The sequence below is a fragment of the Desulfomonilia bacterium genome (assembly GCA_036567785.1).
Classification (GTDB): domain Bacteria; phylum Desulfobacterota; class Desulfomonilia; order UBA1062; family UBA1062; genus DATCTV01.
On sequence record DATCTV010000004.1, the window covers coordinates 1 to 115343 of the forward strand.

The following is a 115343-nucleotide window of genomic DNA, read 5'->3' on the forward strand; positions in this document are numbered from 1 at the left end:
CCCCGGCTTCTCTCTCCTTCAGTATCCGGATTATCTGCTCCTCTCCAAATCTCCCTCTCCTCATGGTACGATCCTCCTCTTACCTTTTTACCAGATCATACTCGCTTCAAATATGGCTTATTTTTCGGGGGGAAGGTCATGTAAAAGCGCGCAAATTCTTGCGAAGTGCTGTTCTTTTATTTGGTATCGATGGTGGAAAAGGATAATCTGGATATGGGATGTCTACACCATAATTATATGCATACTCATTAAGATGCTCGACAATTTTTGAGCCAGATAGTCCAGTATTTGTATCGCCGAGTATTTCACAAGCGTGATTAATGAATGATGTAGGTATCATTTATTGTCCTCTTCTCATTGCTAACGAAAGGCTGAGAATAAAGCGTAGCGATTGGCTGTATTGATTTTGTTAGGTGTTACCTTTTTCATCTCATGGGTTTCCCGCCAATTACAGCACCGCTTTTATAGACAATTTTACTTCTTCCTCTAACGTACAAGACAATGCCACTAATGGTGGTCTTGCCTGCATTTGCAACTACAGAAAAAACTTCTCCTTCAATTTCTATGATACCCCCATTGTTTTTAACTGTTCCATTTACGATGCCTGTAACAACTAACTTTCCATTTTTGTTTACTGTTATATCACCATTACAAGTACCGGAAAGATATAATGAGCCACCCTCAAGCAAATTCGCACCTTCTATAATTCCAGATTCTGTTTTATTTGATGAAACTTTAATAATTCCTTTTGAACCAGTATTTAGAGTAACTCCCGCACAGTCGCCATACGCTTTACCATTTACGATATTACATGCGGCGTAGGAGTAGACTGGTAATAAATAAAGAACTATTAGTGTGCATATTAATATTCGACTCATCTCTTTAAACAACTAACATGGATAAATTGTCCAATGCAAACAGAACCGCATTCTTCCCGAGTTTCAAACCTTTCTTTCGGAGAAGAACCTGGCGTCGGAAAAGAATGTTTTCTTTTATACAGCGAATTATAGTAATTTTTCTCAGCCGTTCAACTGGCTCAGCGTATCCCAGATCTGCATGTTGTTATCGAATATCTGCTGATATGCTGCGGACTTTTTCTGATAGTACGCCTTCATCTCAGGATTCGGATGATATACGGTTTTGATCTCGGGTTGTATGCAGGCCTCCTGATGATTCTTATATCTGCCCAGCCCAATGAGTGCATTCATCGCTCCGCCCCTGGCAGTGATCTCGTATGGTTTGGGCACCTTTACGGACAAGCCGGTAACATCTGCAAAAATCTGACCGAATATCTTGCTTTTTGCGCCGCCGCCTATGAGCCACATGGATTCGAAATTTGCGCTGCCTGGAATCAGCTTCATGTTCGAATGATACCTCATCACTATGCCTTCATATACTGCCCGCATTATATCTGCCTTTGTGTGCCAGTTCCTGATGCCGTAAAGGCAGCCGCTCGCAGAGCCGAAGAAGATATTCCCGAAAACGAAGGGATGAAAGAGTATGCCGGTCGTTTTCGTGTTCTCGATCATATCTTCGATATATTCGTAAACGGAAATTCCATTTCGGATGGCCAGCTCTTTTTCATACTCGCACAGGTTATTGATGATGATATCCAGGCAGCCTCCTGAATTGCCGTCACCGATCCCTGTAAGGAAATAGCCGGGAAACGTATGGTAATAGGCCATGAACATCCCTTCAAGGCTCGTAACCGGAACAACACTGAAACCCCATGTGCCAACCACTGTAACGAGTTCTTTCGAGTCCATCGAACCTATTCCGAATGGATACGCGGCAATATCATGCGCACCGCACATGACAGGCGTACCTTCCTTAAGGCCTGTCGCCCGCGCCGCTTCTTTTGTAACGCGGCCTACCACCTCATGAGAGGGGCGGATTTCAGGAAGTTTGTCTTTTATATCTTCAAGGCCCAGCAGCTCGAAAACGTCCTCTGCGTATGTATTTTTTCTCGGGTCCATAAGGCCTGCACCGCTTGCATCACTCGGGTCCGTACAGATGGTGCCGCTTAATTTGTAGCGGATCCAGTCCTTTGAAAAGAGGACTTTATCGATTGCCTTGAAATCATCAGGTGCATTCTCTTTGAACCAGGCGAGAAGCGTAACCGGGGAACCGACCACGAACGGGAATACGAGCTTTTCTATGGCCTGGGAGTAGCGGCCGTCCATCGTCCATTCGTCGTGTATGCCCTTTGCGCGGCTGTCCAGTGACAGTATGCCCATGCGGGACGGGTTTCCGTTTTTATCTATGGGCATCATGCCGTTACCCTGCCCCACTGCAAAAACGCCAATGACCTCTTCGGGAAGAATGCCTCCCTTGAATATACCCCTGATTGCGCTTGCCGTGTTTTCCCATATTATCTGCATATCCTGTTCCCACCAGCCCGGCCTTACGGAAACAGGCTTCTGGCTTGCGCAGGCTGATGTGAAGACTTCGTTTCCTTTTGTGTCGAACGCAACTGCCTTGACATTCGTGCTTCCGCGGTCAATGACAACAACATATTCTTTCATGATAACCTCGATTTTAGATTTTATTTTGCTTCTTTTCCGAGACTGAAGAGCATGATGTATTTTTTTGCAATGTTTGAGACTTCGGTCTTCGCCACATATATTAGCTCAGCAAAATGGAGCTTGTTTTCTCTGGCCTCAGCATGCGCCACACTTTTAGCAACTGCTGCCATTGAAATCTCGGTAAAGAGATTGATCTTGTTTATGCCGCTTTGAATGGCTCTCACGAAATCTTCTTCGGACACGCCGGAGCCTCCATGCATGACGAGCGGAATTGTGACACTATCTTTTATCGCCTTCAGACGTTCAATATCGAGTTTAGGTGTGCCTTTATAAACGCCGTGGACCGTACCGAAAGCTACGGCCAGTGCATCCACGCCGGTTGCTTCTGCAAAGGCCTTTGCGTCTTCAGGCCTTGTGTACATGCTTTCATCCACAACGCTGCCCTCAAAGCTGCCCTCACCGCCTGCGACATGGCCTATCTCGGCTTCAACACTTACGCCCGCCGCATGGGCGACTTCGACTATCTTTTTTGTGAGCGCGATATTCTCATCATTGGGGAGGTCGGACCCGTCAATCATAACCGAAGTGAACCCGCACCGGATCGCCTTCATGATGACATCAAGGCCTTTGCCGTGGTCAAGCTCGAGCGCAATGGGAACCTTAGCAATTTTCACCCTCTCAACAAGGAAGCGCATGAATATATCAGCATCAACCAGGAGAAGCCCTGCTTCAGGTAACATCAGAATCACGGGGCGGTTCAATTCCTCGGCCGCCATGATTACAGCCTCAGCCGAGGCATGATCAAGCGCATCAAAGGCAGGCACGGCATAACCGCCCTTATTTGCTGCATCCAGAATTTCCTTTAAGCTTGCAAGCGCCATATGATTATTCTTCTTTGCTTGTTTTATTTTATTATGCATATCAAAACCATTAAAAGCCATATCTTAAATGAATACACGGCTCTTTCCGATTTTATGAATATCGTAACATAGTCCGATTCATGCACAATATTGTATCGCTATTATTATCATAATTATCATTGAAGCGTAATATCCGTCAGTTAGACATTACATGAAATGGCATGATCCTTGCCACGCTTAAACTTTATGGAATACAGCAGAATGAGAGAAGATGATCCCAGCTCGATACTGACAGAAAAGGTCGATCAGAAAATTACCGGTCTGTTCGGAAGCATTAACGGCAGTTTATCAAAGGGCTGGTCTGTCATCGCCGTAGGAGGATACGGCAGAAAGGACATGTGCCCCTATTCGGATGTCGATATCCTTCTGCTTGCAGGTAAAAGTGGGATGAAAAAAGATGCCGACAGCCTGGTAAACGCTTTGATCTATCCGCTCTGGGACCTGGGGCTTAACGCAAGCTACAGTGTCCGTACAATAAAAGAAACGCTCGGTGACATGGAAAAGGATTTCTTTCTCAAGACCTCACTCCTGAACATGAGATTTGTCTGCGGGGATCAGACCCTCTTCAGGGAACTTTCCTCATCAATTGCAAAGAAAACTTCAAAGAGAAAATGGAAAACCTCATTCATTGCCGACCTTATACTTCATGACAGGAAAAGACATGAGCTCTTCGGTGACGATGCATATATCCTGGAACCGGATATAAAAGACGGCCATGGAGGTCTTCGCGATTTCCACAGCATCCTGTGGATGGTGGGAACAGTCCTCGAAGCAGCCGGCATGGATACTCTCGTTGAAAAAAGGATCATTTCATCAAAGGATTTGAGCGACCTGCTCGATGCCGCCGGCTTTTTACTGAAAACCAGATTTACCCTGCATGAAATTTCAGGAAGGAAACAGGATCATCTGGGTTTCGAATACCAGGAAAAACTTTCAAGAATCATGGGGCTTTCATTTTCCGAAATAGAAACTCCTGTTGAAGCATTTATGAAAAGATTTCATCGAAGCGCTTCAACGATTAAAACACTTGGAAGAAACCTTACGTTTTCGATAATGGATATGTTTTCCCTCATAAAAGACAGGTCTGACAAACCCCTCAGTTCCAATCTCACAATAAAATCCGGTATGGTTGCATTTTCAGAAGGCTTGCCCCTTCCACTCAAGCCCTCCATACTTATGGGGGCCTTTCTTGCATGTGCAAGGTCTGGTCTGGAACTCCATCCCTCGGCAAGAACGATTATCAGGAACAACCCGGACTTTGCCGTAACCAGCAGGTCATTTCTCCAGACAAAAAGCATATTCCTCAAGATATTGAATTCCGATTACCCTCAGTCCGGCCTGATTCCTATGCTCGAGACGGGTGTCCTTGAGCTCTTCATTCCCGAATTCACGAGGATCCGTTCAAAGATCCAGTTTGATGCCTATCATGTCAACACCGTGGACATGCACAGCATAAATACGTTAGCAGAGATCAAGCATCTCGAACGTCATAAAAACCCGGCCTTTTCAAAAATCGAAGATACCGATATGCTCATGCTTGCTGCCTTGCTCCATGACATTGGAAAGGGAAGCGGCGGCCGTCATGAGGCTACAGGAGCGGCCCTGGCATATGATATTGCATTGAGACTGGGATTCAAAACCGAATACGCTGAGACGATTTCATTCCTTATCAGAAACCATCTGCTCCTTCCGCATACCGCAACCAGGCGCGACATATCCGATGAAAAAACCGTTTTTAAATTCGCCAGAGCGGCAGGTTCTGTAGAAAACCTGTGCATGCTTTATCTGCTCAGCATCGCCGATTCCATTGCAACCGGTCCTGCAGCCTGGAATGACTGGAAGGGTGCACTTTTCAATGAACTCTACGTCAAGGCATTGTACTTTCTTGAAAAAGGGGAGCTTAAAAGCAGTGAAACCGTGCGCAGGCTGGATTCGGGATGGGAAGAGCTTCTAAGGATAGTTCCGGCTAAATATTCAGGAAGGCTGTGGGCGTTGCCCCAGCATTATCTCCTGCATTACGACACATCAGAAATAATAAGGCATCTGAAATTGTGTGAAGACATAACGAAAGGCAGCTCAATCAGGATTGAAGTGATTCACGAAGGAGGACGTGTCAGGCTTACGGTTGTCACAAAAGACAAACCCGGGCTCTTTGCCGAACTCTCCTGCATTATGGCATGCATGCACCTCGAAGTGCTTTCCGCCAAGGTCTTTACCTGGCACAACGGTATAGCTGTCGACACATTCGATGTAATACCCCCCTGGGAGGGTTATGACGACTGGGACAAATTTACCGGGCTTTTTATGAGTTTATCCACAGGACAAACAGATACCTTCACCGCAATATCACAAATACCGTCATTGCTGCATTCTCCAAATAAACCGAAACTCGCAGCCGAGTCTCTTATAAGCATAGACAATCAGTCATCAGATTTCTTCTCCATAATCGAAATCAAGGCAGAACGTGCCAGGGACCTTCTTTTCCTGATATCTCAAACGATAAGCACACACAACCTGTCCATACATCGTGCATTCATAACAACAGATGCGGACGTTTCAGCGATCATCTTTTATGTCGTGCTTAAGACAGGAGAAAAAATCGAGGACAGGGAATTGCAGTCAAATCTTATTAAAGCAATCGGTGAAGCCCTGAGATAAGTGTGGAAATAAACATTCTTATTAAAAATACCGGCGGTGGCTAAAACCATCGCCGGTATTTTCCAATACATTGTGTTCCGTGTTAATTTTTTCAGCTTATGAAAAGCATCTCCCAGTACTTGGGCATCGGCCAGAGTTCATCGTCTACATAATTTTCCAGTGTGTCGACCTTTTCCCTGATGTCATTCATTATCTCTTTAACTTCATCGCAGAAGTATGCTGCCTTCTTTTCTTCGGATGAAATCGCATTTGCTTTGGCGATCCTGTTCCTTAGTTCATTGCTAAGCGCCTGCGTATCGCCGATAAGCCCGCTTATTAGTTTTAAAAGCTCTTTCTGCGCCTTCAGATTTTTGCTGTCACCAACAACATCGATTACTGATTTTACGGACTCGGCAATCTTTTTCTGGTAGTTTATTGCCGCCGGGATAATCTGATTCTGAACCATATTGTTGAGCGTCACGGCCTCTATATCGATCTCCTTGATGTACTTTTCAAGGCGCACATGATATCGCGATTTAAGCTCAAGAGCTGAAAGAACTTTATACTTTTCGAATAGCTTTACGGCCTTGTCTGTCTTGAGGTCCTTCAATGCCTCACATGTAGTCTTCTTATTTGGCAGTCCTCTTCTTTCGGCTTCTGCTTCCCATTCCTTGGTATAGTTGTCGCCCATAAAGAGTATGGCTTTATTGGCTTTCACTTCTTCCCTGACTACATCCAGTGCCGCCTGATTGATGTTTTTCCCGTTTCTCTCTTTGATCTTTTTAGCCAGAATGTCGATGCTCTCTGCAACTATGGTATTGAGTATGGTTGCAGGGAATGAGATGGACTGCGAAGAGCCAACGGCCCTGAACTCAAATTTATTGCCGGTAAAAGCAAAAGGTGATGTCCTGTTCCTGTCCGTGCTGTCCTTGCTCAGATCCGGAAGTTTTGAAATGCCAAGGTCTATGATCGCCTCATCGGTAGCCTTCGTAATTTTCCCTTTTTCTATGTTGTCGAGTATCTGGGTAAGCTGCTCGCCGAGGAATATGGAGATGATCGCAGGAGGCGCTTCATTCGCTCCGAGCCTGTGGTCATTTCCTGCAGAAGCGACTGATGCCCTGAGCAGATCGGCATGCGTATTGACTGCCTTGATCGTGGCCATTAGAAATACCAGAAATTGAATATTGTCTTGAGGTGTTTTTCCTGGATTGAGCATATTATTGCCGAGATCGTCTGCAAGCGCCCAGTTAACGTGTTTGCCCGAGCCGTTTATTCCGGCGAAGGGCTTCTCATGAAGAAGGAGTTTCAACTTGTGCTTCGGGGCAATGCGTTTCATTGTCTCCATTACAAGCTGGTTATGGTCAGCAGCCAGGTTGGCTTCCTCGAAAATGGGGGCTATTTCAAACTGGCTCGGTGCAACTTCATTGTGTCTGGTTTTTGCCGGTATGCCGAGCTTATAGAGCTCTTCCTCGACATCATGCATATAGGACTGAATTCTTTCCTTGATGCTTCCGAAATACTGGTCTTCCAGCTGCTGTCCTTTCGGAGGCATCGCACCGATCAGGCTTCTGCCGCTCAGTACGAGGTCCTGCCTCTTGTAGAAATAGTCCTGGTCTATAAGGAAATATTCCTGCTCCGGTCCAAGAGTCGCAAAGACTTTCTTGGATTCATTGTTCCCGAGAAGACGCATCATCGCAATGGCACTTTTGTTTATTGCCTCTATTGAACGAAGGAGGGGTGTCTTCTTATCGAGCGCTTCACCCGTATATGATATGAAAATCGTAGGAATGCAAAGCGTGGTACCAAGACCGTTCTTGATTATGAAGGCAGGACTTGTCGGATCCCAGGCGGTATAGCCTCTGGCCTCAAACGTCGATCTTAATCCGCCGCTTGGAAAACTGGATGCATCAGGCTCACCCTGTATCAGCTGCTTTCCAGAAAACCTCTCTATCACATCACCCGAATCCGTAAATTCGATGAATGCATCATGCTTTTCCGCTGTGGTTCCCGTCATGGGCTGGAACCAGTGGCAATAGTGAGTTGCCCCCTTGCCGATAGCCCACTCCTTGATGGCGTGTGCGACCGAGTTTGCAGTATCCGCATCCATCTTTCGGCCTTCATGCATGATCTCCATCATGCGCTTGCAGACATTCTTGGGTAGCTTTTCCATCATTACCTTGGTACTGAAAATGTCTTCACCATAATAATTCGAAACAGGTATCGTTTTCTCTTTTTCAACGATGTAGTCTCTCTCGGATGCAGTGATAGGATTAATAACCTTCATTTTTTCCTCCAGCTATATTTGTTGTTCTGTAAAATCAGAGCACATGCTAAAAGCCATGCTTATTGGTTACTAGCAAATAAAATGCCAATTTTAATATTATTTAATATCTTGTAATTACAGGATATTCATCATCAAATTGATGCACCTGCTGTACATTATTGATTTATTGCCGATCATTGGTTCATTTTTGTATCATTGCCGTTTTTCAGATAAAATGAATTTCTTCTGGACATAAAAAATTGGACGGGGACAAGGACTTGCCCCCATCCAACACTCAACACCCTACATGGAGGTGAAAGGGTGTTAAAGCACCGGTAGATAGTTTTCTATTTCGAACCTGCTTACATGAGTTCTGAAGGCATCCCATTCCTTTTTCTTGTTTTCGATAAACTTGAAGAATATGTGATCACCCAGCGTCTCACGAACGAGAGAACTCATCATGGTATTCTGGACAGCTTCATAAAGGCTTCCGGGTAGTGACGCAATTCCAGCTTTCTCGCGTTCTTCTTCACTCATTTCAAATATATCTTCTTCAACGGGATCTGCCAGTCTGTATTTTCCTTCGATGCCTTTCATCCCTGCTGCGATCATTACAGCAAACGCAAGATACGGGTTGCATGCGGGATCTGGAGAGCGGAATTCCATCCTTGTCGCTTCTGCTTTTCCAGGTTTATACATGGGGACCCTTACCATTGCCGAACGGTTCATGCGTGCCCATGAAACGTAAACAGGCGCTTCATAGCCGGGTACAAGCCTCTTGTAAGAATTAACCCATTGGTTGCAAATCGCTGTTATCTCTGGCGCATGCGCAAGGATGCCTGCTATATAGTGTTTTGCCGTCATCGAAAGATGGTACTTGTCCTTTTCTTCGTAAAAGGCGTTCTTCCCTGATTTGAACAGCGACTGATGAACATGCATACCCGAGCCGTTTTCACCGAATAAGGGTTTAGGCATGAAGGTCGCATATATCCCGTGCTGCCTTGCAATCTCCTTCACGGTTGTCCTGTATGTCATGACCGCATCGGCCATTGCAAGGGCCTCATTGTATTTGAGATCTATCTCATGCTGTGACGGGGCAACCTCGTGGTGACTGTATTCAACCTGAATCCCCATCTTTTGCAGTGAAAATATCGTATCACGCCTGATGTTCGGTCCTTTGTCGATCGGAAGCCCGTCGAAATAACCGCCCCTGTCTAGAATTGCGGGTGCAGTTTCGTCCCTGAAATAGAAAAATTCAAGTTCTGGCCCCAAATAGGCGGTGTAACCCATATCCGATACCTTTTTGAGAACCCTTTTCAAGGCATATCTGGGACATCCATCATAAGGCGTTCCATCTGGATTAAGAATGTCACAGAACATTCGTGCAACCGGTCTGTCGCCCGGCCTCCATGGAACAAGCTGGAATGTTGACAGAACAGGTTTTGCTATCATATCGCTTTCATATATGCGTGCAAACCCTTCAATTGAGGAGCCGTCGAATCCCATCCCCTCGTCTATCCCCTCATCCAGTTCGGATGGAGTTATATTAAAGCACTTCAGCCTGCCTAATACATCTGTAAACCAGAACTGCACAAAACTGACATCATATTCGGTGACCGCGGCAAAGATATCTTCCTTTGTCCTGCATGCCAGCATGGTCTTTACTCCTCCTTTCATACTCCAAATCCACCCGGGATTTTTTTGAACTCTTTCCCGGAATATTTTAAAGCCAAAACTATGCCATCTCCTCACATGAATTGCCGAAACAGTTCTGAAATTGCCGGTTTTTTCATTAATACCGGTAAGTTAGGTTTGATTTTGCAGGATTGATTTGAGCTTTACAAAAGGCTATTCGGATACAGATTTGTTCACTTGACATATTTCGGCTCAAATTTGCACCTGATATGTCGGGATGCTACATTTGACTAAATTCCGCCGTACAACCGTTCAGTTCTTCTTGGATTTGAATCTGTCAGTATCAATTGCGTATTTCTGAGTCTTATATTGAATAATTCTTTTCGTCGAGCCAAGTATCTTTGCAGCCCTGCTCTGGTTGCCGCGCGCATCCTTCAATGCATCGGTAATTATGGATCGCTCATACGCATCAACCAGCGATGTAAGTGTGCCCTGCTTTCTTTTGCCCTGCTCCAGTGATGTCTTCATTTGAAGTGATGGCGGCAGGTGTATGCTGTCTATGGTGTCCCCTTTCGCAAGAAGAACCGCCCTCTCTATGCAGTTTTCGAGTTCGCGGACATTTCCCGGCCAATGGTATGCCAGCAGCAGATCTATTGCCGGAGTCGATATGCGCTTGAGATTTTTCCCGAGTTCGCTTGAGTATTTCTCGACGAAATAATCCGCCAGCAGTATTATATCGCTTCCTCGTTCCCTTAAAGGCGGCATGTAAATCGGAAACACGTTCAACCTGTAGTAAAGGTCAGTCCTGAATGACCCTGCTTCCACCTCTTCCTCAAGCTTCCTGTTGGTCGCCGCAATTATTCTTACATTTATTTTCTGAGGACGGGATGCCCCTACAGGTTGTATCTGCTTTTCCTGCAGCACCCTCAAAAGTTTTACCTGTGCCATCTGAGAGAGATCTCCGATTTCATCAAGGAAAATGGTACCGCCGTGAGCCTCCTCGAATTTTCCGCGTCTTTTTATGTGCGCGCCTGTAAACGCCCCCTTTTCATGTCCGAAAAGCTCACTCTCGATAAGGGTGTCCGGTATTGCAGCGCAGTTGACCTCAATAAAAGGCATGTCCTTCCTGGGACTTCCATAATGTATGGCTCTTGCAACGAGTTCCTTGCCAGTGCCGGTTTCTCCATGAATAAGCACAGTGGCGTTAGAATCCGCCACCTGGGATATAAGCGTGAATATCTCGCGTATTATTTTGGAATTGCCCTTGAGTTCGGGATAAGGGTGCTTCACGCGGTTGAGCATATCCTTGAGCCTTATGTTTTCATCCTCCAGTCGCCTCAAATGCACCGATTTCGAAATCAGGGAAGCGACTTCGGAAAGGAGCTGAATCTCGTAATCAAGAGTGAAAATCTGCTTGGCCACCTTATCAGCGGAAAGAACACCCACCGCTTTGCCGTCATAGATGATCGGAACGCAAAGAAAAGCAAGTTCCGACCTGTTCAGATCCCTTCTCGCGCCTGTACGATCTAGAAAAAGCTGCTCTGTGCCGAGGTTGGGAATTGCGATCGCCTTGCACGTGTGGGCCACCTGGCCCGTAACACCCTCCCCCGGGTTGAACCTGACGTCAAGCCCGCTGACATCAATCCCGTACGCCACATCAAGCATGGCTATGCCGGTTTCACGATCGAGTATCGAGATCATGCCGCGTTTCATGCCCGCTTTCTGGCTCAGTTCACCGAGTATCATCTCAAGAAGCTCTTTCAAGGGCAGCGGTTTGGATAGAACCTTTGCAATGCTGTTGAGCATTGACAAATCTTCGTAGGAATATGGCAACTGGTCTGTCATAGGTTGTTGAGATAGCACAATTTTGTGGCAAATGGAAGAAGGGTAGTGTTTATTGTACCCTTCTTAATTTTGCCATCCGCATATTCATCCTCCATCAGAGGCATTAATCTCATCAAGAAGGGATAAAAGCTCATTGTTGTCTGGGATGTCAGACATCGAATGGCCGTAGTGGACAAAACGGACCATCCCTTTCTTGTCGATTATCACCTGTGCAGGCATGCGGCCAAGCCTGAAGATTTTTACTTCCTGGCCGTATGTCTTTAATACCGTATGTTCAGGGTCCGGCAACCCGATAAAGGGGAGCGATTCCTTTTCCCAGTATCTTCTGAATGCCTGTGCATTTTCAGGTCCGGCGACAATTATTACCGCGTCCTTTCCTGTGAATTTGTCAAAATCCTGGCGCAACTGCGCCATGTGCCTCTGGCAGAATGGTCAGAAGAAGCCCCGGTTGAAGACAAGTATTACATTATTCCTGTTCCTATAATCTGATAGCTTTACCGCCTGGCCGGCGAAGTCGTTAAGCGCAATCTCGGGGGCATCCTGGAAAAGACTTATTTTACTCATCGGTACACCTCCTCTTTTAAGTAACTGCTCTTTATCTTATTTCGTCATCCGGCCGATAAATCTGTAGAATATATTGAACTCTCTAAAACATAAAAAAAGGAAACTGTTTTAAATGCCAAAGGAACACTTTTCAACAACGTCGGCCATACGGGTCATGAAGGAAAAGGGAATATCCTTTACCCTTCATCAGTACAGATATGAAGAGCACGGCGGTACGGAAGTTTCCGCTCGAGAGCTCGGTGTCGATGAACACATTATAATCAAGACGCTCGTCATGGAGGATGACAGAAAAGTGCCTTTTATCATACTCATGCACGGCGACAGGCATGTCTCTACAAAAAACATGGCAAGATATCTCGGTGCAAAATCGGTTCAGCCGTGCGATCCGAATATTGCCGAACGACATACCGGTTACAGGGTGGGAGGCACATCCCCCTTCGGTACAAGAAAACACCTGAAAATATTTATAGAGTCCACCATCCTCGACCTGCCCAGAATACTTATAAATGCAGGACAAAGAGGACTTCTGGCTGAGATGTCGCCTCTGGATATGGCAAAGGCTTTGAGCACGGAGGCCGTTAATGTTGCGATTGACTGATCTGCCGCATATTTCATAAACAGGAACCATTCATCAGTTAGCCTGCAAGATTAATTCCTGCAGTGTATGCCTTCTTCATAAGATCTGTATTCCCTTCTGCATATTTCATATCTCTTGCACCTGAGGCTACTATTCGTTCCTTAATATCAAAGCCTATAAAGCTTAGTATGCCTTCGGTCAGATTGAAGCAGTCTTTGAATATGGCGGGATCAGGCTGCCCCTGGGCATATACGGTCACGGTTTTCTTTTTGTTTAATTTGGTTTTAAAGTTGCCTCCCAGTTCAGAAGCCGGGTACAGGAAAGCAAATAACCGGTCAATTAAAGCCTTTGTCTGGCTCGTAACCTGGGCCATATAGACAGGGCTGCCGATCACTATCGCATCGGCATTGTAAATATCATCATAGATTCCTGTCATATCGTCTTGCTGAACGCATTTCCCTTCTTTTGTCTGACATTTCAAGCATCCCTGGCAGCCCCTTATATTGAGCTGGTTTATGTTATATATAATCGTTTCAGCACCGCTGTCATGTGCACCTCTGAGAACTTCTCCCACGAGTGAAGCGGTATTTCCAGATATCCTCGGACTTCCTATAAAACCAGCAACCTTCATCTTTGATCCTCCTGTATGGTTTTCTGCTTAATTTTATACAATATTCAGGAACCCCTGTTGAAGCTTGACAAGATCATCCTATAAGAATCCCTGCAACCCTTCTTCCCTGCTTTCTCCCGTATTTGTAACAAAAATAGCAGGCCTGTCGTCAAGCGGACAGTTCTTTTCGCATTTGCCGCATCCGATACATCTTCGGGTATCGACATGAGGAAGAAGAAGACTGACTTCCGCACCGCTCATGTCCTTGATTTTTGTTTCCTCGAGCCATATCGCCTTTTGAGGCACGATGCACATCTCTTCACAGACAATGCAGGGTTCCCCATCGGCCCAGGGCAGGCATCGCGAACGGTCAATCATTGCCTCTCCGATCTTGATGTTCATAAGTTTATCTTTCTTCATCTCAAGAATCGCCCCTGTAGGACACACCTGACCGCAAAGTGTGCAATACTCGCAAGAACCGATTAATGGAACCAGTCTGGGAGTCCAGATGCCTTGAAATCCGGCTTCGAGCAGTAATGGCTGAAGTCCGCCCGTAGGGCATACTTTCAGACACGCCCCGCATTTTATGCAGCGATTAGAAAAAACCGATTCTTTAACACTGCCCGGAGGCCTTATAAGTGACGGATCTTTAACGGCAGGCCTTTGTCTGAAAAACGGCACGGTGAAAATCCCTGCAACAAGGGAAAAAATAACCCCCCGGCGTTTGACATCCAGAGGTATATTTTTCATTATTATGCCATATTGCACAGCCTCATTCGGGCACGGATCGTCACAGTCCATGCACACCAGACACTCGGTCTTCATCCGGGCTCTTCCATTATCGATTACGGCACCGCCCTGGCATGGTTTTGAACAGGCGCCGCAAGATGCGCATCCTTCGGAGACCTTGATGCCAAAAGGTGCAAATCTTGACAGCAGTCCGAGTAAAGCCCCGAGAGGACATAAGTATCTGCACCAGAACCTTTTCTCGACAATATTCAACAGGAGTACGATAAAAAATATCCCTCCAATGAGCATGGATTGAGAGAAATGAACTTCGTTGAACGGCAGGACGGTTCCCCTGAGAGATGAATAAATCCTTCCGGAAATATCAGCCGCACCTTCCGGTGCATATTTCTCAATGAGGTCAAGAATAGACATGAATAATGAACTGATAAAGGGATAGACATTTACTGTAATCGATCTTGCAAAGAGCGATAACGGGTCAAGAATCCCTGCCAGCTGAATGCCTGAAAATGCTGCTGCAATAATAAAGAACAATATGTAGTATTTTAGCCTGTAGAGTTTTCCCGGCCCGGTCTTTTTTGACCTGCTGAATGTTGAAATGGCATTATTCAATGTCCCTAGCGGACAGATCCAGCCGCAAAAAACACGCCCGAAAACAAGAGTCAGTACGATTGTTGCGAGTGACAGGAAGAGAGCTGCGGGGACTGCATGCGAGGAGATCATTGTTGTAATCAGCAAAAGCGGGTCGAAATCGAGGAACAGCCTTATGGGATAACCCATGGACTCGCTGCCCTTGTTCTCGGTCTGAACGAAAAGGAACAGGAAAACCAACAGGAAAGCGGCCTGGCATATCTTCCTAAGCCGCTTTGTTGTTATCAGAGAGTTCCAGGGTTTCATCATCTCTACACTTGCATCTTTTTAATATTAAGGTTTTCAATATCCATTCTTCCGATACGTACGGCATCGCCAAGCTTCACATAATCGAGATCGGCCCCTTTCATACCGAAGAGAGTTGCGCCATAAGAATCAATCGCCACCATATCCGTACCTGCAACAACAGTATCGAGTTTCCTGACATCCTTGAGATTGCCTCCTGTCGGACCGTTTGCCGTAAGTATCCGGACTGCATCAAGGATTGTAAGCGCCGGCCTCATGAACCTGGCCATATCCACAAGATTCTCACCCATTTTTCTGTGAAGCTTCCCTCTGCGGCCTCCCATGACGCCCATCATGTTTTTCATTGAGAGAGTAAGTCTCGATATCCCGTGGTCTTTTGCAACAGGCACATTTATAATTTTGTCAGCATCAAGAGCATCCTTGTATATAGGCCATTTTTTAAGTGCAGTTCCTTTTATATCCACTTCGATATATTTCCTGTCCTCCATGTAAATGACTTCTGCACCGCATCTCTTTGCTTCGGCGGCTATGCCGCTTGCCGTATAACAATTTATGGCGTTATCGCATGTATTATCAAAAACCTTGACTCTGCCGGCACCTGCATCGAGACACATTCTTACAACGGCCCCTACAACAAACGGATTCGTATTTGCAGCAAATTCAGGGGCCCTGTTCCATCCTATGTTAGGCTTTACCACAACAATATCCCCCCTGGATACGAACCGCTTCATCCCTCCCAGGGCATTGACTGCCGATAGTGTAATTCTTGCAGGATCATGCCCTTTTACAACTGCGATGTCAGGATACTGGGACTGAGCTGCAGCTAGATTTCTCAATCCCGGGTAAATTAATGTTGCTGCACCTGATATCACTGCGGTCTTGATAAATTCCCTTCTGTTCATTGTTCCTCCGTAATCACCCTTAATAAGAAATCACCGTTGATGATAAGGCTGATTTGTAATATATATTGTTTTACATTGAAATACAGTATGAGGACAACTTCTATGAAGAACTGCTTGCTGATTTTTGCCGTGGTTTTAGTTGTAGCAGCCTGCAAGCCAGATATAACAGGCACATCACCAGGTGACGGTGCAACAAATGTCAAGGGACACTCCCAGATAACCGCTGATTTCAGCACATCGATCGACCCGTCGAGCCTGCAGTTTTCAATTACCAGCAATGGAATCCCGGTATCAGGGGTTGTGACAGTCGAAAAAAATCCTTTATCAGGCGATGATGTAGCTGTTTTTACACCGGATAAAAATTCCATGTTTACAGCTGGCAAAACCTATACCGCCACAATCAAAGCCGGTGTTGCAAATGCGGACGGTGGTAGCAGGATGAAAAGAGATTTTTCCTGGAGTTTTACAATCGAAACCATACCGCCCGTTCTCGAATCAATTACACCTGATAATGATCAGAGCGTTTATGAAGGTTCACCTGAAATCACCTTAAAATTCAATGAAAGCATAGGTGAAATATCATTTAATGTCAGCCAAGAGCATACTCCCCCTGTTTTTTCGGAAGACCGTAAAAAGGTTACAATCAGGCTTAACAACATCAATGCCGGGCAGTCATGCCGTCTGGTGTTGTATGGTTTTTCGGATACCGCCGGCAACTACACCGAACTGAACAGGGTTGTTGAATTCAGCGCCGTTAAACCTCAATAACATAATCTCTTATCTTTCTTTAAAACAATATGTTGGGAGATTTCTTGCATTTCTCTCAATTTATCTGCTAGGAAGAGTCCTCACCAACAACTGCAAAAGGATAAGTTTATGCGCCAGCACATCAGGAATGACAGCATCAGGAATATTGCGATTATTGCTCATGTTGACCACGGTAAGACCACACTCGTGGATGCCATGTTCAAGCAGAGCGGGGTTTTCCGTTCAGGGCAGGACATTGAGACCAGGGTCATGGACAGGATGGACCTTGAACGGGAGCGCGGCATTACCATAGCTGCAAAGAACTGTTCGGTTTCCTGGAATAACGTAAAAATAAATATTATCGACACCCCCGGCCATGCGGATTTCGGAGGAGAGGTCGAACGCGCACTCTCCATGGCCGACGGTGCGATACTGCTTGTAGACGCTGCGGAAGGGCCTCTTCCTCAGACGCGGTTCGTCCTCAAAAAGGCTATGGAAGCCGGTCACTCGATGGTAATAGTCATCAACAAGATTGACCGAAAGGATGCCAGACCTGCCGAGGTACTGAACGAAATATACGATCTTTTCATAGACCTGGGCGCTGATGAAGAACTTCTCGAATTTCCTGTTCTATATGCAGTGGGACGCGACGGTATTGCCAAAAAGACACTCCAGGAGGAAGCAACCGACCTCAAGGCCCTTTTCGAGACAATCGTCAACGATCTTCCCGGACCATCCTACAGCCCTTCGGAGCCTTTTCAGATGCTTGTGGCCGACCTTGACTATTCGGATTATATCGGAAGGCTTGCGGTCGGACGCATATTCAACGGCAGTGTCAGCTCCCAGGACTCCCTCGTATGCATAAACGAGAACAACGAACATGTAATGCTTCGCGTAACCAAACTCCAGGGTTACCAGGGCATTGCCTTAAGAGAGATCGAAAGCGCAGAACCGGGCGATATTGTCGTAATATCAGGAATCGAGAATGTTAAGATAGGAGATACCATCTGCACGGCGGACAACCCCAAGGCGCTTAAGCGGATTACAGTGGACGCACCTACGGTGTCAATGCGTATAACTGCAAACAATTCACCCCTTGCCGGCCAGGAAGGGCCTCATGTCCAATCCACTCGAATCCATGAAAGACTCAATAAGGAAACTCTCAGGAACGTTGCGATTAAGATGGAAATCGCCCCTGATAAGGACGCCTTCATAATAAAGGGACGGGGGGAATTCCAGCTGGCGATCCTGATAGAAACAATGCGGCGGGAAGGTTTTGAATTATGCGTAGGAAGGCCCGAAGTAATACTCGAGCACAAGGACGGCAGGATACTCGAACCTATTGAGCATCTGTTTATAGACTGTGAGGAAAGCTTTCTTGGTATCGTTACACAGAAGATATCACAGAGGAAGGGCCGTATGCTTAATCTCGTCAATCACGGCAGCGGCAGGGTCAGAGTCGAGTTCAGCGTTCCATCACGTGGCCTTATCGGTTTCAGGGATGAATTCCTTACCGACACGAAGGGCACAGGCATAATGAATTCCTACCTGCTTGCATACGAAGAATACAGGGGTGATTTCCCATACAGATTTACAGGATCAATTGTTTCAGACAGACGAGGCGAAGCGGTAGCCTATGCGCTTTTCAACCTCGAACCGAGAGGCCGCCTTTTCATAACACCCGGGGAACCTGTTTACGAAGGCATGATTATAGGTGAACACAACCGGGAAAACGACATCGATGTAAACCCGACAAAGATGAAAAAACTATCCAATATGCGCGCAGCAGGCAGGGATGACAATATTCTGCTCTCGCCGGTTACACCGCTGACTCTGGAAAAGGCGCTTCAGTTTATCAGGGATGACGAGATGGTGGAGGTGACTCCCAAGTCGATCAGGCTTAGAAAAACGGAACTCTCGGCCCAGAAACGACACACCACGACAGTTGCAAAGAAAAAGGTAATGTCGTCATGAAATGTTTTCCTGCTTGAATAATCCGAGGCAAATCCTATAAACATACTTCATGGGTAAATCCTCTTTCTTTATGGAAGGTAAATACGGCCCGATCTTGAGACCTGTAATAAGGAGGCTGTTCGCTCCAGTAATACTTCAGGATGAATTCCGCGAACCTGTATCCAGGCTTTCAGAAAAAGGGCATCTTGTCTTTGTTATGGCCAGGACAAGCGTAATGGATTCCATGCTTCTGATACAGAAGCACAAGGCGGACGGTCTGCCTGTGCCCAAAATGATTTTCGGGAAAAGCTTTACCCTTTTCCAGCCTGCATGGAAACTGGCTGGCATCATAAAAAACCGGATTACAAAAAACAACCCTGTAAAAAGCGGAGAGATGAAGGCAAACATAGAGCTTGATAATTCGGCATCGCTTCTTTTTCTTGACAATACAAAACTGCCGGGCGGTTTTGACCCTGTTATCGAATTGCTCAGAATCCAGCCTGAAATAGAAAAACCGATTTTCCTCGTCCCATTGAGATGTGTATATTCAAGGTTTCCTCTGAAGATGTCAAAAGATCAAAAAGAAGAGGAAACGTCCATGAGAGGTTTCAGCAAGTTCTGGACACTGTGGTGGAGAACAGAAGAAGAAAGCCATATCGAATATGGCGAGCCAATCGATATCAGAGATTTTTCCGGAAAATTTTCAGAGAGCAGCTTTATTGAAGACACCGCCGAAAAGATCAAAAACGAACTCAGGCATAGAATCGCCCAGCTGGGAAGAAATATTTCAAGCGCACCTATCAAAAAGAAAGAGTGGATAATAAACGCCACTCTCAAGGATCCGAAACTGGCGGAATTTATCGGGGACATATCAAATCCTGATAATCTGAAAAAATTTGAGACCTCAAAGAAGTACCTCGAACAGATAGCATCTGATATGGACCCGTCCTATCTCAAGGTCTTCGCCAGGGTGTTCACATGGATAGTCAACAATATATATAATGGCCTGGATGTCGATATGAACAGCCTCAAGAAGGTCAAGGAATGGGCCCGCAAGGGACCCATTGTCTATGTCCCGTGCCATAAAAGCCACATGGATTATATGATACTTTCTTATATACTTTATCAGAACTGGATGGGCGTACCTTTCATAGCCGCAGGCGCCAACCTGTCATTCTTTCCGCTCGGCATAATCTTCCGCAGGAGCGGGGCATTTTTCCTGAAAAGGACTTTCAAGGGAAACAAACTTTACAGCCAGACCTTTGCGGCATACTTAAGGACACTCCTTTTCGAAAAGATACCGATTGAATTTTTTATTGAAGGCACCCGGAGCAGATCAGGCAAACTGGCCCTGCCCAAGCTCGGGCTTCTCTCGATGCTGGTCGATGCATGGAAGGAAGGAACAACTAAAAAAGACATCATCTTTGTGCCTGTTTACATTGGTTATGACCTCGTTGTTGAAGAAGATGCATATGCGATGGAAATGAAGGGCGGCAAAAAGGAAAAAGAAAATCTGAGCCAGCTCATAAAGGCAGGCAGAATATTGAAACGCAGATACGGCAGAGTTTATGTACGTTTTTCCGAACCCTTTTCGCTTAAAGATTTTGCCAAAAGTAATGATGCAATACAGAAATCCGGTTCAGACAATGACACCATAACACGAGAGCTTGCCTGGGAAATACTGGGGGCAATAAACAATAAAACAGTGGGAACTTCCACTTCTGTCATGGCTGCAGCGCTAATGAGCAGAAAAGGTGCCATCGATGAAACCGATGCGATAAATCTTTTCAACATCTACACCGATTATCTTAAATATTTCAAATATGACATGTCGGATTCATTGAAAGACAAAGGAAGGGCATTCTCCGAGGCATCAGCACTTCTTCAGGGCAGAGGACTTGTCTCGATTGAGAAAAATGAGGATGAGCCGGCAATCTATGAGGTGGACAACGAAAGCAGGATACATATGGCATACTATAAAAACAACATTATCAACTGCCTTGTCCCTCTTGCAATTATTTCCAATATCATACTCAAACTTTCAGGCATCCCCAAAAAAACCCTGGAGGAAGAATACAACCGGATTAAGAACCTTTTCTCAAAAGAATTTTCCATTAAAAAGGACGCCTTCGAAAATACCATTGACTATATGGTTGAAAAGAAAATGCTCAGAAAGCACTGGGGCAATATCTCTTTTGAAAAAGACATGGCTCAACTTCTTTCTGATTTTTCAGGCCTCATCACTGACTATCTTGAATCATACCTGGTTGTATTCACTGGCATTAAAAAACTTTCGGGCGCAAAGGATATTTTCAAGGCATTTGAGTCCAGGGCTGAAATAATGCTCAAAAAGGATGAAATAGGAAGGCCTGAAGCGCTTTGTGTTCCCAACTTCAAAGGCGCCGTGGAGTATCTGAAGACCCTAGATTATATCGACAAGGACAATAAGATAAAGAATGAAAAAGGAATCAGCAGGCTTGCTGATGAGACAACAGGATTCCTTGAAAAATAAGGGTTGCCGCATTTTTTTCGTGATGAATTGCCGGTTTATCTGTTGCGTTTTCAAAGGAACAGATGAAATCCGGGTCGGTATCCAGAACTAAGAGGCTCTCAAGACACAACCATTTTGTAAGGATAATAAAGGATATGTGGAATAACGCTTTTTTTCAGGGAATAGAGTTCTGCATGGCTTGACAAGCACAATTTCCTGAACACGTGATTATTGATTTTTTATATCCGGTTTTGTTGCATTTGGTTTGTCCGGCATTATATTTTCCTTGATTTAATTTCTATGCAGGGAGGATATGATGTACGTAAGAAAAGCCACATTCTTAACTATCATTATAACCTGCGCGTGTCTGATTGCCGTTATTTATATATCATCCAACCTTATACTTTTTAGAAACATGGCAAATCTTGAGAGTAAATATGCTGAAAACAATGTAAGAAGGGCCATTCTCGTTCTGAATCAGAAGATTAGCACCCTCGATAAGAGTGCCATAGACTGGGCAAACTGGGATGATACCTATAATTATCTCAAAGGAAAATATCCTGATTTTGTAAAAGAGAACTTGATGGATAATACTTTCTCGGGTCTGGGAATCAACCTGATAATGATACTTGACAATAAAGGGAACATAAAAGTCTCCAAATTGTACGATTTAAAACTCAACAAGGAGATACCCGTTGATAAATCTATCAACGATTTCATCAAGTCAAATTTCAACCCTCCGGCTAAATTTAATAACGGTAATGTAAAGTCAGGACTGATGATTATTTCAGGAAGGCTGGTGATAATCTCAACAAAACCCGTACTTACATCTCTCGTCAAAGGACCTGCTGCAGGAACTTTGATTATGGGAGAATTCATGGACAAGACAGATATGGAAGGCATCTCACTTGCAACTCAGCTTTCCATCGAAATTTTTAAGAGTTCGGATAAGCCCTTGCCGGAGGATGTTGAAAGCAGAATTGCATCACTGAACGAAGACGGTAATATAGTTACATCCAAGCTCGGCAAAAATTTCATTACAGGATATACCCTGATTAAGGATATATCGGGCAAACCATCATTGATCCTTAAGGTTACAATGCCCAGCGGTACATATTATCAAGCCAGGAAAGCGATTTTCTATTTCAATATCGGAATAATGATAACAGGCATAATTTGTGCGCTGATTATCATCTTTTTTCTTGAGAGAAAATTCCTATCGAGACTTGATAAGATAATGAAAGGCATAATACGAATATCTGAAACCGGGAGTCTGAAAAGTAGAATATCTCTTAAAGGGAATGATGAACTTGCAAGGCTTGCCGAGATATTTAATTCAATGATGATATCACTGGAAACATCGAAAAAAACACTTGAAGAAAGCGAAGAGAAATACAGAAATCTTGTCGAATTTGCAAGTGATGGAATAATTATCAATCAGGATCAGACTATAAAATATGCCAATCCGCGAATGTCAGAAATTTCGGGCTATTCATTGGATGAAATCCTTGAATCCAACTACATTGATTTTATTCACCCGGATGATATTGTTAAAACCAGGGAACAGTATTCAACACGGTTGAATGTCGGTGATACAAGCAGCATCCTTGAAACATCCATCAGGCATAAGAACGGATACAAAATACCTGTCGAGGCCACTGCCAGGATAACTATATACAATGGCAAACCTGCCGGAATAGTTATTATCAGAGACATCTCAGATAAGAAGAGGGCCCAGGAAATGCTGGCCTCTGAAAAAGAACGACTTCTTGTTACTTTGAGATCTATCGGGGACGGCGTTATTACCACAGACATAAATATGAAAATCAAGATTATGAACAGAATCGCAGAGAAGCTTACCGGATGGAAGCAGGATGAAGCCTTTGACCGGAATCTTTTCGAAGTTTTTCCTTTAATCAAGGAAAAGACAAGAGAACGATGCGATCAGCCGTTGAGCAAGATTATAATGAAAGGAATTATTATCGAACTTGTCAGTCAGACCATCCTGGTATCAAGAGACGGGACAGAATATTTTGTTGCAGTAACAGGCGCGCCGATTCGGACAAAAGAAGGAGAATCTCTTGGTCTGGTAGTTGTATTCAGGGATATAACAGAACGTCGAAAGATCGAGGAAGAACTCTCCAAGATTCAGAGATTCGATACCATGGGCATACTGGTCAGCGGAATAGTACATGATTTCAGCAATATCCTTACATGCATAATCGGAAATATCGCTCTTGCAAAAGAATACAGTTCGACCAACGATAAACTTCTGGAATGTATAAATGAGACAGAAAAGGCATCAATCAAGGCAAAGGAACTTATCAGGCAACTGCAGGCTCTTTTCAGAAGCAGCTATCCGGAAAAAGTCAGGATGTCTGTTATGAAAATTATCAGGGATTCTACAGCTTTTGTTCTCAGGGGTTCCAATGTGAAATATACCATTAATTTTGCCCCGGACCTCTGGCTCGCCGATATAGACCCCGGACAGATATCTCAGGTTATATATAACATCGTACTCAATGCAAAGCAGGCAATGCCTGAAGGCGGAATACTCACCATATCCGCAGAAAATACTGAGATCGGCGAAGAACGTAATCTTCCACTGGCTAATGGCAACTATATAAAAATAAAGATCAGTGATACCGGAGTGGGTATTCCGGAAGAAATAATCACAAGAATATTCGACCCCTTCTTTACAACCAATCTTTCGGGGTCCGGTCTCGGACTGGACAGTGTAAAATCAATCATATCCAAACACCAGGGACTGGTAACAGTCGATTCGAAACCTGGTTCCTATACAACATTTGAAATATTTCTACCTGCATCCAGAGATCAGTCAATAAAACAGAAGGATTCAAACAGGGATATTTATCATGAACTCGGCAAGATTCTAATAATGTCCGAAAATAATGAGGAATGCTCGATCCTGGATGATATTCTTACCATGCTCGGATATGAAACAATAATTGCATCGAATTCCAATGAGGCTTCCAGTTTGTTTTCAGAATCAAAGAAACAGGGCAAAGCCCCTGAAATTGTAATCGTTGATATGAGTGAAGACATTAATCATTGGGAACCAGCTTTAAGTTATTTTAAAGAGATCAGTGCCGATATAAAGACAATAGCATTGATAGACAATAACACTTTAGCTTTCAGGGAAAAGCTCTCGAGATTTGATTTTAATGATTTTGTTTTGAAACCCTTGAAAGTTCAATATTTGAATGAATCACTGATGCGCATGTTTGCTGGGAGTATTGAATGACAAATATTAAATATATGAGTTATTCATTGAAATGATTGGCTGGAATCTGTATAGCATTCTGGTTGTATGTAATATCAACAACCAGAAAAAAAATATACATGGATAAAAGTTGGATCATGGAAGACGATTTACTCAGAGAAAAGCTGATCAGAAGAAAAAGACAGATCAAAAGGAACAGAGCGATCATTTTGAAGTCTGCCAAGGAGCTTTTTCTTAAAAAAGGGCTCAGCAGCACTACAATGGAGGACATAGCCGGTTATTCCGGCTTTGACAGACGCACTATATATAACCATTTCAAGAACAAGGAAGAAATTTTTGCAGCCCTTGTTTTCGAGGTTATTTCAGACATAACAATGGTTTACAACGAAGTTTCCCTTGAGAATATAACTCCCCTTGAAAAGCTGAAACAGCTTGTATTGAAACTTCTTGATTTATATATCGACAATTCACATCTTATAAATGTCTTCACTACCGAGATTGAGACTAATGACAATAGAAGGAAAAAGAACACTTCAAGCCTTGCAGTTAAAAATATAAATGACTACGGCGAACTGGAATCCAGATTGATGAACATGATAAAAGAAGCTCAGGATGCCGACCAGCTTATAGATGTTCACCCCTTCATACTTGCCGGCCTTTTGAATGAAATAATCTTAAGAAGCGTGATTGTCCTTCACCAGAATAAAAGGATCATCACAAAAGAAGATATAATCAGGGATCTTTTGAGAATCATTGAAGGTAATCTAATCAAAGGGACTGTCAGACAACCTGAGAACAAATTATAAAAAAAAGCCCGTCCAAAAGACGGGCCTTTCGTTTTTTGAATCTTACCCGATTACATGCCCATACCGCCCATATCAGGCATGCCACCGCCCGGCATACCGCCATGAGCCGGTTTTTCTTCAGGTATTTCAGCGATCATCACTTCCGTCGTAAGCATCAGACCTGCAACTGAAGCCGCATTCTGAAGGGCTGACCGCGCAACTTTTGTCGGGTCAATGATTCCGGCTTTGAGCATATCTTCATAAACATTCGCCTGGGCATTGAATCCGATATTGCCTTTCTTTTCCTTAACCTTTTCCACAACGATTCCACCTTCGAGTCCCGCATTGATAGCAATCTGCCTCATCGGTTCTTCGAGTGCTTTCTTTATAATCTTGACTCCGCTTTTCTCTTCTTCGTCAAGCTTAAGCTCATCAAGCTTCTTGATTGATCTTATCAATGCAACTCCGCCACCTGGGACAAATCCTTCCTCAACTGCCGCTCTTGTTGCGTGAAGCGCATCTTCAACCCTGGCCTTCTTCTCTTTCATTTCAGGCTCTGTTGCTGCACCGACCTTTATCACTGCGACGCCGCCCGCAAGTTTTGCAAGCCTTTCCTGAAGCTTTTCCCTGTCATAATCACTTGTTGATTCTTCGATCTGGGCCTTGATCTGCTTGATTCTGCCCTGTATGGCGGAACTATCGCCTGCGCCTTCAACTATTGTCGTGTTGTCCTTGTCAATGATAACCTTCTTTGCCCTTCCTAGATCTTTGACCGTAACCGAATCAAGCTTGCGTCCAAGGTCTTCGGATACAACCTGGCCGCCTGTTAAAATTGCAATATCTTCGAGCATTGCCTTGCGCCTGTCTCCGAAACCCGGGGCTTTGACAGCAGAACATTTCAGGGTTCCGCGAAGTTTGTTGACAACCAGTGTGGCAAGGGCTTCTCCTTCTATATCCTCAGCAATGATAGTGAGGCCCTTTCCTTCTTTTGCTATCTGCTCAAGAACGGGAATGATATCTCTCATGTTGCTGATCTTCTTGTCATAGATAAGAATGTAAGGATCTTCCTGAACAGCTTCCATCCTCTCTGCATCGGTTACGAAATATGGTGAAAGGTATCCGCGGTCAAACTGCATTCCTTCAACAAGTTCAAGAGTCGTCTCCATTCCTTTGGCTTCTTCAACAGTTATAACGCCTTCTTTTCCGACCTTATCCATTGCATCAGCGATAAGGACTCCGATTTCAGAGTCTCCGTTTGCAGAAATTGTTCCGACCTGCTCGATCTCTTTCTTGTCTTCAACGCTCTTGCTCATCTTCTTGAGCTCGCTTATGACAACAGCCGTTGCCTTGTCGATACCGCGTTTTAATGCCATTGGGTTTATTCCGGAAGCAAGATACTTAAGGCCTTCGGTATAAATAGCCTGTGCAAGGACCGTTGCTGTGGTTGTTCCGTCGCCTGCGATATCAGATGTCTTGGAAGCAACTTCCTTCACCATCTGTGCGCCCATATTTTCGAACTTGTCTTTGAGTTCGATCTCTTTTGCAACGGTTACACCGTCTTTCGTTACATTCGGGGCTCCGAACATCTTATCAAGTATCGCATTCCTTCCTTTTGGTCCGAGTGTCGCTTTGACGGCATTGGCCAGCTTGTCAACGCCCTTTAAAACCCTTACCCTTGCGTCCTGTCCGTAAATTATCTCTTTTGCAGCCATGATATATTCCTCCTGTCTACTCGACTATTCCGAGAATGTCGTCTTCTCTCATGATAAGAAGCTCATCACCCTCAACCTTTACTTCTGTTCCGGCATACTTTGAGAAAAGAATCTTGTCCCCGGTCTTGACATCAAGCGGGACAATCTTGCCGTCCTCTGTCTTCTTGCCATTACCTGCTGCAATCACCTTCCCCATCTGTGGTTTTTCCTTTGCAGTATCCGGTATGATAATCCCACCCTTTGTCTTCTCTTCCTCTTCGAGCCTCTTGACGAGAACCCTGTCCTGTAACGGTCTGATCTTCATAAATCAACACCTCCTGTTAAATGTTGTTTTTTATTTTTTTTGTTAGCACTCACTTCTGGCGAGTGCTAACCCAGATAGTTCCTTGGGATTTTTTTTTCAAGTCCTGATTTCTTTTATAAACAATTTAAAACATGCTCTTAGAAGCAGCCTATAAATGATCTGTCTATATTGCTTCGTTTATCTTCAATTTTTTTTGAATAAAGCCTTTTTTCAGATGGCCAATTACAAATCTGATTGATTTATTTCCCGTGTAGGTATTTCAAAACATTCTCAACCTGTTTTTATATGCAAAACAACGAGACACCCTGAATCATTTTATCCAGAATGTCTCGTTTAAAAATATTTACTGAGCAGCCTTAATCTGATCCCAGATCTTTGTATATTTCTGGTTGTTATCCCCGAGGTCGTTTATTATTTCGCATTTTGCCCTGATTTCGGGTTTCAGGAATATTGCCTGATTGTTCCTTGTTTCCGGGGAGATGAATTCATAGCTTGCCTTATTCGGGCAAAGGTATCTGATGAACTCTGTATTCTCGGCTGCAACTTTGGGATCGTGCAGAAAGTTGATGAATTTGTAAGCAAGCTCTGCATTTTTTGCCATTTTAGGAATTACAAGATCATCAAAACATACAGAAGTGCCTTCTTCGGGGATTGCGAATTCTATATCGGGGTTCTCTGACTGCACCTGCATCAGATCTCCGCCGTAACCATGAACAATATAGAATTCACCCGAGGCAAGACCGGTCTTGTACTGTTCATTTTCGAATTTTGCCAGATTTCTCTTCCATACGACAACCAGCTTTTTCGCGGCCTCAAGATCTTTTTCATCCGTGCTGTTTATGCTCTTGCCCATGAATTTCAAAGCCGCGCCTATTGTTTCCCTCATATCATTAAGCATAGTCATCCTGCCCTTCATGTCCTTTCTTCCGAAAACTCCCCATGTCGGTTTGAAATCCTTTGCCTTGCTCTTCAAATATCCGATCCCTGTTACACTGAACATATACGGCACACTGTGTTTCATGGAAGGATCAAAAGAAAGCTTGAGATAATCAGGATCGACGTTTGAAAGATTAGGAATCTTCGAATGGTCAAGGTCTATTATCATATCCTGCTTTTTCAAAAGAGTAACCATATAACTGCTTGGTGTAATGATGTCATAGCCTGTGGCGCCTGCCTTAAGCTTTGAATACATGGCCTCATTTGAGTCGAAGGTGTCTATTGTCACCCTGCAGTTGTTCTCCTTCTCAAAACGCTGCACCAGTTCAGGTTTTATGTAGTCCGCCCAAGTATATACAAACAGTTCGGATTTTTTAGAACCTTGGGTTTCGGAAGATACCTGCCTGCTGACATCAACAGGTTTGGTGCCATTTTTCCTGTCGGCGAACAGGAAGTAAATCAGCACTAACGCCAGCACGATGACAATAATCATTAGCATGCTACTCTTATTTCTCATGTTTCGTCCTCCTCCATAAGATTCTGGCTTATCACTACGGCCACGAATGTGACCAGAAGCAGTATTGTCGAAAGTGCGTTGATCAGCGGCGGAGACCCGTGTTTTATCATGCTGTAAATCCGTAGAGGCAGAGTTGTCGAACCTGGACCCGCTACAAAGAATGTTATTACGAAATCATCAATCGAAAGCGTAAAGGCAAGGAGAGCGCCTGATACTATGCCGGGTGACAGAAGCGGTATAAGTATTCTCCATGCCACCGCAGGCCAGCTTGCCCCGAGGTCCTGCGCCGCCTCTACTACTGCATAATCAAAATTCTGCAGCCTCCCGAGAACCACCATGGCAACAAAACTTATGCAGAAAGTCACATGTGATATCATTATGGTAAAAAGTCCCAGTTGCATTCCGATAGCAACAAAGAACAGCAGGAGGCCAATGCCCATGAGTATTTCCGGAATAACGAGCGGCGTATATATGAGCATATAATGTGCTTTCTGAAGGCCAGTCTGAAAACGGTGCAGGGCCAGCGCAGCAGTAGTGCCAATAATTACCGACAGCACGGTTGCACCGAATGCTATAAAAAGAGTGTTTCTTACGGCGGCCCATATTTCGCGGTGATGAAACAGTTTATGATACCAGATGAGCGAAAAGCCTTCCCATGAACTGCCGAATTTGGCTGCATTGAAGGAATTAACCACGAGCACGATAACGGGCAGATAAAAGAAGACAAGCAATGATATAGTAATAATAAGGGGAAGCCTGCTTTTCTTCATGCCTCCTCCTCAAATATCGGGGCTGCCTTCTTGCGATTCTGCATAATCAGCACGATTATCATGGGCACAAGCACCGCCAGGGTCAGGAATGCAGACAGTCCGCTGGCATGCGGCAAATTGCGGTCGGTGAAGACTCTCTGGGCAATTTTGTTTCCGATCATTTCCCCGCTGGTTCCGCCGACTATATCGGGAATTATGTAAGAACCCAGAGCAGGAATGAAAACCATCAGAATCGCGGTAACAATCCCGCGCCATATCCCGGGGATAAAAACCTTCATAAAGCTCTGGAACCTGTGCGCTCCAAGGTCCTGCGCAGCCTCGACCAGCCGGAAATCGAATTTTGCAGCAGCGGCATAAATAGGAAGTATCGCAAAAGGCAGGAAGTTGTTGACCATCACGAGCAGTACCGCCCCGGCATTATACAATAATGACGTATCAGGCCCGATGACATGAAGAAAGACCAGAGATTTCTTGATTATTCCGTCGGGATGCAGCAGCACCTTCCATGCAAATATCCTTACGAGAAAGCTTGTCCAGAATGGCAGCACGACCAGCAGCAGGAATATCTGCCTCCATTTTCCCTTTAGTCTTGCTATGCAGTATCCGGCTGGTACAGCAAGGAGAATACATAGAATTGTTGTTATTAAGCTTAAATAAATGGTGCGCCATATAATTATGGGATAACTTGGCTGAGCAAGGTCTTTCAGCGTATTCAAGGTCCATCCGGAGGCAAAACCGCCATACATGTCCGGCGGTTTGAAGGCGATTGCAAAAATCATGACTGTGGGCAGCAGAAAAAGTACGAACAGCCACACCAGAGAAGGCAGCGTCAGCAGCCACTCATTTGTTTTTTTTGAGTTAACCTTCGCCACCGTTTGTCTCCCCGACATAAGTGGGAGGAACTCCCATCAGTTCCTCGTCCGATTCGCTGTATCGTTCCAGCATGAAACCGTCATCAGCATGCCAGGATATCCATACGTCCTCGTTCCAGCGGATTGGCTTCTCGTCGAGGAGAAATCGGCTGTGTTGCTGTATTATCGCAAGGCGGTATTCACCGGTGCTTACCCAGAACCTCGTCATGGCACCCTGATATATGACATCTTCAACATGCACCTTGACTGTGTTGTGCAGCGGGTCATCGGAAGGCTTGTCGCGTGATATGCGGATTTTCTCTGGCCTGACGCTCAGATAGACAAGGTCGCCCTTCTTCCTCTGCTTGTCGTTGAAGCATACGACATCTGGGAAATCACCTATGTCGATCCTCAGATAATCGCTGCTGATTACATCCTTGACCTGACCCTCAAAGAAATTCGTGTCTCCTATGAATGCCGCCACGAAACTAGAGCTCGGCGCTTCGTAAATTTCCATGGGCGCACCGGTCTGTTCGATAATGCCCTTGTCCATCACCGCAATTCTGTCGGAGAGGCTCATCGCTTCACCCTGGTCATGCGTGACGTAGACAAAAGTAATACCGACCTCGTCATGAATAAGGTCAAGCTCTATGAGCATGCGCTGCCTTAATTTGAGGTCAAGCGCCGCAAGCGGTTCATCGAGGAGAAGAACTTCAGGCTTCTTGATAAGCGCCCTTGCAATGGCAACCCTTTGCTTCTGCCCCCCGCTTATCTGGTCCGGATACTTCCATGCCTGATCCTCCATCTGGATGAGTTTCAGCATGCTCCCCACTTCGGCTTCGATCTCCCTTTTGGGTCGTTTTTCGATTTTGAGGCCGAAAGCGATATTGTCCCATACTGTGAGGTGAGGAAAGAGCGCATAGTTCTGGAAGATGGTATTTACCTTTCGTCTGTTCGGTGGAAGGTCGGTGATGTCTTCTCCATTGAGATAGATTCTTCCGGTATCGGGCTTTTCAAATCCGGCAACCATTCTGAGAAGGGTGGTTTTTCCACAGCCTGATGGACCGAGAAGCGAGAAGAATTCACCTTTTTTTATCGAGAGCGAGGTGTTCACAACAGCACGAACATTTCCAAAGCTCTTGGAGATATTCTCGAATTCAAGAAATGCGCGCTGTGTCATCTCTCTTTATCAGGGCCTCCGTGATAAATAATTTGGTAGCCGTCATATAGGATAAGACCCCCCCCATGTCAAACAAAAAGGGGGGGGGATATCAAACAAAATATTCTAATATGAATTTTACGGTTTTCGTTTTAGCTCATATATGGAGTTCTACAACATCTCCATCCTTGAGGACATGATCACGCTGTATCATCTGCCCGCTGTGAGCGGATTTTCCCCACACCCTTGCAAACTTGAGTTTTGTCAGGAAATCCTTGTGAATCCTGCCGGCAAGTTCTTCAAGCGTGCTGTCCTTTGGCAGGACAAAAGGTTCATTCAAATCCGGTTCCCTGCCCGGATATTTCGAATAGACCCTCATAATATCCAAGAGGTCAAATACCGTTTTTAAAAAGGTGTCGAGATTTATGCTGTTCAATATTGAAACAGGGATTGCAGGGACCTTCAAATCGACAAGCTCGGTGAACGTATTGAAATCATCCATCTGTGAAGGCGCATCGGTTTTATTGACAAGAATAATCATCTTTTTAAAGGTCACAGGCCTTTTCATCCCCTCTTCCAGAACAGCCCCTTCCGGGAATATCCTGTTCGCCGCCAGTTCGGATAAAATATACTCATACTGGCCTATCAGGTCGGATGTTGTGTCAAGAAGGATCACAACAATATCCGAACGGCGGATCATATCGATCATCTGAGGATCGACATATTCTTCGGTCAGAGGCGGCGTATCGATGAGCTGGAACTGCACGTTTTCAAACAACGCCATGCCAGGAATCGGCTTATGCGTTGAGTGCGGGAAAGGCGAAATCTCAGGACTTGCATTAGTAAGTGCGGCAACAAGAGAAGATTTACCGGTGTTCGGCGGGCCGATAATCACAATCTGTGCGGCGCCTTCCGTGTCTATTAAATACATGCTTTTTTGTTTTACCGCGCCTTTCTTTTTCTGGGATTCTTCCTTCAGTTTCGAGATGCGGTGTTTGAGGTCAGCCTGCATCTTGTCAGTTCCCTTATGCTTTGGAATTACTGCAAGCATTTCCTGCAGCGCTTTAATCTTTTCCTCGTTTGTCCTGGCTTCCTTGAAACGCTTTTCAGCCTCATAATAATCCGGTGAAAGATTTGCAGGCATTTTTCCTTCCCAACAAGTTATCTTTTAATATAAATATAATCATATCAGTACCTGCTGCAAGATTATTAAAGGGTCTTAAACTAGTCGTCAGTGAGGTTATTTTGATATGATGAAGATTGACTGGCAATATCTGAGTATTTCAATGGTAGTTTCGATAATAATATCCGCCATGATTGCATTCGTCATCAGGAAAGTCCAGCCCGACCTCAATATCTCGGCAGGTACTTGGGTCTTTATCTTCATTGGGGTTTTTGCCGCCAACCTGATTATAGAAGCAGGCAGACAAAGGCTTCATAAGGATAATGAAGATAATGGAAAAACACCTTGACAAGAAAAAGACCAATCGTTAGAAGAAATTGTCGCTGGGGGATCGTCCAACGGCAGGACTACGGACTCTGACTCCGTCTATCTTGGTTCAAATCCAGGTCCCCCAGCCAAATTTTTTTGGTCCCATCGTCTAGGGGTCTAGGACGCTGGCCTCTCACGCCGGTAACAGGGGTTCGAATCCCCTTGGGACCGCCAAAGCATTTCAAAGGGTTAGATCATCAGGTCTGGCCCTTTCTTATTTTCAAGGCTTCGCCCCCAACCATATCCCCGACAGCGGAATTGTTACTATGGAATACGGAACTTTATATGCTTATGAAATTATGTTATTCAAAGCATGTCTGATAGGTTCTCAGCCACTTAAAGGGGGACATTAAGATGTTGATTATAATACGATTGATGAAGCGAATTAATCATAATTTCATCAGCGTCTCCAAACTACAAACTACTTCTACTTGGAGTGAGAAATGTTGAAATGCAGAATGAATAATTTGCTGATTTGCATATTATTTCTGGCGATGATGTTCATCCCTACCGCCTGCAGCAGCAGGGACAAAAACACTGACCCGCCAGGGCCAACTGCAACGGTGATCGACGACGAGACAGGCAACCCAATCGAAGGTGCTGTGGCAATAGCGATATGGAGAGGAACGCAAAAGAACTGCACAATTGTGGGCCCTCTTGATGGCTCATGCTGGGGATTCAGGAGGGCTGAAGAAACAGCTTCGGACAAGGAAGGCAAAATAAACATTCCCGACTTCTGGAAAACAACAATAGATCCCGGGAAAAGAGGCAGTGCGACATCTCCCCGTCTTACAGTCTATAAATTCGGCTATGTCTGCTGGGACCAGAAGATGATATTTCATCCGTCCAGCAGTTGGGAAGACCGCAAGGATTTCAACAGAGACAACCGGATCGTGAGGCTGAAGAAATGGCCTGAGGATATGTCGTTTCATAATCATTTAAGTTTTATTGGTAATTGCACAATGGGAGATTATTCAGGAGCTATAACGCCATTGTTTATGAAAGCATTCGAGGATGAAGGTCCATATTTTTCAAAAGAAATTGATTATAAACATTCACCGAAGAAGAACTAGGAGAAACTACTATGAAATTGAAATGCTATTTTATTATCCTATTTATAATTATTTTTTTCCCTCTAACAGTACATTCTTATAATGATAAGAAAACTCATAGATATATAACTGATGTCTCAATTCAAAGCTCTGATGTATATGACTACTTTAAAAATATACTTGGTTTTCAGAAAGGTTATAGAGATTCAGTAAATGGTAGTTTAATAACCAAGCTAATTCAAGACGGGGCCGAGCACGAAGACTTTGCAAACAGGGCATACAACCATTTCTACAACCCTTTACAAGAAGAAGGCCTTGATGATTTTCCATTTCCACATTTCAGATTATATGACCCCCAAACAAGGCTGGTTTGTGGTACTGAATATTTTTTCACGGGTATACCTACACTAAAATGGGCAATGGGAACTGGATGCAGACAATGCTGCAACAGCTCGAACAAGAGTGAAGATGACAACTGTAATGATTACTCATGGCAAAGAGCAATGGAGTCATATTATCAGGCCTTGACTGCAACCAGTGATAGGAAAAGAAACGATCTGTTCTCAGCCTTTTTTGAAAAACTGGGGCGGGTTGAGAAGACTCGAAGACTCGGGGACGCTGATGATAATATGAAATTAACTAGTTACTCTTAATATCATCAATGTCCCAAAACCGTTCCTCAAATCAACCTCATCAATTGATTATTTACATCTTGTCATCAAATGCTTACCGTGCTGTATGTCCTGTATCCCCCGCTTAAATTGTAGACCTTTTCGTATCCCTTCTGCATGAGAATCCTGCAGGCAATATATGCCCTCAGTCCGATCCCGCAGTATATAATAATCGTCTTGTCTTTAGGCAATTCATCAAGGCGTGCCCTCAACTCGTCCAGGGGTATGTTCACAGCGTCATCGACCGAATCCGCCGCGAACTCGACGGGCGTTCTTACATCCAGTATCAGGACATCCTCTTTTCCTTCAGGGATTTCGTTCCAGTGTACTATTTTCACCTTGCCGCTCAGGATGTTTTCGGCAACCATCCCGGCAATATTCACAGGGTCTTTAGCAGATGAAAACGGTGGCGCGTAAGCATGCTCTATGACCGACAGATCATATATCGTCCCATTCTTCTTTATGACGGACGCTATGAGGTCAATCCTTTTATCGACCCCTTCCATTCCTATGACCTGCGCGCCATATACGCGTCCGTCATCCGGAGAAAATATCAGTTTGATCGCAAGCATGTACGCACCCGGATAGTAACTTGCGTGCGAAAAGCCGTGCGTGATCGAAGAGATGTACCTGATGTTTGATGCCTTGAGCAGGCGCTCCGACACGCCGGTGCAGGCGCAGTTGAGGCCGAATACCCTGACTATGGCCGTTCCTATCGATCCCTCGTATCTGCTGACGTCTCCAAGCGCTATATTATCCGCAACTATCCTTGCCTCCTTGTTTGCAGGCCCGGCCAGAGGAATGGCCATGCGCTTGCCCAGAATCGGATGGATCATCTCAACGGCATCACCCAGCGCATATATGTCGGGGTCGGACGTGCGCATGTATTCATCCACGATTATTCCTCCACCCTGCCCAATTTCAAGACCCGCCTCCCTTGCAAGGGACGAGTCAGGCCTTACACCTATCGAAAGAATGATCATATCCGCTTTCAGAATTCTGCCGCTTTTGAGGTTAACGGAAAGGCCGTTTTCATTCCTTGTAACTGAAACAACAGTCTCGCTTAATATGAGATTCACACCCTTCTGCATCATGTGAACCTTTGCCAGAGAGGCCATGTCATAATCGAACGGCGGCAATACGTGGTCGAGCATCTCGACCACGCTTACATTGATTCCGATTTGCATGAGATTCTCCGCAGCTTCCAGGCCTATGAAACCCGCACCTATGACAACTGCCTTCTTCGGTTTTCTTTCTTCGATAAAGGCCTTTATCCTGTCCGAGTCTCCGACAGAGCGGATCGTGAAAACAGCCTCATCGTCGATGCCCTTTATCTCAGGGCGGAAAGGGTATGCGCCCGGCGACAGTATGAGCTTGTCGTATTTTTCCGTATACTGTTTCCCGCTTATGAGGTCTTTTGCTGCAACGGTCTTTGCTGCCCTGTCAATTGAGGTCACCTCGTTTCTTACCCTGACATCGAGATTGAATCTTTTCCTGAGGCCTTCGGCGCTCTGAACGAAAAGGCTCTCTCTAGCCGGTATTACGCCGCCCACATAATACGGCAGCCCGCAGTTCGCATAGGACACATAATCATCCCTTTCGAAGATGATAATTTCAGCATTCTCGTCGAGCCTTCTGAGTCTGGCTGCAGTAGAAGCCCCCCCGGCAACTCCGCCAATGATGAGATAACGCATTCCTAACCGCTCCTTATTGTTTTTATTGTACCGTCGCGCCTCCGCAGCATCCTGCAGGCGCACCTCCACATAGTACCTGAGATTGAGTCTTTTTTGAAGCGCCCGATGAAATGATTCTGAGTGCGGCGGCGGCTGCCTTGCCCACTACGTCAGAACAGTGGCCGGACATGCCCTGTTCTATCGCCAGGGTGGCGTCATCCTGGTTTCTCAGGTTGAAGCTCCTGCCCATGAGTTTTTTCTGGATATCCGCACAGCGGCATGTCCCGTACTCGGATATGAAGTGTTCATGGAGTTCCTTTGCAAGATCGTATGATCCGATTGCGGCCAGCGGGTCCTTGAACTCAGCGTATTCTCTGCCGAAGACAAGCCCGATCACCATGGCTCCCCCGGTAAGCGCACCGCAACTTCCGTCGCTGCTGAGACCTATTCCGTCGGCCAGGCCGCTTGCAGCCTTGAATACCTCATTACTCTTAATATCCAGAACCTCAAGTAGGGCTGCCACCGCGCTCTGGGCGCACCCGGTGCAGGTCATCTCATATTCCTTTGCAATATCCCTGATCCTTTCGATATCCGCTTCCTTTATGGTTTTCAGATTCCTCATGGTCTTTCCTCCGTATCAGGCAAAACGCCACGTCTCTTTGGGTGAAAAGAGCATCTTATCCCCTGATACACGTTTGTTATAACCGGCCTCGTCCAGAATTCTCGTCACCAGTACATTAGGTCTTGACGGGAATGGAAAGCTCTTTTTGAACTTCACCTCAGGCGTATCGAGCTTGAACAGCTCTTCAACGATTTCTTTTATAGTCGCTTCACCTAGTCTTGCATGCGTTTCAAGCACGTCTCTTTTCAAACCTGAATAGAATTTCTCAAACGTCGAAAAGAATTCAATGCACTCGTCTTCGCCCCTGGCACAGTCCTCGAGCTCTATCGGATTGAGCACCTCGATATTGAGCATGCTCATTGCATCCTTGAAAAAGGCCTTGCTCCTGTGGGCATCCGATGCGAGTGCAATAAAGCCCTGTTCCGCCATACGCCTGAACCCTCTTGCCGTTGTAATGCATTTCTCAAATGAGCTGTCAAAAAACGGCGGATTTATCTCGACAGTTACATCTCCGCTCAATAAAAGGCGGTTCTGCGGATCATAAAGACATACGTGCCCGGGGCTGTGCGAACCGTCATGTATCACAAAAAACCGGCCGATCTGCCATCCCATGAACTCGGTATCACCGAATGTCCTTTTCTCACGGCTTGAAAGCGGAAGTATCTCCGCCATTTCCGACAGGTTTCTCTTGTTCCCAATTAGCACACGGTCTATGAGCAGTTTGAGGGCCATCCTGTAATCCTCATAGCTCGAATCAGGCCTCAACTCCGTCAGGGATTTCCATACCGGTGCATATTGCGGTTCTTCATATTCGCTGAAATTTCTGGCGTATCTTTCGATCTCCTGAAGCAGTTCCCTCCAGGATTCGTATGGGTTGAAGAAAGCCTCGAGCTTCCTGAAATCGCCGATCCAGTGATATGCGCAATCGATTACCGGCACCTCCGGTTCGGGAAGAAGGAAACGTACGGTCTTGAACCCGGCCTCCAGAACAACATCGTTGTTGAGCGCATGATCCCAGTGTCCCTGGGTATCCATGAGGACGAGCGTGCTGCAGCCGTGGGCCGAATATTTCCTTAGCACATCGAGTATTCTCTGTCTGTAGAATGGCTGCATACCTGAATCGAGCATGAATACAAGATCACCGTCTCTCAATATGTAGACATTACTGGAAGGCGGGGCGAGAAAAAATGAGAAGCCTGCAAAACCCTCAACCTGCCATACGTCAGGGGCAATCTCGTTAACACTGGACTTGGCAAACGCCTCGTCCATATCCGGGAAACAAAAAGGATGAAGCTTCGGACAATTTTCTTTCATGTCATACCTCCGTTTTTTATATTTGCCTGGATACAGAGCAAGTCCCATGCCTGTTAATAGATATATCTTTCTTAGCGATTTTATTGGTCAATTAATTGATTAACATTCCTTTTTATCATTTATTGACATTATATTGACATTATATTGTCCATATTTTGTCATTTTACTTGTTCAATGATTCGAATCCTGATATCATATTCGGTATGAGAACAGAAAATGTAAAAAAGGACCGGACCAAGCTGACACCGGAGCAATGGAAGATGCTTGCTTTCCTTCATATTGCAGGAACGCCGGTCCATATAGATACAGCCGCTGCAATAGTTCAAATACGACCTGCTTCACTAATGGCATTGATCAATGACGGGATGCAATCAGGATACCTTATGGAAACGCTGAAGGATACATACTCTCTGTCGCCTGAACGTCCTGACTGGATAGAGTCAGGCATCAGGATTGTTGCAACCGGCGAATTCTTTTCTTCCACTCTCAGGTCAATTGAAGAAATCCATGCTTCTGATCAGCTGCACCCCAGGTCCATAGCGGGAATTCTCGAAGGCGCAGGGAAACTGTACGAAGCGGCGTATGCATATCATGGCGCCGCATCAAAATATCTTTCCGAAGGTATTTCGAATGTCGCACTCGAATGCGAACTGTCGGCAATAGATATTCTCAAGAAAGAAAAGCCCTCAAAAGACAGGGATGCGCTTTTCGTCTCCTCTGTATTAGGACTCTCCGGAATCTATATACGCATATCTCAGGCACACCCGGAAATCATAACGCTTCTCAGGGTCGCCAAAAAGCTGGCACTGGGCATGGGCGATAAGAGGTCTTCTGTAATAATTGACCTGCATCTGGGACGCTACTATTTCATGAATAACAAGCTTTCCGAAACCCTTGACGCCCTTGATAACGCCGTCAGAGAACTCGACGTATTCAAAGACGACGACATGATAGACCAGACCGAGCAGTTCGTAGGCATTTACTATTATCTAAAGGGTATGTACAGCGAGGCCTCAGACCATCTGGGCAAGGCCGTACATTCCCCATCGGTTGTCTTTCCAGGAGTGGCCGATTACATCCTGATTCTCTATTATGCCTTCAGCTGCTCCTGCACAGGGCAATTCCACAAAGCCATCGGAGTCCTTGACGCACACTGGCGTCGGACATTCAACCTTTCTGAACCCGAACATGCGTATCATGCCCGTGCCGTTCTCGGTTACATTCTTATCATGAGCGGCAGAACAGAAGAAGCCATCAGCCATCTTAAGGCCTCAAGATCGTATGAATGGAAAAACCCGCATGCATTCGGCAGGTGGATCACAGAGGCAGGCTTTGCGATGGAGGCATTCAGATCGGAGCGCATCAATGAAGCATACGACATACTCAAAAATCTTCTGACCGGTAACTTTCAGATAAGGCAATATCCTGTGCCCGCATTTCTCGAAATGCTCGCCGAATTCGATAGAAGGAAATATCCGGCAATAAAAGGCCTTTCATTTGAACAGGAGAGGCTTCGTATCCTGAAGGGCCTCAATGTTCATATGAAAGGCGCGGCCTTTCGGATCATGGCTCAGAACGCCGCATCGGCTTCTCCCTCAAGCCTTTTGATTCCCAGATATCTTTCCGAAAGCGAAAAATATCTTATCATGTCCGGAGACCCGGTGGAACTTGCTAAAACCTATGCCGAATTCGCAAGATACTATATCCGAAGGAAAAAAAATGAAAAGGCATCTGAATATGCGATAAAGGCATGGGAGAACTTTTCCGGCCTCGGAGACATATACCTTCCCGATGATATAAAACAACTGCTTACGGGCGAGTCAAAATCCAGGCCGACAGCGGTCGCACGTGATGACGTTACAGCGAGACTTGTAAAAATGATCGGCGACATCATACCCACATATGATTCCGACAGCCTTTTCGATAAAGTGCTCGAGGCCATAACCGGATTTCTCAGGGCCGAGCGCTCAGCTCTGTTTCTCTTCACAAAAGGGAAGAAAAATGCCCCGATATTGAAGGCATCACGGTCTATATCCAGAGACGAGACAGATACAACCCTGTTCCGCAGCTCACTTTCACTCATATTCTCAGTAAGAAAAAGCAAGATCCCGGCAAGCAAGAAGCTGATTGACAATAACGGAGCAGAGCGAACCTCATTATGCATACCGGTTGAAGCAGGGCCGGATTTCGACGGTGTCATGTACTTCGAATCATTTTTCATCGAAGACACAATGACAGACCCGTCAGGACCTGTTCAAGGACTGCTCATCGATATTGCGAGCGATGCATTTACAAAGATTATGAGGCTAGAAAATGCCAGGAACATGACTAAATCATTGCCGGGTAAAGACATGTCCCTCTCCGGCATTAAAGATGATGAAATTATTGCAAGTAGCGGTGTAATGACCACTATGCTTTACGAGGTGGACAAGGCAGCCTCAACCGATGCATCCATTCTTATTACCGGAGAGACAGGCGTAGGCAAGGAACTCGTCGCAAAGCGCATACACAACAAGAGCATGAGGGCAGGAGGACCCTTTATTACCGTAAACATTGCAGGCATCCCTGAAACGCTCATCGAAAGCGAATTGTTCGGTCATGAAAAGGGTTCGTTCACAGGGGCAGATTCACGACATATCGGCAGGATAGAACTCGCACACACAGGGACGCTTTTCATAGACGAGCTTGGAGATATCCCGCTTTCAGTGCAGATCAAGCTCCTTCGGGTTCTTCAGGACAGAACATTCAACCGTCTTGGAGGAGCAAGAAGCATAAAGTCCGATTTCAGGCTCGTCACTGCAACGAACAAGGATATTGAAGCCGAGATTGATAAAGGAAGGTTCCGCAGAGACCTGTTCTACAGGATCAACACCTTCCATATCCGTGTCCCTCCGCTTCGTGAGCGGAAAACAGATATCCTTCTTATTTCCGAAAGTTTCATCAGGCGCTTTATAAAAGAGTTCAACAAACCTTCCATTAGGCTTTCACGTGAACAGGAAGAAGCACTCGTAAATTATCCATGGCCCGGCAATGTCAGGGAACTTAGAAATGTAATCGAACGCGGCATCCTGTTATCAGACAAGAATTCCATCGATCTCAACCTTCCCGTGCTGCATGATCTAAAACATAAGGATATCTTTTCCGGCACCCCTACCCTCGACGAACTTCAAAGACGCTACATAAAACTGGTGATCGAGATGACAGGGGGAAGAATCTCCGGAAAGAACGGTGCCTCTGCCATCCTCGGAATGAAAAGAACGACATTAAACGCAAGGATGAAGAAACTGGGCATCCGTTGAGTTTTTTTATAACTGCTTTATAAAATGTCTCCCCCTATTCCAGAAGACTCTGAACACATTGAACAGAAGCAAAAGCATCAGGTGCATAACCGCTTGCACCGATCTTATCGGCGAATTCCTGTGTTACCGGGGTGCCGCCTACGATAATGCGCGCTGCCGGATCAAAGACCCTTATGGCATCTATAGTATTCTTCATATAGAGCATGGTCGAACTCAGAAGCGCCGAAAGCCCCAGTATATCCGGTTTCATGCTTTTATAGGCCTCAACGAATTTCTCTGTTTTAACGCCTTCGCCAAGATCGATGACCTCGTAGCCAGCACCTTCCATGCACATCCTGACAAGATTTTTCCCAATGGAATGTATATCACCCTCTACCGTGCCGAGTACGATCTTTCCCCTGTTCTTAATATCCCCTTTCATACTGCCTTTGAGGCATGCCATTCCCTGTTCCATTGCATAAGCCGCTACTATCAGTTCCGGAATGAAGGCCTCGCCCAGAGCAAAACGTGATCCAATCTCCTCCATGGCCGGCATCATTGAAGCTTCAAGGATCTCCCTCGGCTCTATCCCTTCACGAATCGCCTTTTCAACAAGCTGAACCGTCTTCTCATCATCCCCTGATTTGACCGCAGTATTAATATCTTCCAGAACCTTTATCATCACTGGTCTCCTTTTATATTCATACAGTAATGGGATATTTCCCGTATTTCTTCGCCGCCCTCACCATTGCCAGATAATTTTCCGGTTTGCAGCCCGGGTGTATGGAATTGGATGAGCTTATGATGTAACCTCCGCCTGGTGCTGCTTTGGCGATTGTTTCCTTGACGGTCTGCTCCACCTCTTCCTCAGTTCCGAACGGGAGCAGATATGTACAGTCGATATTCCCCAGAAGACACAGCCGGTCTTTATATGCTGCCTTGACCTCTCCTATGTCCATGCACTGGGGCTGATTGGGGTGGAAACCGTCAAAACCGGCCTCTGCTATATCATCAAGAATAGGCCCCATGTTTCCGTCCGAATGCTTTATGATTTTAAGACCCTTTTCATGGGCGCGTGTGACTATCTCCTTATGGAACGGGAAGATGAACTGCCTGTATTGAGCGGGCGACATCAGTGTGGTCTGGTTGAAGGCCAGATCGCCATCCAGTGCAAATACGTTCGCCCCGAGCGCCGCGGCCTTATCAACCACTTCAAGTATGTAATCCGTAACAATCCGTCCGAGATCCATGACAAAAGAGGGTTTTTTAATATAGTAGAACAAAAGTTTTTCCATGCTGCCCAGAAGCGACCAGCTTTCACGGAATGGTCCGGGCTGAACAAAGACCTGGGCTATATCAGCGCCCATGCCCCCGGTTGACGCCATAAGCATCAGAAAGTCCATGTCCTGTGGATGGTATATCTTGAGATCTTTCAGATCATCAGGTCCTGAAACCGGTCCGCCGACAGCAGTTGCCTCACCTTCACCGGCCACATACAGGACACGGCCCCATCCGTCCTTATAGTGCGTTTCGTCTATTTTCTCCGTAACAGGCAGCGTGATCGAGGTGAGGCCGTCCAGTTCAAGGGCCTTTGCAAATGTGAACAGTGTGTTGAGAAGCTTGATTTTCTCCTCCATCGTCATCTGGCTTGCAAATTTCATTGGAGGAAGGTCATCAGTGAAGAATTTTCCAATCTTGATAATCGACTCTTCGTTAAAAGCCATCTCCCAGACTGGAACCCGGTCAGGTTCCCTGCGATCCAGGGCCGTCAGCATTCTTTCTTTGCCCGTCATACGCCTCCCTCTTTCTGTAAACTGGAATTTTTATTCAGCAATTCAAATTCCCTGCATTACTTGATGGCTTTTGTCAAATATTTCAGCAGTTTTTTTACCTGTTATTCAAATATATATTAAATAATAGTTTGCCTAAATAAAATTGCGTTTCTAATCGATTCTTCATGGAAACATAGTCTACTTTCACATTCCATTTTATTTCCCAGTTGCTTTAATCTTTCATCTTATTTTTTCATAACCCTCTGTTTCTTCTAATTTTTATTTAACTTTCAATTTGGCATATTAATTGCTAGCCGTCGGATATGGCATACAAAAAAAACTATCAATCGGGTTTCAGGTACTGTTTGAACAGGGATTCCGGTTTTTACAGAATATTGGGCATTACCCGGGACTATCGTATCGCCTTATTGTGCGAATCCGATAATATCATCTATTTTATCATGTTTTACGAAATGGTACTGGAAGCATACGGGCCAAAACTTCACACCCCCCTGGATCTGATTGCCAGAACCGATATAAGAAAGCTGAAGTACATTCAATCAATCCAGAAATCAAAATCCGTCAAGCGTGCAAATCTCTGCAATATTCCGGAGATACTAAAAAATTATGGATTACAGTGGCACTGGTGGTGCGAAAACTACGGCATGAATGAAGGAGGACTTGTCTCGGATATAACTGCTGTCAATACATCAGGTAAATGCCTGCTCATATTAAAGGAAGATTGTCTGGATACATTGCTGATGTATTATGACATGTTTCATGATGATCTTCTTTCAAAAGGCATATACCTTCCACACCTCAAAAATATGCTTGATGATTTTGCCAACATAATCTCAATACGCGGGATGCTTACCAACAAAAACCTGTTCTGCGGCCCTTCCAGCACATGCATAAGAACACTGGGGGAACACCTTTCATCAATATCACTTTAAGAAAATTTTCATCCCGGTCAACACATCCATCTTTTTACGTAAATGATGGCACAACGCAGAGTGGAGACTCCTGCACAACCAGAGTCTTTATCAATTCGACCGAAGGGAGAAATCTCAAGACCTTTATAAAGCAAAAATTTCCCCACACTAACGTTACTCGAAATGACAGCCGGGGCGGTTGCCGTCTTCGAGCAGCCTCCACAGGTTCAGGAAAAAAGCCCGGTTGTCGGCACTTATATATTCCATTACCCCCCCCATCCTGCTGAAAGATTTAAGGTGGCGCATATAATATGCAGGGTTGTCTTCAGAAGGTTCCCCTTCCCTCCAGTCCCAGGAACTCTCAGACAAGTCCACAACAAATATTTTGTGCCCGATTATATGACTGCCGTTTTGAATCGATACATTCTGCGCCATTGAAAACGACTTTTCGAATATCATGGGAGACATCACCGCAGAGCCCACAGAGAGATAGACACCGTTCTCAATCCGGCTGACGCTCTCTGCAAACCTTAAAAAATCCCTTTCCGCGGTCCTTCCTATTGCAGCACCCTTATTCATGGGATGCGTATAAATTATATCATGCCCGAACATCGGATGAGCAGTGAAAGGAACACCGGCAATAAATGTCCTGTATTGGAGGCTGTATTTTTTATATGGATGATTTATTTCAATATGTCCGGATTTGAGCCCGGATTTTCTGATCGTATCAATAAAGTCCGCAGCTGAAGCTGCTTTTTCCATATCGTCGGAAGTCACCATCTTGAGAAGCTCATCTTCATCAGGGATAACGATGCCATTGTCTGCAATCATCGATCCTACGGCTTCGCCGTACCCAAGGCCCCTGTATGCCCCGGCAACAATGGCCAGGTTTATGAATTTTCCGGTCTCATCCCACATGCCGAACATGCCTTTACCGGCATTTTCTTTTACGTTTTCACTGCTCATGCCGATATATGAAAACTCCCAGTCATGGATCACTCCTGCGCCGTTCGTTGCCAGATGCGTAAACCACCCTTTTTCAGCAAACTCGGCAAGGAGCGGCCCGAGACCGTTCTTTATTGCATGGGCTCCGAAAGCAAGAATGACCGGACGATTCAAAGTTCGGGCTTCCCTGATTGCCCGGGCAGCACGTTCTATTGATTCAAGGGCCTTATCGGAAAGCTTTGGAACCTCGCTTCGGGAGTCAATTTTTTCAGTTTCAATTTCAACCCTGTTGACCCGTATATTTAAAGGATAAAATTTCAGATCAGCCCTGTTGAACAGGTTTTTTAAATCCATATCTATACACCGAACCTGAGTGCTGAAAAAACAAGTCCGATATCAGAGAAATCAGGAATTATTACATCTGCACCCGCGCGGATTAACCGTGATCTCTTCTTATGGTTGAATCCAAAACGCCTGACCTCATCGCTCGCAACTCCTACAGCCATAAAGTCCCTCTTTCTTGCTTCCCTGATCTCCACCGGCCCGTCTCCAAACACTACAATACCTTTGGAACCTTCACTTTGGATATTATTAAGGATAATCTTAAATACTTTTTTCTTGGGATCTTCTTCATCCGAATCTTCTGCCCCGAAAATTCCACCTTTGAACAGGTCTGCATATCCGAGCAGATTTGCCTCGTTGCTGACATCAGTTTCGTCCGTTCCGGATGCCAGATATAATATCACCCCTCTTCTATTCAACTCCTTAAGAAAACTTACTGCACCTTTGATAATAAAATCATCAGGACTGAATATTCCTTTCGAAACGCCATCAAGCCTGCCTGATATACGGGATTTCAGTCTTTGAAGATAAAGCCTTTTATATCCGGATTCCGTCAGCTTGTCTTTCTTCTCAACTATTCCAAACTGATCTATCAGCTTTAAAAGACCCCGCATCTGCTCGATCGTTCTCATGCCTGTTGTCAAATCAATCAGCTTATCGACCTCAAGACATATTGAATTATACAAACCGACCGGAAGCCTTTCGAGCTGACTGCCGGAAATGGATTCTATCATGGTTTCCCGCATGCATGTCTCCCAGCCTTCCCTGAGTGTGGATATGGTACCGTCATGATCGAATACGGCATGCAACGGGAAACCGCTTGTTTTTCCCGAAATAATCTCTATATCCGAATTTTTGAACCTTTTAGCTCTTCTTGGATCATCAGCCAGCACCAGATTATAAATATAGTCGGGATCGCTGCCGATTTTGCGCACCTGATCAGGAAATGGAGAACCGGCTGTAAAACGCTGAGTTATGGTTACGGCTGCACAGAAATTACCGAATCGTGCGGCGTCATGATGTTTCATACCAGACCCCAGGCATGCTGCAATTCCGGCAACAATGGCATCGCCTGCACCGACGGTGTCAACCGCACCTGACGTGTTTATTCCCCTTATCAGTTCAAGATGCTCTTCGTTTTTAACAGCGATGCCGTTTTCCCCCATTGTTATGAATACGGTCTGTTTCCATCTGTCATGCAGTTCATCCGATACTTTTCTTATCGAATCATCATCCACAGGTTCCTTCAGATTAAAACCAAGCACATTTGCAGCCTCACTCAGGTTGATCTTGCGCATTGCACCATCGAACTCGTCACTGTATGCCCTGCTGTCTACAATGAATACGGTTTTCGGATATTTTTTTATGATGCGAATAATTCGCTTTCTGAACCATCTGGTGCTGATGCCTGAAATCAGCTGCTGGTTTACTATCACGGCGTTCATATTCTTCAGTGCCGACTCAAACCTTGAAAGAACATCTTCTGAAATGTCCTTGTCCGGGGTATTGAAATTGCCGATATCAATCCTGGGCTCTTCACGGAAATCACTGTAGGGTTTTGTATAGGTATTGGTTGACCAGCCCGTCTTCTGAACAAGCAGGCCTGTCCGGTCAATCCCCAGAGAATCTAACTGTCTGCACATTTCCCGGCCATAGACATCATCTCCGATTATACCGAAAGCAAATACATTCCCAACCCCCAGCACGGAAAGATTCTTGGCGACATTGGCAGCGCCACCCAGTTCAAACCGAATCTCTTTCACCGATCTAGTCCTGAGACCGGTCTCAACGGAAATTTCCCCTTTATCACCGTGAAGAACAAGGTATGCATCGATGCAGAAATCCCCGATTACAGCAACTGATATTCCCTTGAATCCATTCAGAACAGCTTCAATATTCATATTCGCCACCGGCAGCATAATTAATGCATCCGATTATATTTATCATTATTCAGCCTGTCATTTAAATATCTTAAAAATTATTTACATTACAGGCAATATCCATATTAACATAAGTTTGTAAGACATAGAAAATGGTGTATTCTGCCCTTAAAGATACCTTGACACGATTAAATTTTTCGTGTTCTATTTTTTCTGATATAAAAATGAATCTTCATTCAATTCGCAATAAAGACTACTGACTAAGAGGGTGAAACAGGTGACCAATAAGAGTGAAAAAATAGGCGCGGTAATGGTAGTCGGATCCGGTATTGCAGGCATTCAGGCATCCCTCGATCTGGCTAATTCAGGCATGAAAGTGTATCTCGTAGACAACGGGATCTCTATCGGCGGCGTCATGGCTCAGCTTGACAAAACCTTCCCGACAAATGACTGTTCGGCGTGCATCCTCTCTCCCAAACTGGTTGAAGTCGGCCGTCATCCGAATGTTGAGATACTTACAAGAAGAACCGTTGAATCTGTAGAAGGCAAACCCGGGAACTTCAAGGTCAAACTCACAAAAGCCCCTCGTTATGTCGACTTGTCAAAATGTACTGGCTGCGGTGACTGCGCAAATGTCTGTCCCGTCTCTGTCCCATCGGATTTCAACGAAAACCTGAACGAAAGAAAGGCAATATACCGTCACTTTCCACAGGCTATCCCAAGCGGATTTGCAATCGACAAGAGGGGCACATCTCCCTGCAAAGCCACCTGCCCTACACATATAAGCGTACAGGGATATATCGCCCTCATTGCAAAGGGTAAATACAAGGAAGCGCTCAAGCTCATCAAGCAGGAGCACCCCTTCCCGGCAGTATGCGGCCGGGTTTGCAACCACCCGTGCGAAGAGGCCTGCAAGAGGGGGGATGTCGATGAACCTCTAGATATAATGCATCTGAAACGCTTCGTGGCTGATATGGACCTTTTTGATGAAACAAAATTCATGCCTGAATGCAAGGAAAAGAACGGTAAAAGAATCGCCGTTATCGGAGCAGGCCCTTCAGGCCTCACCGCAGCATACTATCTTGCTATTGAAGGCTATGAAGTTGTTGTTTTCGAAGCGGCTCCTATTGCAGGCGGCTGGATGACATTGGGTATTCCGGAATACAGGCTGCCGCGCGATATAATAAACGCCGAAATACAGATAATTAAAGACCTCGGAGTTGATATCAGGTGCAACACCGCTGTCGGCAAGGATGTACAGTTTGATGACCTTATGAAAGAATACGATGCTGTCTTCGTAGGATGCGGAACGATGCTTTCCAGCAAACTCGACATCCCCGGCGAAGACATGCAGGGAGTCATTCACGGGGTTGACTACCTGAGACGCATAAACCTCGGCGAAAAGGTATTTCTCGGTGACAAGGTCGCCGTTGTCGGCGGTGGAAACGTTGCAATGGACGCGGTGCGAGTAGCCAAGAGAACCGGCTCTAAAGACGTGTTCATCCTTTACAGAAGAACTAGGGCTGAAATGCCGGCTGCACCGGAGGAAATCGAAGAGGCGCTTGAAGAGGGAATCCGCATGGAATTCCTGGTGGCACCTGTTCGTGTAGTCGGCGAAAACGGTAAAGTCACAGGCATCGAATGCCAGAGAATGGAACTCGGTGAACCTGACAAGAGCGGACGAAGGCGCCCGATTCCGATAAAAGGTTCGGAATTCATAGTTGAATGCGATGCCATTGTACCGGCCATCGGCCAGGCTGCAGACCTTGGCTTCATATCAAAAGAATCAGGCGTATCAATCAACAAATGGAACAATATCGATGCCGACGAAGTAACATTCCAGACAAATATTGATAAGGTATTTTCCGGCGGTGACGTGGTAACAGGCCCGCAGACAGTTGTAAAGGCAGTCAATGCAGGCAAGGAAGCGGCAATCTCCATCGATCGCTTTCTAAAAGGCGAAGACCTTAAGGCCGGTCGAAGGACAGACTGGAAAGAGGGTCTTGCCGACCCCGGCGATACGTCAAAAGTCGCGAAGAAAAAACGCGTGAAGATGGAACATCTTGACCCGAAAACCAGGGCTTCAAACTGGGAAGAAGTCATCAAGGGCATGAGCGAGGAAGCGGCGAAATACGAGGCCGAAAGATGCCTTAGCTGCGGAATCTGCTGCGAATGTTATCAGTGCGTGAATGCATGTATTGCCAAAGCGATAGTTCATAATGAGAAAGCCGCAGAAGAGTTTGTGGAAGTAGGAGCCGTGATAGCGGCGCCCGGTTTCGAGACATTCGACGCGACACTAAAACCGGAGTACGGCTACGGAATTTATCCGAATGTCGTTACAAGCATTCAATTTGAAAGAATCCTTTCGGCGTCAGGGCCGTATTTCGGCCATGTCCAGAGGCTTTCCGACGGCAAGGAGCCGCGCAAGATTGCATTCATCCAGTGCGTGGGTTCACGAGATACCGCCTGCGGCAACTCCTGGTGCTCTTCAGTATGCTGCATGTATGCAACAAAAGAGGCTATCATAGGGAAAGAGCATGCCAAGAACCTCGAACCGACAATATTCTTCATGGATATCCGTGCTCACGGTAAAGACTTCGACCGCTTTGTCAACCGCGCCAAGGATGAGTACGGAATCCGCTATATACGTTCGATGCCGTCTACGATAAAGGAACTTCAACAGTCAAAGAACCTGCTTATGAAATATGTCCTTGAAGACGGAACAATTGTCGAAGAAGAATTCGACATGGTCGTTCTCTCCGTAGGACTTACTCCACCAAAAGAAGCCGAAAAACTCGCCAAAGCGCTTGGAGTCGAGCTTGAAGAGCATGGGTTCTGCAGAACACAACTTGAAAATCCGGTGCTTACAAGCAGGGATGGCGTATTCGTATGCGGAGCATTCGGCGGTCCCAAGGACATCCCTGAAACGGTCATGGAGGCAAGCGGTGCGGCGGCCTGCGCATCAGGGCTTCTTGCGGAAAGGCGCGGAACGCTTATCACCGAGCAGGAACTTCCTCTTGAAAAGGACATCAAGGGCATAGGTCCGCGGACAGGCGTATTCGTATGCCATTGCGGAATCAATATCGGTGGAGTCGTAAATGTTCCGGAGGTTGTTGAATATGCCAAGACACTGCCGAATGTCGTATTCGCTACAGACAACCTGTTCACATGCTCTCAGGATACAGCGGTCAGAATGGGAGAGATCATCAAGGAACAGAATCTCACCAGGGTTGTCGTCGGATCGTGTTCTCCGAGAACGCATGAAGGGCTCTTCCAGGAAAACTGTGAGAAGGCAGGGCTCAACCGTTACCTGTTTGAAATGGCCAATATAAGAGACCAGGATTCATGGGTGCATATGCACGAGCCCGCTGCCGCGACAGAAAAGGCGAAAGACCTGATCCGAATGTCGATAGCAAAAGCCGAATATTTGAAACCGCTCAAACCCGGCCAGCTGAACGTAAATCATGCAGCGCTGATAATAGGCGGCGGCCTCGCTGGTATCACAGCAGCCCTTTCCCTGGCGGATCAGGGATTCTCATCATACATAGTAGAGAAGGAATCAGAGCTTGGCGGAAACTATGCGAAACTGCATTATACCCTCGAAGGCCTCGACACCAAGAAACACCTCGCCGGCCTGATTGAAAAAGTCAAGGCGAGCGACAAGATAACGGTATTCACTTCAGCCGAGATCAAAAAGATCGAAGGCTTCATAGGGAACTACAAGACCACAGTGAGTGCAAAGGGAGAAGAGACCAAATTCGAACATGGGGTAGTAATAGTCGCTACAGGCGCTTATGAACTCGAAACCGACGAGTATCTGAACAAGAAGAGCGACAAGGTCGTGACACAGCGCAAACTCGAGGACATGATTGTCGAGAATGATCCGAAGATAAATAACGCCAAGAGCATCACAATGATTCAGTGTGTAGGTTCAAGGACGAAGGAAAGGCCGTACTGCAGCCGCTACTGTTGCAGCGAAGCCATGAAGAACGCGCTCAAGATCAAGGAGCTTGACCCTTCGAAAGACGTGACCATATTGTATCGCGACGTCCGAACTTTCGGTCTCAAGGAAGACTTCTACAAAAAGGCCAGAGAGCTTGACGTCAAGTTCATACGCTATGACGAAGACCGCAAACCTGAAGTGACTGACAACGGCGGCAACCTATCAATCAAGGTTTTCGACCCGATACTTAACCAGACAGTCACGCTTAAGACCGACATCCTTGCACTGAGCGTCGGCACCGCGCCGAACCCTGAGAACGAGGAAATCGGTAAAATGCTGAAGGTCCCGACCAATCAGGACGGTTTCTTCCTCGAAGCCCACGTCAAACTGCGGCCTGTCGACTTTGCAACCGACGGAGTATTCATGTGTGGCATGGCGCATGCGCCGAAGCTGAGTGAAGACACGGTTGTCCAGGCCAATGCCGCAGTAAGCAGGGCATGCACAATCCTGACAAAAGACCTGATTGAAGCCGAAGGCAAGACGGCGTTCGTCAACAAAGAGCGCTGCGCTGCATGCGGCCTCTGCGAGGCCAACTGCCCGTTCGGAGCGGTTGCCGTAAATATCGCCGAAGGCTGCGCAGAAGTGAACACGGTTCTTTGCAAAGGATGCGGAGTATGCACTGCATCATGCCGCATGAATGCGATAGACTTGAACGGTTTCTCTAACGAGCAGGTCATAACACAGATTCAGGCTTTTTCTTTACAGGATTAAGACAAGGATAGATTGGAGAACTCTTATGGCTGAAGATAAACAAGGCTGGGAACCGAAAATAGTTGCCATAGTTTGCAACTGGTGTACCTATGCGGGAGCAGACCTCGCTGGTATCAGCAGGATTCAGTATCCGCCGAATGTAAGAATAATAAGGGTGCCCTGCACCGGCAGGATCAACCCGTTCTACATTATGCGAGCCCTGCAGGAAGGGGCCGATGGTGTTCTGGTCTCCGGATGTCATCCGGGTGAATGCCACTACATCACAGGCAACTATCATGCACGCCGCAAGTTCGCGATGCTGAAGAGATTCCTGGGTTATATCGGAATAGAGCCTGACAGAACAATTTTCACATGGGTGTCGGCCTCGGAGGGGGAGCGTTTCGCCAACGTTATCAAGGGCGTTACAGCCAAGGTCAAGGAACTTGGACCTGCCTCCAAACTCGTTAAAAGCTACTGATTGGGAGCCTTGATATGGATGAAAAAATAAATGCAAAAATAAGAGAAGAGGCCGGAAAGCTCCTGGCAGACGGCAAGGTTGATATTGTCATCGGTTACGAGAAAGGGACACTGCCGTTGACCTCGACGCCCGTATTCATAACAAAACCTGAAGAAGCGGAAAGGCTTGTATGGGATGAGGGCTGCTATCAGAATCTGGCGAAGTTCGTAACCGATATTCTCTCAGCGCATAAGGAAGCCCAGCGTAAGATAAGAAATCCTGAAGACAGGAAAAAGAAGACTGTCGGAATAATAGCAAAAGGCTGCACAAGCCGTTCCATAATACTTCATCTTCAGGAAAGGCAGTACGACAGGGACGAGATAGTCATCATCGGCGTTCCATGCACAGGGTACATTGACAGGAAGAAGCTTGCAATTCTCGTCGACAATGAAGAGATCGTCGAGGGGTCGGTTTCTTCCGGCCAGGTGTCAGTTAAGACAACCTCGGGAGAAAAAAAGATCGCACTGACTGATGTCCTTGCCGATAACTGCATCACCTGCCGTTTCAACAATCCGGTCATATCGGACGTCATGGCAGGAGATCCTGCGCCTGCAATGCAGCCTGATAAGGAATATGAAAAGATCGAAGCCATCGAAAAATTGAGCACTGACGAAAGATTCGCATATTTTGTCAAGGAGATGTCAAAATGCATACGCTGTTATGCATGCCGTCAGGCCTGCCCGAGCTGCTACTGCAAGATTTGTTTTGTCGAGCAGACCCAGCCCCAGTTTACTGGGCTTTCGGCAGACGCTTCCGATACGCAACTCTTCCAGATGCTCAGAATATTCCACATGGTAGGACGCTGTGTAGACTGCGGAAGCTGCGTCAATGCCTGCCCTATGGGGGTTGACTTAAGGGCGTATCTTAAGAAGCTTGACAAGGATGTCCTGGAACTTTTCGAAACCAGGGCCGGAGCCAGGATCGAGGATGTGCCGCCTTTGAGCACATACCGCGAAAATGACAAAGAAGATTTTATCTATCACCCATAAAAGGTGGATTAAAATATGAACAGCTTTCTAGCCGAAGTTAATGAGAAGATAAACGGTGTGCCTCTGCAGCGCTGTTATCACTGCCGCAAGTGCACGGCTGGCTGCCCGATGGCAAACATCATGGAGTATAATCCCAACAGGATTATCAAGATGATTCAGAACGGCATGAAGGATGAAGTCCTGAATTCTTCTACCATATGGATGTGTGCATCATGCGAAACCTGCATAACACGATGTCCCAATGAGGTCGACATCGCACGAATGATGGATGCACTCAGAGAAATGGCTCTCGAACAGGGTTATGCGGCAAGGGAAAAGAACATCCTGAAGCTGCACAAGGCATTCCTGCATAACATCTGGGTAAACGGCCGCATAAATGAAGGCATGATGATGGCTGAGTACAAACTCTGGTCGGGTGACCTCTTCTCGGATGTTATTATGGGCATGGGCATGTTCATGAAAGGTAAGATTCATCCCATATCACCACGGACGAAAGATATGGCCGCGGTGAGAAAAATATTCAGGGAAACAAAATAAAGGAGGCGCATCTTGAAACTTTCTTATTATCCAGGATGTTCACTGCACGGTACGGCCAGGGAATATGGAGAATCCGTTACGGCCGTGAGCGCCGCCCTTGGCATTGAACTCAATGAAATCAAGGACTGGTCATGCTGCGGTGCAACCGCCGCACACAGCACGAACTTCAAGCTTTCGGTTGCGCTGCCTGCACGCGACCTTGTTGCAGCAGAGAAGAACGGCATGGATGTGATGGTCCCGTGTGCCGCCTGTTTCAACCGCCTTAAAAGCACCCAGCACCACCTTAAAGAAGACAGCAAACTGAAAGGCGAGATTGAAAAGATTGTCGGCGGAAAATATGAAGGAAATATTGCGATCCGTAACCCTATAGACATAATCATAAATGACATCGGCCTGGAAGAGCTTGCAAAAAAGGTTGTCAAACCGCTTAAGGGCATAAGGCCTGTTTCTTATTACGGCTGCCTGCTTCTAAGGCCGAAAGAAATCTGCAACTTTGACAACCATGAGAATCCCGTCCTTCTTGACAAGATTATGGAAACGGTTGGCGCCGATGTCAAGCAATGGTCGTACAAGACCGACTGTTGTGGTGGAAGCCTTACTATCAGCATGACGAAGGTCGTCAACAACATGGTTGACAAACTAATGACCATGGCCAGGGAAGCAGGCGCCAATTGTGTAGTCGTTGCATGCCCGATATGCATGGCAAACCTCGACATGAGGGCAAGCGCAAACCTCAAGCTGCCTGTTTTCTATTTCACGGAACTTCTTGCCCTGGCAATGGGGATTGCAGGACCTGAAACCTGGGCAAAAATGCATACCGTTGACGGAACGCCGCTCCTAAAGGGACTCGGACTTATTTAAGGAAAGAGAGATGGCCATGGAAAAGAAACTTATAGCAAAAGACGAGTTGGCTGCAATTGCTGAAAAGATTGCCGAAACCATGACAGTGATTGCACCGGTTGCCGATGAGGACAATATCCTGTTCGCACCGCTTAAAAAAGGCGATAAGGTAAAACTTGTCGCGGGCAACACCAAGAACGCTCCCAAAAACTACATGTTCCCCAGAAGCGAGTGCATGCTTAAATATACAAGGACAAAGGCGGGTGTGGAATTCAACGGTGAAACCATTGACGCGGCACCGACAGTGCTCTTCGGAGTAAAGCCTTGTGATGCAAGAAGCTTCTGGCTTCTGGATTTTCTCTTTGACCAGGAAAAATACAAGGATCCATATTATATAGAGAAGAGGAACAACACAACGGTCATTGCAATCGCATGCTCAAAGGTTCCTTATACGAGCTGTTTCTGCACATCAGTCGGCGGCAGTCCTACATCCACCGAAGGTGTCGACGTAATGGTTACCGATCTCGGCGATAACTGTCTTGTCGAATTTCTTACTGAGAAAGGCGGGAAACTTGCAGACTTCTTCGGCGGGAAAAAAGCGGACAAAAAGGCCGAAAAAAAGAAGGAAGAAATCGCATCAGCTGCTGCTTCTCAAATCAAATCAAAGGTTCCGGCCAAAGACATCAAGGCATGGCTGGATGCCAATTTCGAGCATGAGTTCTGGAATACGCTTCATCAGAAATGCCTGGCCTGCGGCACATGCACCTATCTTTGCCCGACATGCCACTGCTTCGACATACAGGACGAGATAAAAGGCTCAGACGGCAAAAGGATCAGGAATTGGGATTCCTGCATGTTCTGGCTGTTTACGAAAGAAACATCGGGCCATAATCCCAGGCCTTCTCAGAAAGAGCGATGGCGCCAGAGGGTGATGCACAAATTCCGCTATTATGTAGACAACTTCGATGCGATTGCATGCGTCGGCTGCGGCAGATGCGTAATGTTCTGTCCTGTCAACATGGACATCCGCAAAATCGTCGAAGACATTTCAAAACAGAGTCAGGGGTGAGCAATGAATAATCCTTATGTTCCCTTCCCGGTGAGGGTTGATAAGATAATTACAGAAGTCGACACGAAAGACATCAAATCTTTCAGGTTTGTATTTGTCAATCCCGAGGACGAGCAGAAGTTTGCATATATCCCGGGCCAGTTCGGAGAACTTTCAATTTACGGCAAGGGCGAATCCCCGATCGGTATCGCAAGCTCGCCTACCCAGAAAGGCTATGTGGAATTCACTGTACAGAAGGCCGGTGTTGTAACGTCAGCCCTGCATGAGATGGAAGAAGGCGCTCTCATGGGGATCAGGGGACCACTCGGCAATTCCTGGCCGCTTGAATTTCTCAAAGGAAAGAACATAGTTGTAGTAGGAGGCGGATTCGCATTCACAACACTGCGTTCCCTCATCATATACATGCTTGATGAGAAAAACCGTAAAGACTTCGGCAACATCACATGCATCTACGGCGCAAGGACTCCCGGCCTCCTTCTTTACAAGAACGAGCTTGAGGCATGGGGGAAAAGGGATGACATAAACCTTCATGTAACTGTCGATAAGGCTGATTCAAGCTGGAAAGGCAGGGAGGGATTTGTCCCGGCAGTCTGCAAGGAAGTGGCACCCAGCAACGAAAACGCAGTTGCAGTAATATGCGGGCCCCCGATCATGATCAGGTTTACGCTGCCTGTTTTCTTTGACCTGAACTTTTCCAAGGAAAACATCCTCACATCTCTCGAAATGCGGATGAAGTGCGGAATCGGCAAATGCGGCCGCTGCAACGTCGGAAACAAATACGTCTGCAAGGATGGTCCTGTATTCTCACTTGCTGAGTTGGACAACCTTACAAAAGAATATTAAAGATTAATCTTATATCCCTGAAAAGCGGCATATCCTGCCGCTTTTTTTATTTAAAGGTTCATACATATTCATATCGTCTCATCTGGCAACTGACCTGCTCCATAGATGTCAACAGGCCTCTGATTTTTAAATCATATAGACAGCCACGTGCAAATTACTTTTAAGAATATTAACTAACATGTTAATTGCACTTAAATACAATTCATATTTCAGTTTTTTCTTTTTAAGTCACAATTTAATTGACACCTGAAGCAGTTCTAATTATGTCGTTCAATATAATCAGAATCAGGCTGAAAACTAATAATTGAAAGGAAAGGATATATGGACACTTACTACATTGACGGACAGTTTGTGGATGACGACAAGGCGGTTTTATGCGCAAAAGACATAGTTGTATTGAGAGGATTCGGCGTATTCGACTTTCTTATTACCTACAACAGGCGTCCATTTTATCTTAAAGAGCATGTCGAGCGCCTTGAGAACTCGGCAAAATATATAGGCCTCGAACTCAAACACACCAATGCCCAGATGTGTGAAATTGTAGAAGAAACCATAAAGAAGAATCCTCACCATAAAGAATTAAATATACGTATCGTTTATACCGGCGGCGTAAGTTCCGACGGGGTTTCACCTGAAGGCAAAGGCATCCTCATGGTTATGGTGACAGGCAAACATATGCTTCCGCCATCATGGTACACCGACGGCGTTAAAGTCATAACCGTCGATATGGAAAGATTTATTCCCGGAGCCAAGAGCACGAATTATCTTTCTGCGGTTTTCGCACAGCAGCAGGCCAAAAGAGAAGGCGGCGTTGAGGCTATATATGTCGACAGGCATAATCGCATTCTTGAAGGCACAACAACAAACTTTTTCTTCTTCAAGGACGGCAAACTCATAACATCCGGTAATGACATATTACCGGGAATCACTCGCAGTGTAGTATTGAAGCTTGTTCAGAACCGTTTTGATGTGAATATCAGGGATATCGACAAATCGGAACTTGAGAGCATGGAAGAGGTTTTCATTACCGCATCAAACAAAGAAATCGTCCCGGTTGTGAAGGTGAATGATATACAGATAGGCAGCGGACTGGTTGGAAAAAATACACTCGAGATCATGCGCCTGTTCAAAGAATATACAACAGCATACGGTGAGGGAAAAATATAAACAAAAATGGACAACGACAACCCAATACCACCCCTTACAAGGGCTGAAATCGATCTCAATGCCCTTGCGCATAACTTCCGGGAACTGAGACGGGTCACCTCAAAAACCTCAAGGATTATGGCGGTAGTCAAAGCTGACGGTTATGGCCATGGCGCAGTAAAGGTCTCACAGACGGCATTGGCCAATGGCGCTGATTTCCTGGCGGTTGCGAGAATATCTGAAGCCGCACAGCTCAGGCAGTCAGGCATAAACGCCCCGATACTGCTTTTTGGATACTGTTCCCCGGCTTATGTGGATTACCTGTCAACTAACGATATAAGGGCTTCAATCAATTCGCTGGAATCCGCCAGAGCTCTTTCAGATGAGGCCGTCAGGCAGCATAAAAACTTAAAATCGCATATTAAAATCGATACCGGAATGGGAAGACTGGGTCTTATGTCGGACATGTCCGCCTTGACGCCTTTTCCAAAGAGTGAAATGAACCGTACAATAAAGGAAATACTGGATATCGCCAGAATGCCGGGACTTCAGATTGAAGGAATCTACACACATTTTGCACGTGCGGACAGTCGTGATAAAACTCATGCATTGTCACAGTTCAACATATTCATGGATATTCTGACTCAATTAAAAAAACATTCATTCGAGGTCGAGATCCGCCATGCGGCCAATAGTGCTGCAACAATCGAAATGCCAGAAACACATCTCGACATGGTAAGGCCGGGCATTGCACTGTATGGACTCTGGCCGTCGAATGAAACAGACAGAGAAATGATAAGTCTCAAGCCGGTAATGTCTTTAAAGTCCTGCGTAATCCATGTAAAGGAAGTGCCCGCTGGATTCAAAGTCAGTTATGGGTGTACCTGGGAAAGTGTCAGGTCCACAAAAATAGCCACAATACCTCTCGGTTATGCAGATGGATACGAAAGGCTGCTTTCTTCAAAAGGCTCAATGCTCGTCAGAGGACAAAGGGTTCCTGTTGTGGGAACAATATGCATGGACCTGACAATGCTCGATGTGGGCTGTCTGGAAAACATAGATATTGAAGATGAGGTTGTCATAATAGGAAAGCAGGGTGATAATGAAATTACGGCCGATGAGATTGCCGGTTCGATCGGAACGATTAATTATGAGATTGTGTCATCTCTGGCGCCGCGAGTACCAAGAATATACATATAAAGGCAGTTCTCATGAACCTTGATTCAAGCTGCAAGGCATCTGATGGGTTTGACTGGAAGAACGGATGCTGGATAAATGAGAAAGCGCAGAAGCCTGACGCCGAGATTATCATTTCCGGCGACTGGGCGCCTATCCGCGCATTCGATGAAATAATCGAGAACGCCCCCGAATCGATCTACGGTAATGTCCTCAATGTATTACGGGGCAGCAATCTCCGCATTACCAACCTTGAATGCACTCTCTTCGGCGATACGCCCGTATGGAAAAGCGGAGCTGTTTTCAAGGGCCGTCCGGAGCACATCAAAGGCCTCACATCAGTTCCATTCGAGATAGTAACATTAGCCAATAACCATGTATTCGACTACGGTGTCGATTCTTTTGAAAAGTCGCTGGAACTACTCGATAAAAATTCCATACGATTCCTCGGCGCAGGAATGTCAGCAAATGAGGCTCAAGCACCACTGATTCTAAATCTCAAGGGTATCAGAATCGGCATCATCAATTTCAGCGAAGGCGAAGACCTTACATCCGCAATCGACGGTCCGGGCGTATTCGGCTGGGATATCGACAAGGTCGCGAGATTAACCGGTGAGATCCGTGGCAAAGTCGATATCATCATCGTAATCTGTCATTGCGGCGTTGAATATATCGCTTTCCCACCCCCCTATGTGACAGATGCCTTCAAACGCATAGCTGATGCAGGCGCAAACCTGATCATAGGACACCACCCGCATGTGCCGCAAGGCATAGAGATATACAAAGGCATACCTCTTTGCTACAGCCTCGGCAATTTCGTGTTCTATCAGGAGACAGATCTGCTCCACCGAAAGATGGGTTATCTTGTAAAGGCTGGCCTTTCGAGAAATGGTGTTTCAGGCATAAGCGTCATTCCATATGAGATAGGCGGCACAAGTCTGGCCCTTCTTGAAGGAGAGAGACTCAGCATGTTCTTTGATAATCTTCAAAGGATATCCGCACCTCTTTCAGACGATATCAGCATCAGGGATGCCTGGAACGGCTTCCTGCGCTACTACGGCACAGACGGCTTCAAAAACGAGATAGATACACTTATGAAGAAACTGGCTGACGAACCGAAGAAAGGCGCGGCCATGTTCCGTAACCGCATTGCCACTATGCAGCACAATCAGCACTGGATAGACGCCATGACCAGGATCATTGAAGGGAAAATAGACGAATCACCAGACTGGGCTTATGAACTTACGACAAAATGGATGACGGAAAAGCGGTGATCCGATGACATCATTTTCCGGAAAGAACGAAATCTCTTTGCTTATTACCGATTCCGGCCTTGGAGGACTTTCCGTCTGCGCGGACATAGTCGAAAACCTGAAAAAATACCGCCCGTTCGGACACGCAAAACTCACTTATTTCAATGCCTGGCCCGAACAGAACAGGGGCTATAATCTCCTTCCGGATATGAACGAAAGGATACGAGTATTCAACCGCGCTCTTATCGGAATGGAAAAATTCAAACCCGACATGATAATGATTGCATGCAACACGCTCTCTACCATATATCCCAAAACCGAGTTCAGCAGGAACACGAAGACCCCTGTCATGGGCATAATCGATACCGGCGTGGAGATTATAAGCAAAGAAATGGCATCACAGCCTGGAAGCAGGGTGATCATACTGGGGACTCCGGCCACGATCGAATCGGATGCTCACAGGAAAGCGCTTATTGAAAAAGGCATTCCCGACGAAAGGATCATCCTGCAACCATGCGACAAACTCGCAGGGGAGATCGAAAAAGACCCTGCAAGCGAAGCCGTCGTTTCCATGATAGACCGCTATATAGGTGAAGCCTCCATCAAGGCCGTGAACAGGACTCTTCCCGTAATCGCAGCCTTCTGCTGCACCCATTACGGTTACAGTCACGACGTTTTCATGGATAAGCTGAAGAAATATTTTGAAGCTCAGATTACAATACTCAACCCGAATAAAGAAATGAGCGAAACCATCTTCAAGGATGGTGTGGCCGGAAGTCAAAACGATATCAGGATCGACCTGGAGGTAGTCTCAAGGATTATCCTGAGCGATGAGAAAATAGCTTCGATTTCCCGCATTCTCGAGGCTTCTTCCCCGATGACTGCGGATGCACTCAGAAATTACCGGCATGATCCGGATTTGTTTACATTCTAAAGACAAGGAGATCAACTAATGAAAAAGGTACTGATAGTAACGGGTCCCGGCGGTGACGCTCAGGGATGGGGCGACATGAAGGTGACAAACATAATGTGCGAAACGCTCAACACAGGGGACAGATCGGCTGAAATTGCCTATGTTGAGACCCTTGATGATTTCATGAAGGCCATCAACAACAAGTCATACGATATTGTCTGGAGTGCGCTTTATTACATATCCCAGCGTGAGGACATAATCGGCATCAAGGGCGATATCGACTGGGTGGCGGATATCATGGACGATAAGGGCATCCCTTATATCGGACCGAGCGCTCTCACAATGAAGCAGCTCATACAGAAATACGAAACCCATAGAATCATGCACGAACACGGAGCGCTGTGTCCGAAGCATTTCCTCGTTGACGTCGGATGCGACATTCCCGATGGCATCCCCTTCCCGGCCTTTGTAAAACCTAACTGTGAATCGCGCTCTATCGGTATCAGCGACGAAAGCGTCGTACACAACAGGGAACAGCTCGAAAAGCGCATAAAATACGTACACGACGAACTTGAACAGGCGGCCCTCGTCGAGGAATATCTGCCGGGCCAGGAATATACCGTGCTCATGTTCGGAAACGGCAGGCTCCAGGAAATACTGCCGGGAAAGGTAACCGTCGACAAGTCCCACTACGGCAAATATCAGATATTAAGGAGCGACCTCAGGGGTGTTGGACTTACAAAGATAAGCATACCCGAAACCAAGTTCGAGGAGTCAAAAGAACTCTGCAAACAGGCGACCGATGCACTCAACTGCCTCGATCACGTCAGGGTGGACATGCGCGTGGGGTCCGACGACAGACTGCGCGTCATAGAGATAAACGGCATTCCCGGCCTGAAACCGTACAAGAGCTGGAGCCCGCAGATATATTCCCTTTATCACCCGTCCGGCAAAGGCCATATGGAAGAATACAAGGAGATGCTGCATCTGATCGTCACCTCGGCCCTGGAAAGATACGGCATCAATCAGGCTTAGCGAAAACAACGAATGAATATCCCCTTCGACCCTGAAATTGCCGAAAGGTTTAAAAACCTGGGACATATCAATGGCACAGGCCCTGAAGGCGGATATTCATTCGATATCGATATTTCCGTTCCATACATAGCAACCGCAATACATGCGGGCCACAGAGTAAGAAAAGAGCTGCTTCCCCTGATGAGCATTTCCGAAGAGGCAAGACTTTTCGAGGAAGACCCTGCAACCGATACCATGATCAGAGGGTGCAGGAGTACCGTTTGGGCGCTGGATTCAAGGGCCGAATATGACCTCAACCGCCCTTCCGAACTCGCACTTCCCCTGAGCCCTGAAAGGTTCTGGGGAGTCAGTGTCTATAAGGAACAGCCCGATGAAAAAATGAATATGGCCAGCCTTGAAAAATATGAGGCATTCTACCTCTTCATGGGAACCTGCATAACCGTTCTTCTCGAAAGGTTCGGACACTGCATTATTTACGACATTCATTCATATAACATTTCAAGACAGGTTGAGAAAGGGATAGCAAACCCGCCGGTGTTCAATCTGGGGACAGCGCTACTTGACAGGAAACGCTGGGATAAAGCCATTAAAAGATGGCTCGAATGCCTCGGTGATATATCTATTCCAGGCATTGAAGTGAGCGCTGCCGAGAATCTCGTTTTCTTCGGAAAAGGAGAGCTGTGCAGAAGGCTAAGTGCCTGGAACGAAAACATCCTTGTCCTTCCCACAGAAGTATCAAAGATTTACATGGATGAACATAAAGGTGTTATCTATCCGGAGATTGTCGAAGCCATAAAAGAAGGTCTGGCAAGTGCAGTTGCCATACATTCCTTTCAATCATAACCTGCACAGCCATGACTGATAAATTCAAATGGGGAATTCTGGGTTGCGCTAATATAAGCAGGGCAATCTTTGACGCTATGAAGCTCACAAAAAACGGCGTCGTTCACGCCATTGCAAGCCGCGACATCAAAAAGGCCCAGGAATGGCAGCGGCTGTATGGAATTGAAAAAGCCTGCGGTTCATATATTGAGCTTCTTGATTCAGGCGGTATCGATGCAATCTATATCCCTCTGCCCAACAGCATGCATGCCGAATGGTGTCTGAAGGCAATCGAAAGACGCATTCCGGTCCTCTGCGAAAAGCCATTTGCCCTTAATGCAGAACAGGCTCTAACCGTCACCGAAGCATCAGCAGAATCGGGAATACCTGTCGCGGAAGCCTTTATGTACAGATTTCACCCATTGTATAAAAAAGTGCTCGACGCGGTTTCGCAGGGAAGGATTGGAAAACCATCAACCATCTTCAGCCGCTTTACATTCATGCTGGACGATCCTGAATCCATTTGCGCAAATCCCGGCCTTGGCGGAGGGGCCCTGATGGATGTCGGTTGCTACTGCGTCAACCTCTCGCGCCTCATTACAGGATGCGAACCGTTAAGGGCTAAGGCATTTGCAACAGGGGAAAAAGTAGATGAAACCATGACCGGCATGCTCGAATTCCCGGATGGTGTGCTCGCCCATTTCGAGACAAGCATCAGCAACTTCGAACGTCATTATGCAGAGATTGCAGGAACCGAAGGTGCGATAATCATCGAAAGCCCGTGGTTCCCGGGCGAGAACGAAGCCCGCTTCATCATCCGCACAAACAGCGGTGATGAGATCATTACGACCCCGGGCGCAAACTGCTACACTCTCGAACTTGAAGATTTCATGGATGCAGTCATCAACAAAAGGCCCCCTCATTGGGATGTAAATGATGCAATCAGAAATATGGCAGTTATAGATGCACTCTACAGTTCGTTATGACTTTGCATCACTTTACTACTTTATCACTCTTTAGGCTGTTTTCTATGAAATCTATAATATCTCTTTAATCACTATATACTGGAATAAAACGATTAACTTCTGGACAGTATATCATTAGAGATCCCGCAGTAACAGGATTTGGAATTGTTATCATAACTGCTTTACCACTGCGAATTCTGTTTTCAATCTTAAAAAGAATCTCATCAGCTTTTTTTGTCCCAACACCGCAGCACTCAGCCAAGTATTCTCTTCCTATTGGATACAATGTTCCACTTCGATTTTTGTTCAAGATCCCTTCAAGGTCATAGTCAGAACGTTTAACTACCACCAAATCAAGAAGCTGTTTAAAGTACCATTTCTTTTTGCAATCTATATAAGTTGTGCATCCCCCAATAAAATCCTTATCTTTAAATAATTCATCAATATTTGCGTCATCCTCTGAGTATGAAAAGATTGTTTTTCCGTTTGAAATTATTTCCAGAGTCCATTGGAAAGGACTTTTAATATCTCTAGCCCTAATTGATAAGACTATTTTATCTGACAATGATTCTCCAGTAATGTTAATTACAGTACGCTCTAATTTTTCGTTGATAGGTTTTGCTAACACAGAAATAGGAAATATTAAGTAAAAAGAAACAAGGATAATTAATATTCTTGTCTTCATTCTATATTTTCTCCTTTAATATTTATATTACACTAAAAAGAATCCTCTATCTGATTACCTACTTTGCATCATGCATCTTATTATAAGCCTTTTCCATTGCTTTTATTAGGGGAAGTTTCTTTCCTGTAAGAAATCGTACCATGGCGCCGCCTGCCGTGCAAACATAGCTTATCTTTTTAATGTCGATGAGCTTTTCCGCAGCAGCGACCGTATCCCCGCCACCGATGACCGAATATCCTTTTGATTCGGCAATCGCCTGCAAAATCATCTTCGTACCCTTTTCAAACAGCGGATTTTCATAAACGCCTGCCGGGCCGTTGGTAAAGAGCGTGCTGGCTGCTTCGATTATGCGTGAATAGTTCGAGATGGTCTTTTCCCCGATATCCATAAACATCTCATCAGCAGGCAGTTCCTTTATATCTATCTCTTTTCTCAGCCCGCCACTTTCAAATGCAAGATCAACCGGCATTTCTATCCTTCCGGGATAATCCCTCAGATATTCTTTGGCAGGTTCGATAAACTCCAGCAGGCTTTTGTCCTTCAGGAATTTTTCTTTTTTCTCTCCGATGGACCTGCCGCCGGCCATAAGGAATATCTCTCCGGTTATCCCGCAGGTGAGAATCTTGTCCGCCGTGCCGTTTGCGAGCACCTGTTTCATCATGCCGAACGCATCCGATATCTTTGCGCCGCCCAGAATGAAAACCGACGGCTTCACCGGAGATTTCATTACCTTTGTCAGAGCCTCGACCTCTCTGAACAGAAGATCCCCTGCCGCGGATGGTTTGATTTCCTGAAATGCGGTCATTGAAGGCGCATTCCTGTGTGCCGCTGAGAAGGCGTCATTTATGTATATGTCAACCAGAGGTGCAAGGCTCCTTACCAGGAACGTGTCAAGCATCTCGGAAGGTTCCAGCTTTACGGCGTTTTCAAAGGTGGATATCTCTTCGCTCAGATACCTCAGATTTCCCAGCAGAGCCATTTCACCGCGCTTAAGCCTTTTCACCAGATATTGGGCAGCCGGGCCGCAGACGTCATCGATATATTTAACCTCTTTACCGAGCAGTTCACCTAAAATCGCGGCATGCTCGTTCAACGGTATCAGGTTCTGATAGTCGAGTGTGTCGCCCTGATGTGCAATTATTGCAATTTTAGCCTTGTTCTCAATGAGGAACTTGAGCGTCGGCAGGCTTTCCTTAAGCCTGTTCCTGTTCGTGATTTTTTTTGTCACAGGGTCGATCGGCGAGTTTATGTCCAGTCTCAGCAGCACAGTCTTTCCCTTGACATCCATTTCCCGCATTGACGTAATTTTCATTTCGCCCATTTTCTACCCCTCAAATATAAATATTTCTCAATCTCCCACCTCCTCCCTGATAGGAGGGGGATATGGGAGGCTGAATGTTTTTTGGCATTACTTTTTTATTTCCAGCTCGGAAGCCCCAGATACTTATTCGTCATCCCGACCGCTTCGAGCCTTTCCTTCTGCATTCCGAGTGCGGCCCTTACGGCATCAATCGTCTCGGGTATGGTAACTGATTCCTGAGGTATATGTATTCCGAACATTACATCATCGCCTGACATCACCACCGTATCTTTCCATATGCATATTTCATAAAGATCGCCTCTCGGCCTTCCAAGATCACGCGCGTATCTGAAGATGGACGCATTTCCGAGAAAACCTTCCTTGAGGCTGACGACCCTTATCCTGTCATGTTCGCTGAAGGCCTTTATAACGCCATTGACATCGAGTTTCTTTTTGGGTGTCGCAACAACGGTAATGAAATGGCCGTGCGTCACCGGTGTATGTACAAGTATGCCGGTTGCGTTTATGTGCGGCATTATGGTCATCAGATCGACAGCCTGGTGGCTCGGTGCCTTATCCACCTGCAGGGCATTCGTCAGTCCCCTGTGGTAGTCGCCTGGGTCGGCTACCCTTCTGACTATTGTTATAGCAACCTTTTCTATTCCCCATATGCGGTCAAGGCAGTCGACCGCCCGGATGAGGCCGGTGGTGTTGCATGAAGTAAGCTTCAGATAATTCTGGCCGAGGCCTTTCTCATAGTTTGCGTAGCCGTGAAAAAATACATCCGCCACTTCGTCCTTTTCACCGCCCTGGAAAACAGCCTTGACATTGTGTTTCTTGTAAAGTTCCTTGTTTTTTGCCCCAATCCCTCCGGGCGCCGCATCGAGCATTATATCGACCTTTTTCAGCAGGTCCTCCATGAGCCCCTCGCAGGGGATTCCGTTTGATTTGAAAAGATCATAGGCGTCCTTATTGACGGCATACAGCTTGTACGGCATGCCCTTTTCCTTAAGCGCCATGACGGAAAGGCTTGTCGTCGCATCGACGACACCGGCAAGCTCCATGTCTTCCTGGAGGGCCACTCCATCGGCCAGCCTCTGGCCTATCACACCGTAACCTGCAACTCCTACTTTAACCATAGTATAATTCCTCCTATTAAATTCAGTTGTGAGTGGTAAGTGGTTAGAAAAAGAAATTCATGCAATCACTAACCACTATAAACATTCACCTTTTTACATCTTCACCGGCAGGCCTGTTTCGACCGACTTTTTAGCCGCCTTTGCAATCTCGACCGACTTGAGCCCGTCGATCATTCCTGTGGGTGTTTCCCTGTCATTGGCTATGGCATCGATGAATTGCTTTATCTCATTGGCATATGCCTCGATGTACCTGTCCATGAAGAAATGAAGTGGCTTCTCTGAAACCACGCCAGTCTCGTTGCTGAGAACTACCGTTGACGGGGTATCGTTCGATATCTCGATACCCGCCTTCGATCCAAGAACCTCCACCCTCTGGTCATATCCGTAGGATGCTTTCCTGCAGTTGTTAATCGTAGCTATCACCCCGTTTTCGAATGTAAGTATGATGACCGCGCTGTCGATATCGCCGGCATCTCCGATTGCAGGGTCAACGAACACGGCCCCTTTCGCATACACTTCCTTGACTTCCGATCCCGCGAGAAACCGCGCCATATCGAAATCATGTATCGTCATGTCCATGAACATGCCCCCCGAGACCTTTATATAGCTGATGGGAGGGGCATCCGGATCGCGCGATGTTATGTTTATGAAATATATCCTGCCTGCGGCGCCGGAATCGATATGCCTCTTCACCGCCATGAAATTGTGGTCGAACCGCCGGTTGAAGCCTATCATGAACTTCACATTGTTTTCTTCAACCGCCTTTTTCGCTTCAAGAATCCTCTCGATATCGTGGTCAACCGGCTTCTCACAGAATATATGCTTTTTGGCCCTTGCTGCCTCGATTATATATTTCACATGGGTATCGGTTGAGGTGCATATAAGAACGGCGTTAATATCGTCATCGTTCATGATCCGGCCCGAGTCAGTTGTAAAAACAACATTGCCAAGCCTCTCCACCCATTCCCTCGAGCCTTCGAATACATCGGCCACATACTTCACCGTAACATCGGGAATGTTGTTGATAATGGTCTGCGTGTGGACTTTCCCTATTCTTCCCGCGCCGATTATCCCGACTGAAATCTTTTTCATCTCACATCTCCCCAGAATCGATATTTAAATGCCGGCCTTTTCTTTTATAAATCTTCTCGCCTTCAGTGCATATTCGAACGGGTTTGCTTTAGACGGGTCCTGCTCGGCCTCTACGACAAACCATCCTTTGTATCCGTATTCCTCGAGTATCTTAAAGACCGGCTCGAAATCAATCATCCCGTCGCCCGGGACAGTAAACGCCCCTTCCCTCACTGCATTGAGGAAGCTCATCTTCTCCGGCCCGACCCGCGCAAGAACATGTTTTCTTGCATCTTTCAGATGAACATGAATGATCCTTGAAATATACTTCTCCAGAAGCCTTACATGATCTATCCCGGCAAAAACCGCATGCCCAGTATCATAGAGCAGCCAGACGTTTTTCGTCCTTGCCATAAGCTCGTCTATCTCGTCCATATCCTGAATGCCAGTACCCATGTGATGATGATAGCTTAGCTTCATGCCCTTTTCCGCGGCCAGTGATGCAAGCCTCTCAAGTCCAACTGTCACCTGCGCCCATTCCTTGTCGGTATATACGGGTTTGCTTCCGAGTATGGGCGTGTCAAGCCTTCCCTGAATACTGTTTCCCTGCTCCGAGGCGCCTATAATCTTTGCCCCCAGGGCATGCAGAAAATCCCTGTGCCTTATGAAAGCCCTTATCGTTTCTTCCTCGGGCCTGGATGTAAAGTATGTGCTGAACCACGCATTGCAAACCTGAAGACCCCGCATATCCAGATATTTTTTGAGTATCGCTGCATCTTTGGGATACTTGTTCCCTATTTCGGTGCCGGAAAAACCCGCAAGCGCCATTTCAGAGATGCATTGCTCGAATGTGTTTTCCGCACCCAGGTCAGGCATGTCATCGTTTGTCCATGCAATGGGAGCAATTCCAAGCTTCACTTTCCTTTTGCTTATCACTTCATCCCTCCTTGATAATCCGGCAAATCATGTCTCCAACTTCTGAAGTCTTTGCACTGCCTCCCATATCTGCGGTCAGACTCTCCCTGTTCTTTATGAGTTTCCTTATCGCATCAAGCACGCATCCGGCGGCATTGTGCTCGCCCAGGTGCTCCAGCATCAGTTCGATGGTCCACACCATGGCTATGGGATTGGCAAGACCCTTGCCAGCGATGTCCGGCGCCGAACCGTGGACGGGTTCGAACATGGAAGGAAACTCACCTTCAGGATTGATATTTGCTCCTGCTGCGAATCCCAGCCCACCCTGAAGAGCTGCTCCGAGGTCGGTCAGTATATCACCGAAGAGGTTCGAGGCCACAACCACGTCGAACATTTCCGGCTTCTGTACCATGAACATTGCAGCCGCATCCACGTGGAATGAATTCGTCCTTATTTTCGGATAGTCTTTCGCCACTTCGGCAAATACCCTGTCCCAGAACACCATGCTGTAATTGAGCGCATTTGATTTCGTGATGCTTGTGAGCCTGTTCTGCCTCTTTCTTTTCCTCGCAACCTCGAATGCGTAACGCATGACTTTCTCGGTGTTTCTTCTTGTGAAGACGCCTGTCTGCAAGGCCATCTCGTCGTCCTTGCCCTGATTGAGGATGGCTCCTGCCCCGGAGTACTCCCCTTCCCTGTTCTCCCTGATAAAAACAATATCGATGTCTTTCGGGGTTTTGTTCTTTACAGGACAGAATTCTGCATCAAGAAGCTTCACGGGCCTGTAGTTTATATACTGGTTGAACCCCTGTCTTATTTTCAAAAGCAGGTCTCTCAGGGAAATATGGTCTGGAACTCCAGGAAACCCCACTGCCCCGAGCAGGATGGCATCGTACTTTTTGAGCCTGTCGAGCCCGTCCTCATCCATCATACGGCCGTGTTTGAGATAATATTCGCAACCCCATTCGTAGTTTTCCGTTCTGAATTTGAGATCGAAACGTTTCTCGATGGCTTTAAGGACCTTTATCCCTTCGTTCATTACCTCGATCCCGATTCCATCTCCCGGGATGGTAGCTATCCTGTATCTCTTCATTTCAGGCTCCTAGTATTTTCTTATCCTTCTGCGGGTTTCCTTCAGGTCATTCCCCTTATCAATGATCTCCTTCTTTCTTGCAGTCTGCGCAAGACCCACATTCCACCAGCTTTCATAGCCTTTCGTCATAGTCTTGGGCATTACTTTAATGTCTATAAGAGTTGATGTCTTTGTCTTTTTTGCAGCCCTTAACGCCTTGACAAGGTCTTCTTCATTACGGACCGTAAACGTTATGCATCCATAACTTGCGGCGTTCTTTGCATAATCAACCTTAATGAGCTCTCCGCAGGCCTTGCCTGATTTATTATCCCGCTTCCTGAATTCCGTATAAAAGCTTTCCATGCCATGCCCCATCTGGAGGTTGTTGATGCAGCCGAAGCCTGCATTGTCAAAAAGGAGCACATTGATTTTTCTTCCTTCCTGGATGGATGTCAGGAGTTCGGAGTGGAGCATCAGGTACGACCCGTCGCCTGCGAAAGCAAAAACCTCCTTTTCATCTCCTTCCGCTATCTTGACGCCGAGCCCTCCGTTTATTTCGTATCCCATGCATGAATATCCGTATTCCATATGATAGGTATTCTCGCCCTTTACGTCCCACATCCTCTGCAGATCACCGGGAAGGCTCCCTGAAGCGCCTATTATTACATCGTCCCTGCCAAGCATTTCATTTATTATTCCAATTGCCCTGGTTTGAGTGAGCGTGGAACCCGAGCTTTCTCTGAACTCGCCGAGGATTTCATCCATCTGCCCGCAGACTTCAGGCTTGAGCCCTTTTTCGTACCTGATGCCTCTGAGCCTTTCAAGTTCCCGCTGCCATTCATTCTTCGCGCGGGTTATTTCATCTTTATATCCGGAAACGTATTTCAGATTTTTGAGTTCTTTATAAATAAGCTCCAGAGAAAGCTTTGCATCGGCCTGGACCTTTACTGCATCCAGCTTGTACGCATCGAATCCGCAGACATTTATGTTCAGGAAATCGACTTCCTTGTTTTCAAAAAGAGATTTGGAGGCTGTTGTAAAATCAGTATATCTCGTGCCTACACCTATAATCAGATCAGCCTCTTTCGCGATTCTGTTTGCCGCGAGTGTGCCTGTCACACCGATGCCGCCGAGATTTAGAGGGTGGGATGACATGAGCATCCCTTTCCCCGCCTGAGTTTCGCCCCAGGGTATTCCGAATTCTTCCGCAATCATCAAAAATGGGACCGATGCATCTGAATATTTTGCACCGCCTCCGAATATCAGAAGCGGCTTTTTCTTATTTGATATGAGAGCGGCGGCAGCCTTTATTGAATCAGGTGATGGTATCCTTCTTTCAATCTTGTGAACACGTTTTTTAAAAAAATAGTCGGGATAGTCATAGACCTCAGCCTGAACATCCTGCGGCAGGGCTATTGTGACGGCTCCCGTATTTTCAGGATCGGTAAGCACCCTCATTGCGTTTATCATGGCGGTCATGAGCTGCTCCGGCCGGTTTATCCTGTCCCAGTACCGGGAAACCGCCTTGAATGCATCATTCGTGCTTATCGAGACATCCATGAAATTTTCCACCTGCTGAAGAACAGGGTCTGGCTGACGTGTGGCGAATGTGTCGCCGGGAAGAATCAGCACAGGTATCCTGTTTGCCGTAGCCGTAGCGGCTGCGGTAAGCATGTTGGCGGCACCCGGTCCGACAGAGGAAGTGCAGGCGAATATCTGCCTCCTCATCTTCTGTTTGGCGAATGCAACAGCCGCATGTGTCATGGCCTGCTCGTTCTTTCCCTGTATTATCAGCAGGTCCCCGGAATCTTCTTCGAGAGCCTGCCCCAGCCCCAGAACGTTTCCATGGCCGAATATATTCATTATGCCTCTGACAAATTTTTCTTTTCGGCCATCGAAACTTACATACTGGTTGTTGAGGAATTTAACCAGGGCCTGTGCAACAGTCATTTTATATGAACTCATATCGAACTCCTTGAAACTATGACTTTTTATCCGGCCAGATAACGGCACTCTCATTCATCAGCCATTTATATTCATCGACAAAAACAGGCGATACATAACGGTTTTTCTCAAGATGCCTTATCACCCATAAATAATATATCGCATGGCCCGGCGACGCCGCCTGAGAATGCGTAAGACCTTCTGTAATCAGAAGCGTATCGTTCTGTTTTGTCCTGTAAGCATCTTCGCCGAGTTCGGAAAATCCGAATCCGTTTTCAGGCAGAAACTTGTAAAAATATATTTCGGGCTGCGGGTGGTGATGAGGCGGATAGCTGGACCATTTACCGGGAAAACCTATAACTTCACCAAGAACAAGGTTTGAATAAGGTGCATTGGAATTGTCGAATATGGTCTTTACAAGCCTGGTCGATGTCTCCCTCATTGTTCCCTTGCCCCTTTCCTCGACACTGCATCCGGCTGGTTCATAAAGCTTGGGCTCAAATACCGTTTTATTTTCCGTGCGGATTATTGCGATCTCGGATTCATCAAGCGCTTCAATATTAACCCGGGTATTTTCGCTTACATGAAGGCACCATGGATTTTCATCAAAACAGCTTCCTCTTCTTATTAAACGGCTGTCTTTTCCCCATTGCAGATTTATCTCTCCCGCTAACAGCAGATACGCCTTCTCGGATTTAGAATCATCCCCGAAAGAGCCGCCTTTCATAAGCTTCAGTATTCCGAAATCCATCAGCATCTGTGGATATATACGTCCTGAAGCGGTTATCTCGTTGTAACCATTTTTGAACCCTGAGACCTGCCTGATAATCATAAACACCACCTCATTCGAAAGTAATTACAGGATAATAATAATTTTACCAGCAGTATCAACGGAAAAAGTCTTAAAGTATAAACTGTTTTTGTTTATATAAAAAAATGACCCGCTGTAATTTGGTAGGCAGCGGGCACTAAAAAAGGAGGTCTATAGCACATTGACTGTGCCATAGCTTGGTAAATTTCTATAATGCGAATCGCATAATGTCAATAAGGTAGCCGACATTACGTATCAGTCTGTTTTTCAGCATTGTTCAATATTTCCGCAATAGACCTGCCCCATTTCATACTGCCGTCTTCAAGGGCTTTCTTAAGCCCTTTAATGGATGAGGTGGTATATTTCCGTCCTGCTTCGGACGAAAGGAAATCTATGTATTCACCAAGTTCTGGATCCGTAAGCGTTCTATAGGTGTATATAAAGCCTGTAATTACCTCAGGCTCCAGTATTGCCCTGATCTTCGGCTTGAGCTGCTCAATTTCGTTCTTCATCGCCTGATAAGGCATCCTCATTTCTTCAGGCATCGAAAGATTTACCGCAGTCAAAAGGGCAATCTGCATGCCCTCTGCAATGGAAACCGCCGCTTCAGTCCCGCTGGTCGCCTGATTAAATTTTCTGATAAGTTTCATCCTGTTTTCCGGTATGGGATTGTTTTTAATATTTTTTTCGAACTCCATCCTCTTTTCAAGAATTCCAGGTGCTGAACCCGCCTCTTCAAGTTCAGTGCATCTTTTTCCGGTTGGAGAATCCAGCCATTTTAAAATTTCTTGAATATCTCTTTCGCTGAGGTTTGACTTGAAGCATGCCAGAATATCAGCTTTAACAAGCTCGGAGGAGAAAGATGTATCAATACTGTTCCTTATAGCAATAGACACCGACGGAGACATTTTATTTTTACCGGTGTCAATTTTGAGCCCCTGATCAAATCCCTCTTTCAATGCAGCCGGTATATCGGCATACTGTTTCTCCATTCCTGATTTGAAATAGAGTTCTTCCAGCATTGATGTTTTCGTTTCAGAGGCTGCCAGCATGCAGGGAAGAAAAAAGATCATTATAATTAACTCGAATTGTTTTCTTATATTCGTTGGCATACACCCTCCGGTTTTAAACATTGGCATCTTACCTCATTTGGCAGATTGTAAAAAGGACTTCATTTTGAGATATCTTATTGTCAATTATCTTATAATATGATGTAATATATTATCTAATAAATAATCAAATTTGCTTGCATTTTTAGAATAATGAGGAGAAGAACCCCATGCATAAAAATTTATTGAACCTATCAATACTTGTTCTCTTTGTCTTATTCATGACCTCCTGCATTCGAGAGGCTTATAATCTGGGAACCCCTGTCAAGTCCATGTCCATAAGGGGTTCTCTTCTCGTGACTGACCCTGTTACAGGCAGGCCCACCTACTATTCGGGCATGTACACTTCTTCAGGAACCGCCAGACTTATAAGGTTCGATTACGCACTTAACAAAGTGGAGTATTTCCCTCTTCCGGGAACAAAGGGGGTCTATGGCCTGGCTGAAGGACCGGACGGCAAGATATATTGCGGAACGATAATCCCTGCCCGGATATTCAGCTTCGACCCGGTAACACGTATCGTGACAGATCTCGGGAGCGCGGCAGGCGAGTCATATATTTTCGAGCTCAGAAAAGGACCTGACGGCCTGATATACGGATGCACGTACCCTAAAGCGAAGGTCGTGGCCTATGATCCTGTTTTAGGAGGAATAACCGATCTGGGGAGCATGCATTCGACAAGCCAGTACTGCGAGGATGTGGCCATTGCCGACAACGGTAAAATATTCTGCGGAATAGGAGCCAATATCGACCTCGTAGTCTATGATCCTGCAACTAAGGAAAAGAAGAGCATCCTCCCCGCAGGCTTTGAGGATGCGGATGCAATCGCTCTGCATACCGAAAATAACATCCTCTATGCATCGATAGACGGGACGCTTTTTATAATTGATGCGAACGACTACTCGGTTCTTTTGAAATTCATCCCGCCTGAAGGCGGATGGATAGGCACTCACATACCCAAATCCGGAGGGCCTGTCGTAATTCATGGCCTGCCCGAAGGTTTCATGAAATATAATGCTGTTGCGGGAAAACTTGAGCACTGTGATACTCCCAATTTCAAGACATATGAATACGACAGTGCAGCAGGTCTTGGATTTGTAAGGACAGGAGGGAGACAGCTCTTCGAGGCTCATAACCTTGATACGGGAGAGCTCATAAGCAGAGTGGATGTAAGCGGCGATGGTGACGGCATGGATGTATTCAGCCTTGAAACCGGTCCTGACGGGTGCATATACGGCGGTTCCGTGAGCCTTCTTCATATATTCAAATATGACCCTTCAACCGGTATTCTGAAAGACCTCGGATTCCCCTATACCTCAGGAAACGGGGAATTCTACAGCATGCACACGACCGGCGATAAAATATATATGGCGGCCTATTCCTACTCGGAGCTAAGTGTTTATACACCATCAGAGCCGTGGAACCCAGGGGTAAATCCGAAATGGATAGGTCCGGCGGGTGACGATCAGAACCGGCCGCATGCAATGACATCGTCTGCGGACGGCAGAATTTTTATCGGGAGCGAGCCTGACTATGGCGAATACGGTGGCGCGCTGTCCATATATGATCCCGTGAGCGGGTCTTTCGAAGGCCACAGAAATATCATCCCGAACCAGACTATTCTCTCTCTTACTGCAGGAACCGACGGATTAATCATCTACGGCGGATCAAGCACAAGGGGAGGCACCGGCACCGAACCCATCACAGAAAACGCCCACTTCTTCGCATGGGATGTTTTGCTTGGCAAACTGGTGCTTGACATAGTGCCCGTATCAGGAGCCGATGATATTGAAGCCCTCACGAACGCCTCTGACGGCAGGATTTACGGTTGTGCAGACTCTACTCTTTTCGTATTCGATCCGGTGCCAGGTAAAATCATTTATAAACAGCGTGTCTTTCAGGGAAGCATTACAAAAATGATTACGGGAACCGATGGTTACATCTACTGCCGGACAGGAAAATCGATAATGAGATTCAAGCCGCTCTCGGGGAAACTGAAATGGCTAAGCATCGAAACGCTTTACAGATCGAACAAGAATGGCAGAGGCCTGGCCCTCGGCCCGGACGGCAAAGTGTATTTTGGAGCGGGAACTGAACTCTATGTCATAGATAGCTTATAGAATATTGAGAATTTCCCGATCTGCCCGCATATATTGCGGGCAGAAACTATAATGTCTTGCCAGTATTGACGATACCGTATACATATATGAAACCGGTCAGCGAACCTTTACAGTAATTTATTGACAGAAAAATCGCACAGGGGAGGAATCAATATGAGTATGACCCGGCGTGATTTTATAAAAAGCTCGGCCGCTGCTTCGGGGCTTGCAGCAGGCTTTTATCCGATATTGTCATGTTATGCAAAGACGCAGCCGAATCAGAACCAGTTCCTGAAGGCACCACCTTTTCCAAAGAGCAATACAACTTCAAAGGTCTTCATCGAAGGCGTGATAAGAAATCCTGCAATCCCGTTAATCGAAACGGCACTGAGAAACGCCGCCGAATCCGCTACGGATTTTTCATGGCTAAGTAAAGACGATTCGGTTCTTATAAAACCTGTCAACAACTCGGGTGGGAAATATCCGGCCACCACTCATCCCGAAAGCATCGCGTTCATGATAAAACTCCTCAGGGAAAAAGGTGCAGGAAGGGTGATTGTAAGCGACATGGCTGGCGTCCAGCATGTAAAGCTCACAAAAAATTCCCTTAAAGGTTCAACAAGAAATCTGATGAAGAAAAACGGCATCTTCCAGTCGGCTGTCTCGGCGGGGGCCGAGGTGTATTTTCCTGAAGAAACAGGCTGGGACGCTTTTTTCGAGGACGGGCCTCAAAAAGGCACATGCTGGAAGAACGGCATCATGGTGCCGAAAATTTTAAATGAAGTCGATCATATCATCCTTATGCCTAGGGCATCACGCCATGTCCTGGCCGGATGCACCCTGGGATTGAAGGCTGCGGTAGGTTACATCAGGCATGATTCCCGGCTCGAATACCATCACGACGCTTCAACATTCTTTGAAAAGCATGTCGGAATCAACACAGTGCCGGCAATCAGAAACAGGTTAAGGCTTGTAATCACGACGGCAACGAAAATGTTCATCACATTCGGGCCTGATACCGGCAAGGTCTATGAACCTGAAACAGGGCTCGTCATCGCTTCGACCGATATAACCGCCCACGATATGGTGAGCCATGCATGGCTTGACATGGGCAGGGATAAAGACCCGGCAGGCTGCCCTCTTATTATTACAGACCCGCATGAAAACGCGGACTGGACCGTTGATATGATGAACAGGGCGGTCGTCTATATGCTGGGAGGCATCAGTGAGGCAAGAACCGCGCAGGTCCTGAAACGGCATGGATCAGGTTCCATATGGAATGACCCCACACTGAATGCCGCATTCAGGATATTCGGTACAATCCCTGACATCTCTCTGCTGAATCCTACAGGTTTGATCCCGGAAGAAATCATGAAGCAGCTTGAAGCCAGGGTATCGGTCGTGTAGTCTAATGCAGTCCACTTACCTCAGTACTGCCTTGATATATCCTCTTTGAACTTTTCCGTTATTATCTTTCGCTTGAGTTTCATTGTATGCGTCATCATGCCGTTTTCTACCGTGAAATCCTCCTTCATCAGAATGACCTTCTTGGGGATCTCGTATCCGCCGTATCTGCCTTTAAGACTTTTAGCGATCTCATCTTCCACATATTTAATAATCTCTGCGCTTGCGGCCATTTCATCAATCCTTGTCGGCAGGCCCTTGCTTTCCGCATATTTCTTGAGCAGTTTGTAGTCGGGATACACAAGGCAGATGTTGTACGGCTTTCCCTCACCGAATATCATCGCATTAAGCGCGACAGGATTGAGCTTGATATCCTCCTCGAGCGATGCAGGGAAGACATACTTGCCGTTTTCGAGCTTGAACTGTTCCTTGATTCGGCCCGTGATGTAGAGAAAACCGTCCTCGTCGAACTTTCCCCTGTCGCCTGTCCTGAACCCGCCGTCCTCTGTCATTACGGCCCTGGTTTCTTCAGGCTTTTTATGATAGCCGAGCATGACGCTCGGTCCGTAGACGATTATCTCGCCGTCGGTGGCACCAGGTTCGACGACGGACTTATCGATTTTCACAGTTATCCTGTCGAGCAGCTGTCCTACACTTCCAAGCCTGTACGATCTGAAGCAGTTCATTGTAACGCCTGGCGAAGTTTCGGTCAGTCCGTAGCAGTCAAATACAGGAATCCCTATGTCGAAAAAGAACTGCGCAACTTCGACGTTCATCGTCGCACTCGCCGTCAATGCGCCTTCCAGCCTTCCGCCGAACCTTTCCCTTATCTTCTTGAATACGACCTTGTCTGCAAACCTGAATTTGATTTCGTTTAAGAGGCTCCTGCGGCCTTCCGCCATAAGCTCCCTTCTCTCCTTGGCAGCATTCACGCCCATCATGAACAGCTTTTCCGCCATGCCGCCCTCTTCCTTTATCTTCGAGAAAAGCGCCATGTATATCTTATTGAATATCCTGGGAACGGCGATTATATATTTCGGCCTGATAAGTGCGATGTCGTTCAGCAGTGTTTCCGTCTTTTCCATGAATCCAATGGAACCGCCGAACCGGAACCATCCGTAAAGTTCAGCACACTGACCGAAGACATGCGCCCACGGCAATATGGATATGCTTACTGATGTCTCGTCGAGCTCAGGGAATTTCAAGCAGCCGCATCTGGCCATATGCGTATAGTTGCCGTGGGAGAGCAGAACACCCTTCGGATCTCCGGTCGTGCCTGATGTGTAGATTATCGTCGCCACGTCATACGGGTCCGGTTTGATTGAAGGAACGGGTTTTTTTGCGCCTTCCGCCTCCAGTGCCTTCATGGTTCCGGGCCCGTCGCCTTCGATAAGTATTATTTTTTCAAGCGAAGTTATTTCAGCGGGAAAATCCTTCACCTTCTCATAAATGGATTTTTTCGATACGAAGAGGACCTTCACACCGCTGTCCCTGATTATATATTTGCAGATTTTTATGAGTTCGGCCTCGTACATCGGAACGTATATCGCGCCCCTGCCGTATGAAGCGAAGGCAGCAATAGCCCATTCAGGACAGTTGTTGGATATGATGCCCACGGAGTCGCCTTTTTCGACACCGAGCAAGGCAAGTCCGGCGCGAAGATTGTCCACCCTCTTCCCTATTTCTGAATAGGTTGACCAGTTGAGAGACTTGCCGTCCGCTGTTTTGACTCCGAAAAGCCTGTTGTTTGCAAAACGTCTTACCCCTTCTTCGCACAGGTCCACAAGATTATCAGGTTTGTTGTACTCCCACCGCTGCTGCATGTCTTTTCTCCTTGGATTTAATTGTTTACGGATTATGAACGACTTGAACGTTCAACTCGTGATTTGCTGGATGTTCCTTGCTGACTCTTTAAACAGAATACGGCTCGAACACCTTTGGCTGACACACATCCGTCATTTACTGTGCAATAATGTCAACTCCTATATTTACACCCGAATCCTTTGTTATTCCAGCACCTATTGTTATGCTACCTTTTTTCATACCCAGCGTTTTCTTGATTGCCTGCATGTCACTGGAAGGGGCCCAGTGAATGTTGTCGAGGCTTGTATAAACCATTATGTCCTTTGCGGCGTCCTTTTTCTGTGCATCGTTCATATCGTTAAAACCTGCCGGAATGAATATCCTGAAATAAAGCCTTTTATCGAGAGTGAGGTATATCTTCTCGTTATCTGCACTCGCTATGCCGCTTTTGATATTCACAATTACGGGTATCTTGTCACCTGATTCAAAATATATTGAGTAATTGCCGATTTCGCTGTCATTGATTTCGCTTATATGGCTGTAATGGATCGTCTGGTTTGCGTCGAATTCTCTTACTATTGAATGATTGATCGCGGTACATCCGGCAAACAGGATCATTACGACAATGAATAAACCTTTCTTCATTTCCTACCTCCCGATATTATTCTTGCAGTATAGCCACAGGCTTCGCATCTTGTCCATAGCTATGCTGCATTGCCGCAATTCTTTGACAGTTGAATACAAGGAATGACTCCTGCGGTAAGTTTTATTCGACCAGTTTGATTAACAGCTTCTTTCCGAATATCTTGGAAAATGCATCCCTGTGGTTCTGAGCACCCCATGTCTCCAGGTCACAACCTCTGTCGCATTCAAGTTCCAGAATGACCGTGTTCTTATCACCCATCCTGAATTTTGCATGGGCAATAAGTCCAGCATGGCTTCTGTCCAGGCTCTCGGCAATCCGCAGCAGAATCGAATGCACCCTGATCGTTTCGATAGAGCGTGTATCAAGACCGGCCGTTTCGCCGCCTTTTCTTCCAGGAGAACCTCGTCTGTGAAAAAAGACAGAGGCCGCCATTATGGCTATCTCCTTCTGGTTGAACCCCAGAAGGTCTGCATTCCTTATGAAATAGCTGCTGTTGGCGTGGTGGTTGCTGTATGAAAGGAACGCCCCTATATCATGGAGCAGGGCAGAGTATTGAAGCAGTTCCCTCCTGCCGCTGCCCTGCCTGTGAAGCCATATATTCCTTCCCGTATCAAACATTTCAAGGCAAAGGCGCGCCACAGTCTCTGCATGATTTTCATCAAAACCGCATTTTCTGCCAAGGCTTAATACGCTCCTCATCCTTATCGATACCTCTTGAGACTCCTCTCCGTATTCCCTGTCAAGATAGTCGATAAGGAGCCCGTCCCTTAATTCACGCGAGCTGATTCTGAGCTCGTTTATCCCTGCCTGGGACATGATTGTTTCAAGGATTGCCGCACCGGCTACTATTATATCCGCCCTTTTCGGATTCATTCCCGGAACGTTCCGCCTTTCCTTGAGAGGCAGAGAACACAGAAGCTTCGATATCTGCTTCAGGTCTTTGAGCTTGAGCAGCGATTTCCTGCTTTCATCACCCTTATGGATCACCTGCCTTGCTATCTCGGCAAGACTTTGTGCAGTGCCCGAACTACCGTATGCATCCTTTATCCTGAATGACCTTATTGTCTGGACAGGCCTGATACTGGCGTTTTTTACATGTTCACAAATCATTTCATATCTTTTGGGGGTGACGGGGGCATGGACATCTTCGATAAATTTCATCGAAAGCCTTATGACACCGAGCCTCATGCTGTCGAGATAACTGTACTCCCTTCCGTCACCGATAATAATTTCCGTGCTCCCGCCGCCAATGTCTATGAAGAGCGTGGGGCCGTCTATCCTGTCGGCACGAGAAACGCCCAGGTATATGAGCCTGGCCTCTTCCTTGCCCGAGACCACGTTCATCTCGATTCCGGCCTCGTTCTTCAGCAGTTCCAGAAACTCCTTCTGATTCGATGCGTCCCTTGTCGCAGAGGTTGCAACAGCTACTATCTCGTCCGCACCAAAGGTTTTTGCCATGCCAACGAAATTTCTGCATACTGCAACCGCCCTTTCCATCGCCTCCGGTTTAATCCGGTTGTCGTCGAACTCTCCTTCTCCGAGCCTTATCATCTCTTTCTGACGGGAAAGCTCGGTATGAGACCTGCCGCCGTCAAAGCGCGCCAGCATTATGCGCACGGAATTCGTACCCATGTCTATGAACGCGACTGTTTTTGGTTTTTTTTTCTTCACCTGATCTCAATTTCTCTATCGAAAACCTTTTTCATAAGGTCCGACTTGATAAGTCCATATTTCATTTCGGTTTCCGACGGACGGAAAGTCCTCAATATAAAAGTAATCTTATCCACGGATATTTCGCATGAAAGTTTTGTTACGGCATTTGAATGCGTCCTGTCGAGTCCGTCCGCCACCCTCAGTATGGCGGAAAGCATGCTTACCTTTCTCCTGTCGTTTTCATTCAGTAATGAAAAAAATTCATGCCCTGAGTCGGGCAGAGCCTTTCTGTGATATCTTGCTATAAGCGCTGTAATAAGCTTTTCGTTCTCAGTGAAACCGGGCAGGCTGCCTTTGAGTATCATGTCCATCGAAAGTTTGTGGTGCGCGTTTCCTCCTTCCGAGATGCCTATGTCATGCAGAATAGATGCGCACTTCAATATCGTTCTGTCCTGTGACGATAGACCGTGCAGTTCTTCAAGCCCGTCAAATATCATGAGCGCCAGGTTTGCAACCTTTTTTGAATGCGCCTCTTCATAACAATGGGAAGCCGCAAGCCTTTCAGCCTGGTTCTCCATTTCATTTTCCCTTGATTCCTCTTCTTTCCTTACGGCTGTGTAATTCTTCGCTTCCAGGATCATTCTGGAGAATACATCTGGAAGGTCTTTTTTTATAACAGCGGCGGCAGCCGCCTGAACATCGTAATCCACCCTGTAATGATGCACCCTGACATCTTTCTTGGAGTTTATTTCAAGAATGGCGAACGAGGCCCTGGTGTCTCCGTCATCTGGCAGGCCAACAGTACCGGGGTTTATGAAAACCGCCTTGCCTGCCTTTCTTACGAAAGACCTGTGTGAATGCCCGCAGATTATGATGTCGAAACCGGTCTTGAGCGATATCTCGTTAAGCCTTTCAACCGGTGTTTCGGGCCCCAGGTGCTCCCTGTCCGACTCAGGGCTTGCATGAACCAGCAGAATTTTCCTTCCTCCGACTGTTATTTTTCTTCTAAGGGGCAGGTTTTTAACATATTTTCTGTTTGCCGGACAAAGACTTTCATATGAATATTTAAGCATGAGAAACTTGTCAGGATCCTTCTCATGCTTCCATAGCGCCGCCTTTTTAGGAAATTTCATGATCCTTTCATCGAAGTTTCCGGCAACGCCCAGCACTTTCTTCTTTCTGAGCATATTCACGACCTCATCCGGAAAAGCACCGAAACCCAGCATGTCGCCGAGATCCCACAACGATTCAGCGCCGTGTCTTTTTGCATGCAGCAGAACCTCTTTCAGCGCATGCAGGTTTGAATGAATGTCGCTGATAAGCGCTATTTTCACTTAAGCCTGCTCTTCGTTCGGAATTTTTTCAGCATCATAATCCGAATTCAGAAAGTCGGAGAGCGTCTGCCATACACCAAGCGATTCCTCCCATACCCTCAGAAATTCATCATAACGTTTCGCCCTGAATTCGGACCTGTCTTTTTCGAGAAGCATGATGCCGGTTCTGAGCCTCGGGATTATGCGGACATTTCCGCTGTAAACAACAGCCTTTTCAGCCTCGTCCTCAAGAAAAACCGGCAGGAAGTGCGCCCATACATCACAGTCATGTATATCGCCCAGTATTTCCTGGATCGCTTTCGCCGCCTTGATCGGTTTTCTCAGTCTTGTCCTGAAAAGCGGCTCGAAACTTTCCATCGCATATCTCAGGTGCTTGGCCGCTATCCTCATCTGATGCAGTTCCGCACTTCTCGCCGGATCCCTGATATACATCTCAAAACCGAAAAGCTCGCCCAGCAGGTTCTTTATTTCACGCGAAGCAAGCATGAACGCATAACTACCCGGTTTTTCCGGCTTGTCGAAGGCCATCGAGCCAAGCACCGTGCGGAAAAGTTCCTGCATTTCAGTCAGTATCCGGCCATCTTCCAGGCGGGTGACAGCCTTGACAACGGCTGTCTGAATCCCTGCCCTCTTCTGTGTAAGTCTAAGCAGCAGCCTTCTGATGCCCTCTTTCTGTCTCCTCGTTTCAAGGGATTCCATGAATTCAGTAAGATATATTATCTGCACATCGCAGTCGCGCGCCTCACCAAGGGCCCTTGTAAGCGACCGCACCCTTTTTCTGAACAGCATGGCCTTTGACTCGGGAAGGCATTCAGCAAAAAGTTTCAGGCGGGTCCTTAGCCTGCGTGATGCAACCCTCATCCTGTGGAGAAATTCAGGGTCTTGTGCAATCTTGACGCCTTCCGCCTCCCGCATTACAGCCTGAAGCTGCGCCGCCAGCGATTCCACGCTGAATTTTACAAACGCCCTGTCAGGAGTGACCCCATCAGCTATTTGTTCCATGATCCCCTGTTCTCCAGCAGCCATTGCTGTGAATTCATTTCATCCTGGCCTTCAGTATGAACCACCCTGGAATATGAGCCGTCGGACATGAGCAGCCATGATTTTACATTGTCATTAAGATGTACCTTGAGAATTTTATTCAAGATCGTGTTTTTGATCTTTTCATCGAGTATCGGGAACAGGACTTCGATTCGTCTGTCAAGGTTTCTCGGCATCATGTCAGCGCTTCCAAGAAACATCTCGTCTTTGCCCCCGTTTCTGAAATAAAAAATTCTGGCATGTTCAAGAAAACGCCCTACCACGGATGTGACCCTTATGTTTTCGCTTATGCCGGGGATGCCAGGCCTGAGGCAGCATATGCCTCTTACCTGCAGGTCTACCCTGACCCCTGCCTCTGATGCCCTGTAAAGCGCCTGTATGATCTTTTTATCGACAAGAGAGTTCATCTTGAACGCCAGATAGCCGTCGGATTTTTTCATGTGCCTTTCTATCTCACGCTCGATCCTGAGCAGCACCTCTTTCCTCATGCGCCCGGGCGCCACGAGCAGGCTCTTGAAATCACTCTTGGCAGAATATCCCGTAAGAGAATTGAACAGGTCGGTTACATCCTCGCCAATGACCGGATTGCATGTGAAAAGCCCGATGTCGGTATAAATGCGGCTTGTTATCGTGTTGTAGTTGCCGGTGCTCATATGGACATATCTCACAATCCCGTTTTTCTCGCGACGCACCACGAGGCAGAGCTTTGCGTGCACCTTCATTCCGATGAGGCCGTAGACCACGTGCACGCCCTCTTTTTCAAGTGCACGCGCCCAGTGTATGTTCGTTTCCTCGTCGAACCTCGCTTTCAACTCGACCAGTGCTGCAACCTGCTTGCCTTCCATCCTGGCATCCATCAGGGCGTCATAGATCGGCGAATTGACGCCTGTCCTGTAAAGCGTAAGCTTGATCGCCAGCACGTTGGGATCCTTTGACGCCTGTCTTATGAAATCGACGACGGGATTGAAGCTTTCATACGGATGGTAGAGTATGATGTCCCTGCTCTTTATCCTGCTGAAGATGTCGCCGTTTCCTGAAAATATCTTCGGAACAGACGGAATGTAGCCTGCATCCTTCAGATCCGGCCTGTTTATTTTCGTCAGCTGCATAAGGTCGGCCGTACCCATCAGCGATTTCGTGACATAGACCAGATAGGGCTCGACCTTCAGGTTCTTCATGAGGATGTCCCTGATGCGCGCGGGCATGGTCTCGTTAACTTCAAGTTTGACCGCAATCCCGAAATGCCTCATGTCAAGCCCTTCCTCGACCGTCGTCAGGAGATCGGATGCCTCGTCGTCCTCTATTTCTATATCGGCGTCCCTTGTAATTCTGAAAGGATATGAGGCATCCACCCTCAATCCGGGAAAAAGCATGTCCAGATTTGCCGCTACAACCTCTTCCAGAGGGACAAGGCAATATCTACCCTGCTTTGCCAGAGGCTCGAACTCCTGCGAGCCTTCCTTTTTATCGGGAATTGTTATGAACCTCGGAAATATGTCCGGCATCTTGAGCCATGCGAATCTGTCGCCTTTTTTCGAATCGTTTACTATTACCGCGAGATTGAGGCTCAGGCTTGAAATGTGCGGGAACGGATGTGAAGGGTCAAAGGCCAGCGGCGTCAGAACTGGGTAAATCTCCTTCTTGAAATATTCCCTCAGATAGTCTTTTTCTTCCTTTTTCAGAGACTGGTAGGAAAGCACGCTGATGCCGGCATCTTTCAGTCTGGGTTTGAGGTCTTCCTCCCAGCATATGTCCCTTTTTTCGAGCAAAGGCTGCAGCATCTTCCTGATTTCCTGAAGCTGTTCGCCAGGGAGCATGCCGTCTATCGAGCGTTCCTGCGAGTTTGACGAAAGCTGATCCCTCAGGCCTGAAACCCGAATCATGAAAAACTCGTCCAGGTTGCTTCCGAAAATGGAGAGGAACTTGACTCGTTCGAGAAGCGGCTGAGTCTGGTCAAGGGCCTCTTCAAGCACCCTGGAATTGAACATGAGCCAGCTCAGTTCACGGTTGATGTAAAGTCCGGGATCATTGAAAGTATCGGCGCCTGCCTTGATGGGAACCTTTTTCAAGGCTTTGACAGGCGCAGCACGCTTTTTAACCGCCTTGGTTTTTTTTTCTTTCTTCATTTAATATTCTTCGGCTTACAAGTCTCCTTTTCTTTACGATATTTTTTTCAGACGGAAACTGAATATTTTTTTCTCAGGATTCAGGCCTTTTACCTGTGATTAAAAAGACCGTGAATTCCCTTTCTCCTTTTCCGGCGACTTCTCTTTTTACCGTACAGGCCGTTTCGGAATTGATCTCTGTCAGCATGTTTTCAGCAAACAGATTCTGCATATGCTTGCGGTCAAAACCGTTGTGCATTACACCTGTCTTATCCCGATGAAATTCCCCGTCATCAGGGTCAAGGTCAGCTATCGCAATATGGCCGCCGGGACGGAGCATCATACACATTTTTGAAAAAAGTCCTGATATGTCTGCAATATGGTGAAAGACCATTGATGATATGATGAGGTCAAACCTGAGATCGGGTACAGGAACATTCTCAAGGTCAAGCAGCATTGTCTTTACATTTTCAATGCCGCCAGCCACGATTTTTTCAGCTAATTTCTCAAGCATTGCGGGGGCGCTGTCGGCAGCCGTAATGCTTCCGACATGAGGCTGAATGGCAAGGCTTACAAGACCGGTGCCTGCCCCGTAATCCAGAACGTCCGTCTCCTTTGAAAGAAGTATCCGGGTTATAATGGCATCGGCTATGGATCTGGTCATTGCAATCCTCTGGGGGCTGTCATCCCAGGTTGCGGCTTCCGTATTGAAATCTCTAGCTTTATTCATTTCCATCGCATCTTGTGTTATTTCAGCCAGCCACAAAGGATGTCTGTGACGTGCATAATCGAGTCTGACCCTGCCAGTAAATATGCCGCGGACCATGGGACGGTTAGGTTTGATTATTATAGCGGCCATATGGGCAAGAAAGGCAAGGAAGAACAGCACGAAGAACACGTTGTGAAGAGTTGTCGCCCACCAGACTGTCTTGAGCGGCATGTCAGGAATATACACGTTTTTAAGCACCTTTATCAGGCCTGTTACAATAAGGCCTGCGATTATGAGCGCCATGCCGACATAGGCAAGCCTCTGCTCGGGAAGATACTTGTGAAACGGGGGCTCCTCTCCCTTGCCGAAAAAGGTTTTTATAACATCTACTGACTGTTTGAAATCTCCTTTCCTGGGCAGCATTCCGTTTTCCTTAAGCATACCATGATAGACGATATGGAAAAGTGCAGCAGCGACAAAGACCACGGATGCTATGTAATGAATCTTGAGAGTGAACATGAAATCCGCCGAGAATTCCATTCCCGGAATTTTCGAAATGCCGTATCTTTTGGAAAGCGGCATCTGGAAGAGCCCGGAAAGAAACAGTACAAAACCGGAAACCGCAATGGCCCAATGCTCGAAAAGCTCTATAACGCTATGCCTTACAACAAGGTTCTTATCCTGAATTATATGAGAGTTCATTCTATTTATCCTCATCTTTGTTTCTGTTTTTAAGCGCAACCGCTCCTAATACGACACCTGCCGCAATCCCTACTGCAGGTGATGCAATGACCGCTTTTGCCGTTCCTTCGGATTTTTTCATGTTTGATTTCACTTCACCCATATGAGGCCTGCCGTCTGATTTCTTTATCGCACTGTTTATCTTCTCGAAGGGCACAGGACTTACATAAACGGTCGATGTCCCGCCGTTTTCCTTCATGCCGTAGATATAGCCTTTCATTCCGGCCGCCCTTTTCTCAGCCTCGGCATAGATTTCTTCCTTCTTCCCGAATATGACCGCATTTTTCGGACAGGCCTCGACACAGGCGGGTTTTTCGCCTGCAGAGATCCTTTCTTCACACATGTCGCACTTGAACATGACGCCGTTTCCCATGAGCTCGGGTGCCACATCGAGATAAAGCCCCACGCCCGACTGCCTTTGCGGTATGCCCCAGGGGCAGACCGTCTTGCACTTGGCGCCTCCGAAGCAGAGGCTGCTGTCGATGACGACCGCTCCGGTTTTGCTCTTGTGATTTGCGGAAAACGGACATATGAGAGCGCAGGCAGGCTTGTCGCAGTGCATGCAGCGTCTGGGGATGTTCATTGTCTTTTCCCCGCCGTCAACATTGAGCCTGACCTTCTGAATGAAAATCGGATTATAGGGTGTCAGCCTGTCGGTAACATCTTTCTTCTTCGACCAGTCCTCGACGATTTTTGTTGGATAAGGAACCGGAATCGGGTCAACAGGTTCCGGAACTTTGGCAACATTTATTGCCCTGCATGCACTTACGCATGCCGGAGTGTCCTTTCCCGGACACCCGTCGCAAAGGCTGAGGTCTATGAGTGTTGCGTGACCCTGTTCCTGAGAGGCCTCTGTTTTTGACGGAACTGCTAATCCCGACGCAGCTGCAAGACCTGTAAGCGTTTTCAGGAAAGACCTTCTTGATATACCCATTTTCTGCATATCGTCTCCTTTGATATTCAATGCCGTAATCAATAAATCTCTCATATCATCAGGATTCGATAAGCTCATTGATATACATCAAGAATATATAAGTTCTTCTTTCAACAGAATCCTGACATGATATTTTCAGTTATATCCAGCTGCTTCGGACGGAAGCCTGCAGCTACCATCATTGGCCAGATCTGTTCCCGCAGCTACCATGTCTGAATGCTGAGGATTTCTTCTGAAAAAAGTTACGGCGTATGAACAGCTCGGCCTGATTTTTAAATTTCTATCCTTTGCATATTCAAGAACTCTTCTCATGAGCTTCTCTGCGATTCCCCTGCCCCTGAGAGAAGGGTCGACAAAGGTGCGAAAAATGTCAATTACGTCATCACCCGCCATTTCGTATTCAGCCCTGCATTCAAGGCCGTTTATTTGACAGGAGAAACTGCCGCCTTCTTCGTCATGGACTATACCGGTTTCTTCTTTAGTATCCATATAAATCCCCTGTGATATGATTAGTCACTTCAATCCTCGCCGGGTGGAAATAATCCCGGATGTACTCATATTCCCGCCATCGGAGTATCATTTCTCCCTTGAGTACGGCCATGCCATTATACCGCCTTCCATGACCTTTACATTCTTATAGCCGTTTGCCTCGAGCACCAGCGCCGCCTCGTAGCCTCTCAGCGATATTTTACAATAAGTTATTATTTCCCGGTCTTTGTCTTCAGGAAGCTCACCAAGCCTCTTTCTCAATGCCCCGAGAGGAATAAGCGTCTCCCCTATGCCGAGCCTCATCTCTTCGTACTCGTCAGGTCCCCTCACATCGAGAATGAAGGGTTTCTCTCCGCTATCCAGTTTTGCCTTTACTTCGCGCGGGGTGAGTCCCTTGAGTCTGCCTTTGATTTTGTTCTGCATCAGATGAGCCGATGCAATACCATGATCGATTGCAAGCGAGAACGGCGGGGCATAGGGCAGATCGGCATTGACCATGTCATCGACCGTGAGTCCGCCCATTATGGCCATGGCCCATTGTGCAATCTGCCTGCTAACATTGCCAGGACCAACACATTGAGCGCCGAGGATCTTCCCTGTCTTTGAATCGGCCACCAGTTTTGTGATAAGGAGAGCTCCTTTCATGAAACCCGGCTTGTCAGGACTCGCGTTTATTACCGTGATTATATTTTCATAGCCTGCTTTTGATGCACCGGCTTCGCTCAAACCGGTCGATCCGGCAGCAAAATCGAACACCTTGCAGATGCCTGTCTGTATAGTACCCGGGAATTTTACCGTGTTGCCGAGAACGGCGTTCTCACCTGCAATCCTTCCCTCAAGATTTGCAAGATCACCATAAGGGGCAAGCACCTTTTTGCCTGTTATACGGTTTGTTGTCTCTATGCAGTCACCTGCCGCATATACATTCGGGTCTGATGTCTGCATGAACTCATTCACGGCAATACCCCCTGTTGTGCCGATTTCGATTCCTGCATCTTTTGCAAGTTTCGTATTAGGCGCAACCCCTATTGCCACAACTGCGAGTTCGCATGGAAGCTCTATGCCGTTTGCCAGTTTCACGCCTGTCAGAACGCCGTTCTCTCCCAGAAACTCCGCTATGCCGTTTCCTGTTATGACATTGGCCGATTTCGATCTGACATGGTTTTCAACGAGCTTTGCAAGGTCCCAGTCAAGAAAGGTGAGCAGCTGAGGCAGCATCTCTATTACAGTTATTTCGATGCCGGCGAGCTGAAGGGCCTCGCATGTCTCTATCCCTATCAGACCGCCGCCTATTACAACGGCCTTCTTAATAGACTTTTCATCTCTGATTTTCCTCAGAAAATCAGCGTCTTTCATGGACTGAAGAGTAGTTATCCCCTTCAGATTTGCACCGGGAACCGGCGGCATCTTAGGGATTGAACCCGTGGCGATTATCAGCTTGTCGTAATCGAGGCCGGATGTCTCTCCTGTGAGCAGGCTCCTGAGTTCCAGCTTCTTATTCCGCCTGTCGATTTTTGTTACCTCGGTATTTGTCCTGGCCTCTATCGCCTTTGCATTGAGATAAAACTTGGGGTCTCTTGTAATACCAGTCGGCGTGCACAACAGCATATTCCGGTCATCGAAATAACCGCCAACATAGTAAGGATACCCGCATGACGCCATGGAAAGGTCCGCATCTTTCTGGATGATTATCACTTCCGCATTTTCATCAATGCGCCTTGCCTTTGCGGCAGCCTTGGGGCCTGCTGCTGAACCTCCGATTACGACAATTCTCTTTTTCATAAAAATTCTCCCCTTACTTTTTAAATATGGTTTTCAACACCTTATCCTTATCCAGTTTCTTGGTGCAGAAGAACCAGTCATAGCAGGTCATATCCTTCTTGTTTTCCATTCTTTCCTTTGCAACCCCGCATGATCCGGCCGTAGGTACGATGACGTCGTCTCCTGGACGCCAGTCAGCAGGGGTGGCCACGGAAAAAGCGTCTGCGGTCTGAAGCGCCAGTACCACCCTGTAGAGCTCATCGAAATTACGTCCCAGACTCAGAGGGTAATATATGATCGTGCGGATTATACCCTTCGGATCGATTACAAAAACAGCCCTGACCGCCTTGGTGCTGCTTTCACCGGGTTGTATCATGCCGTATTTCTTTGCAACTTCCATGGTGATGTCTTCTATGAGAGGAAACTTTACCTCGACGTTCTTCATTCCCTTGTATTCAATCTTTTCCTTGATTGTCCTGAGCCATGCGATATGGCTGTAAAGTCCGTCAACGGACAGTCCGACCAGCTTGCAGTTTGCCTTGGCGAATTGCTCTTCCATCGAGGCGAATGTCATAAACTCAGATGTGCATACGGGTGTGAAATCGGCAGGATGACTGAAGAGAATTACCCAGCTTCCTGAATAATCAGCCGGAAAATTGATTTCTCCCTGAGTCGTTACTGCCTTGAACTCGGGCGCCTTTTCACCGATACGGGGAATAGATACCGCTGAATTTTCCATAATTACCCTCCTTTATAGGTTTATGCAGGGCACCATTACCCTGCACATTTGATAAACTTATTTCAAGGATGGCAAACAGTCATTGATGCCTGTCAAGAAAATGTGAATCTCGTCCCCGACATGCTGAGGACAAATCCAGGCAGTTCGCGCTCCATTGCCATCATGGCGGTTCTGCCTGTACAGTGGCACGGGATGATATATTCGGGTGCAATCTCTTTCAGTTCATTTATCGTGGGAGAGACAACTGCATCCATGTTCGCTCCCCCCAGATGGAAGCCGCCTATTACCGCATGAATCTTTTCGATCCCGGTTACTTTCTGCGCGTGTCTTATCGTGTTTATGATTCCTGCATGGGCACAGCCCGTGAGAATTACCAGGCCTTTGCCTTTCAGGGAAAAGACCAGTGAAGAATCATCGATGATCTCATCCTTGTGCTCGCCCGAATTGTCGGCATAAGTTGCAAGCGGCATGCCCTGCTCGAATGCGGCATGCCTGGGAATCTCGCCCAGGAACAGGGAGTATCCGCCGATCATCTCCACAGGTTTTTCCGATGTGATCACCTCAAGCCCGGCTCCGGAAAGGTTCTCCTTCTTCAATTCAGGAAATTTCAGTTTGAAGTCTTCCGTAAATTTCAGATAGCGGTTGTTGTCAAGGGCAAAGGGATGCAGAAAGATTTTAAGAGGTTTACCGATTTTTCTGATAACGTTTTCAATGCCGCCGGTATGGTCCATATGGCCGTGCGAGAGTGCGGTCTCCTCTATTTTAGAGGCATCTACCCCTAGGGCATCCATGTTATGAGTAACCCCGCTCGGAGAATAGCCGAAGTCCAAAAGGAGCGTGTGCTCATTTCCGTTATCAGTCGTTTTGACAAGAGCCGAAAATCCGTGTTCGGCGATTACGGAATTCTTTATGTAACCGTCCTTCACAGGGTTGGCCCTGGCGGCGATCGGGTTTGCCGGGGCCTCAACCAGATCTATATAGTTGTCCTGAAGAACAAGTATTTCTATCTTTTCCGATTCTTTTATCTGCATCTGCAATCTCCCTTTCATTTCATTTATTAAACGCCTCTACAACGGCATCAGGCACGCGAACCGCAACAACTTCACCCCGTGCGCACTCGACACCACCCGAAGTGAGAACAGTCGTTATTATCACCTTTTTTGGCTTTATCTCTTTCGCGCTGGACCTGAGTTCAAGGGGCATCCCCATAGGTGTCGGGCTCTTGAAATCGACATGAAGCGCGGCAGTCAGAAATCTGATTTCCGGTTTGCTGCCTATCTCCCTGCCCTCGGCGCGTGCGGCATAGGCTGCAGCGGAACCAGTACTGTGGCAGTCAATCAGCGATGCTATGAGCCCGCCGTACACCATTCCCGGTATCGCCATGTATTTTTCATCCGGGGTATAGGTGCAGACCGTTTCGTCTCCATCCCAGAAGCTTTTAATCTGCAAGCCCTCCCTGTTCAACCTTCCGCAGCCGTAACAATGGCTGAAACTGTCCGGATAACAATCCTGAAAAGCCAATCCATTCATACTTTTCCTCCAAAATTTTTATTATTCCTGATCTGGATTTGTTTTTGTCAATGATTAATCCTGTTCAGGTTGTTTCTCTTCTCAATTTAAGTATTGGCTCAATTGCTTTTTTGAATTCTCTGGCGGCAGCCGTACCTGAAAACTGGTAGACATAAGGCATACCGTCATCGCCTGACTCACCGATTCCAGCATCAATAGGTATTTTCCCCAGAAATGGAACACCCATCTGTTCAGCCATCCTCTTTCCGCCTCCGCTTTTAAAGATATCAGTGGTCTTGCCGCAGTGAGGACAGACAAAACCGCTCATATTTTCAATAACCCCCAGGACCGGGAGTTTAAGCTGACGGCAGAAGCTGATGGATCGCCTCACATCCGCCGTAGATACATCCTGCGGTGTTGTTACAACCACAGCTCCTGCGGCGTCACCTATGAGCTGTATCAGGGAAAGCGGCTCATCGCCGGTTCCCGGTGGAAGATCTACTATGAGAAAGTCCAGTTCGCCCCATTCAACCTCGCCCAGAAACTGCTTGATGGCGCTGTATTTCATGGGGCCCCTCCATATGACTGCATCTTCGGCGTTATCCAGGAAAAATCCTATGGACATGACCTTGAGTCCGCCAAGTTCAACCGGGGCTATTGCGTCTCCAGTGCTTTTCACCTGAGCACCTTCGAGTTTCAGCATTTTTGGAATACTCGGCCCGTGGATGTCGCAGTCAAGAAGGCCTACCTTCATGCCTTCAAGCATAAGGGCCGTGGCAAGATTTACAGCAACAGTGCTCTTGCCGACGCCGCCTTTTCCGGAAAGCACCAGTATCTTGTTTCTTATGCTGCACATCCTTTTGTTCAGCATCTGGCGCTGGGCAAAATCCTGGGGTGTCTCATCCGGCCTTTTGGTCTTTGCATCACATGTTGATTTCGAACAGGTTTCACAATCGCTTTTTTTTGATTCTCCCATTTTTTCCTCTTTTATTTTTTTTATTTTGTAATCATCTATTGCCGCATGCAGTGTTGTAGCGGCAAGCTTCGCGCAATGGACATGATCTTCAGGAAGCCCTCCAAGGGCCTCAAGGATGTCCTGTTGTTCAATTTTTGAAGCAGCTTCAATGGACTTTCCTTCTGCAAGGCTTGCCGCCATGGCACCGCTGGCAATCGAAGGCATGCATCCATCCGTTATGAAGGTGGCGCAACTTACGGCCCCATTATCGATTCTCAGCCAGAACTCCATCGTGTCCCCGCACGGGCCTGTAATACGGGAATGTGCATTTTCATCTTCCAGAGGGCCAAAATAGTTTTGAATCACAAGACCCTCCGGTATTACAAACCCATCATCCGGCATACTTCCTCCCAGATCCTCCTTATCTGTTGAGACGCATAGCCGTCTGAAAATTGAACGACCGGCATGGCTTTAAGCTGCGCCCTTGTAACATCCATATCATACGGAATATTTCCGATAAACCTAACATCTGAATCTTTGAAGGTATCTATCATCATATCCGTGTTCCTGGAATTTATATCCCATTTGTTGATGCAGAATGCGGCTGGAATCTTGAAATGCGCCGTGAGTTCGAGAACCCTTCTGAGATCTTGCAGGCCTGAAAAGGTCGGCTCTGTTACAGCCAGCACAAGGGAAGCGCATGATATTGACGCAATCACGGGGCATCCTGTGCCGGGAGGACCGTCAACAAGCATCAGATCAAGACCTTTTTCTTCTCCGATTTTTTTCGCTTCATTTTTTACCAGAGTTACCAGTCTGCCGGAATTCCCCGCACCGGGGTACAGCCTTGCATGTACCATCGGGCCGTATTTCGTCTCCGATACAAACCATTGCCCGCACCCGGCCTCTTCAAGAATTATCGCATCAGCAGGACATGCCAGTCTGCACAGACCGCAACCCTCGCATGAAAGAGCATCAATTAAATATCCTCTGCCGTCTCTCTTTTCCTTTACCGCATCGAATCTGCACAATCTGTAGCATTCTCCGCAGGCAGTGCATTTTTCTCCGTCAATTGTGGCTTTCCTGCCGTTTATAAAATCTTCAGACCTTATTTTCTGAGGCTTTAAAACCAGATGCAGGTCTGCTGCATCCACATCGCAATCGGCTGTCACGGCATTCCCCGCAAGAGAGGCGAACGACGCCAGAACACTAGTTTTGCCTGTCCCCCCCTTACCGCTTATGACAACAAGTTCTTTCATGCCCGATCAACTCCGGCATATTTGTAGAAAAATCCGTTTCCGGAAATTTCTGTCGATATCAAGCCCTCTTTTATTATCGCATCGGTTATTTTAACAATTTCATTCGGATCCAGTCCTGTTGAAAGACATAAATCAGCCAGTCTCATGGGCCTTCTCCTTATAAGGTTCAGGATTTCAGCTTCGAAGTGCAGGCTGTTATCCCTACGCTTAACAGGTTCAAGAAATGACCGACTGATTATCTCCGCATTGTCTCCGAACATGCCCAGGATATTTTCAAGACGTCTGCTGCATACCGGATGGATATTCATGCTTGCCGAAGGCCTGTCGCAGGTATTCAACTGTATCCTTCCGGGTTTTATCTTCTCGGTCTGAAGAATGATCTTCCTTATATTTTCATCGTCCGAATTGAATTCGTTAACCAGAAAGACTTCAAGCCAGGTGTATCCTCTGAACTCTCTGCAGAAATCCTTGAGCCCTTCTGTCATTTGACTGAATTCTATTCCCCTGTGAGGACGGTTCACTCTTATGAAAGCCGCTTCATCTCCGGCATCAAGCGACGGCAGAACATAATCCGCAGCCATCAAGGACTTTCTGACTTCCTTAAGGAACAGGAGTGAACCGTTGGTAAGCACGGCAACAGGAATGCCGGTAATCTTCCTTGTTCCTTTTATCAGTTCCCCGATTCCGGAATTGAGTGTGGGCTCGCCGGATCCTGTTATTGTAATAAAGTCAGGTTTCAGACCCGATGAAAGTTTTCTTTCAAGCTCTTTTACCATCCCGGCTATTGGAATATATTCTTTTCTTTCAACAGTCTTTATTGTTGTCGGTCCCAGCTGGCAGTAGATGCAGTCATATGTGCATGTCTTGAACGGCATTATATCAACACCAAGCGAGTAGCCGAGTCTTCTTGAAGGTACCGGACCGAATATGTGTTCATTATTTTGCATTTAATTTCTTTTCCATGACCCTATGAAGGATTTCCTCGAAACAGCCTCTGAACTCAGGCACAATTTCAGACGTCGGTAGTCCTCTGGAATAAGCCACAGCTGCCCTTCTGTTGTCGGGTATTTCCGAAAGAACATTTATATTGGCATTTGAACAGAATTCCTTCACGCTCAAGTCTCCTGTTCCCGCCTTGTTTATTACGACCCCGTACGGGATGTACATTTCATCAAGCATTTCAACGGCAAGCTTCAGGTCATTGAGACCGAAAGGAGTGGGTTCGGTTACAAGGATCACATAATCCGAGCCTGCCACGGCAGTCACGACAGGACATGATGTTCCTGGCGGGCAATCGACAATTGTCAACCCTTTACCCTCCTCTTTCCTGACGGCCTTTATCAGTGGGGGCGATATGGGTTCACCGATATTCAAAATGCCGTGTACAAAACCGATACCGAGGGAATTTCCTTTTTCAATGATTCCGATATTGCGCGGGCTTTCCTTCAACGCATACCGGGGACATATATAGGTGCAGGCGCCACAGCCATGGCAGAGCTCGCTGAATATCATGGGTTTCCCCGATATAATCGCTATTGCCCTGTATTCGCAAACATCACCGCATTCTCCGCAGCCGTCGCACAATGATTCTTCAAGTACAGGAACAGGAATATTCACTTCTTTGCTGCATATAATTTGGGGCTTCAAAAAAATATGACAGTTTGGCGCCTCGACATCGCAGTCAAGCACCGTGACTTCATCTGAAGCGGCAAGTGCGAGCCCGACGGCAATCGTTGTCTTTCCTGTCCCGCCCTTACCTGAAGCTACAGCGATCTTCATAATCCGTCCTATCTCCCGCAGGAATCCTTTCCGCATCGCTGTTTCGCGCCGCAACATGTCGTGCCCGTTGATTCGTATGAGCAGCTTGAGCCTTTGTTCATTATTATGCCTCCGGTCGTTGCCGGTGCCTTTACGGCCTCGCCTCTGCACATGCCGCATTCAACCGGCGATTTATCGCTCATAGGACGAAAGACTTCAAATTTGTTACCGCATGACTTGCAGATATAATCGTATGTCGGCATCTATCGACTCCTCTTATTTATTTCATTTTCCAAGCGCGCCTGCCGTACTTCTGCGCCGTTTCTTCGAAAAACGAATCCTGCAATCCGTTTGCACAGTGCTCTGCGAAATCAAACCTTGTGACATACGGTTTTATATCAGGCACCGGGATTCCATCCAGGAAATCGACACCCGAAAGATGTGGTTTATATGAGAACTCCTGAAATCTTCTACAGGCTTGAAGATAATTCCTTCTGTCTGCATATCGTTCATCCTCGGGCCTTTCTCAATGAAACTTGCAGATCCTTATTTTTAGCTGCAATCCATGTTCCTGCCGGGAGCCCGGTATCTCTTGCGATGACCTGGCATTTCACCTGCATCAGATGAAACACCTCACGGCTGCAGCCCTCGAGTGTCTCATAATTCGCCTGCCCTTTGGCAATTACGATGTCTGATTCGTCGAATATCCTTAAAAAATCAGGGCTGCAATCTTCAAGTACGGTTCCAGGCATGTCGGAACCTGTTTCTATTATCCCGGCTGATTTGTCGATACCTGCCGCGAGCGCATCTTCCATTGTTGCATCGTTTATTACAGGACCGCTCTTTACAGCATACCTGACAGCCTTTGCAGGCAGCCGTTTTATAAGCAGAGAATCAAAAACAGTCTCTCCTGCATTGTCTCCTATGAAAAGAATGGACTTTGCCGATAATGCCTTTGCCTTGAACTCCCGTAAGCATTTTGTATCCATGTCTTGCGACAGGGCGTTTTTTACCGTCCTTTCGATTTTTTCATCATCGATTCGAGTGAAAGCCCCGAAATCGAGAATGTTTCCTGCTATCGAGAACCTTACAGCCGCTTCAAATGGATCCACCGATTCAAGTATCACTTCTGAAACAGATTCAACCATGCCGAGCGCAGAGCCGGTGGCCTTCTTCTTTACCAATGCATAGGGATCTTTTATTCCTGTCAGCTCCCTTATCAGGCGATGGACTCTTCCCGACAGGTAAGGAGGCGGGACATCGAACTGCATTTCCGCAATCTCTTTCAACACATTTCTCATGACATTTTGCCTTATCGAATCATTGATGTCTGACATGCCAAGCGCATCACTTGTCTGCCTCAACAGACACGGGATGCATTCAATATATGTTTTCAAAATCCAATCACCAGTGGCCGTCAACATCTGCGCCGGAAGCTTCAGCTAGGAGCCCTTTTTTATAGAGTTCTATCGCTTCGCCTACATTTATTTCAGGCGCAGTAAAAATCTTTATTCCGGCGGCCGTTAATGCACTGAATGCCTTGGGTCCGCAATGCCCGGTTATCAGGATCTTCGCCCCGGACCTGGATACCGTCTGTGCAGCCTGTACACCTGCACCCTGGGCCGCATTCAGATTCCGGGCATTATCGATCGAAGATGATTCACCGGTATCGTCATCATAAATGACAAACATCCGTGCCCTTCCGAACCTCGGATCAAGTTTAGCAGTCAATCCATCACCCTGCGATGATATTGCTATTTTCATATCCGCTCCGAATATTTTTTAAGATTTTTCAAGTTCGTTGATGCGTTTCCTGAGTCTTTCGAGCTGCTTTTCAATAAATGTCTCCATGTTTTTCAGCATACTTATATCCGTTTCGTCTTCAATATAAGAAAAACCTGAATTTCTGCGCATCCATCCGGGAATCCCAGTAGCATGGAAACAGTTTCTCCTTCCTCGGCCGCCCCTTCCTGCCCCAAAACCTTTTTTAAAAGGCAATTCACTGTTGATAAACGGCTGATTCGTTGAGCAGTTACCCCATCCTCCGCCTGTCATAGGCCCCATTCCGTTTGGTCCGGTTCCGTCGCCTCTTGGCATTTTCCTGTCCTCCTTTGTGTAGTTATTGTCTGATGCATTTAATTCTCGTCTTCGTTATTTGTCTTTGTAAGCAGTCTTGTCTGCCGCTCCCTGAGCCATGAAACATCGCTTTTCGATATGAGCTTTCTTGCCGTTCTCCTTAACAACCCATCCGGATTCGAAAGGTCATTAAGCGTGAGACCTGCCGCGATGCTCAAAGCAGTGCCCAGTATTCCTCTCCCCAATGGCATTCCGGCCCTCGGGCAGCCCGGCATGCCGCCGCCTCTTAATCTTGTCCGCATCATCCTTCCTAATCCATACGGCATCTTCTCATCCTCCCGCCTGAACCTCTTGTTCTTTGCCTGTTCCGGTATCTGCACATGCAGCCCGGCATTACGAATTGTTCGTGAAGGTTTTCATTACCGAGCCAGGCTTCAATCACCTCCGAGCTGTCGCCTGAAACAAAACCGATAACTTTTATTCCAAGAGATTCAATCGCCTTTTCAAGGGATCTCGATATAGCCCCGCATATGAGAGCTGACAGAGACAGGTCCTTAAGCCACTGTGCCCTTTCATTCACCTGAACAAGCCTGATGTCTTCAGTTTTCTGATCTATGATGCGCCCGTTTTCCGCGCTGATGATCAAAACCGTCTGCGCCACATCGAATACCGGCGCTATCCTTCCGTTCCATACCGTGAATGCTGCTTTGATAATCATGATTTTAATATTTCATATTTCATGCCAGATGGTATTTCCTGATAAATTATCTATAAAGTATTATTAAATCAAATGGTTGGAGTAATATGAATAATCACTTAAATTAATCCATGGTCGCAATATTGCACCATGATATGAGATTGATGGTTGCAATTATGCGTCTGCAGCTTCTATCTTTCAGGAATTATGATATTCAGTTTTTTTATTTTTCTGAAAAGCGTACTCTTATGTATCCCGAGTTCTCTGGCGGTTTTCAGCCTGTTGTAAGAGGTCTTCTCAAGGACTTTCCTTATTGTTTCCGCCTCAAGAATGTTCCTTGTTGTCCTCATATCGGTAATGCATGAGGCTTTTTCCTGCTCCGGCATGAATTCCGACTGGATATGTTCTATGTCTATCTGACCTTTTGTGCAGGTAATGAAAGCCCTCTCTATGATATTTTCCAGTTCCCTGACGTTTCCCGGCCAGTCATGAGCCATGAGCAGGGATATGGCTTCGGAAGATATTCCTTCGATTCTTTTGTTCTGGATCAGATTGAACCTTTTAATGAATTCTTCTGCAAGCAGAGGTATGTCTTCCTTTCTGCGTCTGAGAGGCGGCAGTTCCAGCCTGACCACATTCACCCTGTAATACAGATCCTCCCGGAAGGCACCCTGTTTTGTCATCGCTGAGAGATCTTTATTTGTTGCGACAATGACCCTTGCATCTGTCTTTTCCGGCCTGGTTGAACCAAGTGGCTCAAATGTCCTGTCCTGAAGCACTCTCAAGAGCCTCACCTGAAGAGCAGGAGAAATGTCGCCGATTTCATCCAGGAAAATGGTTCCTGATTTTGCTATTGCGAATCTGCCCGGCTTGTCCTTTCTTGCTCCTGTAAACGCCCCGGCCTTGTATCCGAACAGCTCTGATTCAAGGAGACTGTCAGGAAGCGCCGCACAATTGACTGCAATGAAAGGATGATTCTTCCTGAAGCTCAGGGAATGTATCGTTCTTGCCACGAGCTCTTTTCCTGTACCTGTTTCTCCGAGAAGAAGTACCGTGCTGGGGCTCGATGCAATCGCCGGAAGAACATCGAATATTCTGTGCATCAGGGGCGAGTGGCTGATTATGTCACCTATCTTGAATCTGCCTTCGACCTCGCGCCTCAGATTTTCTATCTCGCTCAGGTCCCTGAATGTTTCAGCTCCTCCGATTACCTCGCCTTTTTCATTCTTGAACATCGCAGTTGAGACGCTTATCGGAACCTTGTCGCCTTTTGAATTTATTATGTATCCTGACTTTCCTATAACAGGTTTGCCCGATTTAAGGGTCTTTTTCAATGCGCATTCGGATTCACACATGCTTGACCGGAAGACGTCCGAGCAGCTTTTACCGATAGCGTCAGTTCGCGACACTCCGGTTATATTTTCAGCCGCCCGGTTGAACGAGGTTATTATCCAGTTCTCATTTACGGTAAAAACACCGTCTGATATGCTTTCCAGTATTGACTGGGTTGCTTCCTTCCTTCCTCCGGTCAATTCTGACGATGTTTTACCTTTAGCCTTCATGTAGATCCCTTGCTGCTTGAACCCTTAATCTTTAATGTTCGTGGCAGCCGTGTTCATGGAGTTCACAGGCAACTCCGGAATCCGTGAGGTTTCCTGTAAGCCAGGCCAGCATCACCTCCTTCACATCACCGGAACAGCCCCTCACCACATCAATGCCTACGCTGTTCAGCACGTTCACCGCACCCTGCCCCATATTGCCTGCAAGCATGAGCGTCACTCCCATCTGCTTAAGAGTACCGGCGATATTGGACCTGCAGCCGCAGCCTGCCGGGGAACTGACAATTTCCTGCGAAACGATCGCATTCTTCTCATCCACTGTAAAAACAGTGAAATACTCGCAATGGCCGAAGTGTTCATCTATACTGTTCTGTCTTGACGGTAATGCTACTTTCATTTCTCTCTCCTTAAGATTTTTTGATATTCCTTCTGCAATACGGACATCTTCCGCCACCGTTCATACCTTCACAGTGAACTGACGCCCTTTTGCAGTTTCCGCACGGACTCATGCCTTCCTTGATTATGAAAATATCACCCCCGGTTATTCTCAGGGCCTTGCTGTTCACAAGAAAATCGGCGATCTTCTGCTGAGCCGATTCGATTATCCTTCCGAAGGTCGGGCGGGATATGTTCATCATGGCCGCTGCCTGTTCATGATACATTCCTTCATAGTGTGCAAGTCTGACAGCCTCGAATTCATCCAGCGTAAGCTGAACCTCTTCCCGGGAAGAAGCCTTCACCCCTTCCGGCCTGAAACACGTAATCTCAGGCATCAAACCTATGTTTCTCGAGCACTTTGGTCTGGGCAAATTAATCTCCTCGCAAAATTTATTATAAGCATATGCTCATAACATTTCAAGAATTTATTGATGATAAAAACAAAAAAGAAGTCATTCAGGTGATCAGATGCAGTGTTTTATGATGAGTCGAATCTTGTTATTCTTCCTTCGTCTTTCTTGATGGACGCCTGAAATCCGGCAGCAAGGATTCATCAACAAAAATCCTGTAAGGCCGCTTTATATTCCATCTTTGTTCCCTTTGATCATATCTGCCTATTGTCCTGCCTGAAAAAATAATTTTCTGATATTTTGTATTGCCTCTTTCAAATACCGCCACATCGATTTGTTTCTTTTCAGGCAGAAGCCTTCTCATAATGCCCGAATGCGACAGGGCGTGATAAATATCATGGAGAATCCCTGATATAAAAAGTATTGCCGGCTTGCGCATCATCAAACAATACATTGCAGCAATACCAGCGGCTCCACCGTAAACTTTGCGAAACCGGCCATCTCTTATTGATGCGCAAACCCGGCCGATAATATCATCAGCTTCGATTGTATATGGATCGGGAGCTGCATTGTTATCACCTTTTGTCTGAATCCTGGAGCCGTTTATTCCAGTAATCCTGTGGACAATCACATTTTCATCTGCGCCTGTTTTGTAGCATACAACATCGCCTGTCCTTATAGTTGAGCCTTCGTAAGGAACAACGGTAATCATTTCAGGCTCGATAAATGTCGGATTCATGCTTACACCGCGATACACAAAATGGATATGGTTCTTATTTTTTCTTTTTTTGATAAAATCTCTTTCAGAAGGTCTTTCATTTTCCTTATGCGCATTTTTTCCATGCGCTCCCACAGACTGGAGTGCCTTTTCCATCTCCTTCCAGAATTCACCGGTAAGACTCAAGTGAAGTTTGAACGCGGGTACAGACTCCGCAAGGGAATTTGCCCTTTTGATGAAGTTCCTGGCGAGTTCCTGATTTTCCTTGACCGAGAAGATATTGGACCGGGTAACATGTTCGAGCGTGTCTATTATCATTGCCTTTGCATGTACTTTATCGATGGGTTCAACAAAGTCATCCCGAGACTGTTCCAGAAAAAATATCGCATCAAGAGGAATTGTTTCCTCCACCTTCCAGCTTCCGCCCGGTCCCTGCATATAAAACCTGCTCCAGGTAGGCCATGGATGGGCGCAGAAACCGCCATATCCGTCAGGCAGTATAATTGTCGCATCGTCAGAATATGAAATCCAGGGATTGGGCAGCCTCATGCTTGCAGTCGATTTACCGACAGTCCCGGGACCCGCCATGATTACTCCCGATCCGTTAAAAGAGCATAATGCCCCGTGAATCAGCATGCCGCCCTTTTCTGTTGCATCGATAACGACAGCCTTGGCTATTCTCTCGACCTGGATATTGAACATTTCCATATTGTCGGCCGTATTTAGTATGCAGAGGACAGGCTCATCGTCCTTTTCAGGTATAACCAGTTTTTTTTCGCCTTTTTTATGCTCCCTTGTGCATACGACGATCTTTCTGCCTGTTTCTTCACCCTGCTCAAGCTGCATGATTTCCGCAAACTTTTCCACAAATACTTCCGATTCATAATCCGCCGCGGCAATTGTGTATCTAATCGAATCTGTAAGCCTGAGTATGGGATTCATATCTTTCGAATTAATTGCATACTGAATTTCTTAACTTAGCGCCTTCTTTTTCCTCGACTGAGGGAACCGTCCTTCTTCATGGGCATCAAGGCACATCGCATGCGGCCAGATGAGTTTTCCGAAGTTTGAATAGTTCTGAACAAGGCAGCCTGTGCGGCATTTGCGCATGAATATGCAGTTACGGCACAGTTCCGGATAATTCGAGAAATCCATGAGATCCTTTCTGAGCCTTACAATCGCTGGATGATTGAGCCATATGTCCCTTATCGAATCTTCTCCGAGCCTGCCATAAACGAGTTCGGGCATTGTCCTGCCGATTCCGCACAGTGCAATCGCTCCCGAACCAAGGATTCCGAGTATATGATCCACCCCGCAATCACCTGCATTGGCGTTTGAAACAAGCTCTTTGACAGGCCTTAAAGAAAGCGGGATATTAATTATCACGGGTATGCGGCATATCTCTTTCAGAGGCCCCCTCACAAAATCCGACAGTTCCAGTATTTCCTTCAGCGTAAGCGTCTCGTTTCTCTTGTGCATGAGAGCTCCGCGGCCGTTATTGGTAACAGGATTGAGCTTGACCGAACCCGCGCCGAGAGACGCAGCCATCTGCACGAGATCTTTCACCTCTTTCACATTATCCCTGTGTGGTGACATGATTATCTGAACGTTCTTATAGCCCGCATCGACGAGATGCTTGAGGCCTTTGAGTGCTGCCTTGTACGCCCCTTTTACACCTCTGAATTTGTCATGAGAGCCCTCATGGATGCTATCAAGACTTATCGAGACAAAACCTATATTTGTCTCCTCCTTCAGGAACCAGGCCATATCCTCATCTATCAGGGTACCGTTGGTTTCCATGTTAAGACTTAAACCCTCTTCGGAAAGCATCAATGCAATTTCCTTGAACCCGGGATGTATCATCGGCTCACCGCCTGTGAGCTTGGCCTTGTTCAGGCCGAGAGGCCTGGCTTCTCTTACGGCCTGCTTTAAAAGATCAATATCCACCACTTCGTCAGGAGATGGCTTGCCTCCTGCAAATGTTGGAGTTATCCAGCAATGCCTGCACCTCAAGTTACAGGTGTCGGATATGTAAAGATAAAACGAACGCAAAGCGGGTATTCCTTCGGGCAGGTCCAGACCGGCCCGGTTGTTTGGAATATCCACTTCGCTGCAGTCACACAGATCACTCATTCTCAAACCTCTTGAAGATATTTCTTATAGCATACAAGCGGATCTATGGCGTTTAACACGCCGGTCTTGGACATCACGGTTCCGGGGCAGCCGCCCGTGCAGAAGCCCGCATATTCACAGCCACGGCATTCTTCGACTTCGGTTATGGGAATGCGCCGGCGCTCTCTTACAATATTTATATTCGGATGAGCCAGCCAGACGTCCCTGAGCGAAACTTCACCCATCCTTCCCATGACCAGTTCAGGCAGCATATTGCACGGAACATATGTGCCGTTGTGAAGGACTGCCATTTTATTGAACACGCCGCCGCAGGAGCAGAGCGTTCCCCTGCCCTTCATCGAAGTCTCGCCTCTTTTCAATCTTTCAGTTATTTCCGCCATCATTCTGGCTCTTGTCAGAGGACCGGCCTGTGAGGCTATCTTTCCTCCATATTTCTCGCTTATACCGATAAGTGCGGCCATTGCTCTTTTTCTCTCATCCACTGTCAGTATGATGTCCTGACCGTTACAGCGCGCGCTTCCCATATAGTCGGCCTCGTTCGTGCTGAATCCGGACAGACCGATGTCATCTATGAGCAGGGCAGCGATATTTTCGAGATCATCAACATTATGACGGTTTATTGTAACCCTTACAGTGACCGGAAAGCCGTTGCTCTTAAGAAGCCTGAGTGCAGTTATCGCCCTTTCGAAGCTTTCTGGAGGCCTGCTCTTATCATGGATCTCAGCTTTTGAGCCGTCAATCGATATCTGTATGGAATCAAGCCTCGGCCTTCGTTTGCCTTTTGAAAATTCGCTTATGGTCTTTTCATCAATGAGCGTGCCGTTGGAAAGAATCTTGTACCGCATCCTGTTCTCTATGACGCTGTCGATGATTTCGAACAGGTCTTTCCTGACAAACACCTCACCGCCGCTCAGGCAGACCTTCTGCACCCCTATACTGCCGGCCTCCCTGAAAAGAGCCAGCCAGTCAGCAGCAGGAAGGTCCTGAGCCTTTTCCATGCTCTCGGCATAAAAGCAATATCGGCATTTAAGGTTGCATTTTCCGGTAAGACATATGTCGAGTTCCCGGGGGGCGGATGATATCCCGGGATAGCCCTCATGGGATTTCATTAATGAAGTTTTCTCCCAGCATATTCATGAAATTTTCAGCATCGGCTTTAGCTTTTTCAAGTTCGACGCCGCTGAAGCTTTTTACAAGGAAGGCTGCTATTTCATCGAGCGTCCGGGGCTGTTCAATAAAGCCCCAGACAAGCACACCCGTCGCGTTTATTATAATACCTGAATCAACATCCGGATTGTAGAGTACCGCACCATCCTCTCCCTCGTCACGGAATGAGACGCCAGGGTTAGACTTAAACATCAATGTGCGGTTCCAGCCTCACAATTATTTGTTGCAGCTGGTCCATCATAACATCCGTCACCGGCACCTGTACCATTAGCGCTGCAATCCTGAAAATCACCCGAACCTGTCCCCTCACAATCCCCAATGGAATTACGAGTACCATCCAGCTTCATCACCCTAGGTGCTTCGTAAACCGGCTTTGAATTATCTGCGTTCTTTTTGTCTTTTGACATCATAATCTCCTTACTTTCATTCAATTGTTATGAATATTTTATATTTCGATACTCAAAAGTGAAAAAAGTCAACCTTCTTGGTCGAACATTCATATTATTCAATGGATTATTCTCCTAAGAGTTATCCCATGAGTATTTTTTACAGGCATCAGCATTTCACCCTGTATCCGAAAAAGCCGTTTTTCCTGAGGTTTTCGACAAGTTCGGCAACATCCTTATCGATATTCTCAGGCACGCCGGAAAAGGTCTCTTTTATCTGGCTGATTATCTGTCCCACGTTTTTCCTGCCATCCGCCGCTTTCCATATGAATTTCCCGGTATTGTTGACGGCAAGCGAATTGCCGGTGTCCATATTGACCAGCACGGCCCAGCCGTCATTTTCATCCTGATAGATAACATCAGGGTTCGGATAAGGGATATATTCATAGTCAGGCATTTTATTAATCTATAAGATTATGTGCTGTCTGTAAAACAAAAAAGTCCGTTCGTCACGGATTCGTTTTATTCATGATTCGCCGCGCATATAAGTGATAAAGGAGCTTATGACAAACCATATGAAGGCTGCCAGAATTATGGTGGCCCCGGTTGCGGTATATGCCCATTCCTGCGCGGAAATTACAAGTCCTGCAGCCGCAGATGTCACACTTATAAGTATCGACCACCAGAACATGGCCCCGGCGGTACGAGACAGATTTCTTGCCGCCGCAGCAGGCACAATGAGAAGGGCCGTTACGAGCAGCACCCCCACTGCCCTTACCGAAAAGATGACAACAACCGAAAGCAGCGCCGCATACATGTACTGATAAAGGGCAACTTTTATCCGGTGCGCCCTGGCAAGTGAATGATTGAGACCGATATAAAACATGCGGTTATATCCCAGACCGATAAATACAAGAATTACAAGTGCAAGTACAGCAAGCATGACTATGTCGGCCGTGCTTATTGTAAGTATATCGCCGTACAGAAACAGCTGCATGTCGCGTGCAATGCTTCGATCCCGGCTGACTATTGCGATTCCGAAGGCGACAACAGCCGAGAAAATAACGCCGACAACGGTATCCATGGAAAGGGAACTCTTCCGCTGAAGCGCCGTTATTGCAATGCCAACAAGAACGGCGAAACCAACCATTGTAAGATAAGGATTGAGCGAGGCTATAAGTCCGATTGCAACACCTGCAAACGCCGAATGGCTGATTGCATCGGTAAAGAACGCCATCCTGAAATTTACGACCTGTATGCCCATGACTGCAGCCACGGGAGCCAGAAGCAAAAGCCCTATGAATGCCTGCTGCATGAATCTCGCCTCCATGCATTCGAAGGGCAGAATGACGGGGACAATGCCGTATATGGCAGACAGGTCAGGCATCAGGAACCTCTCTGCCATTTTTTTCATCGCATTCGATACAGCCTTCCTTGACGGGTTTGAAGGTCAACGCACCCGTATGCGGGCCGAATATTTCAAGAAGAATGTCCTTATTGAAAATGTCTCTTGGCGGACCTTCCGCAACAACCTTTCTATTGAGGCATATTACATGGCTTGCATGATAGGCTACCATTCCGAGGTCATGGCTTACCATGAGCTGGGTAAAACCCTTTTTCATCCTGAGGTGCTCGAGAAGATGACAGAAAACCTGACCTCCCTGCACATCTACGCCTGCATCCGGTTCATCAAGAATAAGTATCTCGGGTTCCCTCTGGATAGCCAGGGCAAGAAGAACCCTCTGCATCTCACCGCCCGAAAGCGCCCCCAGCCTTCTTTTCAAAAGATGCTCCGCCTTGACGTAATAAAGCAGTTCGGCAGCGGATTCTCTCATCCTGCGATTTATTCCAAGCCAGAAAGGTTTTTTCTGGACGCCCATCGACAGGAATTCGACGACAGTCAAAGGGATACCCCTGTCAAAGCTGAACCTCTGCGGGACATATCCTATCCTGATCTCTTCAGGATGGTTGTCTGAGTTGAAGCGGATATTTCCTGAATATTTTATCTCACCAAGGAGCGCCAGAAGGAGCGTCGTCTTACCTGCCCCGTTCGGACCGATAATGGCCGTACACTCTCCTTTCGGGACATGGGCATTGATGTCGTCGAGAATGGAAACCTCTCCCATTCTTACGCTCAAGGCGCTTAATTCAATGGCTGACCTGCCCTGTGGATATCCCTTTTCCATCCTATATGCTTCCCAGTGTCCTTTGTATCGTTACGATATTTCTTCTCATAACCCTTTCATAATAATCAAGACCTGCGTTATCAGGACCCGTGGCACACGGATCGAGTATTGCTGCCGGAATGCCGGTCTCTTTCGATATAGCCTCTGGTGTCCTTGAAGAGAACTGAGGCTCATAGTAGATTGCCCCTGCCCTGTATTTTCTGATCTTTCCGATTATCGAAATCATCTCCGATGCCGATGGCTCCATGCCGGGATGCGACTGAAGAACGGCGACTATTCTGAGCCCCGTATCACGGGCAAGGTAATCAAACGCCCCGTGCTGTGTGACGATATTCCTGTTTTTGAGCTTTTTAACCAGAGAAGTAAATTCGTCTGCCAGGCGGTCCATCTTCAGTTTATACTCTGTTGCATTTCTGCCGTAGATTCCGGCTCCTTTCGGATCGGCCTTTGAAAGCCCCCGGGCGATGTTGACTGCAAGCAGTCCATACATATGAGGACTGGCAAACAGGTGCGGATTAAGACCTTCGTGAAGATGGACTTTTTCTTCGTGATGCCCTTTCATATCGTGGTCCTCTTCAGTGTATTCAAGCAGGTTCCTGATACCTGCCGAACTGTCAATGATTAGAAGGCGGCTGCTCGCCCTTTTTACCGGAGCACCAAGGAATTCTTCCATACCCAGACCGTTTATAACGAGTACATCCGCTTTTGCTATCTTCTGCATGTCCCCCGGCGTCAGCGAATAGTCATGAGGACAGCCCAGATTTGACGGCAGCATCAGTTCTACGTTCATGCCACTGCTTCCCTTAACCACATTCCTGGTTATCTGATATATGGGAAATGTCGTGCAGAGGACATTAACCTTTTCCCCGGAGGCAAATGCTCCTCCGGCAATAACAAGAATGAAAAAGGATACCAGGACAGAAAAGATACATTTCCTTCCGATACTCACAAGCATGCTCGGCCTCCGAAAATCGCTTATTGCAAATTCATTTGCATTATGATTAATAACAATCAGCATGTCAATCGTTAATGCAATTCATTTCGCAATAAGATTCTGAAAGGCTTAAGGATGTATAAAAGAAACACAACCCAGAGAAAACTGCTTGAAGAGATCATATCCTCAAGCCCGACCCCCTTGAGTGTTCAGGAAATCCTGTCCGAAGGAAAAAAGAGCATAAAAACGCTCAATCTGGCAACCGTTTACAGAAACCTTAAGATTCTCATAGATTCGGAATGGCTCAAGGTCGTCTCTCACCCGGCGCTTGGCAACCTCTATGAAATGAAGGAAAAAAGCCATCACCACCATTTTCACTGCCACAAATGCGACAGGGTTTACCAGCTTGATGGGTGTCCTTTAAAAAAGACGGGCATCTCGCCACCCGGATTTGTGCTTCAGGACCATGAGGTTTACCTCTCGGGCATCTGCGCAGACTGCAACAGGCGCTGACCAGATCGACTCGTCCGCTCAGAATCTGTACCCGATGCCCACTGAAATATCATTGGAGCGGCTGATGCCTATATCCCCGTCAGTGTAAGTAAATGTATATCCTGCGATCGAAAAGACCTTGTCTGTAAGATCAAGTCCGGCATTAAGACTTAATTTATGTTCATTGACGTTTTCCTGATAGACATCATATTTCATAACCGTTGAATATTTACCTTTGCCCTTGCCTTTGCCAGCAGGAATGGAAGAAGTCTGATAGGAGGTACCATAAGAATATTCATAGCCTAATTCGGTAAAAAGTTTTTCAGTGATGTTGACTCCGAAGTATGCACCAAATGAAATTTCGTCTTGTGAATAGATATCATCCTTCGCCCTGCTGTCCACATAGCTTGCATATTCGCCTGCATAGAACATGGATGTCATCTGCTGAGAAAAATAAAGCGCTGCGCCCAATGAAATCTCCGACTGTTCCGTATCCTTTACTGCAGATGCTTCGATCATAGGCGAGATGTTTATCTGAAAACGCTCATCATAAGTATATGTGAGACCGGGAGATATCATGGCTGAGATATAGTCCTGTTCGGCAGTTTTAAAATAGGCGGTTGTATCGAGAACACCTCTCAAGGTCCAGTCGAATGTTTTTTCGATATCGGACTGTCTGTTCCATGAGATATTGCCGTTCAAGTAACCGTCCCCTGTCGGGTCATCTACAGACCTCGTCACATTTGAATCATACCCGGGACGAATGTAAATCTCGAAGTTTTCTGCATGAAGACTGGCAAAACAAACCGGATGCAGGATCAATATTATTAAATATATTTTCTTTATTTTTATGTGCATTTAACTTTCCTTTCATATCGCTCTCACTTCCCGTGTTTCCTCTGGCCGCCTGAAACACTTGCCTTTCCGGCACCATGCTGCATTGTGCTTCCCCTGCTGCCTGAACCGGACATTCGAGATGCATTCGACCATACCGGTTTGCCTTCATTATTGCGAAGCGTGATTATCTGTCCTGTGGCTTCAATTTTTATATCCTGGGCAATAATATAAAGATTGCTGTCCCTGCCAAGTGATTTGGACCCTCTAACCGTCACGTTATCGCCTTCAGACATGCTCAGTCCTGTCTGCCGCCAGTACCATGCCGGTGATGCGATAACCATGTAAGTATCCTTTTCCGCTTTCAGACCGAAGGTGACCGGCCCTGTCTGCGGTACAATCAACCCCGCCACTCTACCTTTAATTTCTCCAAGGGTGTTCATATCAAAACCGCCCGGATACACTATCCCGCTTTTTTCTAAAACCTTGTTCTCATCATTCGCATAGACAGCTGATGATGCAAGCATGAGCATAAAAAGGACAATGACGGACAGGACATGAAATGCCCTGCCGCCAAGCGTATCCTGATAGTTATTTAATGTTTTTCGTACCATACCCGGTGCCGTCTTTAGGTCCCGTCTGGTTATTGCCTGTACCGTCACCCGGTCCATAGGTATTACCTCTCTTAGCCTGATTTGACTTTGCTGCATCAGTACTTTTCAAACAGGACCCATCCCTGAGTCTCAGCTTCACACCCGTCTTCTGGGTGGATGTTGTCTGTTTGCAGATGCCTGATCCTTTGCCGTACCCGCCTTTACCTTGTCCAGCCAATGCATCGTCCGCCACAAGTGCCGTTCCGCCGATAAATGCCGCTACCAGTGTTGCAATTAACATCTTTTTCATTAAGCTTCCTCCTGAAGATTTTTTTGTTTTCAATCATACAGGAGCAAGCCCTGTGCCAGGTATGAATCAGCACGTATCATATTGTTATTATTTTATTTTTTTATTTCTGAACAAATCCGGACCAGGTTTTTGCATGCAAAGTCTGTATGGCAAGTGCAAATCCTGCACATCTTCCTTTCATAATCCATATTCCTTTATCCTGTACTGAAGCGTTCTCAATGATATTCCAAGTCTGTCAGCCGCTTTTTTACGGTTGCCTCCGGTTTCCGAAAGGATTTTTACAATCGTATCCTTTTCAACTGACTTGAGATATTTTTCCTGATGGCCGGAAGATACTTCGGCATCCAGTTTAAGATGCATTGCATCAATCTCATTTTCAGCAAGAATAACAGCACGTTCAATAACATTCTGGAGCTCCCTTATGTTCCCGGGCCAGTGATACGAAACCAGAAGATTCCTTGCCTCGTCAGTAAAGCGGGTCGTCTTCTTTCCGAATTCAGTGGAATATCTAGCAAGGAAATATTCGGCAAGAGGCAGTATCGCTTCTCCCCTTTCCGAAAGGGAAGGAAGCTTTATCGGAAAAACATTCAGCCTGTAAAACAGGTCTTGCCTGAAACGGCCTGCATCCGTTTCTTTTTTGAGGTCCCTGTTTGTAGAAGCGATAATCCTTACATCCACCGATATGAGCCTGTGCCCGCCGACACGTTCAAAAGACCTTTCCTGAATCACCCTTAAGAGTTTCACCTGGACGGACGGCGATATTTCGCCGATTTCATCGAGGAACAGTGTCCCTGTATCCGCAAGTTCAAAGCGCCCTTTTCTTATATTCAATGCTCCTGTAAAGGCGCCTTTCTCATGGCCGAACAGTTCGCTTTCAAGCAGATTTTCGGACAATGCCGCGCAGTGAACGGCAATAAAAGGTTTTGATTTCCTTGGGCTCATCTGGTGGATGGCCTTGGCGATCATCTCCTTGCCTGTACCCGATTGCCCTGTAATGAGGACTGTAGCTGTCGTAGAAGCCACCTCTGTTACAAGTTTTTTAATTTCAGACATATTGCTACCAAGAAAAATCTTGTCGAACGGGGGGATGTTTCTGCCGATTTCCTCTGCAAGAATGCTTATCCTCTGTTCCGATTCCGCATCCTTTAATACCCTGCCTACGACATGTCTCAGTTCATCAGGGCTGGAAAAGGGCTTGGACAGATAATCAGATGCACCCAGTTTCATAGCCTCTACTGCATTGTTGATAGAGCCGTAGGCAGTGATGATTATCCACCTCATGTCACTCCTCAGATTTCTGCCAGCCTTCATCAGGTCGATTCCGTTCATATCAGGCATTTTAAGGTCGGTTATTACAAGCTCATACGAATCGGATTTTATCATTTCAAGTGCTTTGCTTCCGTTTTCGGCTTGATTGACGTCATAACCCTGTTCTTTAAGAACAAGACTGATAAATGACCTCATTGTCATGTCATCATCGACTACGAGTATTGACTTAGCCAAATCACTTCCCCTTTCCGCCGGGCATTTCCATAGCTAGAACTGCGCCTTTTGCACCGGACCTGTTTTTAAGAGATATCTTCCCTCCCATCCCACTGATCACCTTTTGAGCATAGGCAAGCCCCAAACCTGTTCCGTTCGTCTTTGTTGTAAAAAACGGAGTGAAAACCTTTGCAAGCCCTTCTTCCCCAAGGCCTTTACCATTGTCTTCAATCCTTATTTCAACTGTCTCGCCTTTCAGGCTTGCCGAGACCGATATTTCACCTTTATCCGGAATCGATTCCATCGCATTTATCAGGCCGTTCAGTAATACCCTTCTTAGCTTTTCACCGTCGGCAGTTACATAAATATCGTTATCTATTATAACATTCTTGATCCCGGCGAATGATGAAAGCACCTCGTTGACACTGTCGGTTGCCAGCTCATAAAGATTTATTTTCTCTAACCTGTAGGTTTCATCTCTGGAAAAAAGCAGCATCTCATTTACCAGTGCGCCGATCCGGTCCGAACCTTCTATTATGAAACCCAGCGCCTGTTTCCTCTCATCCGAATCACTTGTCTTTTCATCGATCCACTGTGCATATCCCTTAAGACCTCCGAGCGCATTTCTTATTTCATGAGCAAGAACAGAGCTCATCTGCCCTATCATGCCCAGTTCCCTCTGCCTCTGCATCTCTGATTCCAGCCTGATATAGCGGGATGCCATCCTCTCGAACAATATGCCCGAAATCCACAAAAGCAGAATTACAACACCAGCCGTCCACCATATCCTTCCCGCATTGGATATTATATTCTCGGTCTCGGCCGTGTTCATGACAAGGACAAGATAGCTGCTTTCATTTCCTGATGTCTTAAGTGGAAATACATATTCATAAGCCCCGATTCCGGTACCCAGAACGATCCTCCTGCCTGACGGTTTTTCATGATTTTGAGGAAGAACACCTTTCATGACTGAACCTTTCAAGCTCGGATTGGTATGAAAAAGAATTTTACCGCCGGAATCCGCAATAAATGCATATGCGACAACACGATCGGAAAGGATGTTACGGAACTCTTCACCGGGGGTCATATCCTTCATGATAAGCGTGCTTTCCGCAGCAGTGGATATGGCAAGGGCGGAGTTTTCAAGGGATCGCCATGCCAGAACCCTGACTGTTCTCATATTGCCCGATGTTGTAATGATTATGGCAGCCGTAAATACGCAGAGAAATGCAAAAAGCGCCGCTCTCATTATAATTGGTGTGTGCTTTTTCATTCTCTAACGGTTTAATTGCTCTTTATTTCCGCGGATTTATTTTTTTTCTTCTCCTGCAATAATCTCCTCACCTCTTCATGGCTTTCCTTTGTGATAGGCAGGAGCTTTACGAAAACACCGGATATTATGAAAAATATCCCGGGACCGATGCCGATCATAATCCTTATGCAGTCAAGCGCGGCCTGAGGCTGGGGAAGCGTGCTGTTTTCCACATAGCCGAATATTCCCATCAGCATGGATGCAACCCATATCACAATACCGGTAAGGATAGTCAGCAGCGAGAATGTGACACCGTAAAAGGCCCCTTCCCTCCTGACGCCGTTTGAGAGTTCGTCAAATTCGATGACGTCGGGCATCATGGAAAACGG

At 46.6% G+C, this 115343-nt stretch carries 104 protein-coding genes, 2 tRNA genes and 1 pseudogene (1 of these 107 running past the window's edge); 31 read left to right on the forward strand and 76 right to left on the reverse strand.

All coding sequences use genetic code 11. The features are described 5' to 3' along the window. Nucleotides 1–425: 425 nt before the first annotated feature. From VIS94_00935 to VIS94_00945, 3 genes are all read right to left on the reverse strand, one after another. On the reverse strand, nt 426–890 hold the full coding sequence (locus VIS94_00935; GenBank protein HEY9159638.1) for a hypothetical protein: 465 nt from the start codon (nt 888–890) through the stop codon (nt 426–428). A 129-nt stretch (nt 891–1019) separates the two neighbouring features. Further along, nucleotides 1020–2525, reverse strand: coding sequence for an FGGY-family carbohydrate kinase (locus VIS94_00940; GenBank protein ID HEY9159639.1), 1506 nt, complete (start codon nt 2523–2525; stop codon nt 1020–1022). A gap of 20 nt (nt 2526–2545) precedes the next feature. Further along, entirely contained in the window at nt 2546–3406 is an 861-nt protein-coding gene (locus VIS94_00945) for a class II fructose-bisphosphate aldolase (GenBank protein HEY9159640.1), read from the reverse strand. A 240-nt stretch (nt 3407–3646) separates the two neighbouring features. Between VIS94_00945 and glnD the strand changes: the two genes are divergently transcribed. Beyond that, nucleotides 3647–6103 carry a [protein-PII] uridylyltransferase gene (gene glnD / locus VIS94_00950; GenBank protein ID HEY9159641.1) on the forward strand — a complete coding sequence of 819 codons (2457 nt, stop codon included), beginning with the start codon at nt 3647–3649 and terminating at the stop codon, nt 6101–6103. 91 nt (nt 6104–6194) lie between these two features. Here glnD and VIS94_00955 read toward each other — a convergent pair whose 3' ends face one another. From VIS94_00955 to VIS94_00975, 5 genes and pseudogenes are all read right to left on the reverse strand, one after another. Beyond that, nucleotides 6195–8366, reverse strand: a complete 2172-nt coding sequence (locus VIS94_00955; GenBank protein ID HEY9159642.1) for a glutamine synthetase III — start codon at nt 8364–8366, stop codon at nt 6195–6197. A gap of 303 nt (nt 8367–8669) precedes the next feature. Then, entirely contained in the window at nt 8670–10022 is a 1353-nt protein-coding gene (locus VIS94_00960) for a glutamine synthetase family protein (protein HEY9159643.1), read from the reverse strand. Between the two features lie 270 nt (nt 10023–10292). After that, nucleotides 10293–11786, reverse strand: a complete 1494-nt coding sequence (locus VIS94_00965) for a sigma 54-interacting transcriptional regulator (protein HEY9159644.1) — start codon at nt 11784–11786, stop codon at nt 10293–10295. Between the two features lie 123 nt (nt 11787–11909). After that, nucleotides 11910–12245 (reverse strand): annotated as a pseudogene (locus tag VIS94_00970) (redoxin domain-containing protein). A gap of 12 nt (nt 12246–12257) precedes the next feature. After that, nucleotides 12258–12389, reverse strand: a complete 132-nt coding sequence (locus tag VIS94_00975) for a hypothetical protein (protein ID HEY9159645.1) — start codon at nt 12387–12389, stop codon at nt 12258–12260. A gap of 112 nt (nt 12390–12501) precedes the next feature. On the opposite strand from VIS94_00975, the gene ybaK reads away from it, so the two are divergent. Beyond that, nucleotides 12502–12987 carry a Cys-tRNA(Pro) deacylase gene (gene ybaK, locus VIS94_00980; protein HEY9159646.1) on the forward strand — a complete coding sequence of 162 codons (486 nt, stop codon included), beginning with the start codon at nt 12502–12504 and terminating at the stop codon, nt 12985–12987. A gap of 37 nt (nt 12988–13024) precedes the next feature. Here the strand turns inward: ybaK and VIS94_00985 are convergent, their stop codons facing one another. From VIS94_00985 to VIS94_00995, 3 genes are all read right to left on the reverse strand, one after another. After that, on the reverse strand, nt 13025–13597 hold the full coding sequence (locus tag VIS94_00985; GenBank protein HEY9159647.1) for a flavodoxin family protein: 573 nt from the start codon (nt 13595–13597) through the stop codon (nt 13025–13027). A 78-nt stretch (nt 13598–13675) separates the two neighbouring features. After that, nucleotides 13676–15223, reverse strand: coding sequence for a 4Fe-4S binding protein (locus VIS94_00990; protein ID HEY9159648.1), 1548 nt, complete (start codon nt 15221–15223; stop codon nt 13676–13678). A 2-nt stretch (nt 15224–15225) separates the two neighbouring features. Further along, nucleotides 15226–16122, reverse strand: a complete 897-nt coding sequence (locus VIS94_00995; protein HEY9159649.1) for a DUF362 domain-containing protein — start codon at nt 16120–16122, stop codon at nt 15226–15228. Nucleotides 16123–16224: 102 nt separating this feature from the next. On the opposite strand from VIS94_00995, the gene VIS94_01000 reads away from it, so the two are divergent. The 5 genes from VIS94_01000 to VIS94_01020 all read left to right on the forward strand — a co-directional run bounded on the left by VIS94_01000 (nt 16225) and on the right by VIS94_01020 (nt 25363). Then, entirely contained in the window at nt 16225–16890 is a 666-nt protein-coding gene (locus VIS94_01000; protein ID HEY9159650.1) for an Ig-like domain-containing protein, read from the forward strand. Between the two features lie 108 nt (nt 16891–16998). Next, nucleotides 16999–18843, forward strand: coding sequence for a translational GTPase TypA (gene typA / locus VIS94_01005; protein ID HEY9159651.1), 1845 nt, complete (start codon nt 16999–17001; stop codon nt 18841–18843). 70 nt (nt 18844–18913) lie between these two features. Beyond that, complete coding sequence (locus VIS94_01010) at nt 18914–21334, forward strand: 1-acyl-sn-glycerol-3-phosphate acyltransferase (GenBank protein ID HEY9159652.1); 2421 nt, start codon at nt 18914–18916, stop codon at nt 21332–21334. A gap of 295 nt (nt 21335–21629) precedes the next feature. Then, nucleotides 21630–24578 (forward strand): PAS domain S-box protein, encoded by a 2949-nt coding sequence (locus VIS94_01015; protein HEY9159653.1) that lies wholly within the window; start codon nt 21630–21632, stop codon nt 24576–24578. A gap of 116 nt (nt 24579–24694) precedes the next feature. Further along, a complete protein-coding gene (locus VIS94_01020) occupies nt 24695–25363 on the forward strand; it encodes a helix-turn-helix domain-containing protein (GenBank protein HEY9159654.1) in 669 nt (222 codons plus the stop codon). Nucleotides 25364–25413: 50 nt separating this feature from the next. Here the strand turns inward: VIS94_01020 and groL are convergent, their stop codons facing one another. The 7 genes from groL to VIS94_01055 all read right to left on the reverse strand — a co-directional run bounded on the left by groL (nt 25414) and on the right by VIS94_01055 (nt 32735). Further along, nucleotides 25414–27054 carry a chaperonin GroEL gene (gene groL, locus VIS94_01025; GenBank protein ID HEY9159655.1) on the reverse strand — a complete coding sequence of 547 codons (1641 nt, stop codon included), beginning with the start codon at nt 27052–27054 and terminating at the stop codon, nt 25414–25416. A gap of 16 nt (nt 27055–27070) precedes the next feature. Beyond that, complete coding sequence (groES, locus tag VIS94_01030) at nt 27071–27358, reverse strand: co-chaperone GroES (GenBank protein HEY9159656.1); 288 nt, start codon at nt 27356–27358, stop codon at nt 27071–27073. A 343-nt stretch (nt 27359–27701) separates the two neighbouring features. Further along, on the reverse strand, nt 27702–28811 hold the full coding sequence (locus VIS94_01035; protein HEY9159657.1) for a spermidine/putrescine ABC transporter substrate-binding protein: 1110 nt from the start codon (nt 28809–28811) through the stop codon (nt 27702–27704). After that, nucleotides 28808–29581 carry an ABC transporter permease gene (locus VIS94_01040; GenBank protein ID HEY9159658.1) on the reverse strand — a complete coding sequence of 258 codons (774 nt, stop codon included), beginning with the start codon at nt 29579–29581 and terminating at the stop codon, nt 28808–28810. The genes VIS94_01035 and VIS94_01040 overlap by 4 nt, the downstream gene beginning before the upstream one ends. Then, nucleotides 29578–30453 carry an ABC transporter permease gene (locus VIS94_01045; protein HEY9159659.1) on the reverse strand — a complete coding sequence of 292 codons (876 nt, stop codon included), beginning with the start codon at nt 30451–30453 and terminating at the stop codon, nt 29578–29580. The genes VIS94_01040 and VIS94_01045 overlap by 4 nt, the downstream gene beginning before the upstream one ends. Next, a complete protein-coding gene (locus VIS94_01050) occupies nt 30440–31612 on the reverse strand; it encodes an ABC transporter ATP-binding protein (GenBank protein HEY9159660.1) in 1173 nt (390 codons plus the stop codon). The genes VIS94_01045 and VIS94_01050 overlap by 14 nt, the downstream gene beginning before the upstream one ends. A 136-nt stretch (nt 31613–31748) precedes the next feature. Further along, nucleotides 31749–32735 carry a GTPase gene (locus tag VIS94_01055; protein ID HEY9159661.1) on the reverse strand — a complete coding sequence of 329 codons (987 nt, stop codon included), beginning with the start codon at nt 32733–32735 and terminating at the stop codon, nt 31749–31751. Nucleotides 32736–32841: 106 nt separating this feature from the next. Between VIS94_01055 and VIS94_01060 the strand changes: the two genes are divergently transcribed. The 5 genes from VIS94_01060 (at nt 32842) to VIS94_01080 (ending at nt 34788) form a co-directional block, all read left to right on the forward strand. Then, nucleotides 32842–33063, forward strand: a complete 222-nt coding sequence (locus VIS94_01060; protein HEY9159662.1) for a hypothetical protein — start codon at nt 32842–32844, stop codon at nt 33061–33063. A gap of 35 nt (nt 33064–33098) precedes the next feature. Next, nucleotides 33099–33172: transfer RNA gene (locus tag VIS94_01065), tRNA-Gln, on the forward strand. A gap of 9 nt (nt 33173–33181) precedes the next feature. Next, a tRNA-Glu gene (locus VIS94_01070) sits at nt 33182–33257 on the forward strand. A 269-nt stretch (nt 33258–33526) separates the two neighbouring features. Continuing rightward, complete coding sequence (locus tag VIS94_01075) at nt 33527–34156, forward strand: hypothetical protein (GenBank protein ID HEY9159663.1); 630 nt, start codon at nt 33527–33529, stop codon at nt 34154–34156. Between the two features lie 11 nt (nt 34157–34167). Beyond that, nucleotides 34168–34788, forward strand: coding sequence for a hypothetical protein (locus VIS94_01080; GenBank protein ID HEY9159664.1), 621 nt, complete (start codon nt 34168–34170; stop codon nt 34786–34788). A 65-nt stretch (nt 34789–34853) separates the two neighbouring features. Here the strand turns inward: VIS94_01080 and VIS94_01085 are convergent, their stop codons facing one another. Genes VIS94_01085 through VIS94_01095 form a run of 3 tightly spaced genes read right to left on the reverse strand, consistent with a single transcriptional unit; the run spans nt 34854 to nt 38415 of the window. After that, nucleotides 34854–36500: an FAD-dependent oxidoreductase gene (locus VIS94_01085; protein ID HEY9159665.1), complete on the reverse strand. Its 1647-nt coding sequence runs from the start codon at nt 36498–36500 to the stop codon at nt 34854–34856. A gap of 22 nt (nt 36501–36522) precedes the next feature. Further along, entirely contained in the window at nt 36523–37101 is a 579-nt protein-coding gene (locus VIS94_01090; GenBank protein ID HEY9159666.1) for a C-GCAxxG-C-C family protein, read from the reverse strand. 15 nt (nt 37102–37116) lie between these two features. After that, nucleotides 37117–38415 carry an MBL fold metallo-hydrolase gene (locus VIS94_01095; protein ID HEY9159667.1) on the reverse strand — a complete coding sequence of 433 codons (1299 nt, stop codon included), beginning with the start codon at nt 38413–38415 and terminating at the stop codon, nt 37117–37119. Nucleotides 38416–38618: 203 nt separating this feature from the next. On the opposite strand from VIS94_01095, the gene VIS94_01100 reads away from it, so the two are divergent. Then, entirely contained in the window at nt 38619–41714 is a 3096-nt protein-coding gene (locus VIS94_01100) for a sigma-54 dependent transcriptional regulator (protein HEY9159668.1), read from the forward strand. Between the two features lie 34 nt (nt 41715–41748). Here VIS94_01100 and VIS94_01105 read toward each other — a convergent pair whose 3' ends face one another. Both VIS94_01105 and VIS94_01110 read right to left on the reverse strand, forming a co-directional pair. Beyond that, nucleotides 41749–42375 carry a corrinoid protein gene (locus tag VIS94_01105; protein ID HEY9159669.1) on the reverse strand — a complete coding sequence of 209 codons (627 nt, stop codon included), beginning with the start codon at nt 42373–42375 and terminating at the stop codon, nt 41749–41751. Between the two features lie 19 nt (nt 42376–42394). Then, nucleotides 42395–43486, reverse strand: coding sequence for a uroporphyrinogen decarboxylase family protein (locus VIS94_01110; GenBank protein ID HEY9159670.1), 1092 nt, complete (start codon nt 43484–43486; stop codon nt 42395–42397). Between the two features lie 302 nt (nt 43487–43788). Here VIS94_01110 and VIS94_01115 point away from each other — a divergent pair, with 302 nt between their 5' ends. Beyond that, nucleotides 43789–44418 carry a hypothetical protein gene (locus VIS94_01115; GenBank protein HEY9159671.1) on the forward strand — a complete coding sequence of 210 codons (630 nt, stop codon included), beginning with the start codon at nt 43789–43791 and terminating at the stop codon, nt 44416–44418. 153 nt (nt 44419–44571) lie between these two features. On the opposite strand, the gene VIS94_01120 is transcribed toward VIS94_01115, so the two are convergent. Both VIS94_01120 and VIS94_01125 read right to left on the reverse strand, forming a co-directional pair. After that, a complete protein-coding gene (locus tag VIS94_01120; GenBank protein HEY9159672.1) occupies nt 44572–45696 on the reverse strand; it encodes a hypothetical protein in 1125 nt (374 codons plus the stop codon). A gap of 2 nt (nt 45697–45698) precedes the next feature. Further along, nucleotides 45699–47585, reverse strand: coding sequence for a PfkB family carbohydrate kinase (locus tag VIS94_01125; GenBank protein ID HEY9159673.1), 1887 nt, complete (start codon nt 47583–47585; stop codon nt 45699–45701). Nucleotides 47586–47841: 256 nt separating this feature from the next. Between VIS94_01125 and VIS94_01130 the strand changes: the two genes are divergently transcribed. The 14 genes from VIS94_01130 (at nt 47842) to VIS94_01195 (ending at nt 64383) form a co-directional block, all read left to right on the forward strand. Next, complete coding sequence (locus tag VIS94_01130; protein ID HEY9159674.1) at nt 47842–52278, forward strand: NAD(P)-binding protein; 4437 nt, start codon at nt 47842–47844, stop codon at nt 52276–52278. 25 nt (nt 52279–52303) lie between these two features. Further along, entirely contained in the window at nt 52304–52735 is a 432-nt protein-coding gene (locus VIS94_01135) for a hydrogenase iron-sulfur subunit (protein ID HEY9159675.1), read from the forward strand. Nucleotides 52736–52749: 14 nt separating this feature from the next. Then, nucleotides 52750–53763, forward strand: a complete 1014-nt coding sequence (locus VIS94_01140; GenBank protein HEY9159676.1) for a 4Fe-4S dicluster domain-containing protein — start codon at nt 52750–52752, stop codon at nt 53761–53763. Between the two features lie 15 nt (nt 53764–53778). Further along, complete coding sequence (locus tag VIS94_01145) at nt 53779–54300, forward strand: 4Fe-4S dicluster domain-containing protein (GenBank protein ID HEY9159677.1); 522 nt, start codon at nt 53779–53781, stop codon at nt 54298–54300. Nucleotides 54301–54312: 12 nt separating this feature from the next. Next, nucleotides 54313–55161 (forward strand): CoB--CoM heterodisulfide reductase iron-sulfur subunit B family protein, encoded by an 849-nt coding sequence (locus tag VIS94_01150; protein ID HEY9159678.1) that lies wholly within the window; start codon nt 54313–54315, stop codon nt 55159–55161. 16 nt (nt 55162–55177) lie between these two features. Further along, nucleotides 55178–56209 carry a 4Fe-4S dicluster domain-containing protein gene (locus tag VIS94_01155; GenBank protein ID HEY9159679.1) on the forward strand — a complete coding sequence of 344 codons (1032 nt, stop codon included), beginning with the start codon at nt 55178–55180 and terminating at the stop codon, nt 56207–56209. Nucleotides 56210–56212: 3 nt separating this feature from the next. Next, nucleotides 56213–57052: an FAD/NAD(P)-binding protein gene (locus tag VIS94_01160; protein HEY9159680.1), complete on the forward strand. Its 840-nt coding sequence runs from the start codon at nt 56213–56215 to the stop codon at nt 57050–57052. Nucleotides 57053–57373: 321 nt separating this feature from the next. Then, nucleotides 57374–58219 (forward strand): aminotransferase class IV, encoded by an 846-nt coding sequence (locus tag VIS94_01165; GenBank protein ID HEY9159681.1) that lies wholly within the window; start codon nt 57374–57376, stop codon nt 58217–58219. Nucleotides 58220–58225: 6 nt separating this feature from the next. Next, entirely contained in the window at nt 58226–59398 is a 1173-nt protein-coding gene (alr, locus tag VIS94_01170) for an alanine racemase (GenBank protein HEY9159682.1), read from the forward strand. Nucleotides 59399–59409: 11 nt separating this feature from the next. Further along, on the forward strand, nt 59410–60648 hold the full coding sequence (locus tag VIS94_01175) for a CapA family protein (protein ID HEY9159683.1): 1239 nt from the start codon (nt 59410–59412) through the stop codon (nt 60646–60648). A gap of 4 nt (nt 60649–60652) precedes the next feature. Beyond that, a complete protein-coding gene (locus tag VIS94_01180) occupies nt 60653–61561 on the forward strand; it encodes an aspartate/glutamate racemase family protein (GenBank protein HEY9159684.1) in 909 nt (302 codons plus the stop codon). An 18-nt stretch (nt 61562–61579) separates the two neighbouring features. Continuing rightward, nucleotides 61580–62575, forward strand: a complete 996-nt coding sequence (locus tag VIS94_01185; protein ID HEY9159685.1) for a hypothetical protein — start codon at nt 61580–61582, stop codon at nt 62573–62575. Nucleotides 62576–62587: 12 nt separating this feature from the next. After that, nucleotides 62588–63418, forward strand: coding sequence for an N-formylglutamate amidohydrolase (locus tag VIS94_01190; protein HEY9159686.1), 831 nt, complete (start codon nt 62588–62590; stop codon nt 63416–63418). Between the two features lie 11 nt (nt 63419–63429). Continuing rightward, nucleotides 63430–64383, forward strand: a complete 954-nt coding sequence (locus VIS94_01195) for a Gfo/Idh/MocA family oxidoreductase (protein ID HEY9159687.1) — start codon at nt 63430–63432, stop codon at nt 64381–64383. Nucleotides 64384–64447: 64 nt separating this feature from the next. Here the strand turns inward: VIS94_01195 and VIS94_01200 are convergent, their stop codons facing one another. From VIS94_01200 to VIS94_01240, 9 genes are all read right to left on the reverse strand, one after another. Then, nucleotides 64448–65047 carry a hypothetical protein gene (locus VIS94_01200; GenBank protein ID HEY9159688.1) on the reverse strand — a complete coding sequence of 200 codons (600 nt, stop codon included), beginning with the start codon at nt 65045–65047 and terminating at the stop codon, nt 64448–64450. Between the two features lie 58 nt (nt 65048–65105). Next, complete coding sequence (gene pgk / locus VIS94_01205) at nt 65106–66368, reverse strand: phosphoglycerate kinase (protein ID HEY9159689.1); 1263 nt, start codon at nt 66366–66368, stop codon at nt 65106–65108. A gap of 95 nt (nt 66369–66463) precedes the next feature. Further along, nucleotides 66464–67486, reverse strand: a complete 1023-nt coding sequence (locus VIS94_01210) for a type II glyceraldehyde-3-phosphate dehydrogenase (GenBank protein HEY9159690.1) — start codon at nt 67484–67486, stop codon at nt 66464–66466. 93 nt (nt 67487–67579) lie between these two features. Next, on the reverse strand, nt 67580–68578 hold the full coding sequence (gene iolG / locus VIS94_01215) for an inositol 2-dehydrogenase (GenBank protein HEY9159691.1): 999 nt from the start codon (nt 68576–68578) through the stop codon (nt 67580–67582). 24 nt (nt 68579–68602) lie between these two features. Further along, nucleotides 68603–69493, reverse strand: a complete 891-nt coding sequence (iolE, locus tag VIS94_01220; GenBank protein HEY9159692.1) for a myo-inosose-2 dehydratase — start codon at nt 69491–69493, stop codon at nt 68603–68605. Nucleotide 69494: 1 nt separating this feature from the next. Then, nucleotides 69495–70565, reverse strand: coding sequence for a tartrate dehydrogenase (locus tag VIS94_01225; GenBank protein HEY9159693.1), 1071 nt, complete (start codon nt 70563–70565; stop codon nt 69495–69497). A gap of 9 nt (nt 70566–70574) precedes the next feature. Then, nucleotides 70575–72509: a 3D-(3,5/4)-trihydroxycyclohexane-1,2-dione acylhydrolase (decyclizing) gene (iolD, locus tag VIS94_01230; protein ID HEY9159694.1), complete on the reverse strand. Its 1935-nt coding sequence runs from the start codon at nt 72507–72509 to the stop codon at nt 70575–70577. A gap of 16 nt (nt 72510–72525) precedes the next feature. Beyond that, the gene (locus VIS94_01235; GenBank protein HEY9159695.1) at nt 72526–73320 is read right to left on the reverse strand and encodes a 5-deoxy-glucuronate isomerase; all 795 of its coding nucleotides are present in this window, start codon (nt 73318–73320) and stop codon (nt 72526–72528) included. 227 nt (nt 73321–73547) lie between these two features. Beyond that, complete coding sequence (locus VIS94_01240) at nt 73548–74411, reverse strand: hypothetical protein (protein ID HEY9159696.1); 864 nt, start codon at nt 74409–74411, stop codon at nt 73548–73550. A gap of 167 nt (nt 74412–74578) precedes the next feature. On the opposite strand from VIS94_01240, the gene VIS94_01245 reads away from it, so the two are divergent. Together VIS94_01245 and VIS94_01250 are read left to right on the forward strand one after the other, a co-directional pair. After that, nucleotides 74579–76528 (forward strand): hypothetical protein, encoded by a 1950-nt coding sequence (locus tag VIS94_01245; protein HEY9159697.1) that lies wholly within the window; start codon nt 74579–74581, stop codon nt 76526–76528. Nucleotides 76529–76681: 153 nt separating this feature from the next. Further along, nucleotides 76682–77914: a DUF362 domain-containing protein gene (locus VIS94_01250; GenBank protein HEY9159698.1), complete on the forward strand. Its 1233-nt coding sequence runs from the start codon at nt 76682–76684 to the stop codon at nt 77912–77914. A gap of 20 nt (nt 77915–77934) precedes the next feature. Here the strand turns inward: VIS94_01250 and VIS94_01255 are convergent, their stop codons facing one another. From VIS94_01255 to VIS94_01430, 36 genes are all read right to left on the reverse strand, one after another. Further along, nucleotides 77935–79734 (reverse strand): long-chain fatty acid--CoA ligase, encoded by a 1800-nt coding sequence (locus VIS94_01255; protein ID HEY9159699.1) that lies wholly within the window; start codon nt 79732–79734, stop codon nt 77935–77937. A gap of 136 nt (nt 79735–79870) precedes the next feature. Beyond that, nucleotides 79871–80359, reverse strand: a complete 489-nt coding sequence (locus VIS94_01260; GenBank protein HEY9159700.1) for a hypothetical protein — start codon at nt 80357–80359, stop codon at nt 79871–79873. Between the two features lie 121 nt (nt 80360–80480). After that, nucleotides 80481–82031 carry a Ppx/GppA phosphatase family protein gene (locus VIS94_01265; protein HEY9159701.1) on the reverse strand — a complete coding sequence of 517 codons (1551 nt, stop codon included), beginning with the start codon at nt 82029–82031 and terminating at the stop codon, nt 80481–80483. Then, entirely contained in the window at nt 82028–83347 is a 1320-nt protein-coding gene (locus VIS94_01270; GenBank protein HEY9159702.1) for a YfcE family phosphodiesterase, read from the reverse strand. Before VIS94_01270 ends, VIS94_01265 begins: the two co-directional genes overlap by 4 nt. Then, entirely contained in the window at nt 83348–84349 is a 1002-nt protein-coding gene (locus tag VIS94_01275) for a CHAD domain-containing protein (protein HEY9159703.1), read from the reverse strand. Further along, nucleotides 84337–86514, reverse strand: coding sequence for a polyphosphate kinase 1 (gene ppk1, locus VIS94_01280; protein HEY9159704.1), 2178 nt, complete (start codon nt 86512–86514; stop codon nt 84337–84339). The genes VIS94_01275 and ppk1 overlap by 13 nt, the downstream gene beginning before the upstream one ends. Nucleotides 86515–86587: 73 nt before the next feature. Continuing rightward, the gene (locus VIS94_01285) at nt 86588–87904 is read right to left on the reverse strand and encodes a methyltransferase domain-containing protein (GenBank protein HEY9159705.1); all 1317 of its coding nucleotides are present in this window, start codon (nt 87902–87904) and stop codon (nt 86588–86590) included. Between the two features lies 1 nt (nt 87905). Beyond that, the gene (locus VIS94_01290) at nt 87906–88886 is read right to left on the reverse strand and encodes a 4Fe-4S dicluster domain-containing protein (protein HEY9159706.1); all 981 of its coding nucleotides are present in this window, start codon (nt 88884–88886) and stop codon (nt 87906–87908) included. 126 nt (nt 88887–89012) lie between these two features. Next, nucleotides 89013–89366: a GNAT family N-acetyltransferase gene (locus VIS94_01295; protein HEY9159707.1), complete on the reverse strand. Its 354-nt coding sequence runs from the start codon at nt 89364–89366 to the stop codon at nt 89013–89015. An 87-nt stretch (nt 89367–89453) separates the two neighbouring features. Then, nucleotides 89454–91148: an FAD-dependent oxidoreductase gene (locus VIS94_01300; GenBank protein ID HEY9159708.1), complete on the reverse strand. Its 1695-nt coding sequence runs from the start codon at nt 91146–91148 to the stop codon at nt 89454–89456. 13 nt (nt 91149–91161) lie between these two features. Beyond that, nucleotides 91162–91866 carry a peroxiredoxin gene (locus VIS94_01305; GenBank protein HEY9159709.1) on the reverse strand — a complete coding sequence of 235 codons (705 nt, stop codon included), beginning with the start codon at nt 91864–91866 and terminating at the stop codon, nt 91162–91164. A gap of 92 nt (nt 91867–91958) precedes the next feature. Next, on the reverse strand, nt 91959–92897 hold the full coding sequence (locus VIS94_01310; protein ID HEY9159710.1) for an MBL fold metallo-hydrolase: 939 nt from the start codon (nt 92895–92897) through the stop codon (nt 91959–91961). Nucleotides 92898–92916: 19 nt separating this feature from the next. Then, nucleotides 92917–93396 (reverse strand): PaaI family thioesterase, encoded by a 480-nt coding sequence (locus VIS94_01315; GenBank protein ID HEY9159711.1) that lies wholly within the window; start codon nt 93394–93396, stop codon nt 92917–92919. 64 nt (nt 93397–93460) lie between these two features. Beyond that, the gene (locus tag VIS94_01320; protein ID HEY9159712.1) at nt 93461–94732 is read right to left on the reverse strand and encodes a P-loop NTPase; all 1272 of its coding nucleotides are present in this window, start codon (nt 94730–94732) and stop codon (nt 93461–93463) included. After that, nucleotides 94711–95589 (reverse strand): ATP-binding protein, encoded by an 879-nt coding sequence (locus tag VIS94_01325; GenBank protein HEY9159713.1) that lies wholly within the window; start codon nt 95587–95589, stop codon nt 94711–94713. Before VIS94_01325 ends, VIS94_01320 begins: the two co-directional genes overlap by 22 nt. Further along, a complete protein-coding gene (locus tag VIS94_01330; GenBank protein ID HEY9159714.1) occupies nt 95586–96536 on the reverse strand; it encodes a radical SAM protein in 951 nt (316 codons plus the stop codon). The genes VIS94_01325 and VIS94_01330 overlap by 4 nt, the downstream gene beginning before the upstream one ends. Beyond that, on the reverse strand, nt 96526–97368 hold the full coding sequence (locus VIS94_01335) for an ATP-binding protein (GenBank protein HEY9159715.1): 843 nt from the start codon (nt 97366–97368) through the stop codon (nt 96526–96528). Before VIS94_01335 ends, VIS94_01330 begins: the two co-directional genes overlap by 11 nt. An 8-nt stretch (nt 97369–97376) precedes the next feature. Next, nucleotides 97377–97610, reverse strand: coding sequence for a zinc ribbon domain-containing protein (locus VIS94_01340; GenBank protein HEY9159716.1), 234 nt, complete (start codon nt 97608–97610; stop codon nt 97377–97379). A 17-nt stretch (nt 97611–97627) separates the two neighbouring features. Beyond that, nucleotides 97628–97753, reverse strand: coding sequence for a hypothetical protein (locus VIS94_01345; GenBank protein HEY9159717.1), 126 nt, complete (start codon nt 97751–97753; stop codon nt 97628–97630). A 103-nt stretch (nt 97754–97856) separates the two neighbouring features. Continuing rightward, the gene (locus VIS94_01350; GenBank protein ID HEY9159718.1) at nt 97857–98744 is read right to left on the reverse strand and encodes an ARMT1-like domain-containing protein; all 888 of its coding nucleotides are present in this window, start codon (nt 98742–98744) and stop codon (nt 97857–97859) included. A gap of 7 nt (nt 98745–98751) precedes the next feature. After that, the gene (locus VIS94_01355; GenBank protein ID HEY9159719.1) at nt 98752–99111 is read right to left on the reverse strand and encodes a NifB/NifX family molybdenum-iron cluster-binding protein; all 360 of its coding nucleotides are present in this window, start codon (nt 99109–99111) and stop codon (nt 98752–98754) included. 18 nt (nt 99112–99129) lie between these two features. After that, nucleotides 99130–99444, reverse strand: a complete 315-nt coding sequence (locus tag VIS94_01360) for a DUF5320 domain-containing protein (GenBank protein HEY9159720.1) — start codon at nt 99442–99444, stop codon at nt 99130–99132. A gap of 38 nt (nt 99445–99482) precedes the next feature. Further along, a complete protein-coding gene (locus VIS94_01365; GenBank protein ID HEY9159721.1) occupies nt 99483–99749 on the reverse strand; it encodes a hypothetical protein in 267 nt (88 codons plus the stop codon). Then, nucleotides 99734–100141, reverse strand: coding sequence for a NifB/NifX family molybdenum-iron cluster-binding protein (locus VIS94_01370; GenBank protein HEY9159722.1), 408 nt, complete (start codon nt 100139–100141; stop codon nt 99734–99736). Before VIS94_01370 ends, VIS94_01365 begins: the two co-directional genes overlap by 16 nt. A 170-nt stretch (nt 100142–100311) precedes the next feature. Beyond that, nucleotides 100312–101682, reverse strand: coding sequence for a sigma 54-interacting transcriptional regulator (locus tag VIS94_01375; protein ID HEY9159723.1), 1371 nt, complete (start codon nt 101680–101682; stop codon nt 100312–100314). Nucleotides 101683–101713: 31 nt separating this feature from the next. Next, nucleotides 101714–102076, reverse strand: coding sequence for a NifB/NifX family molybdenum-iron cluster-binding protein (locus VIS94_01380; GenBank protein ID HEY9159724.1), 363 nt, complete (start codon nt 102074–102076; stop codon nt 101714–101716). A 10-nt stretch (nt 102077–102086) separates the two neighbouring features. After that, a complete protein-coding gene (locus tag VIS94_01385; GenBank protein HEY9159725.1) occupies nt 102087–102488 on the reverse strand; it encodes a DUF134 domain-containing protein in 402 nt (133 codons plus the stop codon). 127 nt (nt 102489–102615) lie between these two features. Further along, on the reverse strand, nt 102616–104052 hold the full coding sequence (gene scmC, locus VIS94_01390) for a SynChlorMet cassette protein ScmC (GenBank protein ID HEY9159726.1): 1437 nt from the start codon (nt 104050–104052) through the stop codon (nt 102616–102618). A gap of 105 nt (nt 104053–104157) precedes the next feature. Beyond that, on the reverse strand, nt 104158–105318 hold the full coding sequence (locus VIS94_01395; protein ID HEY9159727.1) for a radical SAM protein: 1161 nt from the start codon (nt 105316–105318) through the stop codon (nt 104158–104160). A 2-nt stretch (nt 105319–105320) separates the two neighbouring features. After that, entirely contained in the window at nt 105321–106427 is a 1107-nt protein-coding gene (locus VIS94_01400) for a radical SAM protein (protein ID HEY9159728.1), read from the reverse strand. Next, nucleotides 106414–106677 (reverse strand): PqqD family protein, encoded by a 264-nt coding sequence (locus tag VIS94_01405; protein ID HEY9159729.1) that lies wholly within the window; start codon nt 106675–106677, stop codon nt 106414–106416. The genes VIS94_01400 and VIS94_01405 overlap by 14 nt, the downstream gene beginning before the upstream one ends. Beyond that, a complete protein-coding gene (locus tag VIS94_01410; GenBank protein ID HEY9159730.1) occupies nt 106677–106892 on the reverse strand; it encodes a hypothetical protein in 216 nt (71 codons plus the stop codon). The genes VIS94_01405 and VIS94_01410 overlap by 1 nt, the downstream gene beginning before the upstream one ends. 148 nt (nt 106893–107040) lie before the next feature. Next, nucleotides 107041–107328, reverse strand: a complete 288-nt coding sequence (locus VIS94_01415) for a PqqD family peptide modification chaperone (GenBank protein ID HEY9159731.1) — start codon at nt 107326–107328, stop codon at nt 107041–107043. A gap of 69 nt (nt 107329–107397) precedes the next feature. After that, on the reverse strand, nt 107398–108258 hold the full coding sequence (locus VIS94_01420; GenBank protein ID HEY9159732.1) for a metal ABC transporter permease: 861 nt from the start codon (nt 108256–108258) through the stop codon (nt 107398–107400). Further along, nucleotides 108251–109057, reverse strand: a complete 807-nt coding sequence (locus VIS94_01425; protein ID HEY9159733.1) for a metal ABC transporter ATP-binding protein — start codon at nt 109055–109057, stop codon at nt 108251–108253. The genes VIS94_01420 and VIS94_01425 overlap by 8 nt, the downstream gene beginning before the upstream one ends. 1 nt (nt 109058) lies before the next feature. Then, nucleotides 109059–110012: a metal ABC transporter substrate-binding protein gene (locus tag VIS94_01430; GenBank protein HEY9159734.1), complete on the reverse strand. Its 954-nt coding sequence runs from the start codon at nt 110010–110012 to the stop codon at nt 109059–109061. Nucleotides 110013–110126: 114 nt separating this feature from the next. Here VIS94_01430 and VIS94_01435 point away from each other — a divergent pair, with 114 nt between their 5' ends. Beyond that, a complete protein-coding gene (locus VIS94_01435) occupies nt 110127–110504 on the forward strand; it encodes a transcriptional repressor (GenBank protein ID HEY9159735.1) in 378 nt (125 codons plus the stop codon). 18 nt (nt 110505–110522) lie between these two features. Here the strand turns inward: VIS94_01435 and VIS94_01440 are convergent, their stop codons facing one another. From VIS94_01440 to VIS94_01465, 6 genes are all read right to left on the reverse strand, one after another. Next, on the reverse strand, nt 110523–111341 hold the full coding sequence (locus VIS94_01440; protein ID HEY9159736.1) for a hypothetical protein: 819 nt from the start codon (nt 111339–111341) through the stop codon (nt 110523–110525). Between the two features lie 23 nt (nt 111342–111364). After that, nucleotides 111365–111931, reverse strand: a complete 567-nt coding sequence (locus VIS94_01445; GenBank protein HEY9159737.1) for a hypothetical protein — start codon at nt 111929–111931, stop codon at nt 111365–111367. Then, nucleotides 111909–112220 carry a hypothetical protein gene (locus tag VIS94_01450; protein ID HEY9159738.1) on the reverse strand — a complete coding sequence of 104 codons (312 nt, stop codon included), beginning with the start codon at nt 112218–112220 and terminating at the stop codon, nt 111909–111911. The genes VIS94_01445 and VIS94_01450 overlap by 23 nt, the downstream gene beginning before the upstream one ends. 177 nt (nt 112221–112397) lie before the next feature. After that, entirely contained in the window at nt 112398–113723 is a 1326-nt protein-coding gene (locus tag VIS94_01455; GenBank protein ID HEY9159739.1) for a sigma-54 dependent transcriptional regulator, read from the reverse strand. 1 nt (nt 113724) lies between these two features. Beyond that, nucleotides 113725–114975, reverse strand: coding sequence for an ATP-binding protein (locus VIS94_01460; protein HEY9159740.1), 1251 nt, complete (start codon nt 114973–114975; stop codon nt 113725–113727). Nucleotides 114976–114986: 11 nt separating this feature from the next. Next, nucleotides 114987–115343, reverse strand: the end of a protein-coding gene (locus VIS94_01465; protein ID HEY9159741.1) for an MFS transporter. 1029 nt of this gene lie beyond the right edge of the window; the window shows 357 of its 1386 coding nt (coding positions 1030–1386); its start codon lies beyond the right edge, outside the window — the gene reads right to left on this strand; the stop codon is at nt 114987–114989.

Coding starts and splice junctions, on each gene's coding strand:
- VIS94_01435 (HEY9159735.1), top strand. CDS start 110,127: ATGTATAAAAGAAACACAACCCAGAGAAAACTGCTTGAAGAGATCATA.
- VIS94_01245 (HEY9159697.1), top strand. CDS start 74,579: ATGCATAAAAATTTATTGAACCTATCAATACTTGTTCTCTTTGTCTTA.
- VIS94_00995 (HEY9159649.1), bottom strand. CDS start 16,122: ATGAACAGAAGGGAATTTATCAAGACCGCAGTGATATCAGGTGCAGCA.
- iolG (HEY9159691.1), bottom strand. CDS start 68,578: ATGAAAAAGATTTCAGTCGGGATAATCGGCGCGGGAAGAATAGGGAAA.
- VIS94_01450 (HEY9159738.1), bottom strand. CDS start 112,220: ATGAAAAAGATGTTAATTGCAACACTGGTAGCGGCATTTATCGGCGGA.
- VIS94_00955 (HEY9159642.1), bottom strand. CDS start 8,366: ATGAAGGTTATTAATCCTATCACTGCATCCGAGAGAGACTACATCGTT.
- VIS94_00990 (HEY9159648.1), bottom strand. CDS start 15,223: ATGATGAAACCCTGGAACTCTCTGATAACAACAAAGCGGCTTAGGAAG.
- VIS94_01415 (HEY9159731.1), bottom strand. CDS start 107,328: ATGCCTGACTATGAATATATCCCTTATCCGAACCCTGATGTTATCTAT.
- VIS94_01080 (HEY9159664.1), top strand. CDS start 34,168: ATGAAATTGAAATGCTATTTTATTATCCTATTTATAATTATTTTTTTC.
- VIS94_01360 (HEY9159720.1), bottom strand. CDS start 99,444: ATGCCAAGAGGCGACGGAACCGGACCAAACGGAATGGGGCCTATGACA.
- VIS94_01325 (HEY9159713.1), bottom strand. CDS start 95,589: ATGAAAGAACTTGTTGTCATAAGCGGTAAGGGGGGGACAGGCAAAACT.
- VIS94_01290 (HEY9159706.1), bottom strand. CDS start 88,886: ATGCAGAAAATGGGTATATCAAGAAGGTCTTTCCTGAAAACGCTTACA.
- VIS94_01180 (HEY9159684.1), top strand. CDS start 60,653: ATGACATCATTTTCCGGAAAGAACGAAATCTCTTTGCTTATTACCGAT.
- VIS94_01145 (HEY9159677.1), top strand. CDS start 53,779: ATGAACAGCTTTCTAGCCGAAGTTAATGAGAAGATAAACGGTGTGCCT.
- VIS94_01085 (HEY9159665.1), bottom strand. CDS start 36,500: ATGCGTTATCTCATCATTGGCGGAGTTGCCGGGGGGGCTTCTACTGCA.
- VIS94_01260 (HEY9159700.1), bottom strand. CDS start 80,359: ATGAAGAAAGGTTTATTCATTGTCGTAATGATCCTGTTTGCCGGATGT.
- VIS94_01175 (HEY9159683.1), top strand. CDS start 59,410: ATGAACCTTGATTCAAGCTGCAAGGCATCTGATGGGTTTGACTGGAAG.
- glnD (HEY9159641.1), top strand. CDS start 3,647: ATGAGAGAAGATGATCCCAGCTCGATACTGACAGAAAAGGTCGATCAG.
- VIS94_01285 (HEY9159705.1), bottom strand. CDS start 87,904: ATGAACTCTCATATAATTCAGGATAAGAACCTTGTTGTAAGGCATAGC.
- VIS94_01330 (HEY9159714.1), bottom strand. CDS start 96,536: ATGCAAAATAATGAACACATATTCGGTCCGGTACCTTCAAGAAGACTC.
- VIS94_01195 (HEY9159687.1), top strand. CDS start 63,430: ATGACTGATAAATTCAAATGGGGAATTCTGGGTTGCGCTAATATAAGC.
- VIS94_00960 (HEY9159643.1), bottom strand. CDS start 10,022: ATGAAAGGAGGAGTAAAGACCATGCTGGCATGCAGGACAAAGGAAGAT.
- VIS94_01075 (HEY9159663.1), top strand. CDS start 33,527: ATGTTGAAATGCAGAATGAATAATTTGCTGATTTGCATATTATTTCTG.
- VIS94_01055 (HEY9159661.1), bottom strand. CDS start 32,735: ATGCCTGCAAATCTTTCACCGGATTATTATGAGGCTGAAAAGCGTTTC.
- VIS94_01235 (HEY9159695.1), bottom strand. CDS start 73,320: ATGATTATCAGGCAGGTCTCAGGGTTCAAAAATGGTTACAACGAGATA.
- VIS94_01425 (HEY9159733.1), bottom strand. CDS start 109,057: ATGGAAAAGGGATATCCACAGGGCAGGTCAGCCATTGAATTAAGCGCC.
- VIS94_01120 (HEY9159672.1), bottom strand. CDS start 45,696: ATGGATTTAAAAAACCTGTTCAACAGGGCTGATCTGAAATTTTATCCT.
- VIS94_01020 (HEY9159654.1), top strand. CDS start 24,695: ATGGAAGACGATTTACTCAGAGAAAAGCTGATCAGAAGAAAAAGACAG.
- groL (HEY9159655.1), bottom strand. CDS start 27,054: ATGGCTGCAAAAGAGATAATTTACGGACAGGACGCAAGGGTAAGGGTT.
- VIS94_01430 (HEY9159734.1), bottom strand. CDS start 110,012: ATGCTTGTGAGTATCGGAAGGAAATGTATCTTTTCTGTCCTGGTATCC.
- VIS94_01315 (HEY9159711.1), bottom strand. CDS start 93,396: ATGAATGGATTGGCTTTTCAGGATTGTTATCCGGACAGTTTCAGCCAT.
- VIS94_00975 (HEY9159645.1), bottom strand. CDS start 12,389: ATGAGTAAAATAAGTCTTTTCCAGGATGCCCCCGAGATTGCGCTTAAC.
- VIS94_01275 (HEY9159703.1), bottom strand. CDS start 84,349: ATGGAACAAATAGCTGATGGGGTCACTCCTGACAGGGCGTTTGTAAAA.
- VIS94_01105 (HEY9159669.1), bottom strand. CDS start 42,375: ATGATAAAGGTTCTGGAAGATATTAATACTGCGGTCAAATCAGGGGAT.
- VIS94_01100 (HEY9159668.1), top strand. CDS start 38,619: ATGAGAACAGAAAATGTAAAAAAGGACCGGACCAAGCTGACACCGGAG.
- pgk (HEY9159689.1), bottom strand. CDS start 66,368: ATGGGCGAAATGAAAATTACGTCAATGCGGGAAATGGATGTCAAGGGA.
- VIS94_01200 (HEY9159688.1), bottom strand. CDS start 65,047: ATGAAGACAAGAATATTAATTATCCTTGTTTCTTTTTACTTAATATTT.
- VIS94_01410 (HEY9159730.1), bottom strand. CDS start 106,892: ATGTCAAAAGACAAAAAGAACGCAGATAATTCAAAGCCGGTTTACGAA.
- VIS94_01035 (HEY9159657.1), bottom strand. CDS start 28,811: ATGAGAAATAAGAGTAGCATGCTAATGATTATTGTCATCGTGCTGGCG.
- groES (HEY9159656.1), bottom strand. CDS start 27,358: ATGAAGATCAGACCGTTACAGGACAGGGTTCTCGTCAAGAGGCTCGAA.
- ppk1 (HEY9159704.1), bottom strand. CDS start 86,514: ATGAAGAAAGAAAAAAAAACCAAGGCGGTTAAAAAGCGTGCTGCGCCT.
- VIS94_01135 (HEY9159675.1), top strand. CDS start 52,304: ATGGCTGAAGATAAACAAGGCTGGGAACCGAAAATAGTTGCCATAGTT.
- VIS94_01335 (HEY9159715.1), bottom strand. CDS start 97,368: ATGAAGATCGCTGTAGCTTCAGGTAAGGGCGGGACAGGAAAGACAACG.
- VIS94_01445 (HEY9159737.1), bottom strand. CDS start 111,931: ATGGTACGAAAAACATTAAATAACTATCAGGATACGCTTGGCGGCAGG.
- VIS94_00965 (HEY9159644.1), bottom strand. CDS start 11,786: ATGCTCAACAGCATTGCAAAGGTTCTATCCAAACCGCTGCCCTTGAAA.
- VIS94_01210 (HEY9159690.1), bottom strand. CDS start 67,486: ATGGTTAAAGTAGGAGTTGCAGGTTACGGTGTGATAGGCCAGAGGCTG.
- VIS94_00940 (HEY9159639.1), bottom strand. CDS start 2,525: ATGAAAGAATATGTTGTTGTCATTGACCGCGGAAGCACGAATGTCAAG.
- VIS94_01365 (HEY9159721.1), bottom strand. CDS start 99,749: ATGCCGTATGGATTAGGAAGGATGATGCGGACAAGATTAAGAGGCGGC.
- ybaK (HEY9159646.1), top strand. CDS start 12,502: ATGCCAAAGGAACACTTTTCAACAACGTCGGCCATACGGGTCATGAAG.
- VIS94_01250 (HEY9159698.1), top strand. CDS start 76,682: ATGAGTATGACCCGGCGTGATTTTATAAAAAGCTCGGCCGCTGCTTCG.
- VIS94_01295 (HEY9159707.1), bottom strand. CDS start 89,366: ATGGATACTAAAGAAGAAACCGGTATAGTCCATGACGAAGAAGGCGGC.
- VIS94_01140 (HEY9159676.1), top strand. CDS start 52,750: ATGGATGAAAAAATAAATGCAAAAATAAGAGAAGAGGCCGGAAAGCTC.
- VIS94_01375 (HEY9159723.1), bottom strand. CDS start 101,682: ATGAAGGCTAAAGGTAAAACATCGTCAGAATTGACCGGAGGAAGGAAG.
- VIS94_01000 (HEY9159650.1), top strand. CDS start 16,225: ATGAAGAACTGCTTGCTGATTTTTGCCGTGGTTTTAGTTGTAGCAGCC.
- VIS94_01050 (HEY9159660.1), bottom strand. CDS start 31,612: ATGACACAGCGCGCATTTCTTGAATTCGAGAATATCTCCAAGAGCTTT.
- VIS94_01095 (HEY9159667.1), bottom strand. CDS start 38,415: ATGAAAGAAAATTGTCCGAAGCTTCATCCTTTTTGTTTCCCGGATATG.
- typA (HEY9159651.1), top strand. CDS start 16,999: ATGCGCCAGCACATCAGGAATGACAGCATCAGGAATATTGCGATTATT.
- VIS94_00945 (HEY9159640.1), bottom strand. CDS start 3,406: ATGGCGCTTGCAAGCTTAAAGGAAATTCTGGATGCAGCAAATAAGGGC.
- VIS94_01040 (HEY9159658.1), bottom strand. CDS start 29,581: ATGAAGAAAAGCAGGCTTCCCCTTATTATTACTATATCATTGCTTGTC.
- VIS94_01190 (HEY9159686.1), top strand. CDS start 62,588: ATGAATATCCCCTTCGACCCTGAAATTGCCGAAAGGTTTAAAAACCTG.
- VIS94_01355 (HEY9159719.1), bottom strand. CDS start 99,111: ATGAAAATAGCAATATCATCGCAGGGTGATGGATTGACTGCTAAACTT.
- VIS94_01110 (HEY9159670.1), bottom strand. CDS start 43,486: ATGACGGGCAAAGAAAGAATGCTGACGGCCCTGGATCGCAGGGAACCT.
- VIS94_01225 (HEY9159693.1), bottom strand. CDS start 70,565: ATGAAGAGATACAGGATAGCTACCATCCCGGGAGATGGAATCGGGATC.
- VIS94_01405 (HEY9159729.1), bottom strand. CDS start 106,677: ATGTTTAAGTCTAACCCTGGCGTCTCATTCCGTGACGAGGGAGAGGAT.
- VIS94_01125 (HEY9159673.1), bottom strand. CDS start 47,585: ATGAATATTGAAGCTGTTCTGAATGGATTCAAGGGAATATCAGTTGCT.
- VIS94_01460 (HEY9159740.1), bottom strand. CDS start 114,975: ATGAAAAAGCACACACCAATTATAATGAGAGCGGCGCTTTTTGCATTT.
- VIS94_01255 (HEY9159699.1), bottom strand. CDS start 79,734: ATGCAGCAGCGGTGGGAGTACAACAAACCTGATAATCTTGTGGACCTG.
- VIS94_01305 (HEY9159709.1), bottom strand. CDS start 91,866: ATGGAAAATTCAGCGGTATCTATTCCCCGTATCGGTGAAAAGGCGCCC.
- VIS94_01115 (HEY9159671.1), top strand. CDS start 43,789: ATGGCATACAAAAAAAACTATCAATCGGGTTTCAGGTACTGTTTGAAC.
- VIS94_01010 (HEY9159652.1), top strand. CDS start 18,914: ATGGAAGGTAAATACGGCCCGATCTTGAGACCTGTAATAAGGAGGCTG.
- VIS94_01310 (HEY9159710.1), bottom strand. CDS start 92,897: ATGCAGATAAAAGAATCGGAAAAGATAGAAATACTTGTTCTTCAGGAC.
- VIS94_01185 (HEY9159685.1), top strand. CDS start 61,580: ATGAAAAAGGTACTGATAGTAACGGGTCCCGGCGGTGACGCTCAGGGA.
- VIS94_01090 (HEY9159666.1), bottom strand. CDS start 37,101: ATGAGGAATCTGAAAACCATAAAGGAAGCGGATATCGAAAGGATCAGG.
- VIS94_01370 (HEY9159722.1), bottom strand. CDS start 100,141: ATGATTATCAAAGCAGCATTCACGGTATGGAACGGAAGGATAGCGCCG.
- VIS94_01340 (HEY9159716.1), bottom strand. CDS start 97,610: ATGCCGACATACGATTATATCTGCAAGTCATGCGGTAACAAATTTGAA.
- VIS94_01320 (HEY9159712.1), bottom strand. CDS start 94,732: ATGCCGGATGATGGGTTTGTAATACCGGAGGGTCTTGTGATTCAAAAC.
- VIS94_01155 (HEY9159679.1), top strand. CDS start 55,178: ATGGAAAAGAAACTTATAGCAAAAGACGAGTTGGCTGCAATTGCTGAA.
- VIS94_01015 (HEY9159653.1), top strand. CDS start 21,630: ATGTACGTAAGAAAAGCCACATTCTTAACTATCATTATAACCTGCGCG.
- iolD (HEY9159694.1), bottom strand. CDS start 72,509: ATGAGTTCATATAAAATGACTGTTGCACAGGCCCTGGTTAAATTCCTC.
- VIS94_01420 (HEY9159732.1), bottom strand. CDS start 108,258: ATGCCTGACCTGTCTGCCATATACGGCATTGTCCCCGTCATTCTGCCC.
- VIS94_01380 (HEY9159724.1), bottom strand. CDS start 102,076: ATGAAAGTAGCATTACCGTCAAGACAGAACAGTATAGATGAACACTTC.
- VIS94_01165 (HEY9159681.1), top strand. CDS start 57,374: ATGGACACTTACTACATTGACGGACAGTTTGTGGATGACGACAAGGCG.
- VIS94_01240 (HEY9159696.1), bottom strand. CDS start 74,411: ATGCCAACGAATATAAGAAAACAATTCGAGTTAATTATAATGATCTTT.
- VIS94_01160 (HEY9159680.1), top strand. CDS start 56,213: ATGAATAATCCTTATGTTCCCTTCCCGGTGAGGGTTGATAAGATAATT.
- VIS94_01440 (HEY9159736.1), bottom strand. CDS start 111,341: ATGCACATAAAAATAAAGAAAATATATTTAATAATATTGATCCTGCAT.
- VIS94_01300 (HEY9159708.1), bottom strand. CDS start 91,148: ATGAAAAAGAGAATTGTCGTAATCGGAGGTTCAGCAGCAGGCCCCAAG.
- VIS94_00985 (HEY9159647.1), bottom strand. CDS start 13,597: ATGAAGGTTGCTGGTTTTATAGGAAGTCCGAGGATATCTGGAAATACC.
- VIS94_01395 (HEY9159727.1), bottom strand. CDS start 105,318: ATGAGTGATCTGTGTGACTGCAGCGAAGTGGATATTCCAAACAACCGG.
- VIS94_01060 (HEY9159662.1), top strand. CDS start 32,842: ATGATGAAGATTGACTGGCAATATCTGAGTATTTCAATGGTAGTTTCG.
- VIS94_01400 (HEY9159728.1), bottom strand. CDS start 106,427: ATGAAATCCCATGAGGGCTATCCCGGGATATCATCCGCCCCCCGGGAA.
- alr (HEY9159682.1), top strand. CDS start 58,226: ATGGACAACGACAACCCAATACCACCCCTTACAAGGGCTGAAATCGAT.